Source organism: Kitasatospora sp. NPDC051705 (genome assembly GCF_044453265.1).
Classification (GTDB): domain Bacteria; phylum Actinomycetota; class Actinomycetes; order Streptomycetales; family Streptomycetaceae; genus Kitasatospora.
The window spans coordinates 1-95,269 of record NZ_JBITCO010000030.1 but is presented as its reverse complement, the minus strand read 5'-3'; the positions used below and the strand labels follow the sequence as shown (position 1 = coordinate 95,269).

General features: G+C 73.5%; 82 protein-coding genes, 1 tRNA gene and 1 pseudogene. 46 read left to right on the top strand and 38 right to left on the bottom strand.

Translation table 11 applies throughout. The annotated features are described in order from the left end of the window. Window positions 1-262 precede the first annotated feature (262 nt). A complete protein-coding gene (locus tag ACIA8Q_RS28875; protein ID WP_360212484.1) occupies window positions 263-901 on the bottom strand; it encodes a TIGR03085 family metal-binding protein in 639 nt (212 codons plus the stop codon). A 25-nt stretch (window positions 902-926) separates the two neighbouring features. Continuing rightward, window positions 927-1,508 carry a hypothetical protein gene (locus ACIA8Q_RS28870; RefSeq protein WP_387898515.1) on the bottom strand — a complete coding sequence of 194 codons (582 nt, stop codon included), beginning with the start codon at window positions 1,506-1,508 and terminating at the stop codon, window positions 927-929. A gap of 125 nt (window positions 1,509-1,633) precedes the next feature. On the opposite strand from ACIA8Q_RS28870, the gene ACIA8Q_RS28865 reads away from it, so the two are divergent. The 20 genes from ACIA8Q_RS28865 (at window position 1,634) to ACIA8Q_RS28770 (ending at window position 23,419) form a co-directional block, all read left to right on the top strand. Beyond that, complete coding sequence (locus ACIA8Q_RS28865) at window positions 1,634-2,110, top strand: hypothetical protein (RefSeq protein WP_387898518.1); 477 nt, start codon at window positions 1,634-1,636, stop codon at window positions 2,108-2,110. 72 nt (window positions 2,111-2,182) lie between these two features. Then, entirely contained in the window at window positions 2,183-2,554 is a 372-nt protein-coding gene (gene hisI / locus ACIA8Q_RS28860) for a phosphoribosyl-AMP cyclohydrolase (RefSeq protein WP_360212478.1), read from the top strand. A gap of 90 nt (window positions 2,555-2,644) precedes the next feature. Then, window positions 2,645-4,168 (top strand): anthranilate synthase component I, encoded by a 1,524-nt coding sequence (locus ACIA8Q_RS28855; protein ID WP_360212476.1) that lies wholly within the window; start codon window positions 2,645-2,647, stop codon window positions 4,166-4,168. A 41-nt stretch (window positions 4,169-4,209) separates the two neighbouring features. Beyond that, entirely contained in the window at window positions 4,210-4,683 is a 474-nt protein-coding gene (locus ACIA8Q_RS28850; RefSeq protein WP_360212474.1) for a hypothetical protein, read from the top strand. Between the two features lie 26 nt (window positions 4,684-4,709). After that, window positions 4,710-5,312 (top strand): TIGR02234 family membrane protein, encoded by a 603-nt coding sequence (locus ACIA8Q_RS28845; protein WP_360212472.1) that lies wholly within the window; start codon window positions 4,710-4,712, stop codon window positions 5,310-5,312. A gap of 135 nt (window positions 5,313-5,447) precedes the next feature. Beyond that, window positions 5,448-5,720 carry an HGxxPAAW family protein gene (locus ACIA8Q_RS28840; RefSeq protein WP_360212470.1) on the top strand — a complete coding sequence of 91 codons (273 nt, stop codon included), beginning with the start codon at window positions 5,448-5,450 and terminating at the stop codon, window positions 5,718-5,720. Between the two features lie 88 nt (window positions 5,721-5,808). Next, window positions 5,809-6,249, top strand: a complete 441-nt coding sequence (locus ACIA8Q_RS28835; RefSeq protein WP_360212468.1) for a DUF2752 domain-containing protein — start codon at window positions 5,809-5,811, stop codon at window positions 6,247-6,249. Window positions 6,250-6,599: 350 nt separating this feature from the next. Continuing rightward, complete coding sequence (gene trpC, locus ACIA8Q_RS28830; RefSeq protein ID WP_360212466.1) at window positions 6,600-7,406, top strand: indole-3-glycerol phosphate synthase TrpC; 807 nt, start codon at window positions 6,600-6,602, stop codon at window positions 7,404-7,406. Window positions 7,407-7,415: 9 nt separating this feature from the next. Next, window positions 7,416-7,604: a tryptophan biosynthesis modulator TrpM gene (gene trpM, locus ACIA8Q_RS28825; protein ID WP_396317935.1), complete on the top strand. Its 189-nt coding sequence runs from the start codon at window positions 7,416-7,418 to the stop codon at window positions 7,602-7,604. Window positions 7,605-7,615: 11 nt separating this feature from the next. After that, complete coding sequence (trpB, locus tag ACIA8Q_RS28820; protein WP_396317934.1) at window positions 7,616-8,899, top strand: tryptophan synthase subunit beta; 1,284 nt, start codon at window positions 7,616-7,618, stop codon at window positions 8,897-8,899. A 2-nt stretch (window positions 8,900-8,901) separates the two neighbouring features. Then, window positions 8,902-9,711: a tryptophan synthase subunit alpha gene (trpA, locus tag ACIA8Q_RS28815; RefSeq protein ID WP_360212463.1), complete on the top strand. Its 810-nt coding sequence runs from the start codon at window positions 8,902-8,904 to the stop codon at window positions 9,709-9,711. A gap of 246 nt (window positions 9,712-9,957) precedes the next feature. After that, window positions 9,958-10,209: a hypothetical protein gene (locus tag ACIA8Q_RS28810; RefSeq protein WP_360212461.1), complete on the top strand. Its 252-nt coding sequence runs from the start codon at window positions 9,958-9,960 to the stop codon at window positions 10,207-10,209. A 162-nt stretch (window positions 10,210-10,371) separates the two neighbouring features. Beyond that, entirely contained in the window at window positions 10,372-10,890 is a 519-nt protein-coding gene (locus ACIA8Q_RS28805) for a MauE/DoxX family redox-associated membrane protein (RefSeq protein WP_360212459.1), read from the top strand. Between the two features lie 68 nt (window positions 10,891-10,958). Continuing rightward, window positions 10,959-11,822 (top strand): thioredoxin domain-containing protein, encoded by an 864-nt coding sequence (locus ACIA8Q_RS28800; protein ID WP_360212457.1) that lies wholly within the window; start codon window positions 10,959-10,961, stop codon window positions 11,820-11,822. 193 nt (window positions 11,823-12,015) lie between these two features. After that, window positions 12,016-13,044 carry a prolipoprotein diacylglyceryl transferase gene (gene lgt / locus ACIA8Q_RS28795; RefSeq protein WP_396317933.1) on the top strand — a complete coding sequence of 343 codons (1,029 nt, stop codon included), beginning with the start codon at window positions 12,016-12,018 and terminating at the stop codon, window positions 13,042-13,044. Window positions 13,045-13,203: 159 nt separating this feature from the next. Beyond that, window positions 13,204-13,926: a VIT1/CCC1 transporter family protein gene (locus tag ACIA8Q_RS28790; RefSeq protein ID WP_360212499.1), complete on the top strand. Its 723-nt coding sequence runs from the start codon at window positions 13,204-13,206 to the stop codon at window positions 13,924-13,926. A gap of 502 nt (window positions 13,927-14,428) precedes the next feature. Then, entirely contained in the window at window positions 14,429-19,030 is a 4,602-nt protein-coding gene (gene gltB, locus ACIA8Q_RS28785; protein ID WP_360212498.1) for a glutamate synthase large subunit, read from the top strand. Beyond that, complete coding sequence (locus ACIA8Q_RS28780; RefSeq protein ID WP_360212454.1) at window positions 19,023-20,483, top strand: glutamate synthase subunit beta; 1,461 nt, start codon at window positions 19,023-19,025, stop codon at window positions 20,481-20,483. The genes gltB and ACIA8Q_RS28780 overlap by 8 nt, the downstream gene beginning before the upstream one ends. A 527-nt stretch (window positions 20,484-21,010) precedes the next feature. Next, the gene (locus ACIA8Q_RS28775) at window positions 21,011-21,877 is read left to right on the top strand and encodes a helix-turn-helix transcriptional regulator (protein ID WP_360212452.1); all 867 of its coding nucleotides are present in this window, start codon (window positions 21,011-21,013) and stop codon (window positions 21,875-21,877) included. Window positions 21,878-21,961: 84 nt separating this feature from the next. Next, a complete protein-coding gene (locus ACIA8Q_RS28770) occupies window positions 21,962-23,419 on the top strand; it encodes an aldehyde dehydrogenase family protein (protein WP_396317932.1) in 1,458 nt (485 codons plus the stop codon). Window positions 23,420-23,547: 128 nt separating this feature from the next. Here the strand turns inward: ACIA8Q_RS28770 and ACIA8Q_RS28765 are convergent, their stop codons facing one another. From ACIA8Q_RS28765 to ACIA8Q_RS28735, 7 genes are all read right to left on the bottom strand, one after another. After that, window positions 23,548-24,480, bottom strand: a complete 933-nt coding sequence (locus tag ACIA8Q_RS28765; protein WP_360212448.1) for an AraC family transcriptional regulator — start codon at window positions 24,478-24,480, stop codon at window positions 23,548-23,550. Between the two features lie 18 nt (window positions 24,481-24,498). Further along, on the bottom strand, window positions 24,499-25,425 hold the full coding sequence (locus ACIA8Q_RS28760) for an NADP-dependent oxidoreductase (RefSeq protein WP_360212446.1): 927 nt from the start codon (window positions 25,423-25,425) through the stop codon (window positions 24,499-24,501). Window positions 25,426-25,581: 156 nt separating this feature from the next. Further along, the gene (locus ACIA8Q_RS28755) at window positions 25,582-26,151 is read right to left on the bottom strand and encodes a Uma2 family endonuclease (protein ID WP_360212444.1); all 570 of its coding nucleotides are present in this window, start codon (window positions 26,149-26,151) and stop codon (window positions 25,582-25,584) included. An 88-nt stretch (window positions 26,152-26,239) separates the two neighbouring features. Continuing rightward, the gene (locus ACIA8Q_RS28750; protein WP_360212442.1) at window positions 26,240-28,072 is read right to left on the bottom strand and encodes a 5'-nucleotidase C-terminal domain-containing protein; all 1,833 of its coding nucleotides are present in this window, start codon (window positions 28,070-28,072) and stop codon (window positions 26,240-26,242) included. 303 nt (window positions 28,073-28,375) lie between these two features. Beyond that, the gene (locus tag ACIA8Q_RS28745) at window positions 28,376-28,987 is read right to left on the bottom strand and encodes a hypothetical protein (RefSeq protein ID WP_396317931.1); all 612 of its coding nucleotides are present in this window, start codon (window positions 28,985-28,987) and stop codon (window positions 28,376-28,378) included. Further along, window positions 28,974-30,617 carry a VWA domain-containing protein gene (locus ACIA8Q_RS28740; RefSeq protein WP_396317930.1) on the bottom strand — a complete coding sequence of 548 codons (1,644 nt, stop codon included), beginning with the start codon at window positions 30,615-30,617 and terminating at the stop codon, window positions 28,974-28,976. The genes ACIA8Q_RS28745 and ACIA8Q_RS28740 overlap by 14 nt, the downstream gene beginning before the upstream one ends. A gap of 8 nt (window positions 30,618-30,625) precedes the next feature. Then, entirely contained in the window at window positions 30,626-31,705 is a 1,080-nt protein-coding gene (locus ACIA8Q_RS28735; RefSeq protein ID WP_396317929.1) for a hypothetical protein, read from the bottom strand. 280 nt (window positions 31,706-31,985) lie between these two features. On the opposite strand from ACIA8Q_RS28735, the gene pyk reads away from it, so the two are divergent. Then, on the top strand, window positions 31,986-33,416 hold the full coding sequence (gene pyk, locus ACIA8Q_RS28730; protein WP_360212435.1) for a pyruvate kinase: 1,431 nt from the start codon (window positions 31,986-31,988) through the stop codon (window positions 33,414-33,416). Window positions 33,417-33,460: 44 nt separating this feature from the next. Here pyk and ACIA8Q_RS28725 read toward each other — a convergent pair whose 3' ends face one another. Together ACIA8Q_RS28725 and ACIA8Q_RS28720 are read right to left on the bottom strand one after the other, a co-directional pair. Beyond that, entirely contained in the window at window positions 33,461-34,255 is a 795-nt protein-coding gene (locus ACIA8Q_RS28725) for a helix-turn-helix domain-containing protein (protein ID WP_396317936.1), read from the bottom strand. A 94-nt stretch (window positions 34,256-34,349) separates the two neighbouring features. Then, window positions 34,350-34,435: transfer RNA gene (locus ACIA8Q_RS28720), tRNA-Leu, on the bottom strand. A 92-nt stretch (window positions 34,436-34,527) separates the two neighbouring features. On the opposite strand from ACIA8Q_RS28720, the gene ACIA8Q_RS28715 reads away from it, so the two are divergent. Further along, on the top strand, window positions 34,528-35,184 hold the full coding sequence (locus tag ACIA8Q_RS28715) for a response regulator (RefSeq protein WP_360212431.1): 657 nt from the start codon (window positions 34,528-34,530) through the stop codon (window positions 35,182-35,184). Between the two features lie 77 nt (window positions 35,185-35,261). Here ACIA8Q_RS28715 and ACIA8Q_RS28710 read toward each other — a convergent pair whose 3' ends face one another. The 6 genes from ACIA8Q_RS28710 to ACIA8Q_RS28685 form a co-directional block, all read right to left on the bottom strand. Beyond that, window positions 35,262-35,978, bottom strand: a complete 717-nt coding sequence (locus ACIA8Q_RS28710) for an ABC transporter ATP-binding protein (protein WP_360212429.1) — start codon at window positions 35,976-35,978, stop codon at window positions 35,262-35,264. Next, window positions 35,975-36,781, bottom strand: a complete 807-nt coding sequence (locus ACIA8Q_RS28705) for an ABC transporter ATP-binding protein (RefSeq protein WP_360212496.1) — start codon at window positions 36,779-36,781, stop codon at window positions 35,975-35,977. Before ACIA8Q_RS28705 ends, ACIA8Q_RS28710 begins: the two co-directional genes overlap by 4 nt. Before the next feature lie 8 nt (window positions 36,782-36,789). Further along, entirely contained in the window at window positions 36,790-38,721 is a 1,932-nt protein-coding gene (locus tag ACIA8Q_RS28700) for a branched-chain amino acid ABC transporter permease (protein ID WP_360212494.1), read from the bottom strand. Window positions 38,722-38,726: 5 nt separating this feature from the next. Further along, window positions 38,727-39,656 (bottom strand): branched-chain amino acid ABC transporter permease, encoded by a 930-nt coding sequence (locus tag ACIA8Q_RS28695; protein WP_360212427.1) that lies wholly within the window; start codon window positions 39,654-39,656, stop codon window positions 38,727-38,729. Between the two features lie 151 nt (window positions 39,657-39,807). Then, entirely contained in the window at window positions 39,808-41,043 is a 1,236-nt protein-coding gene (locus ACIA8Q_RS28690; RefSeq protein WP_360212426.1) for a branched-chain amino acid ABC transporter substrate-binding protein, read from the bottom strand. 590 nt (window positions 41,044-41,633) lie between these two features. Further along, window positions 41,634-42,098, bottom strand: coding sequence for a hotdog fold thioesterase (locus ACIA8Q_RS28685; RefSeq protein ID WP_360212424.1), 465 nt, complete (start codon window positions 42,096-42,098; stop codon window positions 41,634-41,636). A 328-nt stretch (window positions 42,099-42,426) separates the two neighbouring features. On the opposite strand from ACIA8Q_RS28685, the gene polA reads away from it, so the two are divergent. From polA to ACIA8Q_RS28660, 5 genes are all read left to right on the top strand, one after another. Next, window positions 42,427-45,114, top strand: coding sequence for a DNA polymerase I (polA, locus tag ACIA8Q_RS28680; RefSeq protein WP_360212492.1), 2,688 nt, complete (start codon window positions 42,427-42,429; stop codon window positions 45,112-45,114). A gap of 165 nt (window positions 45,115-45,279) precedes the next feature. Continuing rightward, window positions 45,280-46,053, top strand: a complete 774-nt coding sequence (locus tag ACIA8Q_RS28675; protein ID WP_396317928.1) for a GNAT family N-acetyltransferase — start codon at window positions 45,280-45,282, stop codon at window positions 46,051-46,053. A gap of 264 nt (window positions 46,054-46,317) precedes the next feature. Then, window positions 46,318-46,983: a hypothetical protein gene (locus ACIA8Q_RS28670; RefSeq protein WP_360212420.1), complete on the top strand. Its 666-nt coding sequence runs from the start codon at window positions 46,318-46,320 to the stop codon at window positions 46,981-46,983. 268 nt (window positions 46,984-47,251) lie between these two features. Further along, complete coding sequence (locus tag ACIA8Q_RS28665) at window positions 47,252-47,521, top strand: hypothetical protein (protein ID WP_396317927.1); 270 nt, start codon at window positions 47,252-47,254, stop codon at window positions 47,519-47,521. Between the two features lie 80 nt (window positions 47,522-47,601). Continuing rightward, window positions 47,602-48,009 (top strand): hypothetical protein, encoded by a 408-nt coding sequence (locus ACIA8Q_RS28660; protein ID WP_396317926.1) that lies wholly within the window; start codon window positions 47,602-47,604, stop codon window positions 48,007-48,009. Here ACIA8Q_RS28660 and ACIA8Q_RS28655 read toward each other — a convergent pair. Further along, window positions 47,999-48,433, bottom strand: a complete 435-nt coding sequence (locus tag ACIA8Q_RS28655) for an ATP-binding protein (RefSeq protein WP_396317925.1) — start codon at window positions 48,431-48,433, stop codon at window positions 47,999-48,001. The genes ACIA8Q_RS28660 and ACIA8Q_RS28655 overlap by 11 nt on opposite strands. 208 nt (window positions 48,434-48,641) lie before the next feature. On the opposite strand from ACIA8Q_RS28655, the gene ACIA8Q_RS28650 reads away from it, so the two are divergent. Continuing rightward, complete coding sequence (locus ACIA8Q_RS28650) at window positions 48,642-49,544, top strand: helix-turn-helix transcriptional regulator (protein WP_360212490.1); 903 nt, start codon at window positions 48,642-48,644, stop codon at window positions 49,542-49,544. Further along, entirely contained in the window at window positions 49,507-49,641 is a 135-nt protein-coding gene (locus ACIA8Q_RS28645; protein WP_396317924.1) for a DUF397 domain-containing protein, read from the top strand. The genes ACIA8Q_RS28650 and ACIA8Q_RS28645 overlap by 38 nt, the downstream gene beginning before the upstream one ends. Window positions 49,642-49,702: 61 nt before the next feature. On the opposite strand, the gene hrpB is transcribed toward ACIA8Q_RS28645, so the two are convergent. Both hrpB and ACIA8Q_RS28635 read right to left on the bottom strand, forming a co-directional pair. Next, a complete protein-coding gene (gene hrpB / locus ACIA8Q_RS28640) occupies window positions 49,703-52,231 on the bottom strand; it encodes an ATP-dependent helicase HrpB (RefSeq protein WP_396317923.1) in 2,529 nt (842 codons plus the stop codon). A 6-nt stretch (window positions 52,232-52,237) separates the two neighbouring features. After that, window positions 52,238-53,092, bottom strand: a complete 855-nt coding sequence (locus ACIA8Q_RS28635; RefSeq protein ID WP_387898576.1) for a class I SAM-dependent methyltransferase — start codon at window positions 53,090-53,092, stop codon at window positions 52,238-52,240. A gap of 415 nt (window positions 53,093-53,507) precedes the next feature. On the opposite strand from ACIA8Q_RS28635, the gene rpsA reads away from it, so the two are divergent. Beyond that, window positions 53,508-54,998, top strand: a complete 1,491-nt coding sequence (rpsA, locus tag ACIA8Q_RS28630) for a 30S ribosomal protein S1 (RefSeq protein ID WP_360212406.1) — start codon at window positions 53,508-53,510, stop codon at window positions 54,996-54,998. Between the two features lie 251 nt (window positions 54,999-55,249). Beyond that, window positions 55,250-57,565: an MMPL family transporter gene (locus ACIA8Q_RS28625; protein ID WP_360212404.1), complete on the top strand. Its 2,316-nt coding sequence runs from the start codon at window positions 55,250-55,252 to the stop codon at window positions 57,563-57,565. Window positions 57,566-57,602: 37 nt separating this feature from the next. On the opposite strand, the gene ACIA8Q_RS28620 is transcribed toward ACIA8Q_RS28625, so the two are convergent. Next, window positions 57,603-58,064, bottom strand: a complete 462-nt coding sequence (locus ACIA8Q_RS28620; RefSeq protein ID WP_360212402.1) for a MarR family transcriptional regulator — start codon at window positions 58,062-58,064, stop codon at window positions 57,603-57,605. A gap of 62 nt (window positions 58,065-58,126) precedes the next feature. Between ACIA8Q_RS28620 and ACIA8Q_RS28615 the strand changes: the two genes are divergently transcribed. The 3 genes from ACIA8Q_RS28615 to ACIA8Q_RS28605 all read left to right on the top strand — a co-directional run bounded on the left by ACIA8Q_RS28615 (window position 58,127) and on the right by ACIA8Q_RS28605 (window position 60,158). Then, window positions 58,127-58,771, top strand: a complete 645-nt coding sequence (locus ACIA8Q_RS28615; RefSeq protein ID WP_360212400.1) for an MBL fold metallo-hydrolase — start codon at window positions 58,127-58,129, stop codon at window positions 58,769-58,771. 32 nt (window positions 58,772-58,803) lie between these two features. Continuing rightward, window positions 58,804-59,403 carry a dephospho-CoA kinase gene (gene coaE, locus ACIA8Q_RS28610; RefSeq protein WP_360212398.1) on the top strand — a complete coding sequence of 200 codons (600 nt, stop codon included), beginning with the start codon at window positions 58,804-58,806 and terminating at the stop codon, window positions 59,401-59,403. A 251-nt stretch (window positions 59,404-59,654) separates the two neighbouring features. Continuing rightward, window positions 59,655-60,158: a GNAT family N-acetyltransferase gene (locus ACIA8Q_RS28605; protein WP_360212396.1), complete on the top strand. Its 504-nt coding sequence runs from the start codon at window positions 59,655-59,657 to the stop codon at window positions 60,156-60,158. Window positions 60,159-60,294: 136 nt separating this feature from the next. Here the strand turns inward: ACIA8Q_RS28605 and ACIA8Q_RS28600 are convergent, their stop codons facing one another. Beyond that, entirely contained in the window at window positions 60,295-61,020 is a 726-nt protein-coding gene (locus ACIA8Q_RS28600) for a hypothetical protein (protein WP_360212394.1), read from the bottom strand. A gap of 70 nt (window positions 61,021-61,090) precedes the next feature. Between ACIA8Q_RS28600 and ACIA8Q_RS28595 the strand changes: the two genes are divergently transcribed. Beyond that, window positions 61,091-61,981, top strand: coding sequence for a LysR family transcriptional regulator (locus tag ACIA8Q_RS28595; protein WP_396317922.1), 891 nt, complete (start codon window positions 61,091-61,093; stop codon window positions 61,979-61,981). Between the two features lie 163 nt (window positions 61,982-62,144). Then, window positions 62,145-62,699 carry a hypothetical protein gene (locus ACIA8Q_RS28590; RefSeq protein ID WP_360212392.1) on the top strand — a complete coding sequence of 185 codons (555 nt, stop codon included), beginning with the start codon at window positions 62,145-62,147 and terminating at the stop codon, window positions 62,697-62,699. Window positions 62,700-62,852: 153 nt separating this feature from the next. Here ACIA8Q_RS28590 and ACIA8Q_RS28585 read toward each other — a convergent pair whose 3' ends face one another. The 4 genes from ACIA8Q_RS28585 to ACIA8Q_RS28570 form a co-directional block, all read right to left on the bottom strand. After that, window positions 62,853-63,656 (bottom strand): hypothetical protein, encoded by an 804-nt coding sequence (locus tag ACIA8Q_RS28585; RefSeq protein ID WP_360212390.1) that lies wholly within the window; start codon window positions 63,654-63,656, stop codon window positions 62,853-62,855. Between the two features lie 552 nt (window positions 63,657-64,208). After that, complete coding sequence (locus ACIA8Q_RS28580) at window positions 64,209-65,468, bottom strand: alpha/beta hydrolase-fold protein (protein WP_360212388.1); 1,260 nt, start codon at window positions 65,466-65,468, stop codon at window positions 64,209-64,211. After that, the gene (locus tag ACIA8Q_RS28575) at window positions 65,465-66,241 is read right to left on the bottom strand and encodes a class I SAM-dependent methyltransferase (protein WP_360212386.1); all 777 of its coding nucleotides are present in this window, start codon (window positions 66,239-66,241) and stop codon (window positions 65,465-65,467) included. Before ACIA8Q_RS28575 ends, ACIA8Q_RS28580 begins: the two co-directional genes overlap by 4 nt. A gap of 332 nt (window positions 66,242-66,573) precedes the next feature. Further along, window positions 66,574-67,005, bottom strand: coding sequence for an SRPBCC family protein (locus tag ACIA8Q_RS28570; protein ID WP_360212384.1), 432 nt, complete (start codon window positions 67,003-67,005; stop codon window positions 66,574-66,576). A gap of 149 nt (window positions 67,006-67,154) precedes the next feature. Between ACIA8Q_RS28570 and ACIA8Q_RS28565 the strand changes: the two genes are divergently transcribed. Next, a complete protein-coding gene (locus ACIA8Q_RS28565; protein WP_360212382.1) occupies window positions 67,155-67,676 on the top strand; it encodes a GNAT family protein in 522 nt (173 codons plus the stop codon). Window positions 67,677-67,682: 6 nt separating this feature from the next. On the opposite strand, the gene soxR is transcribed toward ACIA8Q_RS28565, so the two are convergent. Beyond that, the gene (soxR, locus tag ACIA8Q_RS28560) at window positions 67,683-68,204 is read right to left on the bottom strand and encodes a redox-sensitive transcriptional activator SoxR (protein ID WP_360212380.1); all 522 of its coding nucleotides are present in this window, start codon (window positions 68,202-68,204) and stop codon (window positions 67,683-67,685) included. Between the two features lie 57 nt (window positions 68,205-68,261). Here soxR and ACIA8Q_RS28555 point away from each other — a divergent pair, with 57 nt between their 5' ends. Both ACIA8Q_RS28555 and ACIA8Q_RS28550 read left to right on the top strand, forming a co-directional pair. Next, window positions 68,262-68,966, top strand: a complete 705-nt coding sequence (locus ACIA8Q_RS28555) for a transketolase (protein WP_360212378.1) — start codon at window positions 68,262-68,264, stop codon at window positions 68,964-68,966. Between the two features lie 139 nt (window positions 68,967-69,105). After that, window positions 69,106-69,999 (top strand): transketolase C-terminal domain-containing protein, encoded by an 894-nt coding sequence (locus tag ACIA8Q_RS28550; RefSeq protein WP_360212486.1) that lies wholly within the window; start codon window positions 69,106-69,108, stop codon window positions 69,997-69,999. Window positions 70,000-70,066: 67 nt separating this feature from the next. Here the strand turns inward: ACIA8Q_RS28550 and treZ are convergent, their stop codons facing one another. The 3 genes from treZ to glgX form a co-directional block, all read right to left on the bottom strand. Next, on the bottom strand, window positions 70,067-71,797 hold the full coding sequence (treZ, locus tag ACIA8Q_RS28545) for a malto-oligosyltrehalose trehalohydrolase (protein ID WP_360212376.1): 1,731 nt from the start codon (window positions 71,795-71,797) through the stop codon (window positions 70,067-70,069). Beyond that, window positions 71,794-74,289: a malto-oligosyltrehalose synthase gene (treY, locus tag ACIA8Q_RS28540; protein WP_396317921.1), complete on the bottom strand. Its 2,496-nt coding sequence runs from the start codon at window positions 74,287-74,289 to the stop codon at window positions 71,794-71,796. Before treY ends, treZ begins: the two co-directional genes overlap by 4 nt. 70 nt (window positions 74,290-74,359) lie before the next feature. Continuing rightward, window positions 74,360-76,510 carry a glycogen debranching protein GlgX gene (gene glgX / locus ACIA8Q_RS28535; RefSeq protein ID WP_396317920.1) on the bottom strand — a complete coding sequence of 717 codons (2,151 nt, stop codon included), beginning with the start codon at window positions 76,508-76,510 and terminating at the stop codon, window positions 74,360-74,362. 373 nt (window positions 76,511-76,883) lie between these two features. Here glgX and ACIA8Q_RS28530 point away from each other — a divergent pair, with 373 nt between their 5' ends. Beyond that, window positions 76,884-78,158: an SAV2148 family HEPN domain-containing protein gene (locus ACIA8Q_RS28530; RefSeq protein ID WP_360212370.1), complete on the top strand. Its 1,275-nt coding sequence runs from the start codon at window positions 76,884-76,886 to the stop codon at window positions 78,156-78,158. 435 nt (window positions 78,159-78,593) lie between these two features. Beyond that, the gene (locus tag ACIA8Q_RS28525) at window positions 78,594-79,295 is read left to right on the top strand and encodes an exonuclease domain-containing protein (protein WP_360212368.1); all 702 of its coding nucleotides are present in this window, start codon (window positions 78,594-78,596) and stop codon (window positions 79,293-79,295) included. Between the two features lie 192 nt (window positions 79,296-79,487). Here the strand turns inward: ACIA8Q_RS28525 and ACIA8Q_RS28520 are convergent, their stop codons facing one another. From ACIA8Q_RS28520 to ACIA8Q_RS28510, 3 genes are all read right to left on the bottom strand, one after another. Continuing rightward, window positions 79,488-80,576 (bottom strand): polysaccharide deacetylase family protein, encoded by a 1,089-nt coding sequence (locus ACIA8Q_RS28520; protein ID WP_396317919.1) that lies wholly within the window; start codon window positions 80,574-80,576, stop codon window positions 79,488-79,490. Window positions 80,577-80,781: 205 nt separating this feature from the next. Then, entirely contained in the window at window positions 80,782-81,675 is an 894-nt protein-coding gene (locus ACIA8Q_RS28515) for an aminoglycoside phosphotransferase family protein (RefSeq protein WP_360212364.1), read from the bottom strand. Window positions 81,676-81,850: 175 nt separating this feature from the next. Continuing rightward, window positions 81,851-84,184: an MMPL family transporter gene (locus tag ACIA8Q_RS28510; RefSeq protein WP_396317918.1), complete on the bottom strand. Its 2,334-nt coding sequence runs from the start codon at window positions 84,182-84,184 to the stop codon at window positions 81,851-81,853. Between the two features lie 587 nt (window positions 84,185-84,771). On the opposite strand from ACIA8Q_RS28510, the gene ACIA8Q_RS28505 reads away from it, so the two are divergent. The 4 genes from ACIA8Q_RS28505 (at window position 84,772) to ACIA8Q_RS28490 (ending at window position 90,384) form a co-directional block, all read left to right on the top strand. Then, complete coding sequence (locus ACIA8Q_RS28505) at window positions 84,772-86,907, top strand: MMPL family transporter (RefSeq protein WP_363365459.1); 2,136 nt, start codon at window positions 84,772-84,774, stop codon at window positions 86,905-86,907. Between the two features lie 296 nt (window positions 86,908-87,203). After that, on the top strand, window positions 87,204-87,410 hold the full coding sequence (locus tag ACIA8Q_RS28500; RefSeq protein WP_360212358.1) for a cold-shock protein: 207 nt from the start codon (window positions 87,204-87,206) through the stop codon (window positions 87,408-87,410). 159 nt (window positions 87,411-87,569) lie between these two features. Next, entirely contained in the window at window positions 87,570-89,279 is a 1,710-nt protein-coding gene (locus tag ACIA8Q_RS28495; RefSeq protein ID WP_360212357.1) for a DEAD/DEAH box helicase, read from the top strand. A 391-nt stretch (window positions 89,280-89,670) separates the two neighbouring features. Beyond that, window positions 89,671-90,384, top strand: coding sequence for a ricin-type beta-trefoil lectin domain protein (locus tag ACIA8Q_RS28490; RefSeq protein ID WP_396317917.1), 714 nt, complete (start codon window positions 89,671-89,673; stop codon window positions 90,382-90,384). Between the two features lie 73 nt (window positions 90,385-90,457). Here ACIA8Q_RS28490 and ACIA8Q_RS28485 read toward each other — a convergent pair whose 3' ends face one another. Beyond that, window positions 90,458-91,348 carry an AraC family transcriptional regulator gene (locus tag ACIA8Q_RS28485; RefSeq protein WP_360212353.1) on the bottom strand — a complete coding sequence of 297 codons (891 nt, stop codon included), beginning with the start codon at window positions 91,346-91,348 and terminating at the stop codon, window positions 90,458-90,460. Between the two features lie 95 nt (window positions 91,349-91,443). Between ACIA8Q_RS28485 and ACIA8Q_RS28480 the strand changes: the two genes are divergently transcribed. Then, a complete protein-coding gene (locus ACIA8Q_RS28480) occupies window positions 91,444-92,358 on the top strand; it encodes an MBL fold metallo-hydrolase (RefSeq protein WP_396317916.1) in 915 nt (304 codons plus the stop codon). Between the two features lie 97 nt (window positions 92,359-92,455). Here the strand turns inward: ACIA8Q_RS28480 and ACIA8Q_RS28475 are convergent, their stop codons facing one another. The 4 genes and pseudogenes from ACIA8Q_RS28475 to ACIA8Q_RS28460 all read right to left on the bottom strand — a co-directional run. After that, on the bottom strand, window positions 92,456-93,199 hold the full coding sequence (locus tag ACIA8Q_RS28475) for a sirohydrochlorin chelatase (RefSeq protein ID WP_360212349.1): 744 nt from the start codon (window positions 93,197-93,199) through the stop codon (window positions 92,456-92,458). 11 nt (window positions 93,200-93,210) lie between these two features. After that, on the bottom strand, window positions 93,211-94,137 hold the full coding sequence (locus ACIA8Q_RS28470) for an ABC transporter permease (protein ID WP_360212348.1): 927 nt from the start codon (window positions 94,135-94,137) through the stop codon (window positions 93,211-93,213). Further along, complete coding sequence (locus ACIA8Q_RS28465) at window positions 94,124-94,927, bottom strand: ABC transporter ATP-binding protein (protein WP_360212346.1); 804 nt, start codon at window positions 94,925-94,927, stop codon at window positions 94,124-94,126. The genes ACIA8Q_RS28470 and ACIA8Q_RS28465 overlap by 14 nt, the downstream gene beginning before the upstream one ends. Window positions 94,928-95,072: 145 nt before the next feature. Beyond that, window positions 95,073-95,269, bottom strand: a pseudogene (locus ACIA8Q_RS28460) (sulfate ABC transporter substrate-binding protein); the annotation flags it as partial.

Below are 95,269 nucleotides of genomic sequence, written 5' to 3'. Positions count from 1 at the left end.
GGGGGGCGCCGGGCGGTTGTGTCTTTGGTCTTCGCACACCTAATTCTGCGTGTTGGTGGGGGGTTTGTGGTGACCGGTGGTGGGTCGGCCTCACGGCGCGGGCGCCGTGAGGCCGACGGGGTCTTGGGTGCGTCGGCCTCCTCCGTGGAGGAGGCCGACGCCACTCACCGCTTCTTCGCGGGGTGTTCCTCCGCTGGCCCACCTCGCCGCCTCGGCGAGGTGGGCCAGCAGGAGTGAATGACCCCTGCCTTGATCGGAGGGGCTACGGGAGCGGGAGGATGTGGCGGAGGGCTTCGACGGCGTCGGGGGCGCCGTCGGCGGTGAGGGTGGTGCGGGCGCCGCGGCCGTAGACGAAGAGGACCAGCTCGCCCGGCTCGCCGGTGAGGCGGACGGTGGGGGCGCCGGCGGGGCCGACGGTGAGGGAGCGGCCGTCGGGGCGCTCCAGGACGAGGCGGACGGGGGAGCGGCGGCCAGCCTCGAAGCGGGCGATCATCGGCAGGCGGCGCCAGAGCGCGTCGGCGCGGCCGGGCGGCACCGGGCGGGCGGTCCACTCCTCGCCCGCGCGCGCGACGTCCTCGGCGTGCACGAAGTACTCGACGGTGTTGGCGGCCTCGTCCGCGCCGGGCAGGGCGAACAGGGAGAGCAGCGGCGGGCCTGCGCGGAACGTGCGCACCAACTCCTCGTACGGGCGCCCGGCGTAGTCGTCCTGCACCCGCCGGGTCCAGTCGGCGAGCGCGCCGATCCGGATGCCGGCCGCCGCGTCGGCCCGGCGCTCGCGGATCACCAGGTGGGCGGCGAGGTCCCGGGTGGTCCACCCGGCGCAGAGGGTGGGGGCGTCAGGCCCGGCGGCGGCCAGGAGTTCGGCGAGACGGTGGCGCTCGGCGAGGGCGTGGTTCGACATGCCGCCAGCCTACGGCGTGGACAGGTCAGCGCAGGGCGCCGGTGAGCTTGGGCCCGCCCTGCTTGTTGCTGAGGGTCAGGGTGCAGGTGTAGTCCCGCCAGCCCTGCTGGTAGTTGGTGCCGGCGGGGCCGAACTGGCGCCCGTAGTACGTCTTTCCGTCGTTCTGGCGGGCCTTGGCGGCGGCCTCGGCCTCCTTGCAGCCCTCCCGCATGGCGAGCGCGATCGGGATCTCGCCGGCCAGTCCGTCGGCCAGTTTGAGGTCGGCGATGACCTGGCCGTCGTGCTCGCCGGTGCAGGGGCGTTCCTCGGCCTTGGTGATCACCGGGCTCAGCTGCGGGTGGTCGAAGCAGGCGCCGACCGGGAAGAAGGCGTACGGCGGGGTCTTCGTCGGGGCGGGGGTCGGTGTCGGGGTGGGCGTCGGCGTGGGGGTCGGGGTGGCCGTGGGGGTGGGCGGGGGCGGCGCGGCGGCGGGCTTCCGCTCCTCCGGCCAGAGCAGGACGGTGGCCACCACCGCGAGCAGCACGGCCAGGACCGCCGCGACGGTGAGGACCAGGCCCCGGGACGGGCGGGATTCGGCGGCTGCGGGCGGCTGCTGCTCGGAGGTCATGGCCACGAGGATGGCCCACCGGGGGCCCGCCCGGCAGGAGGTTGGCCGAAATCGTCCCGGTACCGAGCGTCCGCGCGCCGTCGGATAGGCTCCCGGCGGCACGACACGAGTCCCGGGAGCTGGGAATGCGCGTCGGAATCACCGGTCACCAGGGTCTGTCGGGCGGCATCACGGAGATGCTGGTCCGCGGCGACCTCTGGCAGCTGGTCACCACCTTCGGCCCGTACGAACTGGTCGGCGTCAGTTGCGTCGAGGAGGGGCCGGAGAGCTGGTTCGCCCGCTCCGTCCTGGAGCACGGCGGCAAACTGGAGGTGATCGTCCCCGCGAGCGCCCCCGCGGTCGGCCGTGCCGACGACGGGCACCGGGCCACCCGGCTGCGCCTGTTGAACGAGGCCAACGCCGTCCACCGGCTGGCCGCCGTGGAGCGCGGCGGACTCGGCGACGACACCGGGCGCGCCCTGGTCGGCATGATCGACGAGCTGATCGCGGTCTGGGACGGCGAACCCGGCAGCGAACCCGCCCGGATCGCCGGACTGGCCGAGGCCGCCGGGCTGTTCGTCCACCGGATCTGGCCGTCCGGCTGCGAACGCGAGGCGTCGTAGGGCGTGTCCGGCAGGTGTCGGGGCCGGTCCGGCACGTGCCGGGGGCCGGGCCCGGACTGCAACAATGGCCCCATGTCCACCACACCCGCCGCCCCCGGCACCACCGCCCTGGCCCCCGAGATCGCCGCCCGCCTCAAGCGGACCGAGGACGGCCTGCTCCCGGCCATCGCGCAGCAGTACGACACCGGTGAGGTGCTGATGCTCGGCTGGATGGACGACGAGGCGCTGCACCGCACGCTCACCACCGGCCGCTGCACCTACTGGAGCCGCAGCCGCAGCGAGTACTGGGTGAAGGGCGACACCTCCGGCCACGTCCAGGCGGTCAAGTCGGTGGCGCTGGACTGCGACGGCGACACGCTGCTGGTCAGGGTCGACCAGACCGGCGCGGCCTGCCACACCGGGGACCGCACCTGCTTCGACGCCGACGTGCTCCCGCTCTCCTGAACCCCGCGTCCCCCGACTGAACCCCGCGTCCCCCGACCGAACCCCGCCTCCCCCCGACCCCGACCGGAACTCCAGAAGGTGCCGCCCGCCATGGAACTCGAAGCCTTCCGCAAGCTCGCCGTCGACACCCGGGTCATCCCGGTCACCCGCAGGCTCCTCGCGGACGGTCTCACCCCGATCGGCCTGTACCGCAGCCTCGCCGCCGAGCGACCCGGCACCTTCCTGCTGGAGTCCGCCGAGCAGGGGCGCAGCTGGTCGCGCTACTCCTTCGTCGGCGTGCGCAGCGCCGCCGTGCTCACCGCCGGCCCGGACGGCGACGCCCGCTGGCTGGGCACCCCGCCGGTCGGCATCCCCACCACGGGGGACCCGCTGCAGGTGCTGCGCGCCGCCCTGGAGGCGCTGCACACCCCGCGGCACACCGACGACGGCCTGCCGCCGCTCACCGGCGGCCTGGTCGGCTACCTCGGCTACGACGTGGTCCGCCGGCTGGAGAAGCTGCCCGACCTCAACCCGGACGACCTGAAGCTGCCCGAGCTGACCATGCTGCTCGCCACCGACCTCGCCGTGCTCGACCACGCCGACGGCACGGTGCTGCTGATCGCCAACGCCGTCAACCACAACGACCTGGCCAGCGGCGTGGACGAGGCCCACGCGGACGCGGTGGCCCGGCTCGACGCCATGGAGGCCGACCTGCTCAAGCCGGTCGACCCGGGCCTGGCCACCTTCACCCCCTCCGGCCCCGGCGAGGCCCGCTCCCCGTTCGGCGGCGCGCCGTACCGGGCGGCCGTCGAGGAGGTCAAGGAGCGGATCCGGGCCGGCGAGGCCTTCCAGGTCGTCCCCTCGCAGCGCTTCGAGGCCCCCTGCCCGGCCTCCGCGCTGGACGTCTACCGCGTCCTGCGCACCACCAACCCCAGCCCGTACATGTACCTGTTCCGCTTCCCCGGGCCGGACGGCGGTGCCGAGGGCGGCTTCGACGTGGTCGGCTCCAGCCCGGAGGCGCTGGTCAAGGTCACCGAGGGCGAGGCGATGCTGCACCCGATCGCCGGCACCCGGCACCGCGGCGCCACCCCGCACGAGGACGCGGCACTGGCCGCCGAGCTGCTCGCCGACCCCAAGGAGCGGGCCGAGCACCTGATGCTGGTCGACCTCGGCCGCAACGACCTGGGGCGGGTCTGTGAGCCGGGCAGCGTGGAGGTGGTCGACTTCATGCAGATCGAGCGCTACAGCCACGTGATGCACATCGTCTCCACCGTCACCGGCACGGTCGCACCCGGGCGGACCGCCTTCGACGTGCTGACCGCCTGCTTCCCCGCCGGCACCCTCTCCGGTGCGCCCAAGCCGCGGGCGATGCGGATCATCGAGGAGCTGGAGCCCACCCGCCGCGGCCTCTACGGCGGCTGCGTCGGCTACCTGGACTTCGCCGGGGACTCCGACACCGCGATCGCCATCCGCACCGCCGTGCTGCGCGACGGCACCGCCTACGTGCAGGCCGGGGCGGGTGTCGTCGCCGACTCCGACCCGCACGGGGAGGACACCGAGTGCCGCAACAAGGCGGCCGCCGTGCTGCGGGCCGTCGCCACCGCCAATACGCTGCGGACGCCGGAGATGTCGTAGGACGCCGCAACCGTCGAGGGGCGTCGAGAGAGGCGGCCGGGATGACCGAGGAGCCGCAGGGCGGGCCGGGGCGCGCGGCCCTGCACAGTGCCGCCGCCCAGATCGGCGAACAGCTGGCGGGCCGCGGCCGGGTGCTGCGCGGGGTGGTGGTCGACGCCCCGGGGGCGTCCGGCGGCGGCCTCACCGCCGACCTGGCCGTCGTCGCCCCGGACGCCCGGCCCGACGACCGCGGCCGCCACCCGGGCGCCGGTGTCGAGGCGGTGCTGGAGGCGGCCGGGCCGCACCCGGCCGGGACGGCACGGGCGTACGCGCTCGGCGGGATCCCGCTGTACGTGGTGGTCGACACGGCGGCCGCGGTCTGCACCGTGCACACCGCGCCGTCCGCCGACGGCGCCTACCGGGAGGCCGAGCGGGTGCCGTTCGGCAACGACCTGTTCCTGCCGCTCGGCGGGCGCACGGTCGTGCTGCGCACCGACGAGTTCCCGACCGGGCCGCCCACCCCGGGTTCGGTGTGACGCGTCGGGCGGGGGATAGTGGACGGGTGACCGCTCCTGACCAGACCCCCGCCCCCGCCGCCCCGGCCCCCTCCGCGGGCCGCCGGACGCTCGGCGTGATGCTGCTGCTGACCGTGCTGAGCGCCGTCCTGGTGCTGACCGCCGTCGGCCGGGTCTGGGCGGAGGGCCGGGCCGGCACCCTGGCGGTGTCCGTCACCGGCGGCGCGATCTCCGAACTGCCCGGCGGGCTGGCCCTGGTGGGCCTCGCGGCGGCCGTGGCGGTGTTCGCGGTGCGCGGCGCAGGCCGGCTCGCGGTGGGCGCGCTGACCCTGCTGGCGGGTCTCGGCGCGGCCGCCGCCTCCGCCGCGGGCGCCGGCGACACCGCCGCGCTGGACGCCGAGGCGGCCCGCAAGCTGGCCCTGACCGGCTCGGCGGCCACCGGGGTCGGCCACACCGGCTGGCCGTGGGTGGCCCTGGTCGGCGGACTGCTGCTGGCCGTCGCCGGGCTGCTCACCCTCCGCTACGGCCGCGGCTGGCCGGCGATGGGCAGCCGGTACGAGGCGCCGACCCGCAAGGCCCCGGCGCGGAGCGAGACCCCGGCGGACCTGTGGAAGGCCCTGGACCGCGGCGAGGACCCGACGTCCGGCTGACCGGCACGCGTGTGACGCGATAGACCCGGCACCCGCTTTGGGGAGCCGGTGTGTGGCCCGGCACAATGGAGGTCGTCAACCCGCCGGCGGCCCCGCAGGCCCGGCCGGGCCCCGAGAGGCTAGGAGCACCATCAGATGGCAGCAGCAGCACACGGTCACACCCCCGCCGCCTGGACCGGCGTGACCATCTCCTTCATCGGTTCCGGGATCGCGGGGGTCGCGATGATCCTCCCGTCGGTGCTGCTGGTCTGGGCCGGCCTGGCGGTCGTCCTGGCCGGTGGCGTGGTCGGCAAGGCCATGTCGATGGCGGGCATGGGCAAGCAGCCCAGCACCAACGTCTACGCCTCGCGCGAGGAGCAGGCCGAGGCCCACGCGGCCCGCGCCGCCCTCGCCGCCGCCACCGCCTGACGACGGACCTTCCGCGGACGACGGAACGGCGGGCGCGGCGCGCCCGCCGTTCCGTTCCGTCCGGGCCCGACACGGGCACAATCGGGGCGTGAACGCCGCCCCCACCGCCTCCGCCCCGCCGCCCGTCCTGCGCCGGCTGGGCCCGCCGCTGGCCGCGCTGGCGGCGGTGGCCGTCCCCACCGCCTTCGTCGCCGTGGTGGACCCGAACTCCCCCGGGCACTACCCCGACTGCCCGTTCCTGACCGCCACCGGCTGGTGGTGCCCCGGCTGCGGGGGGCTGCGCTGCGTGCACGCGCTGACCCACGGCGACCTGACCGGAGCCCTGCACGACAACGCGGTGGCCGTGCTGCTCCTCGGCGTGCTGGCGCTGCTCTGGCTGCGCTGGGGCTGGGCCGCGCTGACCGGCGGCCCGCGCCCCCGGCTCGTGGTCGGCGGCCGGCGCTGGGTGCTGATCGCGCTGCTGGTCCTGGTGTTCACCGTGGTGCGCAACCTGCCGGTCGGCGCGGGACTGGCCCCGCCGCTGGTCTGAGCGGCGGGCACCGGTCCACATGGTGGGCCGGTGATCGGTCCACTCGATCCACCGGGGGCTTCGAGGACCGGTGGACGTCCGGTGAAACCGCAGTTGAGAGCCGCTCCAGGGGGCGTCCGGTCCGCGAGACGCGCCCCGGGCGGATGCGCCCCGCGCCCCCCGGTGCCGATACCATCGAAGAGCCACCGGGTCCGTCCCGGTCGGCTCGTCGCTAGCGAACTAGCAGAAATGATGGGGGCACTTCGCGTGAGCGAGCGATGGGGGTACCTCCAGCCGCAGGCTGGGGGAGAGCGAACCATTGACAGGTGCGTGTTGCGCGCAGCGCCTGCCGAGCGAAGCGAGGTGGGCGCATGAGTGTGCTCGACACGATCATCGAGGGGGTCCGCGAGGACCTCGCCGAACGCCAGGCCCGGGTCTCCCTGGACGAGCTCAAGGAGCGCGCCGCCAAGGCCCCCGAGGCCAAGGACGGCGTCGCCGCCCTGAAGGGCGACGGGGTCCGGGTGATCTGCGAGGTGAAGCGCTCCAGCCCGTCCAAGGGCGCGCTGGCCGCGATCGCCGACCCGGCCGCACTGGCGGGCGACTACGCGGCCGGCGGAGCCGCCGCGATCAGCGTGCTGACCGAGCAGCGCCGCTTCGGCGGGTCGCTGGCCGACCTGGACGCCGTCCGCGCCGCGGTGGACACCCCGCTGCTGCGCAAGGACTTCATCGTCACCGCGTACCAGCTGTGGGAGGCTCGGGCGCACGGCGCCGACCTCGCGCTGCTGATCGTCGCCGCCCTCGAGCAGCCGGCCCTGGTGTCGCTGATCGAGCGCGCCGAGTCGATCGGCCTCACCCCGCTGGTCGAGGTGCACGACGAGGAGGAGATCAAGCGCGCGGTGGACGCCGGGGCGCGGATCATCGGCGTCAACGCCCGCAACCTCAAGACCCTCGAGGTGGACCGCAACACCTTCGGCAACGTGGTCCACGCCATCCCGGACAGCGTCGTCAAGGTCGCCGAGTCCGGCGTGCGCGGCCCGCTGGACGTGATCTCCTACGCCAACCTGGGCGCCGACGCGGTGCTCGTGGGCGAGTCCCTGGTGACCGGCAAGGACCCGCGCGCCGCGGTCGCCGACCTGGTCGCCGCCGGGGCCCACCCCGCCGTCCGGCACAAGGACTGACCGGCCGACATGAAGATCGCCACCCGCCTCGCCCCCGGTTGCCGCCCGCGCGGCTGCCGCGCGCCCGCACGCCGGGTGCTGGGGCGGCGGGTGCGGTACGTGATCGGCTGCGAGCCCGGGCAGGTGCCGGGCCGCCGATGGCGGCGGACGTTCGGCCGGTCCCGGCCAGAAGACGTCACTGTCGTCATCTCCCCCTAAGGACTTCCACCATGTCCGACAAGTCCGCGAAGGACTACCTCCCCGGCGCCCAGGTGCCGGACGCCCGGGGCTACTTCGGCGCCTACGGCGGCCGTTTCATCCCGGAGGCGCTGGTCGCCGCCGTCGAGCAGGTCGCCGAGGAGTACGAGAAGGCCAAGTCCGACCCGGCCTTCACCGCCGAGCTGGACGCCCTGCTCAAGGACTACACCGGCCGGCCGAGCCCGCTGACCGACGTGCACCGCTTCTCCGCCGAGGCGGGCGGCGCGCGCGTCCTGCTCAAGCGCGAGGACCTCAACCACACCGGCTCGCACAAGATCAACAACGTGCTGGGCCAGGCCCTCCTCACCCGGCGGATGGGCAAGACCCGGATCATCGCCGAGACCGGCGCCGGCCAGCACGGCGTGGCCACCGCGACCGCCTGCGCGCTGTTCGGCTTCGACTGCACCATCTACATGGGCGAGGTCGACACCCAGCGCCAGGCGCTGAACGTCGCCCGGATGCGGATGCTGGGCGCCGAGGTGGTGTCCGTCACCTCCGGCAGCCGCACCCTCAAGGACGCCATCAACGAGGCGTTCCGCGACTGGGTCGCCAACGTGGACTCCACCCACTACCTGTTCGGCACCGTCGCCGGCCCGCACCCCTTCCCGATGATGGTCCGCGACTTCCACCGGGTCATCGGCGTCGAGGCGCGCCAGCAGGTCCTCGACCGCACCGGGCGGCTGCCCGACGCCGTCGTCGCCTGCGTCGGCGGCGGCTCCAACGCGATGGGCATCTTCCACGAGTTCATCCCCGACGCCGGCGTGCGCCTGATCGGCTGCGAGGCCGCCGGCGAGGGCGCCGAGACCCCCCGGCACGCCGCCACCCTCACCAAGGGCGACCCCGGCGTGCTGCACGGCTCGCGCACCTACGTCCTGCAGGACGAGGACGGCCAGACCATCGAGTCGCACTCCATCTCGGCCGGCCTCGACTACCCGGGCGTCGGCCCGGAGCACGCCTGGCTGAAGGACTCCGGCCGGGCCGAGTACCGCCCCGTCACCGACGACGCCGCCATGCAGGCGCTGCGGCTGCTGTCCCGCACCGAGGGCATCATCCCGGCCATCGAGAGCGCCCACGCGCTCGCCGGGGCCCTCGAACTGGGCCGTGAACTCGGGCCCGAGGCCACCATCCTGGTCTCGCTCTCCGGGCGCGGCGACAAGGACATGCACACCGCGGCCGAGTACTTCGGCCTGTACGACGAGCCGGCCGGCGACGCGGCCCACGACTCGGCCCACGACTCGGCCCACGGGGGTAAGTGACCATGGCATCGAAGCTCAGCGGCATCCTGGCCGCCGCCAAGGCGGAGAACCGCGCCGCGCTGATCGGCTACCTGCCGGCCGGCTTCCCGACCGTCGACGGCGGCATCCGGGCGGTCAACGCCCTGATCGAGGGCGGCTGCGACGTCGTCGAGGTCGGCCTGCCGCACTCCGACCCGGTCCTGGACGGCGCCGTCATCCAGACCGCCGACGACATCGCGCTGCGCGGCGGCGTGCGGATCAAGGACGTGCTGCGCACCGTCCAGGAGGTCGCCACCGCGCACCCCGAGGCGGCGGTGCTGGTGATGACGTACTGGAACCCGGTCGAGCGCTACGGCACCGCGCGCTTCGCCGCCGACCTCGCCGCCGCGGGCGGCGTCGGCTGCATCCTGCCCGACCTGCCGGTCGAGGAGTCCGAGGAGTGGCGCAAGGCGGCGGAGGAGCACGGCCTGGACACCGTGTTCGTGGTCGCCCCGAGCAGCAAGGACCACCGCCTGGCCGAGGTCACCGCGGCCGGCAGCGGCTTCGTCTACGCCGCCGCCGTGATGGGCGTGACCGGCACCCGCACCCAGGTCGGCTCGCTCGCCGAGGACCTGGTCGCCCGCACCCGGGCCACCACCGACCTCCCGGTCTGCGTGGGCCTCGGGGTCTCCACCGCGGAGCAGGCCGCCGAGGTGGCGGGCTTCGCGGACGGCGTGATCGTGGGCTCCGCGTTCGTGAAGCGGATCCTGGAGGCCGGGGACGACGAGGCGGCCGCGCTGGACGCGGTGCGCGCCGTCGCGGGCGACCTGGCGGCGGGCGTCCGCCGGCGCTGACCCGCACCCGCACCACCCGACGGCCCGCCACCCCCCTCGCGCAGGGGGGTGGCGGGCCGTCGCCCTTCGTGGCCCGCACCCGGACCGCCCGGGGGACGGGTGGCGGGCGTGCGGCGCAGCGGTGCGGCCCCGAACGGGTGAACAGCGCCGGGGACACGCATCAGGCGGGGTTGACCGGCGTTGAGTGGAGGGACGAGTGCACGGGCGACGTGCACGAGGTCGCCGAGCGAACGAAGGGGTGAGCCGGTGCCGGGTCTCCATCGGGCCGTTCTGCTGCGCGCGGCGGCCGCCGCGCTGGCCCTCGGCGCCGCCGTCGGGGCGCACACCGAGGTGGGGCAGGCGCTGGCCAAGCGCGGCGCCGAACGGGCCGTGCGGGACGCGCACGCCTGCGCGGAGGCAGCCCGGTGGGACGCCGCCGAACGGGCCGCCCGCCCGCACCACGCGGGCCGGGCCGACCCGACCGACCCGGTCCGCCCGCCCGGCTGCCACCGGCTCTGAGGCGCGCCGGGCGCCGCCGGACTGGGAACGGGTGTTCGCCGAATACGGACACACCGTCATCAGCCGTCACTCGTCCGGCTTAATTCCTGAATATGGAGGAACCACCCCTCGTCCCTTACGGTTCGTCAGGAAGTGAACGAGTTTCCCAAGGGGGGTTCCCTGATGGCCGGCCCGGCAGCGCAGCCCGGCGACTCGGCGCCCGCACCGGCGGCGCGGCCGTCGGATCCGGCCTGGAGCCTGTGGCTGGGCACCGCCGCCAGGCTCGGCCTCGCGGTGGTCTGGGGCTGGGCGGGCCTCGCCAAGATCGCCGACCCGGCGGAGGCCGCCCAGGCCGTCCGCGCCTACGAGATCCTGCCCGAAGGCCTGGTCAAACCGGTCGGCTACGCCCTGCCCTTCCTGGAGCTGGCGCTCGCCCTGCTGCTGGTGATCGGCCTCGGCGTGCGGATCGTCGCCGGCGTCTCCGCGGTGCTGCTGCTCGCCTTCATCGCCGGGATCGTCTCCGCCTGGGCGCGCGGCATCTCGATCGACTGCGGCTGCTTCGGCGGCGGCGGGCACGTCGACGCCTCGCAGACCGAGTACCTGCAGGAGATCCTGCGCGACACCGGCTTCCTGCTGCTCGCCGGGTGGCTGCTGTGGCGGCCCCGCACCAAGTTCTCGGCGGACGGCTGGCTCGCGAGCTGACCGGCCGGCCCCGCCGCACCCCGACCACCCCACCCCACGAAGGCCCTCCGACTGTGGATGTCAAGGCAATGAGCGAGAAGAACCGAGAAGGCAAGCGCACCGCCCGCGAGCGGATGCAGGCGCAGCGGGCGGCCGAGGAGGCCGCGTCCCGGCGGAAGAAGAAGCTGATCGTGGGCGGCGTGGTGCTCGCGGTGATCGCCGCCGCCGTGGTCACCGGCGTCGTGGTGCAGAACCAGCGCTCCAAGCCGGAGACCCCGACGGCCGCCCCCGCCGGGACCATCGGCGACAAGAACCTGGTCATCCCGGTCGGCTCGGCCAACGCCCCGTCCGTCCTCACCGTCTACGAGGACCCGCGCTGCCCGGCCTGCGGCATCTTCGAGCGCGAGTTCTCGCCGACCGTCGACCAGCTCGAGGACGCCGGCAAGATCTCCACCAACTACCACATCGTGTCGTTCATCGACCGGGCCGTCCCCGGCAAGGGCTCCAAGACCGCGGCCAACGCGCTGGCCTGCGCCCAGGACGCCGGGCACTTCCGGGACTACCACGACGTGCTCTACCGCAACCAGCCGGACGAGACCAGCGACGCCTTCGGGGACAAGGCCGTCCTGCTCAACCTCGCCAAGCAGGTCAACGGCCTCGACACCCCCGCCTTCCAGGCCTGCGTCAACGACAACAAGTTCGGCGGGTGGGTCTCCTCGGTGCAGCAGGACTTCGACAAGTCCAGCTACAAGTCGACCCCGACCGTGCTGCTCAACGGCCAGCCGATCTACCCCAAGAACGGCTCCGAGGAGATCACCCCGGCCAACCTGACGAAGTGGGTCGACGCCGCCAACCAGGGCAAGCAGCTCGGCACCCCCGGCTCCAACGGGCAGACTCCGGCGCCCACCAGCACCGCGTCGGAGGCCAACAACCCGTCCCCCAACGCCGGCTGAGCTCCGGAGCCGGTCCGGCCGCTCCCGCCCGGGCGCACCGGATCCACCGGACGGGCTCCACCCCGCCGGGCGCAGCCGCCGCTCCCTCCCCGTCCGGAGGGGGCGGCGGCGTCGTCGCGTGGCCCGTTGTTCGGTTTCTGTGACCCCGGGGGTGTCCGGCGGGGGCCGCGGACCCTGTAGCGTCGGAACCGCCATGGATATCGCCTACATTCCCAGCCCGTCGCGGGGCGTCCTGTACCTCGGACCCGTCCCGCTGCGCGCCTACGCCTTCTGCATCATCCTCGGTGTCGTCGTGGCCGTCTGGCTCGGCAGCAAGCGCTGGGTCGCCCGGGGCGGTGCCAAGCACACGGTCGGCGACATCGCCGTCTGGGCCGTGCCCTTCGGCCTGGTCGGCGGCCGGCTCTACCACGTGATCACCGACCACCAGCTGTACTTCGACGAGGGCAAGAACCCCTGGAACGCCTTCAAGATCTGGGAGGGCGGCCTCGGGATCTGGGGCGCGATCGCGCTGGGCGCGGTCGGCGCCTGGATCGGCGCCCGCCGCCGGGGCGTGCCGCTGCCCGCCTACGCCGACGCCATCGCGCCGGGCATCGCGCTCGCGCAGGCGCTGGGCCGCTGGGGCAACTACTTCAACCAGGAGCTGTACGGCCGCCCGACCACGCTGCCGTGGGGCCTGGAGATCGACAGGACGCTGCCCGGCGGTGAGGTCGTCAAGGGCGTCTACCACCCGACCTTCCTCTACGAGTCGATCTGGTGCGTCGCCGTCGCGCTGCTGGTGATCTGGGCGGACCGCCGCTTCACCCTGGGCCACGGGCGGGCGTTCGCGCTGTACGTGGCCGCGTACACGGTGGGCCGGTTCTGGACGGAGTGGCTGCGGATCGACGAGGCGCACGTCTACTTCGGCCTGCGGCTGAACGACTGGACCTCGATCCTGGTGTTCCTGGGCGCCGTGGCGTACCTGGTGATCGTCGGGAAGAAGCGGCCCGGCCGGGAGGACCCGGCCACCATCGACCCCGCCGCGCACGAGTCGGAGCCGGAGGCCGCCGAGGCCGCGGACGGGGCCGGCAAGGCCCGCGCCGGGGCGGACGAGGAGCCGGCCGACCGGGCGCCGGAGGGTGCCGCCGGGAGGAAACCGTCCCGGTCCGTGGACGGCGAGGAGGCCGGGGAACCGGCCGGCGGAGCCGCCGACGCCACCGGCAAGGACGCCAAGAACCTGACCTGACCTGGGACTTCACCCCGGACCGGCCGCCCCCGCGATGCTTGCGGAGGGCGGCCGTCGCGGTGTTCGGACAGCCTTACTTTGCTGGAAGTGCCCAGGTCAGGGCGGCTACGTTCAAGACAGACGACTTGAACGGAGGGGACGACCGTGAGCGCGACCACCCTGGAGCCCGAGGCCGGGCAGCACCCCCGCATACCCGCGGCGGACCACCACCGGGACGTGAACGGCGGCTGGCTGCGGCCCGCCGTGTTCGGCGCGATGGACGGCCTGGTCTCCAACTTCGCCCTGATGACCGGTGTGGTCGGCGGCGCGGCGTCCAACGGCACGGTCGTGCTGACCGGGCTCGCCGGGCTGGCGGCCGGTGCCTGCTCGATGGCGGCGGGGGAGTACACCTCGGTCGCCTCGCAGGCCGAGCTGGTCCAGGCGGAGATCGAGGTCGAGCGGCTGGAGCTGAGCCGCAACCCGCACGGCGAGCTGGCCGAGCTGGCGCAGCTGTACGTCTCCCGCGGGGTGGAGCCGGAGCTGGCCCACGAGGTCGCCCGGCAGCTGTCGGCCAATCCGGACCAGGCCCTGGAGGTCCACGCCCGGGAGGAGCTGGGCGTCGACCCCAACGACCTGCCGTCGCCGTGGGTGGCCGCCGGGTCCTCGTTCGTCTGCTTCGCGGTGGGTGCGCTGCTGCCGCTGCTGCCGTACCTGCTGGGGGCGACCTCGCTGGTGCCCGCGCTGCTGCTGTCGGCGGCGGGGCTGTTCCTGTGCGGCGCGGTGGTGGCCCGGGTGACGGCGCGCAGCTGGTGGTTCAGCGGGCTGCGGCAGCTGGTGCTGGGCGGGGCGGCGGCGGGGGTGACGTACCTGCTGGGGTGGCTGATCGGCGGCCACGTCGGCTGACCGGGCGGGCCCGCCGACCGGACGGCCGGACGGCCGGACCGGAGAGCGGGCCGGAGGGCGGGCCGGGGTGGTGGGGGAGCGCTGTGCGATGCCACAGCGGAGTGCATGACTATGCTGGTCAATGCGTGACGTTCCACACATGGATCCCCGGTACCGCCTGGCCTAGTCTCATCATCCGAGCTCAGGAACCGTGGATTCGCATCCGCGGGCAGAGCCTCGGGATGGAATCGCAGGACGCCATGATCGTCCTGTGTGGCGATCGGGTTTCGCCCCTGTTTCAGGCGGCCGACCGCCGGGCACAATCGTCGGGACGTGCACCGTGGCACGTCCCCCCATTGCCCCCTTGACCTGCGGATCCGTCCGCCATGTGGACCGGATATTCCACTTCCCGGGATCTTGGGCATCATGTAACTTGCACGAAATCGCATCAGGGCCAGCGTCGTCCCTCCTTGCACCACACCGCCGAAAGACGACGACGGGAGAGCCGATGCTGTCTGCATCCATGCACTCCGCCAACGAGCCCCAGGCCGGCGCCTCCCGCCGGCCGTACGCGCTCGTTCCGGATGCGCGACCTACCGCTCAGGGCCTGTACGACCCGCGAAACGAGCACGACGCCTGCGGCGTCGGTTTCGTCGCCACGCTGACCGGCATCGCCGACCACACCATCGTCGAGCAGGCGCTGACCGTCCTGCGCAACCTGGAGCACCGCGGCGCCACCGGCGCCGAGCCCGACTCCGGCGACGGCGCGGGCATCCTCACCCAGGTCCCGGACGCCTTCCTGCGCGGCAAGGTCGACTTCGACCTCCCCGCCGCCGGCGCCTACGCCGTCGGCATCGCCTTCCTGCCCGACCAGGACGACGAGGCCGCCGCCGCCGTCGCGCAGATCGAGGGCATCGCCGCCGAGGAGGGCTTCACCGTCCTCGGCTGGCGCGACGTCCCGGTCACCCCCGACCTGCTCGGCGCCACCGCCCGCTCGGTCATGCCCCGCTTCCGGCAGCTCTTCCTCGGCAAGGACGGCCAGGCCGGCATCGAGCTGGACCGCACCGCCTTCGTCGTCCGCAAGCGCGCCGAGCGCGAGGCCGGGGTCTACTTCCCGTCGCTGTCCGCGCGCACCATCGTCTACAAGGGCATGCTGACCACCGGCCAGCTGGAGCCCTTCTTCCCCGACCTGTCGGACCGCTCCTACGCCTCCGCCATCGGCCTGGTGCACTCGCGCTTCTCCACCAACACCTTCCCGAGCTGGCCGCTCGCCCACCCGTACCGCTTCGTCGCCCACAACGGCGAGATCAACACGGTCAAGGGCAACCGCAACTGGATGAGCGCCCGCGAGTCCCAGCTCGCCACCGACCTGATCCCCGCCAACAGCAAGGGGCAGGGCCTGGAGCGGATCTTCCCGGTCTGCACCCCGGACCACTCCGACTCGGCCTCCTTCGACGAGGTCCTGGAGCTGCTCCACCTCGGCGGCCGCTCGCTCCCGCACTCGGTGCTGATGATGATCCCGGAGGCGTGGGAGAACCACGCCACCATGGACCCGGCCCGCCGCGCGTTCTACCAGTACCACTCCAACCTGATGGAGCCCTGGGACGGCCCGGCCTGCGTCACCTTCACCGACGGCACCCAGGTCGGCGCCGTGCTCGACCGCAACGGCCTGCGCCCGGCCCGCTACTGGATCACCGAGGACGGCCTGGTCGTCCTCTCCTCCGAGGTCGGCGTGCTCGACATCGAGCAGGAGAAGGTCGCCAAGAAGGGCCGCCTGCAGCCCGGCCGGATGTTCCTCGTCGACACCGCCGAGGGCCGCATCGTCGAGGACGAGGAGATCAAGTCCGCCCTCGCCGCCGAGCACCCCTACGCGGACTGGGTCGCCGCCGGGCAGATCCAGCTCGCCAAGCTGCCCGAGCGCGAGCACATCGCCCACACCCACGCCTCGGTCACCCGCCGCCAGCAGACCTTCGGGTACACCGAGGAGGAGCTGCGCGTCATCCTCGCGCCGATGGCCAAGACCGGCGCCGAGGCGCTCGGCTCGATGGGCACCGACTCGCCGATCGCCGCGCTCAGCGAGAAGCCCCGTCTGCTCTTCGACTACTTCGTCCAGCTCTTCGCGCAGGTCACCAACCCGCCGCTGGACGCCATCCGCGAGGAGCTCGTCACCTCGCTGCTCAGCAACCTCGGCCCCGAGGGCAACCTGCTGGCCGCCGAGGCCGCCTCCTGCCGCTCCGTCGGCATCACCTTCCCGGTGATCGACAACGACGAGCTGGCCAAGCTCGTCCACATCAACGCCGACGGCGACCAGCCCGGCCTCAAGGCCGTCACGCTCTCCGGCCTGTACAAGGTCGGTGCCGGCGGCGCGGGCCTGGCCGCCCGGCTGACCGCGATCGCCGCCGAGGCCGACGCCGCGATCGCCGACGGCGCCCGGATCATCGTGCTCTCCGACCGGCACTCCGACGCCGAGCACGCCCCGATCCCCTCGCTGCTGCTCACCTCCGCGATCCACCACCACCTCATCCGCACCAAGCAGCGCACCCAGGTGTCGCTGCTGGTCGAGGCCGGTGACGTCCGCGAGGTGCACCACGTCGCGCTGCTGATCGGCTACGGCGCCGGCGCGGTCAACCCGTACCTGGCCATGGAGTCCGTCGAGGACCTCGTCGCCCAGGGCGTGTTCATCCAGGGCGTCGAGCCCGAGAAGGCCATCAAGAACCTGATCAAGGCGCTCGGCAAGGGCGTGCTCAAGGTCATGTCCAAGATGGGCATCTCCACCGTCGCCTCCTACCGCGGCGCCCAGGTCTTCGAGGCCATCGGCCTCTCCCAGGACCTGGTGGCCGGCTACTTCGCCGGCACCACCACCAAGCTCGGCGGCATCGGCCTGGACGAGATCGCCAAGGAGACCGCCGCCCGCCACGCCAAGGCCTACCCGGCCTCCGGCATCCCCGCCGCGCACCGCGCGCTGGAGATCGGCGGGGAGTACCAGTGGCGCCGCGAGGGCGAGCCGCACCTGTTCGACCCGGACACCGTCTTCCGGCTGCAGCACTCCACCCGCAACCGCCGCTACGACATCTTCAAGCAGTACACGGACCGGGTGAACGAGCAGTCCACCCGCCTGATGACGCTGCGCGGCCTGTTCGAGCTGGACGCCCTCGGCCGGACCCCCGTCCCCGTGGAGGAGGTCGAGCCGGTCTCCGCGATCGTCAAGCGCTTCTCCACCGGCGCGATGTCCTACGGCTCCATCTCCCGCGAGGCCCACGAGACCCTCGCCATCGCGATGAACCGCCTCGGCGGCAAGTCCAACACCGGCGAGGGCGGCGAGGACCCGGACCGCCTGTACGACCCCGAGCGCCGCTCGGCGATCAAGCAGGTCGCCTCCGGCCGCTTCGGCGTCACCTCCGAGTACCTCGTCAACGCCGACGACATCCAGATCAAGATGGCCCAGGGCGCCAAGCCCGGCGAGGGCGGCCAGCTGCCCGGCCACAAGGTCTACCCGTGGGTCGCCAAGACCCGGCACTCCACCCCGGGTGTCGGTCTGATCTCGCCGCCGCCGCACCACGACATCTACTCGATCGAGGACCTGGCGCAGCTGATCCACGACCTCAAGAACGCCAACCCGGCGGCCCGCATCCACGTGAAGCTGGTCTCGGAGGTCGGCGTCGGAACGGTCGCCGCGGGCGTCTCCAAGGCGCACGCGGACGTCGTCCTCGTCTCCGGCCACGACGGCGGAACCGGCGCCTCCCCGCTCACCTCGCTCAAGCACGCCGGCGGCCCCTGGGAGCTCGGCCTCGCCGAGACCCAGCAGACCCTGCTGCTCAACGGCCTGCGCGACCGCATCGTCGTGCAGACCGACGGCCAGCTCAAGACCGGCCGCGACGTCGTCATCGCCGCGCTGCTCGGCGCGGAGGAGTTCGGCTTCGCCACCGCCCCGCTGGTCGTCTCCGGCTGCATCATGATGCGCGTCTGCCACCTGGACACCTGCCCGGTCGGCGTCGCCACCCAGAACCCGGTGCTGCGCGAGCGCTTCTCCGGCAAGCCCGAGTTCGTGGTCAACTTCTTCGAGTTCATCGCCGAGGAGGTCCGGGAGATCCTGGCCTCGCTGGGCTTCCGCTCGATCGAGGAGGCCGTCGGCCACGCCGAGCACATCAACGCCCAGGGCGCGATCGACCACTGGAAGGCCGCCGGGCTCGACCTGGCCCCGCTCTTCCACGTCCCCGCGCTCCCGGACGGCGCGGCGCGCCACTGCACCACCACCCAGGACCACGCCCTGGACAAGGCCCTGGACAACCAGCTGATCACGCTGGCCGAGGACGCCCTGGAGCGCGGCGACGCCGTCCGCATCCAGCTGCCGATCCGCAACGTCAACCGCACGGTCGGCACCATGCTCGGCCACGAGGTGACCAAGCGCTACCGCGGCGAGGGCCTGCCCGAGGGCACCATCGACGTGACCTTCACCGGCTCCGCCGGCCAGTCCTTCGGCGCCTTCGTGCCGCGCGGCGTGACCCTGCGCCTGGAGGGCGACGCCAACGACTACGTCGGCAAGGGCCTCTCCGGCGGCGTCGTGGTCGTCCGCCCCGCCCGCGACGCCGCGGCCATCGGCAACGACGCCCAGAACCACGTCATCGCCGGCAACACCATCGGCTACGGCGCCACCGCCGGGCGGATCCACCTGCGCGGCAAGGCCGGCGAGCGCTTCGCCGTCCGCAACTCCGGCGCCACCCTGGTCGTCGAGGGCGTCGGCGACCACGGCCTGGAGTACATGACCGGCGGCCGGGTCGTCATCCTCGGCGAGACCGGGCGCAACCTCGCGGCCGGCATGTCCGGCGGCATCGCCTACGTGCTGGACCTGCGCCCCGCGAACGTCAACGACGGACTGGTGGGCATCGAGGCCCCCGGCGCCGCCGACCGCGAATGGCTGCGCGAGACCGTGCAGCAGCACTACGAGGAGACCGGCTCCACCGTCGCCGCCGAACTCCTGGCCGACTGGGGCGGCGGGGTGTCCCGCTTCTCCAAGATCATGCCGACCGACTACAAGGCAGTGCTCGCCGCCAAGGACGCCGCTGAGCGCGATGGCCTCTCCGAGGCCGAGACCACTCGCAAGATGATGGAGGCGGCTAATGGCTGACCCCAAGGGCTTCCTGACCACGCCCAAGCAGCTGGCCGAGCGCCGTCCCGTGGACGTCCGTCTGCGGGACTGGAACGAGGTCTACGTCGAGCGCAGCCTCCTGCCGATCATCACCAAGCAGGCCGGCCGCTGCATGGACTGCGGCATCCCGTTCTGCCACAACGGCTGCCCGCTCGGGAACCTCATCCCCGAGTGGAACGACCTCGCCTACCGGGACGACTTCGTCGGCGCGATCGAGCGCCTCCACGCGACGAACAACTTCCCGGAGTTCACCGGCCGCCTCTGCCCGGCGCCCTGCGAGTCGGCCTGCGTGCTCGGCATCAACCAGGACGCGGTGACCATCAAGAACGTCGAGGTCACCATCATCGACAAGGCCTGGGACCGGGGCGGCGTCACCCCGCAGGTCCCCGAGCGCCTCTCCGGCAAGACCGTGGCCGTCGTCGGTTCCGGCCCGGCCGGCCTGGCCGCCGCCCAGCAGCTCACCCGGGCCGGGCACACCGTGGTGGTGTACGAGCGCGCCGACCGCATCGGCGGACTGCTGCGCTACGGCATCCCCGAGTTCAAGATGGAGAAGCGCCACATCAACCGCCGCATCGAGCAGATGCGCGCGGAGGGCACCCGCTTCCGCACCGGCGTCCACGTCGGCGAGGACATCACCGGCCAGCAGCTGCGCGAGCGCTTCGACGCCGTCGTCGTCGCCGCCGGCGCCACCACCGCCCGCGACCTGCCCGTCCCCGGGCGCGAGCTCAAGGGCGTCCACCAGGCCATGGAGTACCTGCCGCTGGCCAACAAGGTGCAGGAGGGCGACTTCGTCGAGTCGCCGATCAGCGCCAAGGGCAAGCACGTCGTCGTCATCGGCGGCGGCGACACCGGCGCCGACTGCGTCGGCACCGCCCACCGCCAGGGCGCGGCCTCCGTCACCCAGCTGGAGATCATGCCCCGCCCCGGCGAGGAGCGCCCCGGCCACCAGCCCTGGCCGACCATGCCGATGACCTACAAGGTCACCTCCGCGCACGAGGAGGGCGGCGAGCGGATCTACTCCGTCAACACCACCCGCTTCACCGGCGACGAGGACGGCAACGTCCAGGAGCTCCACCTCGTCGAGGTCGAGTTCAAGGACGGCAGGTTCGAGCCCGTCCCCGGCACCGAGCGGTCCATCCCGGCCCAGCTCGTCACCCTGGCCATGGGCTTCACCGGGACGGACGTGCGCAACGGCCTGGTCGAGCAGCTGGGAGTGGACCTCGACGCGCGCGGTAACATTGGCCGCGACGGCCGGTTCGCCACCAATGTCGATGGCGTGTACGTCTGCGGAGACGCCGGCCGTGGCCAGTCGCTGATCGTCTGGGCCATCGCGGAAGGCCGCTCGGCCGCCGCCGCCGTGGACAAGCACCTCGGAGGCAAGACCCCGCTGCCCGCCCCGATCCGGCCCACCGACCGCCCCCTGGTGGTCTGACGGCCCGACCGGCCATCCGGTCCCGACCGGTCCCCACCCGGTCCCGACCGACCCCCGAACGCCCGGCGCCGCATCGCCGGGAGCTCAACCCGCTGCCCCCGCCAGCGTCGCCGGGCCAACGCGGTCTCCTGGCGCCCGCCCTCTTCCCCGACCAGTTGGAGGGCGGGCGCCGTCGCGTTCCCGCACGCCGGTGCGCGGCGCTGCGCGCCCGGCGGGGTCCGCGCGTTCCGGTGGGTGGCGTTCCCGTACCCGGCAGGGTTCCCCGCGCCCCGGTCCGAAGCGCTCCGCGCCCGGCGCGCGGCGGACGGGCCGCCCCGCCGCGGGCGCCCCGCGCGAGGCGTCGCTAGCGGCTCCGCCGGTGTCAAGCAGCACCGGCGTTTCCAGGCATTTCCCAGCCACCAGGACTACCGTTGGCGCAGCCCGACGCCGCCCCGGACGGCGTCCCCGGACGGGCTGTTGCTCGTCGGTGCCAGGTGGCAGACTGCCGCCGACGGCCGGGGGGCTGCGCGAGCGCGGAGGTTGAGGCGATGAGCACGACTCAGGCAGGCGGAGGCGCCACGGTACGGCGGCTGATGCTCGGCTCCCAGCTGCGGAAGCTCCGCGAGGCCAGGGGCGTCAGTCGCGAGGAGGCCGGCTACTCGATCCGCGCCTCCGAGTCCAAGATCAGCCGGATGGAGCTCGGCCGGGTCGGCTTCAAGGAACGCGACGTCGCCGACCTGCTCACCCTCTACGGCGTCGACGCCGAACAGGAGCGCGCCACCGTCCTCGGCCTGGTCCGCGACGCCAACGCCACCTCCTGGTGGCACGAGTACGGCGACGTCCTGCCGCCCTGGTTCCAGAACTACGTCGGCCTGGAGGAGGCCGTCGCCGAGATCCGCAGCTACGAGGTCCAGTTCGTCCACGGGCTGCTGCAGACCCCCGACTACGCCCGGGCCGTCATCGCCGCCGGCGGCCACGTCACCGAGCCCGCCGAGATCGAACGCCGGGTCGAGGTCCGGCTCAGGCGCCAGGAACTGCTCACCGGCGACCACGCGCCCCGCCTGCTCGCCGTCCTCGACGAGGCCGCGCTGCGCCGCCCCTGGGGCGGGCCCGAGCTGATGCGCAACCAGATCGACCGGCTGCTGGAACTCGGCGAACTCCCCAACGTCCGGCTGCAGGTGCTGCCGCTCGGCTGCGCCGGGCTGAGCGCCGAGGGCGGCGCCTTCACCGTGCTCGGCTTCGCCGAACCCGAACTCGCCGACGTCGTCTACCTGGAGCAGTTCACCACCGCGCTCTACCTGGACAAACCCGCCGAGGTCAGCGAGTACCGGCACGCCATGGACGGCCTGGCCGCCGACAGCCTCAGCCCGGAGCTGACCCGCGAACTCCTGCACTCCGTACGCCAAGAGCTCTGACGCGCACGTACGATGATGCCTCATCAGGTCGGGCCGGAACGGCTCGTCCCCCGGGACACCCCGGACCGGCACGAGGGGCATCAGATGTCGTACTTCTCCGAGTTGGCGCTGCAGTACATCGACGGCGAGTGGCGCAGCGGTACCGGCTCCTGGGACATCGTCGACGTCGACCCCTACACCGGTGACAAGCTCGCCACCATCACCGTCGCCACCGTCGGAGAGGTCGACCGGGCCTACCGCGCCGCCGCCCGGGCCCAGCAGCAGTGGGCCGCGACCAACCCCTACACCCGCCGGCTCGTCTTCGAGCGGGTGCTGCGGCTGCTGGAGGAGCGCGAGGACGCGATCACCCTCGCCATCATGACCGAACTGGGCGGCACCGCCCTCAAGGCCGGCTTCGAGCTCTCCCTCGTCAAGGACGTGCTCCGGGACTGCCTGCAGCTCTCGCTCAGCCTGGAGGGGCGTCTGCTGCCCTCGACCGCGCCGGGCCGGGAGAACCGGCTCCACCGGCTGCCGGTCGGCGTGGTCGGCGTGATCAGCCCGTTCAACTTCCCGCTGTTCCTGGCGATCAAGGCGCTGGCGCCCGCCCTGGCCCTCGGCAACGGCGTCGTGCTCAAGCCGCACCAGGAGACCCCGGTGGTCGGCGGCACCCTGATCGCCAAGCTCTTCGAGGACGCCGGTCTGCCGCCCGGCCTGCTCAACGTCGTGGTCACCGACATCGCCGAGATCGGCGACGCGTTCCTCGAGCACCCGGTGCCCAAGGTCATCTCCTTCACCGGCTCCGACCGGATCGGCCGGCACGTCGCCACCGTCGCCGCCGCGCACTTCAAGCGGACCGTGCTCGAACTCGGCGGCAACAGCGCGCTGATCGTGCTCGACGACGCCGACCTCGACCTCGCCGTGTCCGCCGCCGTGTTCAGCCGCTTCGCCCACCAGGGCCAGGTCTGCATGGCCGCCAACCGGATCCTGGTCGACCGCGTCGTCGAGGCCGAGTTTACCGAGAAGTTCGTCGCCAGGGTCGCCGCGCTGACCGTCGGCGACCCCAAGGACCCGGCCACCCAGATCGGCCCGCTGATCAACCCCGTCCAGGCCGACGCCCTCACCGCCCAGGTCGACCAGTCCGTCGCAGCGGGCGCCACCGCCCTGCTGCGCGGCACCACCACCGGCAGCCTGATGGAGCCCGTGGTGCTCACCGGCCTCGCCGCGGACGATCCGATCCTCCGGCGCGAACTCTTCGGCCCCGTCGTCCTCGTGCTGCCCTTCGACGGCGAGGACGAGGCCGTCCGGATCGCCAACGACACCCCCTTCGGGCTCAGCGGCGCCGTGCACACCGCCGACGTCGAGCGCGGCGTGCGGATCGCGCACCGGATCGAGGCCGGCATGGTCCACGTCAACGGGGGCACCATCGCCGACGAGCCCGCGGTGCCGTTCGGCGGGGAGAAGAACTCCGGGGTCGGGCGGCTCAACGGGGAGTCGACGGTGGACGCGTTCACGACCGTGAAGTGGATCTCCGTCCAGCGCGAGCGGGCCGTGTTCCCGTTCTGACGGCTTCGCCGCGGCGCGCGGGCCGGGGGCGTCGCGTCCGGGGGTGGGCGGGTCCGGAGCGTCCGGTCCGGCAGTGGCCCGGGGTGGGTCGGGTCCGGGCCCGCAGCGGCCCGGGGTGCGGGTGGGGGTCAGGCGGCGCGGGCCTCCCGGCGGAAGCCGCCGGGCGCCTGGCCGAACTCCCGCTTGAACGCCTTCGCGAAGGCGTACTCCGAGCCGTACCCCGTCTGCGCCGCCACCGCCGTCAGCGGCGCCTCCGACTCGCGCAGCAGCCGGGCCGCCGTGGTCATCCGCCAGCGGGTCAGGTAGGCCATCGGCGGCTCGCCCACCATCGAGGTGAACCGGCGGGCGAACGCCGCCCGGGACAGCCCCGACCGGTCCGCCAGCGACTCCACCGTCCACGGCGAGGCCGGCGCCTCGTGGATCGCCGCCAGCGCCGGGGCCACCCCGGAGTCCCCGAGCGCGGCCGCCCAGCCCGCCGCCGACGCCGCCGGCTGGTCCTCGAACCAGGCCCGCAGGATGTAGAGCAGCAGCGAGTCGATCAGGGCCGGGACGATCCCCGCCGAGCCGATCCGCGGGTTCTCCAGCTCCGCGCCCAACAGCTCCACGGCGGCGGCGAGTTCGGGGTGCCGGCCGTGCCGGGTCGGCAGGTGGATCAGCGCGGGCAGCTGGCGGACCATGGGGTGCGGGCGGCCCTGGTCCAGGTGGTAGTTGCCGCACAGCAGGCTGGTGCGGGCACCGTCGCCGCCCAGGGTCACCGTGCCGATCGGCGCGCTGTCGTCCGCCGGGGCGGACTCGGCGCGCATCGGCGGGGTGTCCGGGTGGTCGGCGAGGACGTGGCCGCGGCCGTCCCGCAGGAACACCACGTCGCCCGGGCTGAGCGCCACCGGCGCGCCGCCGTCCGGGCCCAGGGGGAGCAGCCAGCACGTCCCGTACAGCACCACGTGGAACCCGGCGCCGGCCACCGGCGGCAGCCGCAGGGCCCACGGCGCGCGGCCCTCGGTGCGGACGGAGGCGGGGTGCGCCGTCCGCATCGAGCCCAGTGCCTCGGTCAGGATGTCCAACGCCCGCCCCCTGCGATCTCACTCAACGGTCAGCACGACCTTGCCCTGGACCGTACCCGACGCCACCAGCTCGTGCGCCCGGCCGGCCTCCTCCAGCGGGAAGGTCGCGGCCACGTGCGGGCGGATCCGGCCCTCCTCGACGAGGGCGGCGATCGCCTCCAACGAGGCGTAGTCCGGCTCCACCGAGACGCCCGCGAAGCGCCGCCCGGCGGCCTCGATCGCCGCGGCGAGCTCGGTGTTCCAGTGCTCCATGATGCTCACCAGCACCCCGCCGGGCTTCAGCACCTCCAGGGCGCGGACGTTCTCGGAGGAGGAGTCGAAGACCACGTCGACGTCCGAGACCAGCGCGGTGTAGTCGGCGGTCCGGTAGTCGATCACCTCGTCCGCGCCCAGCTCCCGGAGGAAGCCGTGCTTGGGCTCGCTCGCCAGCGCGATCACGTACGCCCCGCGGGCCTTGGCGATCTGCACGGCGAAGTGGCCGACACCGCCGGCCGCCCGGTGGATCAGCACCCGCGTGCCCGGGCCGACCCCGGCCGCGTCCACCAGGCCCTGCCAGGCGGTCAGCGCCGCCAGCGGCAGCGCCGCCGCCGACACGTGGTCCAGGCCCGCCGGCTTGCGGGCCACCTGGCGCGACGGCACCGCCACGTACTCGGCGTAGCCGGTCGCGGCCCGGGGGAAGAACGGCATCCCGAACACCTCGTCGCCGACCCGGAACCGGGCGCCGGCCCCGGCCTCCTCGACCACCCCGGAGACGTCCCAGCCCACCCCGAACGGCGGCTCGCCCAGCATCGGCAGCAGACCCGAACGCACCGCCACGTCCACCGGGTTCACCCCGCTGGCGCGCACCCGCACCAGCACCTCGCCGGACCGCGGCGTCGGCCGCTCCACCTCGGCCACCTCCAGGACCTCCGGACCGCCGAACGCCTTCTGCACCACCGCACGCATCGAACTCTCCCTACCGGTCATCACCGGCCCCCCGTGGGGCCGTTCTCGATGTCCCCAACGATAGGAAGATCGAACGAGCCGATGAATATCCTCCAGTCTCCGGAAGATGTCCGATCGTCTCGCCGGATGTTCGCTCCGGTGCCATCGGCGCAGCGGTCAGTCGGGATACCGGAGCAAGGCATCGGTCGCCAGCTCGAAACCGAACGGCTCCGGGATCGGCACCAGGTCGCCGAACTTCCCGGTCCACTGCTGGTGGTAGACGCCACCGGAGGGATCCGAGTAGAGCATGATCTCGCCGACGCGCGGGTCGATCACCAGGTACAGCGGGATGTCCATCAACGGGTAGTCGCGGACCTTGCCGACCAGGTCGTTCTCCGGGTTCGAGGGCGAGACGATCTCCACCGCGATCGCGGTCTGCTCGGCAGGCACCTTCGTCCCGCCCGATTCGAGGACGGAGAGGGGGATGTAGGTCAGGTCGGGGTTGCGCAGCTTGCCGACGTTCGGTGACGCGAGGTCGGTGTTCTCGCTCGGCATCATGTCGGCCGGTTCGTGCGCCTCGAACTGCTTGCGGACGAGCAGGAGGTTGCGCTGGTGGATCACCGACGGGCCGGCCATCATGATGATCTCGTCGCCGGAGATCTCGATCTTCCACCCGGCCGGAGGCGTCAGGCTCTGCGCGTACGCCAGCAACCGGGCGTGGCGCTCTGCGATCTGCGACTCGCTCATGGCGCCATTCTTCCACCGTGAACGGACACGAAGGCCGCCGGCGCGGGACGAGCGAGTCCCGCGCCGACGGCCTTCGTGGATCGTGCTACTAGAACACCGGCTGGCCGGCGCGGACCAGGCGCCAGGAGTTCGTGAAGAAGTCCGCCGGGTCGATGACGCCCTTGGCCTTCACCCAGGCGATCATCGTGTTGCGGATCTCGTCGGAGTTCGACCAGACCAGCTTCGCCTTCGCCACGTGCGGGAAGTTGCCGCCGCCGTTGGCGCGGTAGTTGTTGACCGCCAGGACGAACTCGGCGGCCGGGTCGATCGGCTTGCCCTGGAACGACAGGTTGACGATCCGCTGGCCCTTCGGCTGCGCGACGTCGATGTCGTAGCTCAGCCCGTAGACCGAGTCGTAGTTGTAGTCCGGCGTGGCCTCCGCGCCGGTCAGCGCGTCCTTGTCGACCGGAGCGCCCGGGGCGAGCTGGTTGTAGTACTTCGCCGAGAACTCCAGGTAGTCCTTCAGCTGCGCACCCGTCAGGACGCGTGCCTCCAGGGTGTTCTCGTAGATGTACAGGCCGGCCGCGTCGCGCAGCTTGACCTGGCCCGCCGGGATCACCGCGGTCCGGTTGAACGGCGCCGCCTGCGCCAGCACCGGCAGGCCGGCGTACTGCCCGCCCGCCAGCGCCGCCTTCACCGCGTCCGCCTGCACCCGGCCGATCAGGTCGATGATCGGGGTCGCCCGGAACCGCGACTCGGCGATGGACAGCTCCGTCTTGCAGGTGCCGATCTGCTGGTTGACGTACGCCACGACCTTCTTGTGCTGCTCGGTGAGCGCGTTGACGATCTCCGGGTCCTCCGGCACGGTGTTGGAGTTCAGCACCCGCGAGGAGACCGAGAGGACCTTCCACGCGCCGTCCGCGAACTCGACCTCGAAGTCGAAGCAGCTCAGCCGCTGGCCCCAGCACAGCGGCTCGGAGAGGACCACGGTCCTGCCGGTCTTCTTGTTGACGATCAGCCGCTGCGCCACCTCCTTGTGGGTGTGGCCCACCAGCACCGCGTCGATGTCGGCGACCGTCTCCGCCATCTCGCCGGAGGCGTCCTCGGGCCAGGGCAGCTGGTCGCCGTAGGTGGTCGCCTCGTCGATGCCGGAGTGCGCCGAGACGACGATCACGTCCGCGCCGGCCGCCTTCATCCGCGGCACGTACTTGGCCGCGGTCTCGACGATGCCCGGGAAGACCATCTGGCCGGAGACGTTGGCCTTGTCCCAGATCGCGATGCCCGGGTTGGTGAGGCCGAGGATGCCGACCTTCAGCGACCGGCCCTCGCCCAGGTGCAGCTCCTTGATGACGTACGGCTTGAAGGCCGGCTTCTCGTTCTTCGCGTGCAGCGCGTTGGCGCCCAGCAGCGGGAACTCCAGCTGGTCCTCGAAGGCCTTCACGGTGGGGATGCCGTAGTTGAACTCGTGGTTGCCGAGCGCGGCGGCGTCGTAGCCCATGAGGTTCATGGCGACGGCCATCGGGTGGTCGGGCACGTTGTCGCCGTCGGTGGCGATCGGCTCGATCCGGGCGTAGTAGTACGTCAGCTGGGTGCCCTGGATGATGTCACCGGAGTCGATCAGCAGGCAGCGGTCCCAGCCCTTCTCCTCGCGGACCTGGTTGGCCAGGGTGGAGATCTTGGCGAGGCCGACCTCGTTGTGCGCCTTGTCGGCGTAGACGGCGTCGGTGAAGTAGTCCCAGTTGAGCACCCGGCCGTGCAGGTCGGTGGTGCCCATGACGGTGAAGGCCTGCTTGCGGCTCTTGCGCTTGCCCTTGGCGGCCGCCGTGTCCGGCTCGGCGGCCGCGGCGGCGGGGGCGGCGGCGAGGGAGGCTCCACCGACCAGGGCGGCGCCGGCGGCGGTGGCGGCGGACCGGGTGACGAAGTCACGGCGGTTCAGGGGCATGGACGACTCTCCCGGGTGGGAACTGACGGCCGGATGGACCGTCAACTGGCGTGCTGAGGATGTGCGGATGGCGTCCGCGAGTGCATTGACGCGCGTAGAGGGACGCGCGTAGAAGTGTGCCGTGCGGGCCCCGGCGATGGATAGCCCTCCGACGTTTCCAACAGGTGAGATCTTGGCGACTCGTTCGTGACGGCGGTGGGCGGGGGGTGAGGTGGTAAGGGCGGTCACCGGAACGCCCCCCGACGCCCCCCGATGCCCCCCGCCCCCCGACGCCCCCTCAGCCCAGCTCGTCGGCCCGGCTCGTCAGCCCAGCTCGGAGGAGAGCCGCCGCACCTCGCGGCCCAGCTCCGCCTCCGGATCCGACCCGTCCGCCCCCGCCCACGGCCGCCAGGCCAGCGCCCGCAGGTAGCCCGCCACCGCCACCGGCAGCCCGAACCGGACGATCCCGTCCGCCACCGGCCCCGGCCCCGCCGACCGCAGCGCCTCCAGCAGCCGGTCCACCCCCGCCGAGGCCGGCACCACCACCGTGTCCAGGTACGCCGCCAACGCCACCAGCTCCGGATCCGGCACCGCGGCCGCGACCGGAGCCGGGACCGATCCGGCGCCGGAGGCCGACACCGCCCCGGAACCCTCCGCCGGCTCCGCGGGCGCCGGCCGCGGCCGCGGCGCCGAGCCCGTCGGCATCGGCGGCACCTTCGGCACCGGAGGCACCGGCGGCACCACCACCCGCCGCGCCCCCGGCGTCAACAGCGCACCCGCCCCGTACAGCCCCGCCACCACCCCCGGCCACCACACCCCGCCCAGCCCCGCGAAGTGCAGCCCCAGCCCCACCGCGCCCGCCCCGCAGCCGACCAGGTTCCGGGTCGACTCCAGGTACGCCAGCGCCCGGCGGAGGAACCCGTCACTGGTAGCCACGGATCTCCTCGAACACCCCGTCCAGCGACCCCGACCCGTCGAACAGCTTCCCACCGCTCACGTCCGCGATCCCCTGCAACTGGCCCACCGCCGCCTCCCCGAACCTGATCGGGAACACCGGGATCGCCCGCTGCGCCGGCGACAGCCCCGCGTGGAAGCGCTGGAAGTCGTCCGCCGTCGCCCCCTCGTTGCTCTCCCCGTCCGTCATCAGCACGATCGACGTGAACCGGTCGTCCCCCGCCGCCGACTGCTGCCGCGCGATCACCCGGTACGCCTCCTCCAACGAGGCGTACAGCGCCGTACCCCCCGACGCCGACAACGACTGCACGTCCGCGTCGATCGCCGCCAGCTCCGCCTGCGGACCGGGCTGGCTCCCCGACGCCGGCACCGCGTGCGTCCGCGCCCACTTCACGGTCGACGCGAACGACAGCAGCGTCACCTCCTCGCGGTCCCGGAACCGGCGCACCCCCCGCGTGTCGTCCGCCCCCGTCAACCGGCTCAGCGCCGCCTTCAGCGACGCGATCCGCGGACCCTCCATCGAACCCGAGGTGTCCAGCACGTACACCGTCCGCGACGGCCGCCGCAGCTCGTTCTGGTACGAGGCCAACAGCCCGTCCGCCACCGCCCGGCTCCCCGGGAACGGCAGCTCCCGCCGCCGGTCCGACGGCAGACCCGCGGCCGGCGCCACCCCCGGCGCCACCGGACGGCGCAGCGTCACCTCGGAGATCCGCTTCTGCACGTCCTCCTTCAGCAGGTACGCCGTCAGCCGCTGGAACGAGTCGCGCTCCCGCTGCGCCGACGAGGACAGCAACGACAGCGGGTAGTCCGCCGACACCACCCCGTCCACCGGCCGGACCACCGTCAGCTGCTGCTCCTTCGGCAGCGACCGGTTCACCGACAACAGCACCGACTCGTAGTTCACCAGCGCCCCCACCTTCCCCGGCTCCGCCCGGGAGTAGGCCTGCGCCAACCACCCCGAGGACCCCGACGTCAGCTTCTGCCCGGCGAAGAACCGCTTCAGCTGCGGCGTGGCCTTCTGCACGTCCGCCTCGCTCAGCGCCGACCCGGCGCCGGAGAACGCCGCCGCCACCGCCACCAGCGTCGAGAAGCCCGAGTTCGACCGGGTCGGGTCCGACATCCCGTACGACAGCTGGCCCGCCGCCGCCGCGTCCCCCACCTGCGCCCAGGAGACCTTCGACCCGTCCCCCCAACCGAGCTCGTCCAGGACCGACGACCGCACCCCCACCGCCACCGGCGACACCATCACCGGCGTCTCCGACAGCACCTTCGACTTCCCGGCGTCGTCCAGCCGCAGGTACTGGTTCGACGGGAACCACACCGCGTCGTACTTGCCGTCCGCCCGGCCCGAGGACACCGCGTCCGCACCGTCCAGCGAACCCGTCCAGGAGAACTGGACCGTCACCCCGGTCGCCTTCCGCGCCTCCTCCAGCACCGGCGCCAGATCCTGCAGCTCACTGCCGGCCAGCACCCGCAGCACCCCCGGCTGCGCCGTCGCCGCCGGCGGATCGGACGGCTTCGGAGCCGGCGGACGCTCCCCGCCCGAGGACGTGCAGGCGGTGGCCGCCAACAGGGCCGCCACCGCGGCCGCCAACCAACTGCGCCTGTGCATACGGAAGTTCACTGGGCCTTCCCCTTGGCAGCCTTGATCAGCCTGGTCAGGACATCGGGCACCGGCACCGGCGGCTGATTCACCTTCGCCGCCGCCAGGTTCGGCGCCAGCGCCGGGCTCTTGCCCTTCACCAGCGCCGCGAAGGCATCCGGATCGTCCTGCGGACGGAACCCGTACTGCGCCTCCAGGCGGCGCAGCTCGGCGTTGTCGTGCAACTGCGCGGCCAGCTTCCGGCCCGCCGCGGTGCGGCCGACGATCGTGTGGTCGGTGTAGATCGTGGTGTCCGGGTACAGCACCACCATGTCCCCGGTCTGCTCGCCCTTGAGCACCATCGCGGCCGCCTGGGACTCGTAGGCCAGCACCAGCGGGCTCCCCACCCCCGCCAGGAAGGCCTTGAACGGCTCGTCGCTGCTGCTCTTCTGCCCGCCCTGGACGGCCGTGGCCGTCCGCAGCAGGTCCTTCGTCGCGTCGATGCCCGACTGGTCGAACACCACCTGGCGGTTGTTCGCCAGGTACGACAACAGGGCGATGTGCAGCGCCCCCGACGAGGAGGACTCCGGGTCCGTCGTGGTCAGGAACACCGGACCGCGCAGCTCGGCGTGCTCCGCCGAGCCCTTCAGGTCCGACCAGGTGCGGCCCGCCTTCAGCGCGGCCACGTAGGCGTCCATCCGGAACGTCCACAGCCCCGTCGCCTGGTCCAGCGTCGCCAGGTCGTTCTGCTTCAGCACGTCCGCCACCGGGCGGTGCGCGAGGATCACCAGCGGCGAGTAGAACGGCTGGACCGGCACCTCCTTGATCCCCCACTCCTGGCGGAGCTTGTCCGCCGGCGGCTGGCTCGCCGGGAACGCGAAGTCCTTCACGTCACCGTCCATCAACCAGGACCCGATGCTCTCCGCGTTCACCTTCAGACCCTGCCTGGCCAACTCGTCGACCACCCGCTGGTCCTGGAAGAAGTCGCGCTTCTCCGAGCCGATCAGACCGGACACGGTGACCGGATCCCCGCCGCCCGGATCGTCCCCCGGAACCAGCGCGTACGTCACCCCGCCCAGCAGGACCAGCGCCGCCAGCACCCCCACCGCACGTCTCATACCGAACGCTCTCCTCGTCCGCCCCGCCGACCGGGTGGACACCCGGGGGTGACGAGCGTCCCGCCGGGCGGGGAGCGGCGGCCGAAGCCACGGTGAACCGGGAGTGAACACCCCTTCACGGAATCGCATCGGCACGCCCCGCGGCCGGAGCGCCCCCGACGGCCCCTCGCACACCGGTCCGAGGGCGTGTCAGATTGTTCAACTCTCCTTACCGCAAAGGTCATCCCGCGGTTCGGACCCGCCTCGTGGTTACGCGCCGGTAATGCCTAGTCTCAGCACTATGCGCCGAGCAAAAATCGTCTGCACCCTCGGGCCGGCCACCGACTCGTACGACCAGATCAAAACCCTGGTCGACGCCGGAATGGACATCGCCCGCCTCAACCTCAGCCACGGCTCCCACGTCGAACACGAGGAGCGCTACCGCCGCGTCCGCAAAGCCGCCGACGAGACCGGCCGCAGCGTCGGCGTCCTCGTCGACCTTCAAGGCCCGAAGATCCGGCTCGACACCTTCGCCCACGGCCCCGTACTTCTCGAACGCGGCGACGAGTTCACGATCTCCACCGACAACGGCGTCGTCGGGGACAAGGACATCTGCGGCACCACCTACCCCGGCCTCGCTGAGGACGTCACCCCCGGCGAACTCATCCTCGTCGACGACGGCCGCGTCACCCTCGAAGTCGCCGAGGTCGACGGACCCCGCGTCCGCTGCCTCGTCCTCGAAGGCGGCCTCGTCTCCGACCACAAGGGCCTCAACCTCCCCGGCGTCGCCGTCTCCGTCCCCGCGCTCAGCGACAAGGACGTCGCCGACCTGCGGTGGGCGCTGCGCACCGGCGCGGACCTCGTCGCGCTGTCCTTCGTCCGCAGCGGACGCGACATCGAGGACGTCCACCGGATCATGGCCGAGGAGGGGCGTCACGTCCCCGTCATCGCCAAGATCGAGAAGCCGCAGGCCGTGGAGAACCTCGAATCCATCGTCGACGCCTTCGACGGCATCATGGTGGCCCGCGGCGACCTGGGCGTGGAGATGCCCCTCGAACAGGTCCCGCTCGTCCAGAAGCGCGCCGTCAAGCTCGCCAGGCGCAACGCCAAGCCGGTCATCGTCGCCACCCAGATGCTCGACTCGATGATCAACGCCTCCCGCCCCACCCGCGCCGAGGCCTCTGACGTCGCCAACGCCGTCCTCGACGGCACCGACGCGGTGATGCTCTCCGGCGAGACCTCCGTCGGCAAGTACCCCGTCGAGACCGTCCGGACCATGGGCCGCATCATCGAGGCCGCCGAGAACGACGTCCTCGCCGAGGGCCTCCCCCCGCTCACCGCCGGCAACAAGCCCCGCACCCAGGGCGGCGCCGTCGCCCGGGCCGCCGCCGAGATCGGCGACTTCCTGCACGCCAAGTACCTCATCGCGTTCACCCAGTCCGGCGACACCGCCCGCCGCCTCACCCGCTACCGCTCGCCCATCCCCGTCCTCGCCTTCACCTACGAACCCGCCGTCCGCAGCCAACTCGCCCTCACCTGGGGCGTCGAGACCTTCCTCGGCCCCTTCGCCCCGACGACCGACCAGATGGTCGAACAGGTCGACGCCGCGCTGCTCTCACTGGGGCGGTGCCAGAAGGGCGACATCGTCGTCATCACCGCCGGCTCCCCGCCCGGCCTCGCCGGCTCCACCAACCTCGTCCGCGTCCACCACGTCGGGGCCCTGGACAACTGACCGGCACCGGCCACCGACGGCGGCGCGGCACGCCCGTGCCGCCGTCAGTGCTTGGGGCCGATGTGGGCGTCCATGAGGGCCACGGAGGCCTTGCGGGCGACGGAGATGTTGATCTGGCCGGTGGAGCGGGGGACCGAGGCCTTCCATTCGACGCCGACGGCGTCGAGGGTGGCGGTGAAGAGGCCGATGATGTCGGTCGAGGTGTTGGCGAAGAAGTACCGCGGGTACTCGTGGCGGCGGACGACGCCGTTGACGGTACGGGTCGCCCAGTTGGTGATCCTGCAGCCGTCCGAGTGGATCAGGCCGCGGAGGAACTCCCAGGGGTGGGCGTCGACGATCTCCTGCTGCCACGGTTCCAGGGCTATGGTGCGCTGGTGCTTCTTGCCGGGGCCGTGCTGGGGGAAGTGGCAGGTCAGGTGGTTCGAGTAGAGCTTGACGTCATGGCAGCCGGCCCGCCGGACCCGGCAGGGCTTGTTCCTCGGGAAGACCAGACGCAGGGAGGCCTCGACGGAGTCCGTGATGCCGGGCCACTTGTCGTCGCAGCTGATCTGGATGCTCTGAGTCCTGCGGTACTCGTTGGCGGGCAGGATGTGACCGTCCCCGAGGTAGAGGCCCAGGAGGTGGGCGTACGCGGGGAGGTCCAGCTGGTCCCCGTAGCAGTGCGGGCACGTGGAGCGGGCGCGTCCCGGCAGCGCGCCGTGTTTGGCGCGATCCCGGTGCTTCCACCAGGAGACGGTGCCCTGCGGTACGCGGAGACGGCGGGACACCTCGGCATTGGTCACGCCTCGACGGAGAAGGTGTACGGCCTGTTCGCGCACGGATTGGTTTCCCATGCGGATCACCATGGGGTGCTTCGTGCCGGGGGGTGGGCGCCTTTGTGGCGATCCACTAGATCAGGTGAATTTCCTGCAGCCTGGGAATACAAGGAATTTCTGGTGCCGAGTGTGGGATTCGAACCCACACGCCCTTTCGGACAATCGCTTTTGAGGCGATCGTGTCTGCCCTTCCACCAACCCGGCAAGATTGCGCCTGTGAAGGATACCCCGTGAGCGCTGTCGGGCGCAGCTAGGTACCCTCGTGCATGCAGTACCCCGCCGGAACTAGGAGCCCCGTGAGCACCGCCGACGAGCAGGCACAGCCGCTTGAGACCGATACGCCCCAGATCACCCGGATCGTGATCGCCGAGGACGAGGCGCTGATCCGCCTCGACCTCAAGGAGATGCTCGAGGAGGAGGGGTACACCGTCGTCGGCGAGGCCGGGGACGGGGCGACGGCGGTGCGGCTCGTCGAGGAGCTGCAGCCGGACCTCGCGATCTTCGACGTGAAGATGCCGGTGCTGGACGGGCTCTCCGCCGCCGAGCAGATCCACGAGAAGCACCTGGCGCCGGTCCTGATGCTGACGGCGTTCTCGCAGCGGGAGCTGGTGGACCGGGCCCGGGACGCGGGCGCGATGGCGTACATCGTGAAGCCGTTCTCCAAGGCGGACCTGGTGCCGGCGATCGAGATGGCGGTGTCGCGGTACACCGAGATGCGGGCGCTGGAGAAGGAGATCGGCGATCTCACCCAGCGGCTGGAGACCCGGAAGCTGGTGGACCGGGCGAAGGGCGTGCTGCAGACGAAGTTCGGGCTGACCGAGCCGGCCGCGTTCCGCTGGATCCAGAAGACGTCGATGGACCGCCGGATGACGATGGCCGCGGTGGCCGAGGCGGTCATCGAGGAGGGCGAGGCCCAGGACCGCAAGAAGGCGGAGGAGGACGCGTCCGAGTAGGACGCCTCCGAGTGGGTGTGGACAACGGGGAGGGCCCGGCGGATCGTGATCCGCCGGGCCCTTCGCCGTGCCGGGGCTCAGTCCTCGCCGAGGTAGGCCTTGCGGACGGACTCGTCGTGGAGGAGGTCCGCCCCGGTGCCGGAGAGGACGATGCGGCCGGTCTCCATGACGTAGCCGCGGTCGGAGAGGGAGAGCGCGGCCTGGGCGTTCTGCTCGACGAGCAGGATGGTCGTCCCGTCGCCCTTGAGCTCGACGATGGTGGCCATGATCTTCTGCATCATCAGCGGCGACAGGCCCATGGAGGGCTCGTCGAGCATGAGCAGCTTGGGCTGGGACATCAGGGCGCGGCCCATGGCGAGCATCTGCTGCTCGCCGCCGGAGAGGGTGCCGGCGGCCTGGCGGCGGCGTTCGCCGAGGATGGGGAAGAGGGTGTAGGCCCGTTCGACGTCGGCGGCGATGCCGGCGGTGTCGGTCCGCAGGAAGGCCCCGAGGAGGAGGTTCTCCTCGATGGTCATGCGGGGGAAGATGTGCCGCCCCTCGGGGGAGTGGGCGAGCCCGAGGGAGACGATCTTGTGGGCGGGGACGGTGGAGAGGTCCTGGCCGTCGAAGGTGATGCGTCCGGCGGTGGGCTTGAGGAGGCCGGAGAGGGTGCGCAGGGTGGTGGTCTTGCCGGCGCCGTTGGTGCCGATGAGGGTGGTGACCTCGCCCTGGTTCACGGTGAAGCTGATGCCCTTGACGGCTTCGATCTTGCCGTAGGAGACGCGGAGGTCTTCGACCTCGAGGAGCGCGGTCACGGGGTGTCCTCCGGTGCTGCGGTGGTGCCTTCGAGCGGGGCGCCGAGGTAGGCGGTGATGACGCGTTCGTCGTTCTGGACGGTCTCGCGGTCACCCTCGACGATCTTCTGGCCCTGGACGAGCACGGCGGTGCGGTCGCAGAGGTTGAAGATGAAGCGCATGTCGTGCTCGATGACGAGGATGGAGATGCCGCGGTCGCGGATGGCGAAGACGAGTTCCTCGGCGGCGCGGGTCTCCTGGGGGTTCATGCCGGCGGTGGGTTCGTCGAGCAGCAGGAGGCCGGGGTCGGAGGCGAGGGCGCGGGCGATCTCGAGCTTGCGCTGCTCGCCGTAGGGGAGGTTGCGGGCGAGGTGGTCGGCCTTGTCCGCGAGGCCGGTGAAGGCGAGGAGCTCCATGGCCTTCTCGCGGCTCTCGGCTTCGGCCCGGTGGTAGGCGGGGCCGCGCAGGATGGCCGAGAAGATGCCCTCCTTGGTGCGGCTGTGGCGGCCGACGAGCACGTTCTCCAGGACGGTCATGTTGGCGAAGAGCCGGATGTTCTGGAAGGTGCGGGCGATGCCGGCCTGGGTGACGAGGTGGGGCTTGGGCGGCAGGAGGGTGTCGCGGTAGCGGACGGCGCCCTCGGTGGGGACGTAGAGGCCGGTGAGGCAGTTGAAGAAGGTGGTCTTGCCGGCGCCGTTGGGGCCGATGAGGCCGATGATCTCGCCCTCGCGGACGGTGAGGCTGACGTCGTTGACGGCGGTGAGGCCGCCGAAGCGCATGGTGACGCCGGTGACTTCGAGCAGGGGTGCGGCGGTGGTGGTCATCTGGGTGGTCACGCCCCTGCCTTGGTGAGTGCGACGTCGTCGCCGGTGGACTGGGCGGGGATGGCGGCCTCGTGGAACTCCAGTCGGCTGCGGCGGTTGGGGATGAGGCCCTCGGGGCGGACGCGCATGAGGACGATGAGGGCGGCGCCGAAGGCGAGCAGCTGGTAGTCGGAGAGGAACTCCAGCTTCTTGGGGATGAGGAAGAGGAGGGTGGCGCCGGCGAGGGGTCCGCTGATGGTGCCCATGCCGCCGAGGATGACGGCGGCGAGCAGGAAGGCGGAGTTCGGCGGCAGCGCCTCGGCGAAGGTGTACTGGTCCGGGGTGACGGTGTAGCTGACGTGGGCCTGGACGGTGCCGGCGAGGCCGGCGAGGCAGGCGCCGAGGGCGAAGGCGAGGAGCTTGAGGCGGAAGCCGTTGATGCCCATGGCCTCGGCGGCGGTCTCGTCCTCGCGGATGGCGACCCAGGCGCGGCCGATGCGGGAGTTGCCGACCCGGGCGAAGACGAGCACGACCAGGGCGGTGACGAGGAGCATCAGGAGGTAGTAGTTGGAGAAGCGGCCGAGTTCGATGCCGGCGACGGTGTGGGGCTTGCCGAGGTCGAAGCCGAAGATCTCCAGGTCCGGGATGCGGGGGATGCCGTTGGAGCCGTTGGTGATCTTGGGGCCGGTGGTGCCGTTCAGGTTGAGCATGGTGATGCGGAAGATCTCGCCGAACCCGAGGGTGACGATGGCGAGGTAGTCGCCGCGCAGCCGCAGGGTCGGGGCGCCGATGAGGACGCCGAAGACCATGGAGACGGCGGCGCCGGTGAGCATCGCGGCCCAGAACGGGAACTGGACGTGGATGGGCGAGGCGGGGGAGCCGGAGACCAGGGCGGCGGCGTAGGCGCCGACGCCGAGGAAGGCGACGTACCCGAGGTCGAGCAGACCGGCGAGGCCGACGACGATGTTGAGGCCGAGGGCGACGGTGGCGAAGATCAGGATGTTGGTGGCGACCGAGGTGTACTGGTCGCTGGTCTGGGTGAACGGGAAGCTGGCCGCGGCGGCGAAGGCGGCGCCCGTGGTGACCGGCCGGTACTTCACGGTGAGGGCGCGCAGCCGGGCGATCAGGCCGGCCTTGGCGAGGGCGGCGACGACCAGGCCGGCGAGCAGCAGGTAGCCGGTGAAGAGCTCGCCGTACTCGGTGTCGATGCCGAAGGTGATCGCGAAGAGCCCGATGCCGAAGGCGGCGACGATGACCAGGATCTCGACCCAGGAGGGGAGTTGGCGGGCCGCGGGGAGCGGGCGCTCGACGGTGCCCAGGCGCAGCCGGCTGTTGGCGAGGTGTCCGAGCTGGAGGAGCAGGACGGCGCCGGTGGCGATGGCGAGGGCGCCGGCGAGGGCGGTCATCACCGGGGCGACGGGCTTGTCGCCGGGGATGGCGTGGGCGGCGAACCAGCCGACGGGGGCGGCGGGGACGAGCAGGAAGAGGCGCTTGTCCAGGACGCGCAGCGGCACGTGGGTGCGGCGGTCCAGGGGGAGGCCGAGGGCGCCGACGACGGAGAGGATGCCGCCGGCGGCGAGGACCCAGCCGCCGGGTTCGAGGTTGGCGAGGCCGCCGAGTTCGACGGAGATCGCGGTGACGGAGAAGGCGCTGATGGCGAGGGCGCCGGTGGCCGCGTAGAGGACGGCGTTGTTGCTGCCGCTGGGGGCGGCCCAGCGCAGGCCGGGGACGCCCTGGGTGGCGAGGAGCAGGGCGAGGGTGAGCAGTCCTGCGGTGAGGGCGAGCCACTGGAGGCCGGCGGGGGAGCCGGTGTAGGTGAGGTCGCCGGGGAAGTCCGGGGTCCAGGTCCAGGAGAGGGCGGCGGAGGCCGCGGTGGCGAGGGCGCCGAGGCCGGTGAGCGCGGTGGCGGCACGGGCCGGGAGGGGGATGACCGGGGTGGTTTCGGTGCTGGTGGTGGTCATGGTGGTCACGCCCTGTCCGCGACGCGCTCGCCGAGCAGGCCCTGGGGCCGGACGAGGAGCACGAGGATGAGGAGTACGAAGGCCCAGACGTCCTTCCAGGCACCGCCGCCGAAGAGGTGCATGCCGGGGAGGTGCTGGATGTAGCCGGTGGCGAGGCTCTCGGCGAGGCCGAGGGCGACGCCGCCGAGCATGGCTCCGTAGATGTTGCCGATGCCGCCGAGGACGGCGGCGGTGAAGGCCTTGAGGCCGAGCAGGAAGCCCATGCGGAAGTCGACCTGGCCGCTGCGCAGGCCGTAGGCGATGGCGGCGACGGCGGCGAACGCGGCGCCGATGGCGAAGGCCATGACGATGATGCGGTCGGTGTCGATGCCCATGAGCTTGGCGGTGTCGGGGTCCTGGCTGGTGGCCTGCATGGCGCGGCCGGAGCGGGTGCGGGTGACGAACCAGCCGAGGGCGAGCATGCACAGCGGGGCGGCGATGATCAGGAAGAGGTCGCTGCGCTGCACGGTGATGGAACCGAGGCTGAAGGGGTCGCCGGGGATCTTGGGGAAGACCCGGGCCTTCTTGGCGTCGGGGTAGAAGGAGAAGACGAGCTGCTGCAGGAAGATGGAGAGCCCGATGGCGGTGATGAGCGGGGCGAGTCGGGGGGCGTTGCGCAGGGGCCGGTAGGCGAAGCGCTCGGCGGCGACGGCGGTGAGGGTGGAGACCAGGATGCCGGCGATCAGCATCAGCGGTAGGGCCAGCCAGAGGGTGGTGCCGCCGGGGAGGGCGAGGTAGGCGGTCAGGGCGCCGAAGCCGCCGACCATGACGATCTCGCCGTGGGCGAAGTTGATGAGCTGGACGATGCCGTAGACCATCGTGTAGCCGATCGCGACGAGCCCGTAGAGGGCTCCGAGGATCAGGCCGTTGGCCAGCTGCTGCGGTAGGTCGTGCACCGCTGGGCCTCCGTTGTGCGTTCGGGGGTGTCCGCGTGGGTGGTGGATGTGGGGGCGCGCGGGGGCACTCGTGGCGCCCCCGCGCGCTGTGGTGCTGGTGTGTGTCCGGGTGGCCGGTGGGCCGGCCCTCGGTGGGCCGGCCCGGGGCGGGTCAGCCCTTGAAGGTGCCGGACTTCTCCACGGCCCACTTGCCGTCCTTGACGGTGTAGACGGTGAGCTGCTTGTTGGTGGTGTCGCCGAACTCGTCGAAGGAGACGGTGCCGGTGACGCCGTTGAAGGAGACCTTCTGGACGGCGTCGACGACGGCGGCGCGCGGGTTGGCGGGGAGCTTGCCGTTGTTGGCGCTGACGACGTTCTTCACGGCCTGGATGATGGCCCAGGCGCTGTCGTAGGAGTAGCCGCCGTAGGTCTCGTAGGCGTCCTTGTAGCCGCCGGCCTTGTAGTCGGAGATGAACTTGGCGGCGGTGGGGAGCTGCTCGACGGGCAGGCCGACGGCGGTGGCGAAGTCGCCCTGGCTCTTGGGGTTGAGCTTGATGAAGTCGCCGCTCTGGATGCCGTCGCCACCCATCAGGGGGATGTTGACGCCGGCCTCCTTGAGCTGGAGGGAGAGCGGGCCGGCCGCGGGGTACTCGCCGCCGTAGTAGACGGCCTCGGCGCCGGAGCTCTTGACCTTGGTGACGATGGCGGAGAAGTCGCGGTCGTCGGGGTTGACGTGCTCCTCGCCGACGATGGTGCCGCCCTGCTTGGTGAACTCGCCCTTGAAGGTGGCGGCGAGGCCGGCGCCGTAGGTCTTCTGGTCGTCGATGAGGAAGACCTTGGTCTTCTTGGCGTCCTGGAAGAGGTACTGGGCGGCGAACGGGCCCTGGACGGCGTCGGTGGTGGAGGTGCGGAAGTAGGACTTGAAGGGGCGCTTCTTGTCGCCGGTGGCCCACTTCTCGCCCTGGCTGAGGGCGACGCCGGTGTTGGCGGGGGAGACCTCGGCGAGGTTGGCGTCGTTGAAGATCTGCTGCATCGACTGGGCGACGCTGGAGTTGAGCGGGCCGACGACGCCGAGCACGCTGCTGTCGGCGACGAGCTGGGTGGCGTTCTGCTGGCCGGGGGCGGGCTTGGCGGTGTCGTCGAGGGCCTTGATCTGGAACTTGACCCCGGGGACCTCGTTGGACTCGTTGGCCTTCTTGACGGCGAGGTCCACGGAGTTGCGGATGCCGAGGCCGAGGGCGGAGAGGTCGCCGGTGAGGGGCGCGTCGACACCGATGGTGACGGTGGTGGAGCCGCCGCCGGTGGCGCCCCCGTCGCCGGACTTCTTCTCGTCGCGGGAGCCGCAGGCGCTCAGGCTGAGGGCGCCGATGACGGCAATGCTCACGACAACTGCTGCACGATGACGCACGGGGGTCCCCTTCGGTTCAGGAGGCGCCGCGCCTGAGTGGCGGGAGCCGGGGTGCGCGGAGGGCCTGGCCCAATCCGGTGGCGCGGTGACTGGCCGTGACTCTAGATGCCGTTGGGCGGCTCGGGCAGTGGTGCGGCGAGGCTGTGATTCTCTTGTTATGAGCACACGTAGCAGTTGTCTCAGCATGTGGTCGTTTCGGCCCGGCCGACCCAGTGATATCGGGCAGGTAAGGGCTGATCGGGCCATGTAAGGCCCAGAAATGGGGGTCACGGCTGGCTGCGTCGATAATCGGACATGAGTGTCCGATGTACGTGTTCCGACCGTGCACGTCCGGAATCCGGACATCAGGGGCGCGGTGAAGGGGTTCCGTGGTATTCGCGAGCCGCGGAACCGGCCGGCGCTTGGATTTCAAACTTATTACGCAGCGTTACAAAAATGGTATATCTGCGCGGAGCCCGCCGACCGCCCCCGGACATGCCGCCGCCCCCTTGTCTGGACCAACGCCTGCCCAGCAGGGCGGACGGTCAAACAAGGGGGCGGCCAAGGGATGTGACGGACGGTCGGCCCGGCTGGGCGGGGCCGATCCGGGGTCAGAGGTCGCGCAGCATGCAGGTCAGCCGGCAGCTGGTGATCCGCTTGCCGGTGTCGTCGGTGATCGCGATCTCGTAGGTGGCGGCGGTGCGCCCCTTGAACACGGCCGTCGCGACCCCGGTGACCAGCCCGGAGGTGGCCGAGCGGTGGTGGGTGGCGTTGAGGTCCACGCCGACCGCGTACCGGCCGGGGCCGGCGTGCAGCATCGCGCCGATCGAGCCCAGCGTCTCGGCCAGGGCGGCGGACGCCCCGCCGTGCAGCAGGCCGTACGGCTGCTGGTTGCCCTCCACGGGCATGGTGCCGACGACCCGGTCGCCGGAGGCCTCCACGATCCGGATGCCGAGCTTCTCGCCGAGGTGGCCGCCGGAGAAGGTGCCCGGATCGACGCCGAGCTTGGCGAAGTGGTCCAGCACGTCCTGCGGGACCTTCAGGACGGGTGCCGCGTCGGGGGCCGCTTCGGTCATGGGGGAGCTCCTGCCGTTCGGGGGTCGCGTCGTCGTGCTGCCTGTGATCGTACGACCGTCCTACTCGGGGGTAGCGGCGACGCCGGGCTGGCGTGGCGGCTCCGGCGCCCGTGCGGTGCCGCTGCTCCGGCCCGGTCGGCGCGGCGGCCTCGGCGCCCGGTCGGCGCGGCCGTTCCGGCCCGGTCGGTGCGGCGCCCCTTTTGTCGGTGCCGGGCCATAGGATCGGTGGCCGGTAGTGGAATCGGCAGGAACGGACGTTGACGTGGCTACGCAGAGTACGGACAAGGGCGCGACGGGTGGCGGCGGGGCCGGCCCGCGGCCCCGGCTGATGCTGCTCGACGGGCACTCGATGGCCTACCGGGCCTTCTACGCCCTGCCCGTGGAGAACTTCAACACCTCCACCGGCCAGCCCACCAACGCGGTCTACGGCTTCGCGTCGATGCTCGCCAACACCGTCCGCGACGAGCAGCCCACCCACCTCGCCGTCGCCTTCGACCTCTCCCGGCAGACCTTTCGCTCCGTCGAGTTCCCCGACTACAAGGCCAACCGCGCCAAGACCCCCGACGAGTTCCGCAGCCAGGTCGGCCTGATCGGCGAACTCCTCGACGCCATGAACGTCCCCCGGATCACCGCCGAGGGCTTCGAGGCCGACGACATCATCGCCACCCTGGCCACCGCGGCCGAGGCGGCCGGCTACGACGTCGACATCGTCACCGGGGACCGCGACTCCCTCCAGCTGGTCACCGAGCACGTCACCGTGCTCTACCCGACCAAGGGCGTCTCCGAACTCACCCGCTACACCCCGGAGAAGGTCGCCGAGAAGTACGGGGTCACCCCGCGCCAGTACCCCGACCTCGCGGCCCTGCGCGGCGACCCGTCCGACAACCTGCCCGGAATCCCCGGCGTCGGCGAGAAGACCGCCGCCAAGTGGGTCAACCAGTTCGGGTCCTTCGACGAACTGGTCTCCCGCGCCGACGAGGTGAAGGGCAAGATCGGCGAGAAGCTGCGCGACAACCTCGACTCGGTCAAGCGCAACCGCGTCCTCACCGAGCTGGTCCGCGACGTCGAACTCCCGCTCGGCGTCGCCGACCTGGCCCGCTCGGCGTTCGACCGGGACGCCGTCGGCACTCTCATGGAGTCCCTCGAGTTCCGCAACGCCAACTTCCGCGACCGCGTCTTCGGCATCGACCCGACCACCGGCGCCGAGGAGGCCGCGGCCGAGCTCGCCCCCGGCGTCGAGGTCGACGGCGAACTGCTCACCGACCCGGGCACCCTGGCCGCCTGGCTGCGCGAGCACGCCGCCGACGGCAAGACCCCGGTCGCCCTGGCCGCCGTCTACCAGTGGGCGCTCGGCGCCGGCGAGGTCACCGAGATCGCCCTCGCCGCGGGCGAGACGGCCGCCTGGTTCGACCCGGCCCTGCTCGCCGAGGAGGACGAGCGGGCCCTCGCCGGCTGGCTCGCCGACCCGGCCGCCCCCAAGGCCCTGCACATCGCCAAGCAGGTCATGCGCGCCTTCGCCGAGCGCGGCTGGACCATCGAGGGCGTCGTCGCCGACACCGCGCTCGCCGCCTACCTGGAGAAGCCCGGCCGCCGCACCTTCACCCTGGAGGTGCTCGCCGAGGAGTACCTGGCCCGCTCGCTCACCCCGGCGCCCGCCACCGAGAGCGGTCAACTCGCCTTCGACGCCCCCGAGGAGGACCCGACCGCGGGCGCCCAGGCGCTGATGCTCCAGGCCCGCGCCGTCCTCGACCTCGCCGCGCTCTTCGACACCCGCCTCGGCGAGGTCGGCGCCACCGGCCTGCTGCGCGACATGGAACTGCCCATCGCCGCCCTGCTCGCCCGCATGGAGCGCTACGGCATCGCCGCCGACCGCGAGTGGCTCACCGGGCTGGAGGCCCAGTTCGCCGCCGAGATCCAGCGCGTGGTCGAGGAGGCGCACGCCGCCGCCGGGCACGAGTTCAACCTCGGCTCGCCCAAACAGCTCCAGGAGATCCTCTTCGGCGAGCTCGCCCTCCCCAAGACCAAGAAGATCAAGACCGGCTACACCACCGACGCCGACGCGCTCACCTGGCTCGCCACCCAGACCGACAACGAACTCCCGGTCATCCTGCTGCGCCACCGCGACCAGGCCAAGCTGCGCACCACCGTCGAGGGCCTGCTCAAGACCGTCTCGCCCAAGGGCCGCATCCACACCACCTTCAACCAGATGGTCGCCGCCACCGGCAGGCTCTCCTCGCAGGACCCGAACCTGCAGAACATCCCCGTCCGCACCGAGGAGGGCCGCGCCATCCGACGCGCCTTCGTGGTCGGCGCGGGCTACGAGTCGCTGCTCACCGCGGACTACTCGCAGATCGAGCTGCGGATCATGGCGCACCTCTCCGAGGACGAGGCCCTGATCGAGGCCTTCGCCACCGGCGAGGACCTGCACACCACCGTCGCCTCCCAGGTCTTCGAGGTCCCGGGCGACGCGGTGGACGCCGAGATGCGCCGCAAGATCAAGGCGATGTCCTACGGCCTCGCCTACGGCCTCTCCGCCTACGGGCTCTCCCAGCAGCTCAGCATCAAGCCCGCCGAGGCCCAGGGCCTCATGGACACCTACTTCGAGCGCTTCGGCGGCGTCCGCGACTACCTGCGCCGGGTCGTCGACGAGGCCCGCGCCACCGGCTACACCGAGACCCTCCTGGGCCGGCGCCGCTACCTGCCGGACCTCAACAGCGACAACCGCCAGCGCCGCGAGATGGCCGAGCGGATGGCCCTCAACGCCCCCATCCAGGGCTCGGCCGCCGACATCGTCAAGATCGCCATGCTCCGGGTCGACGACGCCCTGCGCGCGGCCGGACTCACCTCCCGGATGCTGCTCCAGGTGCACGACGAAATCGTCCTGGAGCTCGCACCGGGCGAGCGCGAGCAGGTCGAGGCGATCGTCCGCGAGCAGATGGCCGGCGCCTACCCGCTGCGCGCCCCGCTGGACGTCTCGGTCGGCGTCGGCGCCAACTGGGAGGCCGCCGCGCACTGAGGCGCGCCGCGCATGGCGACGGGCCGCGTACTGACGCGCTCCGCGCAAGGAGACGGGCCCGGGCACCGGTCGTGCCCGGGCCCGTCGCCGTCCGTGCCGGTGGCCCGTCGGGTCCGTGGGGAATTGGACCGTGCGGCGGGTCAATCTCGTACTAGCGTAGGCGCAATGACAACGGGATCCCCTTCGACCGACCAGACCGTCTCCCTGGCCGAGGCGCCGATGCGTCAGGCCCGCAACTCCGCCGCCTTCTGGGCCGCGACCGGCCGAGCCCGGGGGCACGAGGTGATCCGGCGCCGCGGATTCCTCGCGGTCGACGGCGACGAGCGCGCCGGCCTGCGGATCCTGATCCAGGAGCCCGACCTCGACCCGGGCGAACTGGCCGAGCTGAGCGAGCTGGCCCGCCGGGCCACGGGCCAGGTGTACGCCGAGGATCCGTACAGCGCGACCTACCTGAACCACCTGGGCATGCGCAACTGGCAGATGCCGGTCATGCTGCGCCTGCCCGGGCCCGTCGGCGCACCGGCGCTGGACGTCCTCCGGGTACGGCGGCCCGAGGACCTCCAGGCGGCCGAGCGGGTCGTGATCGAGGGCTTCGAGCTGACCGGGTTCGAGCCCCACCGCCCGGGCGAGCTGTTCCCGATGGACCTGATCGGGCAGCCGGGCGTGGACGTGTTCGTCGCCTCGATCGACGGCGAGGCTGCGGGAGCCTGCGTCAGCGTCGTGGACGACGGTGTCGGCAGCCACTACTGGGTCGCCACCGCGTCGGCGTTCCGGTCGCGCGGCGTGGGGCGGGCCGTCATGCTCGGTGCCCTCGCCCACCTGGCGGACCTGCCGCTCACGCTCACCGCGTCGAAGCTGGGCCGCCCGCTGTACGAGTCGCTGGGCTACGCCGTCGCGTCGCCTTCGACCTGGTGGGCCTCTCCCGCGGCGGACGCGTAGCGGTCGGACCCACCGGCCTGGCGGTACCCGGGCTGCACGGGAAGTCGGCGGGGCCGACTTCCCGTGCAGCCTGATCGGTCGGACGATGTACCGCTCGGGTGGGATGCCGCGCTCCCGGGCGGCCTCGAACGGGCCGGAGGTCATCCCCGCCACGGCCGGGGCCGGCCCCCTGGGGCTGATGAAACGTCAGACACGTTGATCGCCGCCCGCATTGGCCGCGTCGGGACTCTGGTCGGTCCTGGTCGGCAGCCCTACGCTCCTGGTATGGCTCTGGATGGCGTCCTGCGCACCGGCCCCGCCTCGACCGACATCGTCCTGCGCGAGGGCGGCGGCACCCGGCGCACTGTGCTGCTGCACTGCCTGACGGCCGTCAGGAACGCGCTGATGGTGCCGGTGGCCCTCATCGTGCCGACCTTCCTGGCGGCGTTCTTCCTGTGGCTCCTCGACGCGGCCGGAGGCACCGTCGCCACGGTGGTCGGGGTGATCGCGGGGGTCGAGTACCTGCTTGCCGTCCCGGCGCTGGCCTGGATGGAAGTGAGCGCCGTCCACCGGATCGAGTTCGCCCCGCCCGAGGCGGCGGAGCGCTACCGGCTGGTTCGGGCCGGGCGCGCCGGCGACTGGCGGCCGCTGACCGAGCTGCCCGCCGTTCGGCTGGATCGCAGCATCACCGAGCCCTACGAGGGCGATCGCGCGCCGGCCGAGGAGACGCTCCTCGGCCGGCTGGACTTCACCGGTGGGCAGGTGGAGTGGAAGGCGCCCGCCGGCACCGACGCGGCGCTCCTGCAGGAGGCCCTGACCGCGCTGCTCGGCCCCGCCGGCGTCGAGGTCGTACTGACCACCAAGCGCAGCGTGCGGCCCAAGCCCTCGCCGGCGTCCTCCTCGCCGTGGATCTCCGGAGGATCGGGCTCGGCGAACGCGGGCGGCTGCTGAGCTGCTCGGGGCGGGCGGGCGTAGCGGTGCCGGGCGGCCTTGAACCGGGCCGGTGACGCGAAGTCACCGTGGGGGCGCTCCGTAATCGCCGGGCCGGTAGCGAAGTTGACCCTTCAAAGGTGCGGGGAAGGTCGAGCGGCAGGCTGGTGACAGCGGAAGGTTCGTGCGCGTAGCGTGGAAGGAGCTGGTCGGCAAGGGACCGACCCGACGGCGGCCGCGTGTACCCAGGGGACGCGACGGCCCCGGTCCCTGCGACTGAGGAGGCCGCATGTCCAGGGAAATGCTCTTCTACCGGGCCGACGACGGCCTGATAGCGACGGCAAGGCTCGGCACCGACGGCATCTTCGCCGAGCTGGCCGACGGAAAGCTCGCCCTGAACTGGACGCACATCGTGCCGGTGGGGCGTGAGCTGTTGTTCTACCGCGCCGGCGACGGCGTGATCTCCACGGGCCGGCTCGACACCGAGGGCATCTTCGCCGAGTTGGCCGAGGGCGGTCTGAACCCGGACTGGACCAGCATCACCGTGCTGACCGCCTGAGATCCGGCACCACCTCCGCCCGCTGAGGCCCCGACCGGTGAAGCTCCGCGGGCCGACACCCGGACCGCGCAGGAAGTCGGGTGGACCGACTTCCTGCGCGGCGAGCCCAGGGTGACGCTCCCGTCGCCGAGGCGGTGCGCGCCGGGGGCGGTCGAGTAGTCGGTGCCGGTGCCGACTTTCGAGGACCCGGTGGTGAGGGTGGCGGGGACCTCGAAGACGCCGAGGGCTTCGAGGAGTTCGCCGGTGTCGGCCTCGGAGCCGGGGCGGGGGTCGGCGAGGAGGGCGTCGAAGCAGTCGTCGAGGCGGATGACGGTTTCGGCGGGCGGGATGTCGAGGGCGAGGCAGACGGCCCGCGCTGCGGGGAGCGGCTGGCGCGAGCGACGGGCGAGGAGGGCGTAGGCCTCGGCGGGGGTGGAGTCGCGGGCGAGGGCGTGCCGGGCGAGGGTGAGGAGGGGAAGCTGCATCGCGGGCGCACCTTCAGGCGGTGACGAGGGAGAGGGCGGGGGACGGGGCGATGAGCGCCCAGACGAACTTGCCGACGCCGCCCGAGCGGGGGCAGCAACCCCAGCGTTCGGCCAGCTCGTTGACGAGGAGGAGGCCACGCCCGTGCTCGTCGTCGGGGGTGGCGGAGTGGACGGAGGGCCGGCCGGCGCCGGCGTCGTGGACTTCGAGGCGGAGGCGGTCGCCGATGACGGCGAACCGGACCTCGATCAGGCGGTCGGGTGGGGCGTCGGAGGGCTGGACGGCGTTGGCGAAGAGTTCGCCGAGCAGGAGCTCGGCGACGTCGGCGTAGCGGTCGCCGGATGGGAGGGCGGCGAGGTACGCCCGGAGGAGGTGCCGGGCGAGGGGCGTGGAGGCGGCACGGGGGTCGAGGCGCGCGGCGAAGGTGCGGGGGCGGCGGGTGGTGAGCATGGGGGGACCTCGTAGGGGCGGAAAGGGGGCGTGAGAAGGGGGGCGTGATGTCACGCTACGCATCCATAGGATCGCGTTCCGGTATCAATGATCGGCCGTCGGAGCTACGGTGACGACCAAATCGAGGTGCGGAGACCCGCAGCACCTGAGGGGAACTGGGATGTCACATCGGCGACTGGATAACGGGCTCACCTCGAGTCCGGCGGTGATGTTCGGTGAAGCGCTCCGTTTTGCGCGCGAGCAGGCCGGCCTCAAGCAGGAGGAGCTGGCTGCACTCCTCCACTGTCATCGGACGGTGATCACCCGGTATGAGGGCGGCAAGCGGCCCATGGATCGGGACATGGTCGAGAGAGCCGACGAATTCCTCGCCATGGGAGGCCTGTTGGTACGGCTTTGGGAGCGGGTGGACTGGCATGCGGATGTCGAGCACCCGGACTGGTTCCAGAAGTACGTCGAGCTGGAAGAGGAGGCCGTGGGGGTGCGGGTCCTCCAGTACATGCGCATGAACGGTCTGCTGCAGTGCGAGGAGTACGCCTATGAGATCTTCCGTCTCGGTGATGCCCGGAACAACCCGCAGTGGTTGTCCGAACGGGTGACGGCTCGACTGAGTCGGCAGGATCGCTTCCTGGCCGAGCATGGGCCGTCAATGATCGTGATCCTCCACGAGAGTGCGATCCGAACCGTCATTGGTGGACCAGGTGTCATGAGAAGGCAGATGGAGCACCTTCTGTCTGTGGGGGAGCGGACGAACGTGGCTATTCAGGTGGCGCCATTCGCGTTGAGGGCTCGGAAGTTGCCCAGTACGTCCGTGATTCTGCTTGAGATGCCTGATGGGAAGGAGTGGGTCTACTCGGAGAGCCTGTACCGAGGGCACTTCAGTGATGCTCCCGCGGTCGTGCAGGAGAGTCGCCGGGACTTCGACCTCGTCCGGGGGGCTGTACTCTCGATGGACGACTCCCACGCCCTTATCGCCGAAGCGATGGAGGAATATCGATATGCAGAACGCCGAGCTGAGCGGGGCGTTGTGGCGCAAGAGCAGCTACAGCGGGGACAACGCGGGCGAGTGCATCGAGGTGGCCCCAGGGTTCCCAGGCCTCATTCCCGTGCGTGACTCCAAGGACCCTGGGGGCGCTGCTCTCGTCTTCCCCGCCGACGCGTGGCAGTCGTTCGTGGCCGCCGTCCGCTGTGGTGAGTTCGGCGACGTGTGACGCGCCCTGCCGGCAGCAGAGGACCCCGCTACCCACCCGTGGGTCGCGGGGTCCTCTGCTGCTACTTCCTCGGGTTGGTGCGTTTGGTGGGTTCCGCGGTGGTCGGGTCCTCGGGCCAGGGGTGGCGGGGGTAGCGGCCCCTGAGGTCTGCTCTGACGGCTTGGTAGCCGTTGCGCCAGAAGCCCTCCAGATCGCCGGTGACCGCTGCCGGGCGGCCGGCGGGGGAGAGCAGCTGCACGGTGAGCGGTACTCGGCCGCCGGCGAGGGCCGGGGCCGCCTTCCAGCCGAACAGTTCCTGCAACTTGACGGCCAGCACGGGGCGTTCGGTGCCGTAGTCGACCCGTATCTTCGACCCGCTGGGCACGGTGATGCGTTCGGGGGCCAGCTCGTCCAGCCGCCCGGCCTGTCCGCTCGCCCAGGGGAGCAGGCGCTGGAGGGCTGCCGTCGTGTCGATCCTCGCGAGGTCGGCGCGGCGGCGGGCGCGGGAGAGCTCGGGTTCCAGCCACTCTTCGGCGCGTTCCAGAAGCGCGGCGTCGGAGACGTCCGGCCACGGGTCGCCGATGGCCGTGTGGAGGAAGGCGAGGCGTTCCCGGAGGTTGGACGAGAAGGTCAGCAGGGTGCTCACGCCCTCGCGGGCGAGGCCTTCGAGGATGGCGGCCCGCACGAGCGCGACCTCGGGCCGGTTGAGCGGCTTCTCGGCGAGTTCGATCGCGCCGAGGGACTCCACCCGTCGGGAGACGACTTCACCTCGCCGGGTGTCCCAGTGGACCTCCTCGCGGGAGCCGAGCAGGGCCGCCCCTGCCTGCCGAGCGGTGGGCTCGTCCAGTGCCGCCGCGTGCAGCACCCGCGCCGAGTGCGCGCCCGCCGGGCGGTCCGCCACCGCGACGGCGAGCCACGGCACGGCGCCGAGGCGGGTGCCCGGGGCCAGTTCGGCCGCCGTCCCCGACGCCATCAGGTACGGGCTGCGCTCGCCGGGTGCGGGCCGCTCGACCCGCGCCCTGGCGATCCGCTCCGGGAACGCCAGGGCGACGACGAGCCCGACGGCGGTCGCGTCGTCGAGCGCGGTGGCGGGCTCGTCGTCGGCCGCCCGCTGCAGCCGGCGGACTTCGTCGCGCCAGCGCCCGGCGTAGGGGTCGCGCGCCGAGCGCACCGCCCGCCAGACCGCCCCGAGGTCGTCCCCGAGCGCCCGCGGCGGCTCCTCCGACAGCAGGGCGACGACTTCGGCCGCCCGGCGGGCGCCCACGGCGGGAGCGCCGTCGACGAGTGCCCGCCCCAGTCGGGGGTGCAGCCCGGTGCGGGCGAGCCGGACGCCGCGCTTCGTCGCCCGGCCGTCGGCGGAGACGGCGCCGAGGGCCTGCAGCGTCTCCCGGGCGGCAGCCATCGCTCCGGCGGGCGGGGCGTCGGGCAGGGCGAGCCCGGTGGCGTCCGGGTCGCCCCAGCAGGCGGCCTGGAGCGCGAACGACGTCAGGTCGGCGAGGGCGATCTCGGGCGTCGGGAACCGTGCGGCGCGGGCGTCCTCCGCCTCGTGCCAGCACCGGTAGACCGTGCCCGGGGCCTCGCGCCCCGCACGCCCCGCCCGCTGGCGGGCCGCCGCGAGCGAGGCGCGGACGGTGACCAGGGCGGCCAGCCCCCGGGCGTGGTCGGTGCGCGGTTCGCGGGCGAGCCCGGCGTCGACCACGACCCGGACGCCGGGCACGGTGAGGGAGGACTCGGCGACGGCGGTGGCGAGCACCACCCGCCGGGAATCGGAAGGCGTCAGCGCCGCGTCCTGCACGTCCTGCGGCGCGCGCCCGTGCAGTTGCAGCACCTCGGCGCCGACGGAGCCCAACTGCCCGGCGACGCGGGCGATCTCGCCGACGCCGGGCAGGAAGCAGAGCACGTCGCCCTCCCGCTCGACCAGCGCCCGCCGCACGACGGCCGCGACGTGGTCGAGCAGCGCGAAGTCCACCCGGGTGCCGTGCGCGGGCCGGACGGCGCGCGGTGGCGGAGCCCAGACCACGTCCACCGGGTGGGAGACGCCGTGCGCCTCCACCACCGGGGCGCCGCCGAGCAGCTCGGCCCAGGCCTCGGTGTCGGAGGTGGCCGAGGCGCAGACCACTCCCAGGCCGGGCCGCAGCGCCGCCCGGACGTCGAGCAGGAAGGCGAGCGCGGTGTCGGCGTCCAGGTGCCGTTCGTGGCACTCGTCCAGCACGACCACGTCCACGCCGGGCAGTTCCTGGTCGCGCTGGAGGCGCTGCAGGAGCACGCCGGTGGTGACCACCTCGACGACGGTGTCCGGCCCGACCCGGCGCTCGCCGCGCACGGTGTAGCCGACCTCGCGGCCCACGGACGAGCCGAGCAGCCAGGCCATCCGCCGGGCGGCGGCCCGGACGGCGAGCCGGCGCGGTTCGGCGACCAGGACGCGCCGGACGGGCCGGCCGTCGGAGAGCAGCCCGGCCAGGGCGAGCGGCACCAGCGTGGTCTTGCCGGTGCCGGGCGGCGCGGCGAGCACGGCGGTGCCGGTGCCGTCCAGTGCCTCGTGCAGGGCGGGCAGGGCGGTGCGGACCGGAAGGTCGCGCCAGGCGGCCCCCGCCGATCGGTCGGGCAGCAAGCCGGCTCAGCCCCGCTCGGTCACGAAGACCGCGGTGCCGGGGATCAGCCGGCCGCGCAGCGGGGACCAGCCGCCCCACTCCTGCTCCAGGCCGGCCGGCCACTCGGGCTCGACCAGGTCGACCAGCCGGAAGCCGGCGGCGACGAGTTCGCGGACCCGGTCGCCGAGGGTGCGGTGGTGCTCGACGTAGGTGGCGCGGCCCTGCTCGTCCTCCTCCACGTACGGGGTGCGGTCGAAGTAGGAGGCCACCGCGGTGAGGCCCTCGACGCCGGGCTCGTCGGGGAAGGCCCAGCGGATCGGGTGGGTCACCGAGAACACCCAGCGGCCGCCGGGGCGCAGCACGCGGTGCACCTCGCGCATCAGGGCGGCGGTGTCGGCGCTGAACGGGACGGCGCCGTAGGCGGAGCAGGCGAGGTCGAAGGAGGCGTCGGCGAAGGGGAGCACGGCGGCGTCGGCCTGGACGACCGCGACGGGGGCGGTGCCGCGGCCGAGGTCGATGCGGCGGGAGTGCTGGAGCTGGCGGTGGGAGATGTCCAGGGCGACGGGGCGGGCGCCGCGGCCGGCGAGCCAGCGGGAGCACTGGGCGGCGCCGGCGCCGAGTTCGAGGACGTCCTTGCCGGTGACCTCGCCGAGCAGCCGGGCGTCGGCCTCGTCGAGGCCCTCGGGGCACCAGGTGAAGCGGTCGTCACCGAGGAACTCGCCGTGTTCGTCCTGGTACTCGTCGGCGTTGCGGTCCCACCAGTGCCGGCTGGCCCGGCTGCTCTCCCCGCTGCCGGCCTCGCGCCGTACCGCGTCGTCGCCGTCGGCGTCAAGATCGTGGAGCTCGGACTGGGGGGTGGTGGCCACGGTGATAATGCCCATCGCGTAGGGTGTGGGTGCGGAAGCGCCGCTGCCGCGACCGGGCCCGTCAGGGTCCGGATCCTGGCGGTGGCATCCGGGGAAGGGCTCCCTGCGGGCGCCACCGTGAGGTGCGCAATCGGAGGATATGGCCTGATCCGTACCGGGCTCCACCGTCTTGCCGTTCTTGGCGTTGACCGTGCCTGGCCGTCCCCGTATGCTACAAGTTGCGCTGCGGGCCTGCGCGCCTCGGACGGAGCAGGTCGCGCTCGCATTCTGTCGAAGACCCCCACGGTCGCAAGACGGACGCCGGTTCTCGCCTATGGCGGGAAGTCCGGTGGGCCGCGTCTTGGGCTGTCCGGGTGTTCGGTGGGAGCGATACGGGCCCTCCGCGTGGCATTACCTACGACTTCATGTCCGTACCGGAGCCCTTTTCCTAATGACGAGCCCCACCGACTCCTCCATCAGCACCACCCCGCAGGTCGCGGTCAACGACATCGGCGACGCCGAGGCGTTCCTCGCCGCCATCGACGAGACCATCAAGTACTTCAACGATGGCGACATCGTCGAGGGCGTCATCGTGAAGGTCGACCGTGACGAGGTGCTCCTCGACATCGGTTACAAGACCGAGGGCGTCATCCCGTCCCGCGAGCTCTCGATCAAGCACGACGTCGACCCCCACGAGGTCGTCGCCGTCGGTGACAACATCGAGGCCCTGGTTCTCCAGAAGGAGGACAAGGAGGGTCGTCTCATCCTGTCCAAGAAGCGCGCTCAGTACGAGCGTGCCTGGGGCACGATCGAGAAGATCAAGGAAGAGGACGGCATCGTCACCGGTACCGTCATCGAGGTCGTCAAGGGTGGTCTCATCCTCGACATCGGCCTCCGCGGCTTCCTCCCGGCCTCGCTCGTCGAGATGCGTCGCGTCCGCGACCTCCAGCCCTACGTGGGCAAGGAGCTCGAGGCCAAGATCATCGAGCTGGACAAGAACCGCAACAACGTGGTCCTGTCCCGCCGTGCCTGGCTGGAGCAGACCCAGAGCGAGGTCCGCCAGACCTTCCTCACCACCCTGCAGAAGGGCCAGGTGCGCTCCGGCGTCGTCTCCTCGATCGTCAACTTCGGTGCCTTCGTGGACCTGGGTGGCGTCGACGGCCTGGTGCACGTCTCCGAGCTGTCCTGGAAGCACATCGACCACCCGTCCGAGGTCGTCGAGGTCGGCCAGGAGGTCACCGTCGAGGTTCTCGACGTGGACATGGACCGCGAGCGCGTCTCCCTGTCGCTGAAGGCGACCCAGGAGGACCCGTGGCAGCAGTTCGCCCGTACGCACCAGATCGGTCAGGTCGTCCCGGGTAAGGTCACCAAGCTGGTTCCGTTCGGTGCGTTCGTCCGCGTGGACGAGGGCATCGAGGGTCTGGTCCACATCTCCGAGCTGGCCGAGCGCCACGTGGAGATCCCGGAGCAGGTCGTCCAGGTCGGCGACGAGATCTTCGTCAAGGTCATCGACATCGACCTCGAGCGCCGCCGCATCAGCCTGTCGCTGAAGCAGGCCAACGAGGCCCTGGGTGCCAACCCGGCCGAGGTCGAGTTCGACCCGACCCTGTACGGCATGGCCGCCTCGTACGACGACCAGGGCAACTACATCTACCCGGAGGGCTTCGACCCCGAGGCGAACGACTGGCTGCCCGGCTTCGAGAAGCAGCGCGAGGAGTGGGAGCGCCAGTACGCCGAGGCGCAGTCCCGCTTCGAGCAGCACCAGGCCCAGGTCATCAAGAGCCGTGAGGCCGACGCGGAGGCCGCTGCCGAGGGTGGCGACGCCGTCGCCGCCGCCGCCGGTGGCTCCTACTCGTCCTCCAGCGACGAGGGCTCGGGCGCCCTGGCCTCGGACGAGGCCCTGGCCGCCCTGCGCGAGAAGCTGGCCGGCGGCCAGAGCTGAAGCTCTGATCCGCTGCCAGTCCCTGGCGCGTAGCTGAACGGTGGGCCCCACCCGGAGAGATCCGGGTGGGGCCCATTGTTTTTCCCGTTCACTTATTTGTCCCTTATCTCATGGATTTTTGTGATAAGGGGCTCATGGGGTGGCTATGGGTGTTTCCGGGGTGAGCACCTACCTTGGGAGGAGTTGCCCGATGGGTCGCTCACCCGGCCCCACACGCTAGGCACCCCCTGCACATGCGCCGTAGCACCGCAGTGACTCCTCCCCCCGCGACGTCCGCCGACCACCAGGTCCGCGGGCGCCTCGCCGCCCTCGGCCGGTTCTGCTTCCGGCACCGGCGGTGGGTCCTCGGTTTCTGGGCCGTCATCCTGGTCATAGGGGTGCTGATCGGCGGGCGGGTCTTCGAGGGCTCGGTGGCCGGGGCCTCCTCCGCCACCGCCGAGGGCGACCGCGGCAACGCGGTGGTCGCCGCGGCCGATCCGGCCAAGGGCACCGTCACCGCCGTCGTGGACGGCAAACCGGTCGACGATCCGGCGGTGCGGGCGGCCGTCGAGAAGGCGACCGCCGAGATCACCGCGCTGCCCGGCGTCTCCTCCGCGCTCGACGCCTACGGCACCGGCCCGGCCCCGGCCGCGCTGCGCTCCGCCGACGGCACCGCGAGCCTGGTCTCCGTACGGATGGCCGACACCAGCACCTCCGCGCAGACCGACGCCGTGACCCAGCGGCTCGCGGCGCTCGACGGTGAGAGCGGAGCCCACGTCACGGTCGGCGGGGACCTGGTGCTGCAGGACGAGGTCAAGACGCAGACCGAGAAGGACACCCGCTTCGGCGAGATGGTGACCCTCCCGCTCACCCTGGTCGTGATGGTGCTGGTCTTCGGCGGCCTCGCGGCGGCCTCGCTGCCGGTGATCGGCGCGGTCGCCTCGGTGGGCGGCGCCCTGCTGGCCATGTTCGGCTTCAGCAAGATCATGGACATCGACACCAGTGTGCTGCCGATCGCCACGGTGCTGGGGCTCGGGCTCTCCATCGACTACGCGCTGCTCATGGTGAATCGTTTCCGCGAGGAACGGGGCCACGGAGCCGGCATCGCCGCCGCCGTCGAACGCACCGCCGCCACCGCCGGACGCACCGTCGCCTTCTCCGGGCTCACCGTCGCCGTCGCGCTCTCCGGCCTGTTCGTCTTCACCAGCCCGGTGCTGGGGGCGGTCGCCGCGGCCGGGGTGAGCGTGGTGGTGATCGCCGTCGCGGCCGCACTGACCCTCGTCCCCGCGCTGCTCGGCTTCGCCGGCTCACGGATCAAGACGCCCGCCGCACCCGTCCCGGACGAGGGCTTCTTCAGCCGCACCGTCCGCCGGGTCCGCAAGCGCGCGGTGCTCGTCGCCCTCGCCTGCGTCGCGGTGCTGATGGCCGCCGGCGCGCCCTTCCTGCACGCCGACATGCGCAACTCCGGCGCCGCCGTACTGCCCGCCTCCTCGGCCGGCCGGCAGGTCGCCGACACCGTCGACCAGCGGTTCCCGCAGGCCTCCGCCGCGCCGATCACCGTCGTCGTCGAGGGCGGCGCCACCGTCGCCCAGGCCTACGCGGACGACGTCGTCGCCAAGCTGCCCGGGGTGAGCGGGGTACGGGCGGTGACCCCGGTGAGCGACTCCGTCTCCACCGTCGACGTGCTCGTGCACGGCGACCCGCAGGGCGGCGAGGCCAAGAAGGTCGTCCAGGAGCTGCGGGACCACCGCGGCGGGCTGAAGACCTACGTCACCGGCGGTGCGGCCTCCGTGGTCGACTTCAAGAACGAGCTGATGTCGCGCGGCCCCTGGGCCCTCGGCCTGGTCGCGGCGGGCACGCTGGTGCTGCTCTTCCTGATGACCGGCTCGGTGGTCATGCCGGTCAAGGCGCTGCTGATGAACCTGCTCTCGCTGGGCGCCTCGCTCGGCGCGCTCACCCTGGTGTTCCAGGACGGCTACTTCAGCGGACTGCTCGGCTTCAGCCCCACCGGCGGCCTGGAGACCTTCATCCCGGTGCTGGTCTTCGCCTTCGCGTTCGGGCTCTCGATGGACTACGAGGTGTTCCTGCTCGCCCGGATCAAGGAGCTGCGGGACAAGGGGTACGGCTGCGCCGAGTCGGTGGAGCTGGGCGTCCAGCGCAGCGGCCGGATCATCACCTCGGCCGCCCTGCTGATGGTCATCGTCTTCGCGGGCTTCGCGCTCGGGGACATGCTCATGGTGAAGCAGATGGGCATCGCCCTGGCCGTCGCCGTCGCCGTGGACGCCACCCTGGTGCGCTGTCTGCTGGTGCCCGCCGCGATGAGCCTGTTCGGCGAGTTCAACTGGTGGGCGCCCGCACCGCTGCGCCGACTGCACCGGCGCTTCGGGCTGAGCGAGCACGTCGACCTGCCGGACATCGCGCCGGCGACCCTTCCGGCGCAGCGCCCGGCCGCGGCGCAGTCGCCGGTGGAGCGGGAGCGGGCGGAGCGCGAGCCGGCGGACGGGAAGCCGGTGGACCGGGAGCCAGCGGACCGGGAGCCCGTGGAGCTCGTGGAGCGCGTGGAGCTGGCGGGGGCCGTCAAGCCCTGACCGGGCCCCGGGGGGCGCCCGCCCGCGGTCGGTGCGGTCAGTGCAGACGGGCGAGGAGGTCGACGGCGGTGCGCAGCCGGTCGCGCTCCTCGGGGGTGAGCCGGGCCTCGATGGCGGCGGCGATCCGGGCCTCGCGGCGGGCGCGCTGGTCGAGCAGGGCGGCCCGGCCGGGCCCGGTGACGGCGACCAGCAGCTTGCGGCCGTCGGTGGGGTGCGGCTGCTGGGCGACCAGGCCGGCATCGGTGAGCAGGGCGACGGTGCGGGCCATCGACTGGTGGCGCACGCGCTGGCGGGCGGCGAGTTCGGCGACGGTGTAGGAGCGCTCGTCGCGGACCAGCAGGCCGAGGACGCCGGCCTGGTTCTGCGGCAGGGCGTCGTCCGGGCGCAGGGAGCGGACCAGCTCGCCGACGGCGGTGCGCAGGTCGGCGGCGAGTTCGAGGGTCTCGGGTGCCGGGGCCGCGGGGACGGGGGCGTCGGGGGCTGGGGCGGGGGTGTCCATGGGAGAAGCCTATCGAAGAAGTGTGCAGCAAAACTGTGCAGCCTTGCTGTATTCTTTTCTGCATGAAGATCACCAAGTTCGGACACGCCTGCATACGCCTGGAGCACGACGGCACCACCGTCCTCGTCGACCCGGGGGCGTTCAGCGACCCCGCGGCCCTGGCCGGGGCCGGCGCCGTGCTGATCACCCACGAGCACATGGACCACTTCGAGGAGTCCCGGCTGCGGGCCGCACTGGAGGCCGACCCGACACTGCGGGTGTGGACCAACGCCGCGGTGGCCGCCCAGCTGGAGGGCGTGCGGAGCAGGGTCTCGGTGGTCGGCGAGGGCGACGCCTTCGAGGTCGGCGGCATCGGGGTGAGCGTGCACGGCGAGTGGCACGCCGTGATCCACCCGGACATCCCCCGGGTGAAGAACATCGGCTTCCTGTTCGACGGCCGGCTCTTCCACCCCGGCGACGCCTTCACCGTGCCGCCGCACGCCGTGGACACCCTGCTGCTGCCGCTCGCGGCGCCGTGGAGCAAGGCCTCCGAGGTGATCGACTACGTCCGGGAGGCCGGCCCGCGCCGCGCGGTGCCGGTGCACGACGCGACGCTCAGTCCGATCGGCCACGCGGTGCAGACCCGGCTGCTCGGGCCGGACGGGCCGGGGGTCGCCGGCGCCGAACTGCGCGTCCTCGGCGAGGGCGAGAGCCTGGACCTCGGCTGACGGCGGCGGCCGGGCGCCGGTAGCCTGGCGCCATGCTGAAGATCGGACTGACGGGTGGCATCGGGGCGGGCAAGAGCGAGGTGTCCCGGCTGTTCGCCGCCCGCGGCGCGGTGATCGTGGACTCCGACGTGATCGCCCGCGAGGTGGTCGCGCCGGGGACGGCCGGACTGGCCGCCGTGGTGGCCGAGTTCGGGCCCGACGTGCTGCGGCCCGACGGCGCGCTGGACCGCCCGGCCCTCGGGGCGGTCGTCTTCGCCGACCCGGACCGGCTGCGCGCGCTGAACGCCGTCGTCCACCCGCTGGTGCGCGCCCGCTCCGCCGAACTGGAGGCCGCCGCCGCCCCGGACGCGGTGGTGGTGCACGACGTGCCGCTGCTCGCCGAGAACGGGCTGGCGCCGCTGTACGACCTGGTCGTGGTGGTCGACGCCGCGGACGAGGTGCGCGTCGAGCGGCTGGTGGAGCTGCGCGGGATGACCGAGGAGGAGGCCCGGGCCCGGATGGCGGCCCAGGCCTCGCGGGCGGACCGGCTGGCGATCGCCGACGTGGTGATCGACAACGGCGGGCCGCTGGACGCCCTGGAGGCCCGGGTCGAGGAGGTCTGGGCGGAGCTGGCCGCGCGCGCCGCGGCCTGACCTCCGGCCGGGGCACAGCGGTCGGGGCGCGGCGGTCGGGCGTAGTAGCCGGGGGCTCAGTGGCCGGGAACAGCCTGGAACTCGCCCTTCCGGGACGGGATCATGGACGAATGGATGATCGTTTCTCTCCCGGGCCGCCGACTTCCGCGCCGCCGACTTCCGCACCCTCGTCACCCGTGCTGCCGTCGCCTGCCTCCTCGTCACCCGTGCCGTCGCCCGCCGCACCGGCGCTCCTCGCTCCGCCGGCCGTCGTGAGACTCCCGCAGTACGCCCGCGCCGACCAGGACGAGATCCTCGGCCCCGGCGACGACCCGTACGGCGTCGCTCACACCGGGCTGACCTTCCTGCCCAAGGACGTCCACTTCGGCATCCGGGCCGCCGACGGCCGGCTGATCGCCCACACCGGCCTGCTGCCGCTGCCGCTCACCGTGGGCGGCACCGACCTGGTCGTGATCGGCGTCGGCGGGGTCTGCGTGGCCCCCGACCGGCGCGGTGGCGGCCTGGCCGGCGTCGTCGTCGGGGCCGCCCTCGACCACGCCCGCGAGCTCGGCCACCGGCACGCCCTGCTGTTCTGCCGCCCGCCGCTGGCCGCCTTCTACCGCGGACTGGGATTCCGGGAGGTCGCCGAGGAGGTGACGGTGGAACAGCCCGGGGGGCGGCTGGCGGTGATGCCGCTGCGCACCATGTGGGCGCCGCTGGCGGCGGGTGCCGGATGGCCGGAGGGGCCGGTGCGGCTGCGCTCGCTGCCGATGTGACACCGTGCCCGGGCCGCCGGGGAGCGCCCCCCGGCGCACCCGACGGCCCGGCGGCCGTCCTGCGACGGCCGCGTCATGTGCACCCTGCGGCGGTTTCGCAGTGGTGGTGCTGCCGTGACGGTCCACGCCGCGGCCGTCACACCGCGGCCGGCGCCCCCGCCGCGTGCGCGACGGCGGCCGCGGCCAGCGCCCGGATCATGGCGTGCGGCCGGCTGCCGTCGCCGGACAGCTCCGGCTGGAACAGCGAGGCCAGGAAGAACGGGTGGTCCGGCAGCTCCAGGACGCGCGTCTCGCCGCTGTCGTCCGCGCCGCTGAACAGCAGTCCGTGCGTCCGCAGCCGCTCCAGGTAGTCCGCGTTCAGGCCGTAGTTGCAGTGGTAGCGCTCCTGGGTGCGGGTGGTGCCGAGGACCCGCTCGGCGAGCGTGCCGGGGGTGATCGCGACGGCGCCCTCGTGCCCGACCAGGGAACAGGCGAGCGGGACGATGACCTGCTCGTCCCCCTGCGGGTGCTCCTCGCCGTGGACGACCCCGGCGAGGCCGCAGACGTTCTGCGCGAACTCCAGCACCGCGTGCTGGAAGCCGGCACAGGTGCCGAGGAACGGGATGCCGCGCTCGCGGGCCGTCCGGACGGCGGCCAGTGCGCCCGCCTCGCTGCGGTAGGGGCTGCCGGGGAGCAGCCAGATCGCGTCGAAGCCGGCCAGTGCGCCGGGTGCCGCGGCCTCCTCGGTCGGGATCCAGTAGGCGTCCAGGACGAGCCGGTCGCGTTCGGCGAGGGCGTCGAGCAGGCCGGGGACGCGGGCGTGCGAGCGGACGGCGGGGGAGCGGTCGCCGACCAGGGCGATCCGGGGGGTCAGGTACGTCATGCCGCTATCCTGACGCCGCACCCGAGATCAGCGCCAACGATGATTTCTTACCCATCGATCAGAAGAGTTGATGACCGCCGTGGATCCGCAGCAGCTGCGCACCTTCGTCACCGTCGCCCGGCTCGGCTCCTTCTCGGAGGCGGCGCGCGAACTCGGCTACACGCAGTCCGCGGTCTCGCAGCAGATCGCCGCCCTGGAGGCCGACCTCGGGGCGGGCCTGCTCGACCGGCGTCCGGTCCGCCCCACCGGAGCCGGCCGGCGGCTGCTGGAGCACGCGGCGCCGCTGCTGGTCCGGCTCGACGCGGCGCGCGCCGACGTCGCGCGCCTGGCCGGCGCCCCGAGCGCCCGGCTCGTGCTCGGAGCCACCCCGCTGGCGGTCGGGGCGGAGCTGGGGCGCGTGCTCGGCGAGGTGCGCCGGGCCCATCCGGGCGTCGACCTCGTCGTGCGGGTCCTCGCCCAGGACGTGCTGCCCGCCCAGGTCGCCACCGGCGAGGTCGATCTCGCCCTGGTCGACGGCCTGGCCGCGCCCAGCGACCCGCTGCCGCTGCCCGACGTCGGCCCGCTCGGCACCGTCGCCGTCGACGAGCGGCCCGTCGCCGTCGCCCTGCCGGCCGGGCACCCGCTGGCCGGCCGCGCCGGCGTCGCCCTCGCCGACCTCAGCGCCGCCCGCTGGCTGGACGCCCCCGACCTCACCCCCACCGCGGACCGGCTGCGCGCCGCGGCCGGCGTCGACGGCTTCCGGCCGGCCACCCGCTACCGGGGCACCGACGTGCACGGGCTGCTGGCCCTGGTCGCCACCGGGCACGGGCTCACCCTGCTGCCGGCCCCGGTCCTCGCCGGGGCGGCCGGCGTCGCCTCCGCGCCGATCGCCGCCCCGCGGCTGGTGCACCGCACCGAACTCGTCCACGGCAGCCTGCCGGAAGGGCCGGCGGCGCTGCTGGCGCGGCTGCTGGTCGGGTAACGGGTGGGTGGGCGCCGTGGGTGGGTGGACGCCGCGGGCGCCGTTGTGGAGGCGGGCGCACCAGGCGTTCACGTCCCGGGCCTGACGGCGGTCGCCTCCGCGGTGCTGTCATGGGCGCATCCGCCCGGCGGGAGGCCGGGCCGGCCCAGGAGAGAACGCCCTCATGATGCTCCGTCAGCGCCTCACCGTCGTCGCCGCGTCGACCGCCCTCGCCGCCGCCGGGCTCGCCGCCGGCACCGCGCAGGCCGCCCCCGCGAAGGCGGCACCGGTCAAGACCCGCCCGCTCGCGGCGAGTTGTTCGCAGGCCTACCTGCCGCTGCCCGACCCGTCCTGCACCCCGGGCGCCTACAACCCGGACGTCACCCAGGCCACCATCGGCCGGACCATCTGCGTCTCCGGCTGGACCGCCACCGTCCGCCCGCCGACGAGCTACACCAACGCCCTGAAGACCCAGCAGATCGCCCAGTACGGCTTCTCGGACACCAACCCGTCCGACTACGAGGAGGACCACTTCGTCCCGCTCGAGCTCGGCGGCGCCCCGCGCGACCCGCGCAACCTGTGGCCCGAGCCGCGCTACGGCAGCCAGACGGCCACCGGCAAGGACGGCGTCGAGACGAAGCTCAAGAACGCGGTGTGCAACGGCCGGGTGACCCTCGCCGCGGCCCGCAGCGCGATCGCGAGCGACTGGACCACGGCGCTCGGGCGGCTGGGGCTGTGACCGGCTGAACGAGTGCCGCCCGGGCCGTCCGGTCCCCTGTGCCGGACGGGCCGGGCGGCCGTCTGTGGGTGGTGCTGGACTACGGGGACCGCTCGAACCCCCGGGGCTCCGGGTGCTCGCGGTGCTCCCGGAGCCCCGGGTGCGCCCCGGGCGTCACTGGTGCCCGTCGCACCCCGGCAGGGCCTCGCAGAGCGGTGCCGTCATGCCGGTGCCGACGTACCGGTCCTCGGGGGCCTTCCAGGCGTCCTTGGGCTGGGCGCCGCCCTTGGTGGTCGCCCAGACGGACAGCTCGCTGACGAAGCCGCCGTCGGTGACCACGTACTCGTGCAGCGTGGCGGTCGAGCCGTCCGGCTGAGGGACGGTCAGCACGGCGGCGAAGTACGGCGCGCCGTCCGCGCTCACGACCTTCACGGTGGCGCCGGGGGTGGTCCTGGCGCAGCCCTTGAGGGCGTCCACGAGGTGCGCGTCCGCCAGGTTGGTGAGCTGCTTGGTGCCGCTGCTGTGGGTCGGGTCCCCGTGGGAGAGCACGGTCTGCTGGGCCGTCCAGCGGTCGCCGCCGAACCCGACCGAGGCCTTCGCGGCGACGCCGGTGAACAGCCCCTCGTCGTCCTTGGCGGGCACGGCGCGGCACAGCTCCATGCCCTTGAAGGCGACCGCGCCGGTCACGGGCTTGGCGTTGGCGGCCAGTGGCGCGTAGTGGTACGTCTCGTCCATCGGGACGCTCTTGGTGTCCATCCAGGCCGCGGCCGGGATGCCCTTGTCGGCGCCGCCGGCGGCGGGCTTGGTCGCGCCGGGGGTGGCCGCGCCGGTGGCGGCGGCGGAGGGTGCCGCGGAGGTGGGCGCGGGCGCGGCGGTCCGGCCCGCGTCCTGGCCGCTGGTGTCCGGTCCGCAGGCGCTGAGCGCTCCCAGGCAGACGAGTGCCGCCACGGCGGTGGCGGCCGGTCCGGTGCTACGCAACTGACGATTCCCCAAGTGTCCGGTGTGGTGGATCGGGGTCGGGCGCGCGGTGGGCGCGGGCCGCGTGTGCGCGGTGCCGGCCTTCCGTCCTCGCCGCCCGGCCGACCCGCGGTCGCGGGCACTCGGCATGGCTCTTCCTTCCCCCGTGGTTCCCGCCGTCCGGCCCCCTGGCTCCGCCGCGCACCTCTGGTCTGAGGGGCGGTCAGGGTCGGCTGTGTCGACGGCGGTCGAAACTTATGCCACCGGGCCGCCGGGAGCAAAGCGGGATTGCGGCGGGTGGCCCGCGGCTCCCGGCGGTTGCAGCGGGATGGTGGTGAACATGTGTGCGGGCGTGTCGGAAGCCATGGTCGCGCTGCGGTGGCCGAAATGGGCATGCCAGGCGGTGCGTTGACCGCCCGGACGGCGCCCCGGCGGGGATCCCCGCTGCCCGGGGCGGGTCCCGCGCGCCGTCCGGGCCATCGGCCGGGCGGCGCGCGGGCGGCCCGGACGGGGCGCCGGGCGGCTCCGGCACCAAGGCTTCCCCAGGGCGGCGCCGCCGCCGTGGCACGGTGGTCAGGCGCGGGTGCCGGGGACGCCGAGCTGCTGGGCCAGCCAGGGCAGGGCCCGGGCGAAGGTCGCGGCGCCGGTCTGCCAGCTGTGCTTGCCGGAGCCGACGGCGGTGGTGGTGCGGATGCCGTCCTTGCGCGCCGCCGCGTCGAGGGCCCGGGCGGACTCGATCTGGGCGTGTTCCTCGTCGCCCTGCCCGAAGTAGCCGGAGACGCCCTGGTAGCGGGGGTGGTGGGCGAGGACGGTCAGCGGGTCGTGGGCCGCCCAGGCCGCGGCGTCGCCGCCGTACAGTTCCTGGACGGTGTGGTCCCGGTCCCCGATGTACGGCCCCCGGTCGCCCGAGAAGTCGCCGAAGTGCGTGAAGACGTCGGGGTGTTCGACCGTCAGGTCGACGGCGCAGGTGCCGCCCATCGACCAGCCGGCGACGCCCCACCTGTGCGGGTCGGTGGCGGCGTTGAAGGTCTTCTGGACGAACGGCGGGACGTCCTTGAGCAGGTGGCTCTCGGCCCTGCCGTGCGGGCCGTCCACGCACTCGGTGTCCACCCGGAACCCGCCGGTGGCGTCGACGAAGACCAGGATCGGGGCGAACCCGTTGTGGTGGGCGGCGAAGTCGTCCACGGTGCGCACCGCGTTGCCGGAGCGGACCCAGTTGTCGGGGGCCGCGAACTCGCCGCCGATCATCTCCAGCACCGGCAGCTTCGGCCGGTTCTGGCTGCGGAACCACGCGGGCGGCAGGTAGACCAGCTCCTGGCGGTGGGCGAAGCCGCTCGCCGTGTCCGGGATGTCGACCTGGACGATCCGGCCGGTCGTGGTCCTGCCGTGGATCGAGCCGAGCTCGGCGAGCGTGACCTGCTGCGGCAGCGGCTGCCCGGTCAGTTCGCCGACGGCGTCCTGGAGGGTCGGGTAGTAGCCGGTGGCCGCGTTGACGCTGTTCGCGGCACAGAACAGCGCCAGCAGCGCGGCCGGCGGCGCCAGCGCCCGCCGCCACCAGCGGGCGCCGCGCCAGCCGAAGCCGAGCACGCTGAGCGCCGCGACGGCCACGCCGCCCCACAGCCACACCCCGAACGGGACGGGGTCGGTGATGCCGGAGAGCGTGAGCACGCCGGCGGCCGCGAGCGCGGTGAGGGCCAGCGCCGCCCCCAGGGCGATCGGGCCCCGCCTCCGCCGCCAGGCCCGGTCCCGCCACCCCAGGGCGGCCAGGAACAGGGCGAGGGCCGCGGCCTGGACCGTCCACGGGAACCAGCCGCCGAGCAGGGAGACGTTCATCCGGCGGAGGCTAGGCGCGCAGGATGAGAAGCGGATGAAAGGCTGGTAGGACGCTGGAAGAGGGCTGTGAGGAGAACGGGGATGCCGAACAGCGGCGAGTCGGCCTCCTGGGCCGCCATCGGGCGGACCTCGACGGCGGTGAAGTCGGCGAAGAGCGCCCGCAGTTCGTCCGCGGAGTAGGCCAGGCCGCCCTCCAGCCCGCCGAGGCGGTAGAGCTCCTCGTCGGGGCGCTCGGAGCCCATCGCGCCGGCCGCGAAGGCGGTGACGGCGAAGTGCCCGCCCGGGGCGAGGACGCGGTCGAGCAGGGCCAGGTAGCTGATCCTGCGGTGCGGCGGGAGGTGGTGCAGACAGCCCGAGTCGTAGACCAGGTCGTACCGGGCGTGCGGGAGTTCGACGTCGAAGATGCCGCCGCGGTGGAACCGCGGACGCCGCGCCGTGCCGGCCCCGGAGGCGCGCTCCTCGGCCCAGGCGATCGCGGTGGGCGAGAGGTCGACGGCGTCCACGTCGAAGCCGAGCGAGGCGAGGTGGATCGCGTTGCGGCCCGGCCCGCAGCCGAGGTCCAGCGCCCGCCCCGGGGAGAGCAGGCCGCGGTCGAGGTAGGAGACCAGGTTCTCGTCCGGCTTGGGGGCGAAGAACGGGCGGTCGGCGGAGCGGTCGGCGTAGAAGCCGTCCCACCAGGCGGCGGCCCCGTCCGTCCAGCGGTCGGCGGCCGGCGGGAAGAGCCGGTCGAGCAGGTCGAGAACGTCCTCGGTGGTGCGGATGCTGCGGTTCATGAGGTCGAGCGTAGTGATCGCGGACGGCCGCCGACAGGGTCGTCACCGCAGGTGGGAAGGGGTGGGGCGGGGGCTGCGGCAGGGGCTGGGCGGGGGTCGGCCGGGGGGTGCCGGGGCGGGGGCGGCGGGGCGGCGGCGGGGGTGTGGCGGCCCGTCAGGAGGCCTTTGCGAGCGGCCCCGGGAGGCGCTGCGGGGGCGCCCGGATCACGGTTGGGGCACGGTCCGCGGGGCGGGCCCGCAGACCGCGCCGGGGCCGCGCCGGGGCCGTCGCGGCGGGTGCGGCGCGGGGCCGCGCGGGCGGCACGGTGCCCGCCGCCGCGGGCCGGCCGGCCTCAGCCGGCGAAGCGCTCGCGCAGGGCCGCCAGGCCGGAGGTGAACACGCCGTGCACCCGGCCGGCGGCGGCCTCGCGGTGCTCGGGCGCCACGTCGTAGCGGGCCGTCCACTCGACGAAGCTGGCGCGGAGCTCGGTGATCTCGGTGACCCGCAGGGTGGCCCGGTAGCGGTCCAGTTCGAAGGTGCCGTCGGGGAAGCCGTAGGTGTAGCTGCGGGCCTCCTCGTCGTAGGCGAGCAGGGTCTCGCGCAGCATGACGCCCTCGAACCCGAAGACCCGGACCGACCCGATCGTGTTGCCGGTCAGCTCGTTGCCGAGCCGGCTCTCCGGCAGGTGCGGGTGCCAGCCGCCGAGGCCGTGGAAGTCCCGCACCAGGGCCCAGACCCGCTCCGCGGGGGCCTCCACCACCGTGCTGACCTTGGTTCCCGCCATGGGTGCCGCCGCCTTTCGTGACGTGCCGTTCGGACGGTTGCCATCCTCGGCCCGGCGGGCGGCGGACGCCAGCAGGCGGGCCGGACGGCTGCCGGCCTGACCCCGGCCGTTGTGGGAACCGCCTCGACCGGCGGCCCGTTGGGTTCCTCATGAACGATGAACGGATCTCCCTGGGCCCCGTCACCGAAGCCGAACTGCCCCTCTTCGAAGCGCTGCTGGCCGACCCGCAGGCGCTCGGCGAGTACCAGTGGTTCGGCTGGCGGGACCCGGGCCGCTTCCGGCGCCGCTGGCTGGAGAACGGCCTGCTGGGGGACGACCAGTCGGTGCTCGCGGTGCTGTCCGGCGGCGGGTTCGCCGGCTTCGTCGCCTGGCGGCGCAAGGGCTCGGTCGGCCTGGCGTCCTGCTGGAACATCGGGGCCCAGCTGCGGCCCGAGGCACGCGGGCGCGGCATCGGCACCGAGGCCCAACGCCTGCTCGCGGACTACCTGTTCGCGCACACCCCGGTGATGCGGCTGGAGGCCGACACCGAGGACACCAACCTCGCCGAGCAGCGGGCGCTGGAGAAGTGCGGCTTCACCCGTGAGGGCGTCCGGCGCAGCGCGACGTTCCGGGACGGCGCCTGGCGGGACGTCGTCCGCTACAGCCTGCTGCGCACCGACCCCCGGCCCTGAGAGTCCCTAGCGGCCGGGGTCGGGGGCGGGGGCCGGTGCGGTGTCCGTGCCGGGGGTGAGCAGGTAGCGGGCGCCGGGGCCGGCCTCGCCGGCGCGGTCGGCGGCGTTGTAGAGGGAGCAGCGGGAGAGCGACAGGCAGCCGCAGCCGATGCAGCCGCTGAGCTTGGCCTTGAGACGCTCCAGTTCGGCGATCTGCTCGTCGATGCGGCTCTGCCAGGACGCGGCCACGAGGTCCCACTCGTTGCCGCTGGGGGCGGGGCGCTCGGGGAGCCGGTCCAGGGCGACGCGCGCCTCGTCGAGGGAGAGGCCGACCCGCTGGGCGGCGCGGACGAAGGCGATCCGGCGCAGCGTGCCGCGGGTGTAGCGGCGCTGGCCGCCGGAGGTGCGGGTGGCGTGGATGAGGCCGAGGCTCTCGTAGTAGCGCAGGGCGGAGGCGGCGAGGCCGCTGCGGTGGGCGAGCTGCCCGATGGTGAGCAGGTCGTTGCGGTGCGGCCCGGGGGCGCGGCCGTGGTCGGGTGTCGCCGTCATGGACGCCCACTGTAGCCGCTTGACCTCAAGTCGGCTTGAAGTTGCACCATCGTGGTCATGACGACGAACGCGACCGCGGTCAGCACCCGTTTCGAGGACCTGCCGGGCCTGATGGGCCTGATGACCGGCGACGAGAAGCACGGGCCCGCCGCCACCTCCACCCTGGACGCCCTCTGGGTGCTGTACGACCGGGTGCTGCGGGTCACCCCGGACCGCGCCGAGGCGCCCGACCGCGACCGCTTCCTGCTCTCCAAGGGCCACGGCCCGATGGCCTACTACGCGGTGCTGGCGGCCAAGGGCTTCGTCGATCCGGCGGTGCTGGCGGGCTTCGGCGGCTACGACTCCCCGCTCGGCCACCACCCGGACCGGCTGCTCGTCCCCGGGGTGGAGATCGCCTCCGGCTCGCTGGGCCACGGGCTGCCGCTGGGCGTCGGCACCGCGCTGGGCCTGCGGGCGCAGGGGCTGGCCGATCCGGCGGTGTGGGTGCTGGTCGGCGACGCCGAGTTCGACGAGGGCTCCAACCACGAGGCGGTGGCGTTCGCCGGCGCGTACGGGCTGGACCGGCTGCACGTGGTGGTGATCGACAACTCCTCGGCCACGCACGGCTGGCAGGGCGGGATCGCGGCCCGGTTCGCGGCCGAGGGCTGGTCCACCCGGACGGTGGACGGCCGTGACCACGAGGCGCTGTACGAGGCCTTCACCGTCGAACACCCCGGCCGCCCGCACGCGGTGGTCGCCCGGGTCGAGCCCAAGGACTCCTGAGCCCGGCCGGGCCCCGGCACCGAGCACCGACAGGCCGGAGCACAGACCGAGCGCCGGAGCACCGACAGCCGGAGCACAGACCGAGCGCCGGAGCACCGACCGGCACACCAGGACGCACACCGTGAAAGGCACCACCCTGATGGAAACCATGCGCGACCGCTTCATCGACGTCACCTCCCGGCTGCTGGACGAGGACCCGCGACTGGCCCTGGTGCTCGCCGACATCACCGCCGCCTCCTTCGGTCCGGCCCGGGAGCGGCACCCCGACCGGGTGGTCAACGTCGGCATCCGCGAGCAGCTGCTGATCGGCGCGGCCGGCGGCCTGGCGCTGACCGGGATGCGTCCGATCGCCCACACCTTCGCGAGCTTCCTGATCGAGCGGCCCTTCGAGCAGGTCAAGCTGGACCTGGTGCACCAGGGCGTCGGCGCCGTGCTGGTCAGCGCGGCCGGCTCCTACGACTGGCCGGCCGGCGGCCGCACCCACATGTCGCCGGGCGACGTCGCCCTGCTGGACACCCTGCCGGACTGGACGGTCCACGTGCCCGGCCACCCGGACGAGGCCGAGCAGTTGCTGCGCCACGCCGCCGCGGACGGCGACCGCAACGTCTACGTCCGGCTGTCCGCGCACCGCAACGCGGCCGCCGTGCCGGTGGAGGCGGGGCGGTTCACCACCGTGCGGAGCGGTTCGCGCGGGGTGGTGCTCGCGGTCGGGCCGATGCTGGACGGGGTGCTGGCGGCCACCGAGGGGCTGGACGTCACGGTCCTGTACGCGGCGACGGTGCGCCCCTTCGACGCGGCCGGGCTGCGCGCGGCGGTGGGGGAGCGGGCCGACGTGGTGCTGGTCGAGCCGTACCTGGCGGGCACCTCGTCGAACGAGGCGCACGCGGCGCTGGCCGACCGGGCGCACCGGGTGCTGGGTCTGGGCGTGCCGCGGGAGGAGCACCGGCACTACGGCTCGATCGAGGAGCACCTGGCCGCCTACGGGCTGGACGCGGCCTCGCTGCGGGAGCGGATCGGCACCTTCCTCTGGTGACCCGGGCGGTCGCGCGCGGTGCCGGGCCGGGGGTGACCCGGGCGGTCGCGCCGCGGCGCCGGGCCGCTCAGACCGCCACGACGGCGACGGAGTCCGCCGCGAGCCGGACCGCGGAGCCGTCGAGCCGGGCCGGTCCGAAGGCCGCGACGACCTCCCGCCCGGCCGCCCCCAGCGGCACCGCGGCCTCGGCGGTGCCGAGGTTGACCGCGATCCGGTACGGCCCGCGGTGCACCACCAGCCAGCGCGTCGCCTCGTCGTGGGTGACCCGGACGGCGCCGAGGTCCGGGTCGGACAGTTCCGGACGGTCGCGCCGCAGCGCGATCAACGTCCGGTACCAGTCGAGGAGTTCGGAGTGCGGCGCGCGCCGGGGTTCGGTCCAGTCGAGGACGGAGCGCAGTACCGTGGCGGGCTCCTGAGGGTCCGGGACGGCCTCGGCGGCCCAGCCGTGCTCGGCGAACTCCCGCCGCCGGCCCTGCCGGACGGCCTCGGCGAGCTGCGGGTCGGTGTGGTCGGTGAAGTACTGCCAGGGGGTGGCCGCGCCCCACTCCTCGCCCATGAACAGCATCGGGGTGAACGGCGAGGTGAGCACGAGGGCGGCGCCGCAGGCGAGCCGGCCGGGCGGGAGGGCGCTGGAGAGGCGGTCGCCCAGCGCCCGGTTGCCGATCTGGTCGTGGGTCTGGAGGTAGCCGAGCAGCCGGTGCCCGCCCTCGGGCGGGAAGGGCCGGCCGTGGTGGCGGCCGCGGAAGCTCGACCAGGTGCCGTCGTGGAAGTAGCCCCTGGTGAGGGTCTTGGCGACGGCGGCGAGCGGCCGGCGGGCGAAGTCGCCGTAGTATCCCTGGGATTCGCCGGTGAGCGCGCAGTGCAGGGCGTGGTGGAGGTCGTCGCTCCACTGGGCGGTGAGGCCGTGGCCGCCGTGTTCGCGGGCGGCGGTGGTGCGCGGGCTGTTGAGGTCGGACTCGGCGATCAGGAACAGCGGGCGGTTGGTGGCGACGGCCAGCCTGTCGACCTCGTGGGAGAGTTCCTCGAGGAAGTGGACGGCGCGGTCGTCGGCGAGGGCGTGCACGGCGTCCAGCCGCAGGCCGTCGATCCGGTAGTCGCGCAGCCAGGCCAGGGCGCTGCCGATCAGGTAGCGGCGCACCTCGTCGGAGCCGGGGGCGTCCAGGTTGACCGCCGCCCCCCAGGGCGTGTGGTGCCGCTCGGTGAAGTACGGCCCGTAGGCGGGCAGGTGGTTGCCGGACGGGCCGAGGTGGTTGTGGACGACGTCCAGGACCACGCCGAGGCCCTTGCGGTGGGCGGCGTCGACGAAGCGCTTCAGCCCCTCGGGCCCGCCGTAGGGCTCGTGCACGGCCCACGGCGCGACCCCGTCGTAGCCCCAGCCGTGCCGGCCGGGGAACGGGCAGACCGGCATCAGCTCGACGAAGTCGACGCCCAACCCGACGAGGTGGTCGAGGTGTTCGGCGGCGGCCTCGAAGGTGCCGCGGGCGGTGAAGGTGCCGATGTGCAGCTCGTACAGCACCGCTCCGGGCAGCGGGCGGCCGCGCCAGCCCGTCCGGGACCAGTGGAACGCGGCGTGGTCGACCCGGCGGCTGGGGCCGTCGGGGCCGTGCGGCTGCCGGGGCGAGCGGGGGTCGGGCCGCGGCGGACCGCCGTCGAGGCGGAAGGCGTAGTCGCCGTCCGGCGCCTCGCCGGACCACCAGCCGTCGCGGTCCGCGTCGGGCGCCAGCGGGTGGTCCGTGCCGTCGACCCGGACGTCGACGCGGTCGGTGGCGAAGGGGGCCCAGACCTCGTACTGGTTCACGCGCTCTCCGTCGGGTCGGTGGTCGCGGTGGAGGCCGCCCCGGGCGCGGCGGGCCGGGTCAGCAGCGCCACCGGGTGGGCGGCCAGCAGCTCGGCGACCGGGACCGGCCCGGCCGGGTGGGGCCGGCCGGTCAGCCGGTCCGTCCAGGGACCGCCCGCCGGCAGCTCCAGGGCGGTGGTGCGCCAGCCGCCGGAGCGCTCCAGCCCGTACGGGAGCCGGGTGACGGCGGTGATCACGTCCTCGCCGCGGGCGAAGGCGAGCAGGTGGTCGGCGGCGGGCCCGGTGGCGGCCAGCGGCCGGTAGCGGCCGAGCGGGCGGGCGCGGCGCAGGTGCAGGGCGGTGGTGGTGAGGTGCAGCTTCTCGCGGGCGAGGTCGCCGGGGCGGGGGGTGGCCGAGTCGGTGAGCCGGACGGCGAGCGCGCCGAGGTCGACGGCGCGCCGGTTGTCCGGGTCGACGAGGGTGTACAGCGGCTCCTCGCTGCCCTGGTAGAGGTCGGGCACGCCGGGGACGGTGAGGTGCAGCAGCGCGGCGGAGAGCGTGTTGGCGCGGGCGTACGGGGCGATGGCGTGCACCTTGCCCTCGATCCGGGGGAGCAGCCCGGCGTTGGCGTACACGGCGCGGGCGCGGGCCTCGACGTCCTGCTCGTAGCGGGGGTCGGGGGCGGTCCAGGAGGTGCGCAGCTTGGCCTCGCGGGCGGCCTTGAGCAGGGCGGCGACCAGCCGGTCGGGGTCGATCGGCCAGGCCGCGACGAGGGTGTGCCAGAGCAGCCAGTCGCCGTCCCGGTCGGGGCCGGGCCCGGCGGCGGTGGACCAGGCGGCGGCCTCGGCCGCCCAGGCCCCGGGCTGCTCGGCGAGGACGGCGAGGCGGGCGCGGGCGTCGGCGCTGCGCTTGGTGTCGTGGGTGGACAGCACCGTCATGCTGCCCGGCCAGTGCTGTTCCAGGTCGCGGCACCAGGCGTGGAAGTCGGCCGGTCGCAGCCCCGGCCGGGCGGGTTCGCCGCCGACCTCGTTGAGGCCGGGCAGCGCGTTCCAGCGGTAGAACGCGGTGTCCTCGACGCCCTTGGCCGCCACCGCGGCGGCGGTCTGCGCGAAGCGCTCGCAGAACTCGTCGTGCTCGGGCCCGCGGCCGGCCGTGCCGAGGGCCAGCGCGGCGACCAGCCGGTCGGTCGGGTCGGCCGAGCCGTCCAGCGCGGCCCGCAGCCCGGCCTCGGCGGCCGCCGGGACGGGCTCTCCGGGCCGCGCGTAGGGCCGGTACCCGGGGTAGCCGGTGAGCAGCCGGCGCACGGAGTCGCGCAGCTGCCAGGGTGCGTGGTCGGCGTGCGCCGGGTCGGCGGCGCCGATCCGCAGCGCGGTGCGCACCAGCCGGTCGACCTCGGCGGCCAGCTCGCCCCGCGGGCCGGCCATGTCGGCCCGGCCGCGCCGGGCGGCGGCGACGGCCGGGTGCGGGTCGGCGCAGGGCTCGCCGGCGGCGGTGGTGTCGGCGGCGCCGCTGACGAAGGCGGGGTAGGCCCCGGCCAGCCGGCAGGCGCCCGCGTGGTCGGTGAGCACGCCGTCGATGCGGCGCAGCGCGTCGTAGCCGGTGGTGCCCGCGCAGGGCCAGTCGGCGGGCAGCCGTTCGTCGCCGGTGAGGATCTTCTCGACCACGGTGTAGGCCCCTCCGGTGGCCTCGGCGAGGCGGCGCAGGTAGCCGCGCGGGTCGGCGAGTCCGTCGGGGTGGTCGATCCGGAAGCCGTCCAGGACGCCGTCGGCGTGCAGCCGCAGCAGGACGGCGTGGGTGGCGGCGAAGACCTCGGGCTCCTCGACCCGGACGGCGATCAGCTCGTTGACGGTGAAGAACCGGCGGTAGTTGAGCTCGGTGCGGGCCAGCCGCCACCAGGCGAGCCGGTACCACTGGCGGGCGAGCAGCTCGGGCAGGGGCAGGCCCTCGGTGCCGGGGCGCAGCGGCAGCTCGTGGTCGTGGTAGCGCAGCACCGGGCCGTCGACGGCCAGCTGGTCCAGGACGGCGCCGAGCCGGTCGCCGAGCAGCGGCAGCAGCACCCGGCCGCGCCCGGGGGCGTCGGCGGGGCCGGGCTGGGCGGTCCAGTCGATGTCGAACCAGGGCGCGTAGGGGGAGTCGGGGCCGTCCCGCAGCACCTCCCAGAGCGGCCGGTTGAGCCGTTCGGGGACGGGCACGGCCATGTGGTTGGGGACGACGTCGGCGATCAGCCGCAGGCCGTGCCGGTGGGCGGCGGCGGCCAGCGCGCGCAGTGCGCCCTCGCCGCCGAGCTGTTCGCTGATCCGGCCGTGGTCGACGGTGTCGTAGCCGTGGGTGGAGCCGGGGGCGGCCTCCAGCAGCGGGGACAGGTGCAGGTGGGAGACGCCGAGGGCGGCGAGGTAGGAGACGGCGGCGGTGGCGTCGTGCAGGGTGAAGCCGGGCTGGAGCTGGAGCCGGTAGGTGGACGTCGGGACGGTGGCGGCCGGGCGGGGCTGCGCGGGCTCGGCGGCGGAGGTCATAGGTCCATGAGTACCCGGGGGAGCCCGCCGCCAAGACCCGTTGCTGACCCGAACAGGTGACCGGGCCCGGTCACGCGGGCCGCTGCAGCACCATCAGCGAGCGGTCGGTGAGCCACAGGGTGTCGCCGGCCTTGACCCGGGCGCCGGTGCCCGGGGCGGGCAGCCGGGGCTGCGCGGTGTCGACCACCACCTGCCACTCCTGCCCGTGGTCGGCGGGGACGGTGAACTCCAGCGGTTCGAAGTGCGCGTTGAACATCAGCAGGAAGGAGTCGTCGACGATCCGCCCGCCGCGCCGGTCGGGTTCGGAGATGGCGTAGCCGTTGAGGAAGACGGTCAGCGACTTGGCGTAGCTGGCGCCCCAGTTGCGCTTGGTCATCTCCTCCCCGCCGGGGGTGAACCAGGCGATGTCGGTGAGGTCGTCGTACCCGCCGGTGGTGGCGGGCGCCCCCGCGCCCGGCCGGCCGGAGACGGGGCGCCCGTGGAAGAAGCGCCGCCGGCGGAACACCGGGTGGTCGCGCCGCAGCCAGATCATGCCCTGGGTGAACTCCAGCAGCCGGGCCTGCGGGCCGTCGTCCTGCGGCCAGTGCACCCAGGAGATCTCGTTGTCCTGGCAGTAGGTGTTGTTGTTGCCCTGCTGGGTGCGGCCGAGCTCGTCGCCGTGGGAGAGCATCGGCACGCCCTGGGAGAGCATCAGGGTGGCGATGAAGTTGCGCTGCTGGCGGGCTCTGAGGTCCTCGACGGCAGGGTCGGTGCTGGGGCCCTCGGTGCCGCAGTTCCAGGAGCGGTTGAAGGACTCGCCGTCGCGGTTGTCCTCGCCGTTGGCCTGGTTGCGCTTGTCGTTGTAGGAGACCAGGTCGCGCAGGGTGAAGCCGTCGTGGCAGGTGACGAAGTTGATGGAGGCGATGGGGCGGCGGCCGTCGTCCTGGTAGAGGTCGGAGGAGCCGGTGAGGCGGGAGCCGAACTCGGCGAGGGTGGCGTTCTCGCCGCGCCACAGGTCGCGCACGGTGTCGCGGTACATGCCGTTCCACTCCGTCCACAGCGGCGGGAAGTTGCCGACCTGGTAGCCGCCCTCGCCGAGGTCCCAGGGCTCGGCGATCAGCTTGGCCTGGGAGACCACCGGGTCCTGCTGGACGAGGTCGAAGAAGGAGGAGAGCCGGTCGACCTCGTGGAACTGCCGTGCCAGGGTGGCGGCGAGGTCGAAGCGGAAGCCGTCGACGTGCATCTCGGTGACCCAGTAGCGCAGCGAGTCCATGATCAGCTGGAGCACGTGCGGGCTGCGCATCAGCAGGCTGTTGCCGGTGCCGGTGGTGTCCTCGTAGAAGCGCTGGTCCCGGGCGAGACGGTAGTAGGAGACGTTGTCCAGGCCGCGCAGGGAGAGCGTCGGCCCGAGGTGGTTGCCCTCGGCGGTGTGGTTGTAGACGACGTCCAGGATCACCTCGATCCCGGCCGCGTGCAGCGCCTTGACCATCGACTTGAACTCCTGCACCTGCTGGCCGCGGTCGCCGTTGGAGGAGTACGAGGAGTGCGGGGCGAAGAAGCCGATGGTGTTGTAGCCCCAGTAGTTGGACAGGCCCAGGTCGCGCAGCCGGTGGTCGCGGACGAACTGGTGCACCGGCATCAGCTCGATCGCGGTGACGCCGAGCTTGGCCAGGTGCTCGATCACCGCCGGGTGGGCCAGGCCGGCGTAGGTGCCGCGGATCTCCTCGGGGATGCCCGGGTGCAGCTGGGTGAGGCCCTTGACGTGGGCCTCGTAGATGACGGTGCGGTGGTAGTCGGTGCGCGGCGGGTGGTCGGTGCCCCAGTCGAAGTACGGGTTGATGACCACCGAGTGCATGGTGTGCGGGGCCGAGTCGAGGTCGTTGCGGCGCTCGGGGGCGCCGAAGTGGTAGCCGTAGACGGCCTCGTCCCAGTCGATGGTGCCGCTCATCGCCTTGGCGTACGGGTCCAGCAGCAGTTTGGCGCTGTTGTGCCGCAGGCCCAGGCCGGGGTTGTAGGGGCCGTGGACGCGGAAGCCGTAGCGCTGGCCCGGCTGCACGCCGGGGAGGTAGGCGTGCCGGACGAAGGCGTCCGTCTCGCGCAGCTCGACGGCGGTCTCCGAGCCGTCCTCGCCGATCAGGCACAGCTCGATGCGGTCGGCACTCTCGGAGAACACCGCGAAGTTGGTGCCGGCCCCGTCGTAGGTGGCACCGAGGGGGTAGGGCTTACCCGGCCAGACCTGCATGAGTCCTCAACTTCCTTGCCACTGACTGAAACTGACAGGTAGTCCGACAATCTGCCCCGGACCCGGACGCTCTCTTCCCGGCCGGGCGGCCGGGCATGTGCGGCGCCCGTGCGCCGTGACGCACGGCACAGTGCGCATACTCCCCGAGCCTTCCCCCGGCGGCCGGGACATGTGATCCCGGTTCGCCCGAACGGGTGTCCGGCGGCCATTCCTGTGAAGAGTGGGCCTGGTGGTGGCCCCGGGCCCGGTGGGCCATCCGGCTGCGCACCGCTCGCGGCGGGCAGTACCCTTGATCGTCCGGCCGCCCCGGGCCGGTGGCGGTCCATCAGCCGATCGGGGCCAGAAGGCAGCAGCAGACCAGATGAGGTGGCGCATGGTGTTCCCCGCCGGCGGCCGCGGCTCGGAGCCCGGCGGCCCCGACCGGGGCGGCGCCCGCAGCGAGGCGCCCACGGTCGTCATGCGCCCCACCTCCACCGGCCGCGCCCTGGTGCCCGCCCAGGGCGGCCCGGTCGAGGTCCCCGCCCTCGCCTGGTCCGTCGCCGAGTGGGAGGACGCCTACCAGCGGGTACGGCTGTCCGGCCGCGCCTACGTCTGGCTCAACCTCGTCGAACAGCGGCTGCGCTCCCTCGTCGACGAGGTCCTGCACCCCATCTACGCCCCCGCCCACGGCGAGGACTGGGTCACCGCGGCCGCCGGCCCCGCCGGCGAGGAGTGGGCCCACCGGGCCGGCGCCGTCCGCGAGATCAGCCGCCGCAAGGGCTACCTGCTCGACCCGGCCGACGACGACCCGCTGGTCTTCCTCACCCTGCCCCAGCTGCGCGAGCTGATGGTCCAGCACTGGCCCTGCTTCGAGCCCTACCTGGCCGACCGGCGCGAGATCGAACTCGCCCTGGACGAGCTGGAGGTGGCCCGGCACGTGGTCTCCCGCAACCGGGTGCTCACCCCGACCGTCCTCGCCCAGACCGAACGCGCCGCCGCCCGCCTGCTCGCCGTCCTCGACGGCGGCGCCGGCGGGGTGCCCGCCGACGTCGTCGAGTCCCTCGTCGCCGGCCGCTACGCCGACGTCGTCGCCGTCCACGCCGACCGGGTCCGCCTCCAGCGCGACCTGCCCGTCGAGGACCTCCTGGACGGCGCCCGGCGGCTCGACGCGCTCGGCATCGGCCTCGGCATGCTCTGCCAGAACTACACCGGCAAACGGCTCGTCCGGCTGGCCGGCGAGGGCTGCCGGGTCCGGCTGCTCTTCCTCAACCCGGCGAGCAGCGCCGTCCGCCGGCGCGAACGCGAACTCGGCCTCGGGCGCAACGAGTTGTCCCGGTCCATCGAGATGAACATCATGCACGTGCGCCGGGTCCGGGCCCGGCTGCGCGACCAGGGCGGCTTCGAGATCCGGGTCTTCGACGAGACCCCGCGCTTCACCGCCTACCTGGTCGAGGGCCCGCGCCCGGCCGGCCAGATCGGCGGCCGCCGCCAGACCCGCGACCTCGGCGTCATCCAGCCCTACCTGCGCCGCTCCCGCGGCATGGAGTCCCCCGCCCTGGTCCTGCGCGGCGGCGCCGGCCAGCAGCCCGGCGGCACCGAGGCGGGGCTGCTGGAGGTCTACCGCGAGGAGTTCGAGGGCGTCTGGGGCGACTCCCGGCCCGTCTCCTGAGGACGCCGCCCGCCGGGTGGCCCCCGGTCGGGGCGGTGCGGGCCGTGGTGGGCGGAGCCCCCGTGCCGATCACGGGGGACGACGGCGCCGCACCGCGTCTCGAAGACGTGCACCGCCCCTGAGGAACCGGCCCGGCGGCCGTCCACGCGCTCAGGGGCCCCACGCGGCCTCCGCCCCGTCCGCGGTGGTGTCGGCCGCCGCGGCCTCGGTGTGCGAGTACGTGGTCCGGGGCGCGCGGTCGCCCGTGCGGTCGTGTGCCCAACCACACCGTGCGTCGCCGCCGTTGGGGCCCCCGGACGCGGTCCGGGGCCGGCCGCGGCCGCTCGTGCGCCGCCCCCGCCGGACCGGCCGCGGCCCCACCCAGCGGCCGGGTTGTCGGTGGGGCGGGTGATGATAGGGGCTGATTCGAGCGGCCGGACGGAAGGACACACCCCTATGAGCTGGTGGCAGCAGCCACTGGTCGGCTTCGACCTGGAGACCACGGGCACCGACCCGGCCGTGGACCGCATCGTCACGGCCGCGCTCGTGGACACCGTCGGGGCCCGCCGGGTGGGGGCCGCGCACTGGCTGCTCGATCCCGGGGTCCCGATCCCGGCGGAGGCGGAGGCGATCCACGGCATCGGCGACGACGTGGCCCGCGGCAAGGGCCGGCCGGCCGCGGAGGCGGTGGAGGAGATAGCCGCCGCGCTCTGCGAGCGGCTCGCCGCCGGGCACCCGGTGGTCGCCTTCAACGCCCCCTTCGACTTGTCGCTGCTCGACGCCGAGCTGCGCCGGCACGGGCTGACGCCGCTCGCGGAGCGCCTCGGCGGGCCGGTCGGCCCGGTGCTGGACGCCCTGGTCGTCGACCGCGCCGTGGACAGGTACCGCAAGGGCTCGCGCACCCTGCAGCGGGTCTGCGAGGTGTACGGCGTGGAGCTGACCGACGCGCACGAGGCCGGCAGCGACGCGCTGGCCGCCGTCCGGGTCGCGGTCGCGCTCGCCGAGCGCTACCGCGCCGAGGTCGGCGACGTCCCGGCGGCCGAGCTGCACCAGCGGCAGATCGGCTGGTACCGGGAGTGGGCCGAGGGCCTGCAGGAGTGGCTGCGCCGCGGCAAGGACCCGCAGGCCGTGGTGGATCCGCGGTGGCCGATGAGATGACCGCCGCCGCCGGAGCGCGCGGGCGGTGGCGCCGTCCGGGCCTTCGGGCCGAGTGGCCGATGGCCGAGTGGTCGGTCCGTGGTCCCCGTGCCCCGCGGCCGGGCCCGCCGCCGGAGGGCGCGCCGGGTGCGGGCCGGGCTCCGGCGTTGTTCCGCGCCGCGGTGGCCGGGCGCGGCGCGGCCGTCGGCTCCGCTAGGCGGCCGGGAAGTCGAAGGTGTAGCCCTGGGCCACCAGCCAGGGCAGCAGCTGCTTGAGCGCGGCGATGGTCTGGCTGCGGTCGCCGCCGCCGTCGTGCATCAGGATCACGCCGCCGGGCTTCAGCTGGTTCTGCACGGTGGAGACGATGGCGGGCACGCCGGGGCGCGACCAGTCGCGCGGGTCGACCGACCAGCCCAGCGAGGACATCCCCAGGCCCGCGGTGATCTGCTCGTTGTCGGCGTTGAACCCGCCGCCGGGGGCGCGGAACCAGGTCACCTGGGTGCCGGGGCCGCCGGCCTGGACGATCATGTCCTTGGCGGCGGAGATCTCGTAGGCGGCCTTGTCGTGGGGGAGCTTCGCGAACGGCTGCGGGTGGTGGACGCTGTGGTCGCAGAGCCGGTGGCCGGCCGCGAGGACGCGCTTGACCAGGGCCGGGTTGGCGGCGGCGTTCTGGCCGATCTCGCAGAAGGTGGCCTTGGCGTGGTACTGCGCGAGCAGGTCGAGGATCTGCCCGGTGGCGGGGCCGGGGCCGTCGTCGAAGGTGAGTGCCACGGTGCGGCCGCCGGAGGCGGTGGAGGACAGGACGGTGCCGGGCTTGGCGTGGCCGGGGGCCCCGGGCGCGGACGCGGTGGGGGCCGGCGGTGCGGGGGTGGCCGGGTGGGAGGAGTCGGCCGGCACGGCGGGGACGGCGCTGGGCGCTCCGGTCGCCGGTCCTGCCGGTGACCCCGTCGTCGATCCGGTCGGGGAGCCCGTCGGGGATCCGGCCGGGGTGCCCGGCTGCTTGGACGTGCGCGGCTTCGGGGTGGCCGGCGGGGCGGCGGGGGAGCCGGCCACGGCGTCGGAGCCGGGGGTGGGCGCGATGGTCCCGGCCGGGGTCCCGGTCGGCGCGCCGGTGTCCGGGGTGATGGTGATCGGCGGCCGGGTGGCCGGGCTGCCGCTGGCCTGCGACTGGAGCGCCCCGTTCGCGGTGCCGCACGCGGCCAGGCCCAGGGCGGCGGCCACCACGACGCAGCCCGCGAACAGCCGCCGGCGGCGGGCCGTGCGGGTCGGGAGGGTGGCTTCGCGGGGGGCGGGCTGGGGCATGGCGGCGGCTCCGGTTGGCGCAGAGGGGTGCATGGACGGGGGCCGATCCCTCGGTCAGGATGACTGTCCGATAGGACGCCGATCGTACGTGCCCCGGTTGCGCGCCGGACCGGACCGCCGTAGGAGTCTTCTCACACCGGCCCGGGTTGGCACCCCACCCGTCCGGCGGTTATCCGGCGCCCCTCGCGCCCCGTCCGCCCCCGCGTCAGAAGGGGTACCAGCGCACCCCGGTGGCCCCCTCCCGCAGCGACTCGACCCGGCGCCGGAACTCCGCCAGCGCGGCCGGGTTCCCGGGCGCCTGCTGGGCGACCCAGGAGGCGCTGGCCGTCTCCCGCGCCCCGCGCAGCACCGCGAAGCCGGGCCAGTCCCGCACGTCCCAGCCGTACGCCGCGGTGAACGCCCGGTACTCCTCCCCGGGCACGCCGTACCGGTCGTGGCTGAGCGCGAGGACCACCAGGTCGTGCTCCCGCAGGTCGTGCGAGACGGTCTCCAGGTCGAGCAGGACGGGCCCGTCCGGGCCGACGTGGACGTTGCGCGGCAGCGCGTCGCCGTGGATCACCCCGGGCTGCAGGTGCGGGGAGAGGTCGGGGAGGGCGGCGGCGAAGGCGTCCCGGCGGCGGCGCAGGAAGTCGACGTCGGCCGGATCGACGTGGCCCTCGGCGCCGGCGAGCCAGCGCTCGACCGGGGCCAGCAGGTCGCGCCGGCCGAGCGGCAGCGGAGGCGCCGGGAGCCGGTGCAGGGCGCGCAGCAGCGGGGCGAGGTCCGCGGGCCGGGCGGGTCGCACGGCGGGGGCGAGCCGGTACCAGAAGGTGACCGGATGGCCGTCGGCGAGCTGCGGCCCGGGCGGGAGCTCCCGGTGGGGGCGCACCACCGGGACGCCCTGCCCGGCGAGCCAGTGGGCGACGGCGAGTTCGCGCCGCGCCCGCTCCTGCAGCTCGGGGCCGCGGCCGACCTTGGCGACGACGGCCGGGTCGCCGAGGTCGAAGACCGCGTTCTCGCCGAGCGCGAGCAGCCGGGCGTCGTCGGGGCCGGGCAGGCCGGCGGACGCGCAGGCCCGGGCGAGCAGCAGCCGGGCGCGGCCCTCGTCGAAGGGGATCATGGGGTGCTCCGTTGTGCCGGCGTTCATCCGGAGGCCTCCGGGTCGTGATCATCATGACGCACCGGTGCCGGGCCCCGCGGGCTGCGGGGTCCGGCACCGGTGCGTGGCGGCCGGCGGGCCGGCGCGGGTGGTACGGGTGGTACGGCGGCGGGACGGGCGGGACGGGCGCCGGGGCTCAGACCTCGATCCGGCGGTGCCGCGCGCCCTGCGGGGCCGGGGCGGGCAGCCCGCCGTCCGGCGCGGGGCCGGAGCCGGGACCGACCGGTGGGGCGGACCCGAACGGCGCGGTGGAACCGCCGTGCGGGGTGTCGCCGGCACCGGCCGGCGGGGCCGCCTCGCCGTGCGAGAGGTCCGGCAGCCAGTGCAGGCAGCGCGGCAGGTACCAGTTGCGCTCGCCGAGCAGGCTCATCACGGAGGGCAGCAGCACGGCCCGGATCACCGTCGCGTCGATCAGGACGGCGACGGCGAGGCCGACGCCCATCTGCTTCATCGCCTGCATGGAGAGCGTGCCGAAGACCGCGAACACCGCCACCATGATCACCGCGGCGCTGGTGACCACCCCGGCCGTGGAGCGGATGCCGTGGGCGATCGCGGCCCGGGTGGGCAGGCCGCGGTCGCGGCCCTCCTTGATCCGGGAGACCACGAACACGTGGTAGTCCATCGAGAGGCCGAAGAGGATCACGAAGAGGAACAGCGGCACCCAGGACTCGACCGCCCCGACCCCGGCGGTGCCCAGCAGCGAGGCGCCCACGCCGTGCTGGAAGACCAGGGTCAGCACCCCGTACGCGGCGCCCACCGAGAGCAGGTTGAGCACGACGGCGGTGGCGGCGACGGCCAGCGAGCGGAAGGAGGTGAGCATCAGCAGGAAGGCGAAGGCGACCACGAAGCCGAACACCAGCGGCATCGAGCCGGTCATCCGGGCGTTGAAGTCGTACGAGCCGGCGGTCTGCCCGGTGACCGGGGCCTCGGTGCCGGGCACCCGCAGGACGGTGGCCGGCACCAGGTCCTCGCGCAGGGTCCGCAGCGCCTCGTTGCTGGTGGTGTCGTTGCCGGTGCCGTTGAGCGGGACGTCGACGGTGGCGATGCCGTGCTCCGCGTGCACGGTGACGTCCACCGGTCCGTGCATCCGGCCGCTGGCCAGGGCCCGCGCCCTGAGGTCGGCCAGGGCGGCGGTCATCGCGGGGGAGGTGATGTCGGCGGCCTTGACGACGACGGTCGCGGGGGAGGGGCTGCCGGGGAAGGCGGCCTCGATCCGCTGCGCCGCGGTCACCAGGGCGTTGCCGCGGGGCAGTTGCTGCTGGAAGGTCAGGTTGGCGGTGTGCATGGTGAGCAGCGGCGCGGCCAGCGCGAGCAGGAAGGCGCCGGAGAGCAGGGTGGCGGCGAGCGGGCGGCGCAGCACGGGGGTCAGCACGGCGTTCCAGAACCGGCCGCCGGTGTGCGCGGTGTCCCGGCGGCGGAGCCTGCCGAGCAGCGGCACCCGGCCGCGCTCGACCCTGTCGCCGAGCAGGGAGAGCAGGGCGGGCAGCACGGTGAGCGAGCCGAGCACGGCGGTGACGACGACCACGATGGTGGCGAAGGCCATGGCCCGGAAGTCGGCGATCCCGGTGAGGAACATGCCGGCCATGGCGACGACCACGGTGACACCGGAGACCAGCACGGCCCGGCCGCTGGTGGCGGCGGCGACGGCCAGCGCGGTGTGCGGGTCGCGGCCGGCGGCCCGTTCCTCGCGTTCGCGGCGCAGGTAGAACAGGCAGTAGTCGACGCCTACGGCGAGGCCGACCAGCAGCATGACCGAGCTGGCGTCGTTGCTGGTGTGCAGCAGGCCGCTGGTCAGCGCGACCAGTCCGCCGGCCGCGACGAAGGCGGTGAGCGCGAGCACCACCGGCAGCACGGCGGCGACCAGGGCGCCGAAGGCGACCAGCAGGATGCCGAGGGCGAGCGGCACGGCCGTCCACTCGGCGCGCGCGAAGTCGTCGGCGAACTGGTCCTGGATCCACTTGCCGGAGCTGGCGTCGCCGAGCTCGACGACGGTGAGGTCGGGGTGCTGCCGCTGCACGGCCGCGACGGCGTCCAGGACGGCGGGGACGTCGGCGAGCGCCCGGTCGTGGTCGCCGTCGAGCGTGAGCTGGACGAGGACGGAACGGCCGTCCGCGGAGACCGCCCCGGTGTCGGCGGGGGAGCGGACCGCGGTGACCTTGCCGGTGGCCCGGACGGCGCTCGTCACCTGGTCGACGACGGCCCGGAAGCCGGGGTCGTCGGCCTTGCGGGTGGCGCTCTGGACCAGGACGTTCTCGGTGGCGGGGCTCTTGAGGCCGGCCTCGTCGAGGAGCCTGGCGGCGCGGGAGACCTGGCCGGGCATGGCCTCGGACTCGGTGACCTGCGTGCTGCCGTGCAGTCCGCCGAGGACGGCGGCGAGCACGACGAAGAGCAGCCAGCCGAAGACGGCGGTCTTCCTGTGCCGGGCGCTCCAGGCGCCGATGGCGGCGGCCGTGCCGGATCTGGTCGTCATGGTGGGTCCCCCCGGGGAGTGCGGCGGTCGTCGCCGGCGCGGTGGTGCCGGACCGGCCCGTGGTGGCCGCCGGATCGCGGGCGCCGGTGCGGTCCGGCGCCGCAACAGACAGTAGGGAAACGGCCGTTGACCAGGTATCCGGCTGGCGGGTGAGCCCGCCCGGGGGCCTTCCTCGGGGGCGGGGTGGGGTTTTCCCTACCGTCCTACCCTGATGTCTCCTCCCCGGGGGTAGGGGGTGGGATCCACCCTGAGGGGGAGCTGTCTCCACCCGGAGCACGAGGTCAAGAGGGGTCCGTTCGGGAGAGACTGGGTCGGGGCCGGTTCGGGGCGGCCCGACGGGGGTTGGAACACGGGGGCTCCTTGCCGGTCGGCAAGCACGTGCTCGTAGGATGACGCCCAGACCTACTTACCTGCCGACCGGCTAGGGAGCGTCGACGAGCGTCTCCCGCCGGTCCTGCCGTCGCCCGGCGTCCCGTCCCCCAAGGGCTGCGGTGAACCATGCCCAGGAGGCATCGAGCATGTTCCACCGACTAGGACAATTCGTCGTCCGCCGCGCGTGGTGGGTGATCATCGCGTGGGTGGTCGGGATGATCGCCGTCGTCGCCACGGCGCCGAAGGTCAGCTCCCAGACCGACGAGGCCGCCTTCCTCCCCAAGCACTACGAGTCCATCCAGGCCATGCAGGTGCAGGAGCGGGCCTTCCCGTCCGCCTTCACCCCGTCCGCGCTCGCCCTGTTCGAGCGCAGCGACGGTGGCGCGCTCACCGACGGCGACAAGGCCGCGATGGGCAAGCTCGTCGACGACATGACCGCCAAGAAGATCGACGGCGTCGCGAAGATCGTCCCGCCGAGCGACCAGTTCGGCTTCTCGCCGGACCGCAAGTACGCGATGGCCATGATCGAGGTCGACAAGGCCAAGCAGCAGGACCAGAACCAGATCGCGGACGTGGCCAAGGCCATCCGCGACGAGGGCAAGTCGCTCGCCGGCAGCACCGAGCTGAAGTTCCAGCTCGGCGGCCCCGCCGCGCAGGCCCTCGACCAGAAGGACGCCTCCGGCTCGGCCGAGGGCATCATCACCATGGCCACCCTGCTGCTGGTCATCCTGATCGTCGGCATCATCTTCCGCAGCGTCCTGGCCGGCCTGCTGCCGATCCTGGTCTCGCTGGTGGTCGCGCTGCCCGCCTCCATGGGCATGATCAACTACGCCACCAAGGCGTTCGACCTCAAGAGCACACCGGTGCTGATGGCGATCCTGATCGTCGTCGTGCTCGGCGTCGGCACCGACTACTTCCTGTTCCTCGCCTTCCGCTACCGCGAGCGGCTGCGGGCCGGCGACGACCGCAAGGACGCCGTGGTCAACGCGGTCGGCCGGGTCGGCGAGGCGATCGCCTCCGCCGCCGGCGCCGTCACCATCGCCTTCGCCGCGCTGATCCTCTCCAGCCTCGGCATGTTCCAGGCCCTCGGCCCGGCGCTGGCCATCGCGGTGGTCGTCACCGCCCTGGCCGCGCTCACCCTGGCCCCGGCGCTGCTCGCCGTCATCCCCGCCCGCGCCGTCTTCTGGCCCGGCAAGAAGTGGATGAACGAGCCGAGCACCGCGCGCTTCACCGCGCTCGGCCGTGTCGTCCAGAAGCGTCCGGCGCTGGTCGCCGCCTCCTCCGGCGCCGTCCTGATCGCCCTGTCCGTCGGCGCGCTGAGCTACAACGGCCTGTTCGACATGGCCGGCAGCTCCATGCCCAAGGACAAGGAGTCGATGGTCGTCCAGGACAAGATGGCCACCGGCTTCTCCGCCGGCGCCGCCGACCCGAGCCAGGTCTACCTGAGCAGCACCGGGGGCGCGAAGCTCGACCCGGCCTCCTTCCAGGCCTACGCCGACAAGCTCCAGGGCGTCACCGGGGTCTCCAAGGTCTACGTGCCGAGCGCCGAGGCCAAGAGCGTCAGCGCCGACGGCACCACCGCCCAGTTCACCGTCATGCTCAAGGACGCGCCCGCCAGCAACGAGGCGATCGACGCCGTCACCGCGCTGCGCGAGGTCGCCCACGGCCAGGCCCCGGCCGGCACCGAGGCCAAGGTCGCCGGCCTCACCTCGGTGTACAAGGACATCAACCTGGCGATGACCCACGACTACAAGCTGGTCTTCCCGATCGCCGGGCTGCTGATCCTGCTCATCCTGGCGCTCCAGCTGCGCAGCGTGGTCGCCCCCTGGTACCTGATGGCCTCGGTGGGCCTCGGCTTCAGCGCCACGCTGGGTGCCACCACGCTGCTCTTCCAGAAGATCGGCCACGAGACCGGCCTGATGTTCATGATGCCGATCCTGATCTACCTCTTCGTGGTGGCGATCGGGACGGACTACAACATCCTGATCATCGCCCGACTGCGCGAGGAGGCCCGCGAGGGCCGCAGCCCGCGCGAGGCGGCCCGCGAGGCGCTGCGCCACGGCGGTCCGACCGTCGCCGCGGCCGGGTTCATCCTGGCGGCCTCGTTCGGGACGTTCATGCTCGCGGGCAACACCTTCATGATGGAGTTCGGCTTCGCGATGGCCTTCGGCATCATCCTGGCGGCCTTCGTGATGGCGATGTTCTTCACCCCGTCGCTCACCGCGCTGATCGGCAACGCCGCGTGGTGGCCCGGTCACGGCGCGACCCCGGGCCACGGCCACGGCCAGGGCGGCCGCCCTGCTCCGGTGGCGGGCTCGCACGGTGTGCCGGAGCCGGCCGGCCGGCGCTGACCGGTTCGTCCGGAAACAGGCGGCGCCCCGCTTCGGCGGGGCGCCGCCTGCCCCTTTCCCGGCGCCGCCAAACGTGATCTGTCGGGCAGAAAAGTCCCCGGTCAATCGGGGTGCCGCCGTGCTACAGTCGACTCAGTTGCAGTTTTGGTTCCCATGAACGTATGTGTGCGCCTGCTGGTTCCAACCAACAGGCGCATTTGTTTTGTCCGGTGTTTCAGTCTCCGGATGGGGATCGCGGCTACTCCGGGGTCCACACGGTGTGGATCCCTGATGCCCCAGTTTTAGAGGAGACGGTTATGGCTACCGGCACCGTGAAGTGGTTCAACAGCGAGAAGGGCTTCGGCTTCATCGAGCAGGCCGAGGGTGGCCCGGACGTGTTCGCCCACTACTCGAACATCCAGGCGAACGGCTTCCGTGAGCTGCTCGAGGGCCAGCAGGTCGAGTTCGACGTGACCCAGGGCCAGAAGGGCCCGCAGGCCGAGAACATCCGCGTCATCGGCTGACGTCAGCCTCCGCGCTGACTCGCGATATCGCGAAGCGGGGGCCCGCACCACTCGGTGCGGGCCCTCGCCCATGCCGCCGTACGGCCGGGGCGGCGAACTCCAATCCGACGGCCGACCAGCCCCCGACACCGGGGCTGTAGACCTCCGGACGGAGACCCCTTGACCACCCCTGCCCACCCCCCGCGCGACCGCGCCGCCCGCACCGCCGACCGCGGTGCCGACCAGGCCCGCCGCACCGAGCGCCCGCGCCGCGGCGAGAACGCCGACCGCGCCCGCCGCGGCGACAACCCGCGCGCCACCGGCGCCGACCGCTCGCGCAAGCCGCGCAGCCGCGCCGGCGCCCCCCGCACCACCACGCCCGAGGCCGCCGACTTCACCGTCGTCGAGGGCACCCCGGCCCGGCCCCCGGCGGCCACCTTCGCCGAGCTCGAACTGCCCAAGGGCATCCTCGCCGCGCTCACCCGCGAAGGCGTCACCGAGCCCTTCCCGATCCAGGGCGCCACGCTGCCCGACTCGATCGCCGGCCGCGACGTGCTCGGCCGCGGCCGCACCGGTTCCGGCAAGACCCTCGCCTTCGGCCTGCCGCTGCTGGCCCGCACCGCCGGCAAGCGCGCCGTCGGCCGCTACCCGCTGGCGCTCGTCCTGGTCCCCACCCGCGAGCTGGCCCAGCAGGTCACCGAGGCGCTCACCCCGTACGCCACCGCCGTCAACCTGCGGATCACCACCGTCGTCGGCGGCATGTCCATCGGGCGGCAGTCCAACGCGGTGCGGCGCGGCACCGAGGTCCTGGTCGCCACCCCGGGCCGGCTGGACGACCTGATCGGCCGCGGTGACGTCAACCTCTCCGACGTCGCCGTCACCGTCCTCGACGAGGCCGACCAGATGGCCGACATGGGCTTCCTGCCGCAGGTCAGCAAGCTGCTGGAGCAGGTCGCCGAGGGCGGGCAGCGGATGCTGTTCTCCGCGACCCTGGACCGCAACGTCGACCGCCTGGTCAAGCGCTTCCTCACCGACCCGGTGACCCACTCGGTCGACCCCTCGGCCGGCGCGGTCACCACCATGGACCACCACGTCCTCCAGCTGGACCCGGCCGACAAGGCGTCCACCACCGCGCACATCGCCTCCCGCGACGGCCGCGTGATCATGTTCGTGCACACCAAGCACGGCGCCGACCGGCTCGCCAAGCAGCTGCTCGCCAACGGCGTCAAGGCCGCGGCCCTGCACGGCGGCAAGTCCCAGCCGCAGCGCAACCGGGTCCTGGACCAGTTCCGCGACGGCAACGTCACCGCGCTGATCGCCACCAACGTCGCCGCGCGAGGCATCCACATCGAGGGCCTCGACCTCGTCGTCAACGTCGACCCTCCGGTCGACCACAAGGACTACCTGCACCGCGGCGGCCGCACCGCCCGGGCCGGCGAGTCCGGCACCGTCGTCACCCTCGTGCTGCCCGAGCAGCGCCGCGAGGTCAACCGGCTGATGACGGTCGCGGGCATCCGCCCCACCGTCACCAAGGTCCGCCCCGGCGACGCCGACCTCGCCAAGATCACCGGCGCCCGCACCCCCAGCGGCGTCGCGGTCACCCTCGCCGTCCCGGTCGTCGCCGCCCCTGCGGCCGACAAGCCCGCCGAGGGCCGGACCGGCGCCCCGCGCCGCCGCGCCGGCAAGCGCTCCGGGCTGCCCACCGACGTCGACATGAACGGCAACCCGCGCCGCCCCCGCCCCAAGCAGCGGATGGGCGCCGCCGCCCAGGGCGACCGCCCGCAGGCCGCCGGGTTCATCGGCCGCTCCTCCGGCCGCGCCAAGCCCGGCAGCGGCGCCAAGAGCGGCTCCAACTACGGCACCGGCCGCCAGCGGCGCAAGTTCGACTGACGCAGCCCGTGGACGGACACCGGCCCGGCACCCCCCGCAGTACGGGGGTGCCGGGCCGGTGGCGTTCCGGCGGGGCGGTGCCGGTGCCCGCGCGGGGTGCCGGTGCCGGCGCCGGTGCGGGTGGCAGTGCCCGCGCGGGTGGCGGCGGTGCCCGCGCCCACGAACGACCCGCCGACCGGCGCCCGTCCGGGCCGCCCCCGCCGGAAACCGCCGGTCGCCGCACCGCGGCCGCTCAGCAGCGGTGCGACCGGCAGTTCCGGCGAGCTGCCGGTTGACGCCCGGTACCACTTCCCCGAGGCTTCACGAGCCCCGCACATTCCGCACGGAACTGTCACGGGCCAAGCCGAACAAGCCGACTGACGAACAGTCATCCACGAAGGGGACCGGTTCCATGCGCCGCACCACCGCCCTGCTCGCCTCCTCCCTGATCGCCGCCGCCGCCGCGCTCTTCGCTCCGGCCACCGCCGCACAGGCGGCCCCGTCCTGCACGGTCTACGCCGGCCCGTGGAACGCCGTCGGCACCTGCACCGGCCTCGACCCGATGCAGACCTGGGCCGTCACGGCCAGCTGTCAGTACTGGAACGCCGACCACACCATGCAGCTCTTCCGCCCGGCCTTCGGCGGCTTCGGGATGGGCGACGGCAGCGTCTCGGCGAGCTGCATGGTCGGCGACGCCGTCTGGTTCCCGCGCGTCGTCCTCGGCGCCACGCCCCCCGCCGGTCCGACCGGCCAGATCACCGGCTACGCGAGCAAGTGCGTGGACGTGAAGGGCGCGAACACCGGCAACGGCACCCCCGTGCAGATCTACGACTGCAACGGCAGCGTCGCCCAGAAGTGGCGGATCGGCGTCGACGGCACCGTCCGCGCCCTCGGCAAGTGCCTGGACATCAAGGGCGGCGGCACCGGCAACGCCACCCTCGCCCAGCTCTACGACTGCAACGGCACCGGCGCCCAGCAGTGGCAGGCCCGCCCCGACGGCTCGCTCCTCAACCCGCAGTCCGGCCGCTGCCTGGACGACCTCGGGTTCTCCACCACCAACGGCAACCAGCTGGGCATCTGGGACTGCAACGGCGCCGCCAACCAGAAGTGGAACCTGCCCGTCTGATCCGGGCGCCCCGCGCGGGGCGGCGCGGCCGACGCTCCTGCGGCCCCTCCGGGGAGCCGTCGGCCGCACCGCCTCAGGGGCGCTCCGCCGCCGCGCGGTAGCGGCCCGGGGTGAGCCCCGCGTGCCGCTTGAAGGCGTGCGAGAACGCGAACGGCGAGCCGTAGCCGACCTTCCGCGCCACGGCCGGCAGCGGCTGGTCGGTCTCGCGCAGCAGCCGCGCCGCCGTGGTCATCCGCCACCACGTCAGATAGCCGATGGGCGGCTGCCCGGTGAGCGCGGTGAACCTGCGGGCCAGCGTCGCCCGCGACAGCCCGACCCGGGCCGCCAGGTCCTCCACCCGCCAGGGCCGGGTCAGGTCGGAGTGGATCGCCTCCAACGCGGCCGCCACCTCGCGGTCCCGCAGTGCCAGCGGCCACCCCTCCTGCACGTTCCCGTCGAGCCAGGCCCGCACCAGGTACACCAGCAGCAGGTCGAGCAGCCCCGAGACCGCCGCGTCCCGGCCCGGCCGGGCCCCGGAGGCCTCCGCGGCCAGCAGCTCGATCGCCGCGCGCAGCTCCGGGTGGCGGCCGAGCCGGGCCGGGACGTGCACCACCTCCGGCAGGCCGGCCAGCACCGGGTGCGCGCGGGTGCGGTCCAGCCGGTACTTGCCGCACAGGAAGTCGGCGGCGCCGTCCGGGGCGTCCGCCCCGTCGACGAGCGTGCCGAACGGCGCCGGGCCCGTGACCCGCGGCGAGTCGGACAGCGCGTGCGCGCCGCCGTGCGGCACCAGGACCGCGTCCCCCGCCTCCAGCCGGGTCGGCTCGCCGTGCTCGGGGACCAGCCAGCCGGCGCCGCGCAGCAGGACGTGGAACCCGGCCCCGTCGTAGGGCTCGAACCGCTGGCACCACGGCCCGAGGACCCGCAGCCGGTCGGAGGAGGGCCGCCCGGTGCGCATGGCCGCGATCGCGTCGCTCAGTACGTCCACCGGCTCATCGTACGGGCCGGGTGGCGAGACGATCGCGCAATCATACGAGCCGATCGGGCATCGGAACGCTCGCCCGCCCGACCTAACGTGGAGTCATGCAGACCTTCCACCTCGGCGAGATCGAGGTCACCAAGATCGTCGAACTCCAGGGCCCGTTCGCGCCCGCCCGCACCGTCGTCCCGGGCTCGCCCCCCGAGCTCTGGCGGGACAACGCCGCCTGGCTGGCCACCGACCACTGGAACCCCGCGGACGACCACCTCGTCGGAGCGGTCCAGACCTGGATCCTGCACTGCGCCGACAAGGTCGTCCTCGTCGACACCGGCGTCGGCAACGACCGCGACCGGCCCCAGGCCCCGCTCTTCAGCGGCCTCGAGGGCGACTTCCTCGACCGGCTCGCCGCCGCCGGCGTCCGGCCTCAGGACGTGGACTTCGTCGTCAACACCCACGTCCACTACGACCACGTCGGCTGGAACACCCGGCTGGAGAACGGCGCGTGGACGCCGACGTTCCCCAACGCCACCTACCTGATCCCGCTCGCCGACCAGCGCCACTTCGACCCCCGCAACGCCCACCGGCGCCCCGCCGCCCGGAACGAGCAGGAGCGGGCCGCCCGGGCCGGCGACGAGCTCGTCTACACCGACAGCATCGCCCCCGTGCTCGGCCAGGCCGTGCTCTGGGAGGGCACCCACCGCATCGACGCCGCCCTCACCCTCGAGGCCGCCCCCGGCCACACCCCCGGATCCGCCGTCCTGCGGGTGCGGTCCGGGACGGACCGCGCCGTGTTCGTCGGCGACCTGATGCACAGCCCCGTGCAGATCCTCGACCCCAGCCACAGCAGCTGCTTCTGCGAGGCCCCGCAGCAGGCCGCCGCCACCCGGCGCAGCGTGCTCGAACGCGCCGCCGACGACCGCGAACTCGTCGTGCCCGCGCACTTCGCCGGCGCCGGCGCGGCCGAGGTCCGGCGCGAGGGCAGCCGCTTCGCGATCACCGGCTGGGCCCCGGCGGCCTGATCCGCGCCCGGGCCGGTGATGCCGCGGGCGGGTGGTCCAGCGGGTGGCCGGGTGGTCGAGCGGTCGGCCAGCCGGTCGGCCAGCCGTCCGGGCGGGTTCAGGCGGACAGCGCCGCCGGCGCCGGGACCGCCGCCCGCGCGGCCGCCCGCGCCCCGTCGTAGCGCTCCAGCAGCAGCTCCGCCACCTCGGGGGCGGCTCCCAGCACCCCGGCGACCAGGTCGGCACCCGCCGCGTCCGCCGCGATGCGGTCGGGCAGCAGCCCCGGTGCCAGCAGGTACGGCGAGACGGCGGTGCGCACGGCCCCGGCCGCGCGCAGGGCCGCCAGCGCCGCGGGCACGCGCGGACCGGAGGCCGAGGCGTACGCCACCTCGACGCCGGCCCAGCCCCGGGTGCGGCGCCACCGGTCGGCCACCGCGCGGGTCGCCGCGTCGGCCGCCGGGTCCGAGGAACCCGCGGCCGCCAGCACCAGTCCGGTCCGGGCCCGGACGGCCGCGGAGCCCACGTCCAGTCCCGCCTCGGCGAGCCGCCGCTCCAGGGCGGCGAGCAGCAGCGGGGAGGGCCCGAGCACGTCCGCCACCGGCAGCCCGGAACCGGCGGCCCGCAGCGCGCCCGGGACGTCGTGCTTGGCGTGGAAGGCCCGGTTGAGCAGCAGCGGGACCGCCACCGCCGCCCCGAGCCGCCCGACCACCTGGGGGATCCGCGGGGCGCAGTGGTCCAGGTAGGCGGTGGCGACCTCCAGGCCGGGCCGCCGCGCCCGCACCCGCTCGACGAGCGCGGCCACGGTCGCGGCGTGCCGCGGGTCGCGGCTACCGTGCGCGATCAGGAGCAGGGCGGGCGTCATCGGTCGTCACCTCACTTGGCGGCGGCCAGCAGGCCGCGGTTGCGCAGCACCCGGCGCTCGACCGGGGTGAACACCAGCAGTTCGATGGCGATGCCGACGAACAGGATCAGGACGATGCCGAGCAGCACCCCGGACATGTCGGAGAACTCGCGCTGGTTCTCCAGGTACCGGCCGAGGCCGAGGCCCAGGTCGGGGGAGGAGGCCACCAGCTCGGCGGCCATCAGCGAGCGCCAGGAGAAGGCCCAGCCCTGCTTGAGGCCGGCCAGGTAGCCGGGCAGCGCGGCCGGGATGAGCACGTGCCGGGCGCCGGTCAGGCCGGTGGCGCCGATGGTGCGGCCGGCCCGCAGGAACAGCGGCGGCACCTGGTCGATGCCGGCCACCAGGCCGTTGGCGATCGACGGGACGGCGCCGAGCAGGATCACCGCGTACATCATCCGGTCGTTGATGCCGAGCCAGATGACCGCGGCCGGCACCCAGGCGACCGAGGGCAGCGACTGCAGGCCCTGCAGCACCGGCCCGATCGCGGTGCGCACCGGGCGCACCCGGGCCACGACCAGCCCGATCGGGGTGCCGATGACGACGGCCAGCAGGAAGCCGGACAGGCCGCGCCAGACGCTGGTCCAGATGATGGAGAACAGGGTGCCCTGGTACCAGAGGTCCTGGGCGGAGTGCCACACGTCGGCCGGACTGGGCAGCTTGTAGGCGGAGGTGAGGTGCAGGCTGTACGCGCCCTGCCACAGTGCCAGCACCACCAGCACGCCGATCAGCGGCGGCAGTGCCTTGGCCCGCAGCGCCTCGCCGAGCGAGCCGCGCTGGGCGGAGACGGCGTCCAGGGCGTCGAGGCCGGCGCCGACGTCCGCGGTGTCGGTGGGGGCGGCCCGGTCGGCCGGGGTCCGGTCGGTCTTGTCCAGGACCGGAGTGGTGTCAGTGCTGGCCATGGCGACGGATCTCCCCACGCAGTTCTTCGGTGATCTCGATGGACAGGTCGGCGACGCCCGCGGACTCGATCCGGCGGGGTTGCGGCAGGTCGATCCGCCACTCGCGGGCGACCCGGCCCGGGCGGGAGGAGAGCAGCACGACGCGCTGGGCGAGCCGCACCGCCTCGCGCACGTTGTGGGTGACGAACAGGACGGACAGCTGCCGTTCGGCCCAGATCCGGGTGATCTCGTCGTGCAGCACGTCGCGGGTGATGGCGTCGAGCGCGGCGAAGGGCTCGTCCATCAGCAGCACCTTGCTGCCCTGGGCGAGGGCGCGGGCCATCGCGACGCGCTGGCGCATGCCGCCGGACAGCTCGTGCACCCGCTTGCCGTAGGAGCCCTTGAGGCGGACGAGTTCCAGCAGGCGCTCGGCCTCGGCGCGGCGTTCGGCGCGCGGGACGCCGGCGAGCTTGAGGGCGAGCTCGATGTTGCGTCCGGCGGTGAGCCAGGGGAACAGCGCGTGCTCCTGGAACATCAGGGCCGGGCGGCCGCCAGGCACCTCGATGCTGCCCGCGGTGGGCCGGTCGAGGCCGGCCACCAGGTTGAGCAGGGTGGACTTGCCGCAGCCGGAGGCGCCGAGCAGGGTGACGAACTCGCCGGGCGCGACGTCGAGGGTGATGTCGTCCAGGACGGGGGTCTGCGCGCCAGGGCGGCCGAAGGACTTGTGCACGTGCGAGATCCGGACGGCGGGCGTGTCGACGGGGGCGTCGGTGCCGGCGGCGTCCGCCGAGGTGGTCAGTGCCGGGGTCATCCGGGCACCTCCTGCGTGAGTGGTCTGGCGGGTTCGGGGCCGGGGCCCGGCCCCGCCCGTCCCGGTGGGCATCGATCGTGGATCGACCGGGCGGGCGGGGGTCCGGACCGCGGAGTCGGGGAGCGGGACTCGGTGCTGCCCGGCGCTACTTGGCGCCGAGCCCGGCGTCCGCCACGGGGCTCTGGCCCTTCTCCTTGAGCACCTTGTTGAGCAGGGTGAGGTCGTAGATGCCGTTCAGGTTCGGCTTCTTGAGGAGGCCGGCGGTGACGGCGTGGTCGGCTTCGGCCTGGAGGGTGCCGGCGAGGGGGTCGTCGAGGAAGTCGATGTCGGCCCAGGCGGGGT

Bases quoted from the DNA above. Each gene is read 5' to 3' on its own strand.
- ACIA8Q_RS28805 (WP_360212459.1), top strand. From the start codon at position 10,372: ATGGCCGGCCCGGCAGCGCAGCCCGGCGACTCGGCGCCCGCACCGGCG.
- ACIA8Q_RS28675 (WP_396317928.1), top strand. From the start codon at position 45,280: ATGACAACGGGATCCCCTTCGACCGACCAGACCGTCTCCCTGGCCGAG.
- ACIA8Q_RS28525 (WP_360212368.1), top strand. From the start codon at position 78,594: ATGAGCTGGTGGCAGCAGCCACTGGTCGGCTTCGACCTGGAGACCACG.
- ACIA8Q_RS28865 (WP_387898518.1), top strand. From the start codon at position 1,634: ATGCGCGTCGGAATCACCGGTCACCAGGGTCTGTCGGGCGGCATCACG.
- lgt (WP_396317933.1), top strand. From the start codon at position 12,016: ATGGATATCGCCTACATTCCCAGCCCGTCGCGGGGCGTCCTGTACCTC.
- ACIA8Q_RS28520 (WP_396317919.1), bottom strand. From the start codon at position 80,576: ATGCCCCAGCCCGCCCCCCGCGAAGCCACCCTCCCGACCCGCACGGCC.
- ACIA8Q_RS28780 (WP_360212454.1), top strand. From the start codon at position 19,023: ATGGCTGACCCCAAGGGCTTCCTGACCACGCCCAAGCAGCTGGCCGAG.
- ACIA8Q_RS28555 (WP_360212378.1), top strand. From the start codon at position 68,262: ATGACGACGAACGCGACCGCGGTCAGCACCCGTTTCGAGGACCTGCCG.
- ACIA8Q_RS28530 (WP_360212370.1), top strand. From the start codon at position 76,884: ATGGTGTTCCCCGCCGGCGGCCGCGGCTCGGAGCCCGGCGGCCCCGAC.
- gltB (WP_360212498.1), top strand. From the start codon at position 14,429: ATGCACTCCGCCAACGAGCCCCAGGCCGGCGCCTCCCGCCGGCCGTAC.
- pyk (WP_360212435.1), top strand. From the start codon at position 31,986: ATGCGCCGAGCAAAAATCGTCTGCACCCTCGGGCCGGCCACCGACTCG.
- ACIA8Q_RS28580 (WP_360212388.1), bottom strand. From the start codon at position 65,468: ATGAACGTCTCCCTGCTCGGCGGCTGGTTCCCGTGGACGGTCCAGGCC.
- ACIA8Q_RS28570 (WP_360212384.1), bottom strand. From the start codon at position 67,005: ATGGCGGGAACCAAGGTCAGCACGGTGGTGGAGGCCCCCGCGGAGCGG.
- ACIA8Q_RS28850 (WP_360212474.1), top strand. From the start codon at position 4,210: ATGACCGAGGAGCCGCAGGGCGGGCCGGGGCGCGCGGCCCTGCACAGT.
- ACIA8Q_RS28475 (WP_360212349.1), bottom strand. From the start codon at position 93,199: ATGACGCCCGCCCTGCTCCTGATCGCGCACGGTAGCCGCGACCCGCGG.
- ACIA8Q_RS28775 (WP_360212452.1), top strand. From the start codon at position 21,011: ATGAGCACGACTCAGGCAGGCGGAGGCGCCACGGTACGGCGGCTGATG.
- ACIA8Q_RS28505 (WP_363365459.1), top strand. From the start codon at position 84,772: ATGATCGCCGTCGTCGCCACGGCGCCGAAGGTCAGCTCCCAGACCGAC.
- ACIA8Q_RS28635 (WP_387898576.1), bottom strand. From the start codon at position 53,092: ATGGGCATTATCACCGTGGCCACCACCCCCCAGTCCGAGCTCCACGAT.
- soxR (WP_360212380.1), bottom strand. From the start codon at position 68,204: ATGACGGCGACACCCGACCACGGCCGCGCCCCCGGGCCGCACCGCAAC.
- ACIA8Q_RS28770 (WP_396317932.1), top strand. From the start codon at position 21,962: ATGTCGTACTTCTCCGAGTTGGCGCTGCAGTACATCGACGGCGAGTGG.
- ACIA8Q_RS28490 (WP_396317917.1), top strand. From the start codon at position 89,671: ATGCGCCGCACCACCGCCCTGCTCGCCTCCTCCCTGATCGCCGCCGCC.
- ACIA8Q_RS28870 (WP_387898515.1), bottom strand. From the start codon at position 1,508: ATGACCTCCGAGCAGCAGCCGCCCGCAGCCGCCGAATCCCGCCCGTCC.
- treY (WP_396317921.1), bottom strand. From the start codon at position 74,289: ATGACCTCCGCCGCCGAGCCCGCGCAGCCCCGCCCGGCCGCCACCGTC.
- trpA (WP_360212463.1), top strand. From the start codon at position 8,902: ATGGCATCGAAGCTCAGCGGCATCCTGGCCGCCGCCAAGGCGGAGAAC.
- ACIA8Q_RS28800 (WP_360212457.1), top strand. From the start codon at position 10,959: ATGAGCGAGAAGAACCGAGAAGGCAAGCGCACCGCCCGCGAGCGGATG.
- rpsA (WP_360212406.1), top strand. From the start codon at position 53,508: ATGACGAGCCCCACCGACTCCTCCATCAGCACCACCCCGCAGGTCGCG.
- ACIA8Q_RS28855 (WP_360212476.1), top strand. From the start codon at position 2,645: ATGGAACTCGAAGCCTTCCGCAAGCTCGCCGTCGACACCCGGGTCATC.
- ACIA8Q_RS28595 (WP_396317922.1), top strand. From the start codon at position 61,091: ATGACCGCCGTGGATCCGCAGCAGCTGCGCACCTTCGTCACCGTCGCC.
- ACIA8Q_RS28575 (WP_360212386.1), bottom strand. From the start codon at position 66,241: ATGAACCGCAGCATCCGCACCACCGAGGACGTTCTCGACCTGCTCGAC.
- ACIA8Q_RS28515 (WP_360212364.1), bottom strand. From the start codon at position 81,675: ATGATCCCCTTCGACGAGGGCCGCGCCCGGCTGCTGCTCGCCCGGGCC.
- ACIA8Q_RS28760 (WP_360212446.1), bottom strand. From the start codon at position 25,425: ATGCGTGCGGTGGTGCAGAAGGCGTTCGGCGGTCCGGAGGTCCTGGAG.
- ACIA8Q_RS28565 (WP_360212382.1), top strand. From the start codon at position 67,155: ATGAACGATGAACGGATCTCCCTGGGCCCCGTCACCGAAGCCGAACTG.
- ACIA8Q_RS28755 (WP_360212444.1), bottom strand. From the start codon at position 26,151: ATGAGCGAGTCGCAGATCGCAGAGCGCCACGCCCGGTTGCTGGCGTAC.
- coaE (WP_360212398.1), top strand. From the start codon at position 58,804: ATGCTGAAGATCGGACTGACGGGTGGCATCGGGGCGGGCAAGAGCGAG.
- ACIA8Q_RS28470 (WP_360212348.1), bottom strand. From the start codon at position 94,137: ATGGCCAGCACTGACACCACTCCGGTCCTGGACAAGACCGACCGGACC.
- ACIA8Q_RS28590 (WP_360212392.1), top strand. From the start codon at position 62,145: ATGATGCTCCGTCAGCGCCTCACCGTCGTCGCCGCGTCGACCGCCCTC.
- glgX (WP_396317920.1), bottom strand. From the start codon at position 76,510: ATGCAGGTCTGGCCGGGTAAGCCCTACCCCCTCGGTGCCACCTACGAC.
- ACIA8Q_RS28875 (WP_360212484.1), bottom strand. From the start codon at position 901: ATGTCGAACCACGCCCTCGCCGAGCGCCACCGTCTCGCCGAACTCCTG.
- ACIA8Q_RS28480 (WP_396317916.1), top strand. From the start codon at position 91,444: ATGCAGACCTTCCACCTCGGCGAGATCGAGGTCACCAAGATCGTCGAA.
- ACIA8Q_RS28465 (WP_360212346.1), bottom strand. From the start codon at position 94,927: ATGACCCCGGCACTGACCACCTCGGCGGACGCCGCCGGCACCGACGCC.
- trpM (WP_396317935.1), top strand. From the start codon at position 7,416: ATGAAGATCGCCACCCGCCTCGCCCCCGGTTGCCGCCCGCGCGGCTGC.
- ACIA8Q_RS28705 (WP_360212496.1), bottom strand. From the start codon at position 36,781: ATGACCACCACCGCCGCACCCCTGCTCGAAGTCACCGGCGTCACCATG.
- ACIA8Q_RS28735 (WP_396317929.1), bottom strand. From the start codon at position 31,705: ATGAGACGTGCGGTGGGGGTGCTGGCGGCGCTGGTCCTGCTGGGCGGG.
- trpC (WP_360212466.1), top strand. From the start codon at position 6,600: ATGAGTGTGCTCGACACGATCATCGAGGGGGTCCGCGAGGACCTCGCC.
- ACIA8Q_RS28740 (WP_396317930.1), bottom strand. From the start codon at position 30,617: ATGCACAGGCGCAGTTGGTTGGCGGCCGCGGTGGCGGCCCTGTTGGCG.
- ACIA8Q_RS28655 (WP_396317925.1), bottom strand. From the start codon at position 48,433: ATGCTCACCACCCGCCGCCCCCGCACCTTCGCCGCGCGCCTCGACCCC.
- ACIA8Q_RS28700 (WP_360212494.1), bottom strand. From the start codon at position 38,721: ATGACCACCACCAGCACCGAAACCACCCCGGTCATCCCCCTCCCGGCC.
- ACIA8Q_RS28670 (WP_360212420.1), top strand. From the start codon at position 46,318: ATGGCTCTGGATGGCGTCCTGCGCACCGGCCCCGCCTCGACCGACATC.
- ACIA8Q_RS28500 (WP_360212358.1), top strand. From the start codon at position 87,204: ATGGCTACCGGCACCGTGAAGTGGTTCAACAGCGAGAAGGGCTTCGGC.
- ACIA8Q_RS28510 (WP_396317918.1), bottom strand. From the start codon at position 84,184: ATGACGACCAGATCCGGCACGGCCGCCGCCATCGGCGCCTGGAGCGCC.
- polA (WP_360212492.1), top strand. From the start codon at position 42,427: ATGCTGCTCGACGGGCACTCGATGGCCTACCGGGCCTTCTACGCCCTG.
- ACIA8Q_RS28840 (WP_360212470.1), top strand. From the start codon at position 5,448: ATGGCAGCAGCAGCACACGGTCACACCCCCGCCGCCTGGACCGGCGTG.
- ACIA8Q_RS28685 (WP_360212424.1), bottom strand. From the start codon at position 42,098: ATGACCGAAGCGGCCCCCGACGCGGCACCCGTCCTGAAGGTCCCGCAG.
- hisI (WP_360212478.1), top strand. From the start codon at position 2,183: ATGTCCACCACACCCGCCGCCCCCGGCACCACCGCCCTGGCCCCCGAG.
- ACIA8Q_RS28650 (WP_360212490.1), top strand. From the start codon at position 48,642: ATGTTCGGTGAAGCGCTCCGTTTTGCGCGCGAGCAGGCCGGCCTCAAG.
- trpB (WP_396317934.1), top strand. From the start codon at position 7,616: ATGTCCGACAAGTCCGCGAAGGACTACCTCCCCGGCGCCCAGGTGCCG.
- ACIA8Q_RS28550 (WP_360212486.1), top strand. From the start codon at position 69,106: ATGGAAACCATGCGCGACCGCTTCATCGACGTCACCTCCCGGCTGCTG.
- ACIA8Q_RS28665 (WP_396317927.1), top strand. From the start codon at position 47,252: ATGTCCAGGGAAATGCTCTTCTACCGGGCCGACGACGGCCTGATAGCG.
- ACIA8Q_RS28620 (WP_360212402.1), bottom strand. From the start codon at position 58,064: ATGGACACCCCCGCCCCAGCCCCCGACGCCCCCGTCCCCGCGGCCCCG.
- ACIA8Q_RS28615 (WP_360212400.1), top strand. From the start codon at position 58,127: ATGAAGATCACCAAGTTCGGACACGCCTGCATACGCCTGGAGCACGAC.
- ACIA8Q_RS28600 (WP_360212394.1), bottom strand. From the start codon at position 61,020: ATGACGTACCTGACCCCCCGGATCGCCCTGGTCGGCGACCGCTCCCCC.
- ACIA8Q_RS28750 (WP_360212442.1), bottom strand. From the start codon at position 28,072: ATGCCCCTGAACCGCCGTGACTTCGTCACCCGGTCCGCCGCCACCGCC.